Annotated in this window: 100 protein-coding genes, 1 tRNA gene and 2 pseudogenes (2 of these 103 only partly in view); 53 read left to right on the top strand and 50 right to left on the bottom strand. The window is 44.9% G+C overall.

Translation table 11 applies throughout. The features are described 5' to 3' along the window. Positions 1-80, top strand: partial view of a NigD-like protein gene (locus R3O62_RS10795; protein WP_005776044.1) — the final stretch only. The gene continues 676 nt to the left of window position 1, outside the view; only the last 80 of its 756 coding nucleotides appear in the window; its start codon lies off the left edge, out of view; the stop codon is at positions 78-80. Between the two features lie 103 nt (positions 81-183). On the opposite strand, the gene R3O62_RS10790 is transcribed toward R3O62_RS10795, so the two are convergent. Then, positions 184-1,110: a hydrogen peroxide-inducible genes activator gene (locus R3O62_RS10790; RefSeq protein WP_005776043.1), complete on the bottom strand. Its 927-nt coding sequence runs from the start codon at positions 1,108-1,110 to the stop codon at positions 184-186. A gap of 140 nt (positions 1,111-1,250) precedes the next feature. On the opposite strand from R3O62_RS10790, the gene R3O62_RS10785 reads away from it, so the two are divergent. Beyond that, the gene (locus R3O62_RS10785; protein WP_005776042.1) at positions 1,251-1,724 is read left to right on the top strand and encodes a Dps family protein; all 474 of its coding nucleotides are present in this window, start codon (positions 1,251-1,253) and stop codon (positions 1,722-1,724) included. A gap of 103 nt (positions 1,725-1,827) precedes the next feature. Here R3O62_RS10785 and R3O62_RS10780 read toward each other — a convergent pair whose 3' ends face one another. The 8 genes and pseudogenes from R3O62_RS10780 to R3O62_RS10745 all read right to left on the bottom strand — a co-directional run bounded on the left by R3O62_RS10780 (position 1,828) and on the right by R3O62_RS10745 (position 13,845). Continuing rightward, positions 1,828-2,826, bottom strand: coding sequence for a glycoside hydrolase family 130 protein (locus R3O62_RS10780; RefSeq protein WP_005809670.1), 999 nt, complete (start codon positions 2,824-2,826; stop codon positions 1,828-1,830). 53 nt (positions 2,827-2,879) lie between these two features. After that, positions 2,880-4,148 carry an MFS transporter gene (locus tag R3O62_RS10775; RefSeq protein WP_005809672.1) on the bottom strand — a complete coding sequence of 423 codons (1,269 nt, stop codon included), beginning with the start codon at positions 4,146-4,148 and terminating at the stop codon, positions 2,880-2,882. 245 nt (positions 4,149-4,393) lie between these two features. Beyond that, complete coding sequence (locus R3O62_RS10770; RefSeq protein WP_317473021.1) at positions 4,394-5,407, bottom strand: BT_3987 domain-containing protein; 1,014 nt, start codon at positions 5,405-5,407, stop codon at positions 4,394-4,396. Between the two features lie 22 nt (positions 5,408-5,429). Next, positions 5,430-6,566 (bottom strand): DUF1735 and LamG domain-containing protein, encoded by a 1,137-nt coding sequence (locus R3O62_RS10765; RefSeq protein ID WP_005809678.1) that lies wholly within the window; start codon positions 6,564-6,566, stop codon positions 5,430-5,432. Positions 6,567-6,583: 17 nt separating this feature from the next. After that, entirely contained in the window at positions 6,584-7,636 is a 1,053-nt protein-coding gene (locus R3O62_RS10760) for a glycoside hydrolase family 18 (RefSeq protein WP_005818929.1), read from the bottom strand. Positions 7,637-7,662: 26 nt separating this feature from the next. Beyond that, positions 7,663-9,207, bottom strand: coding sequence for a SusD/RagB family nutrient-binding outer membrane lipoprotein (locus R3O62_RS10755; protein WP_005809684.1), 1,545 nt, complete (start codon positions 9,205-9,207; stop codon positions 7,663-7,665). Positions 9,208-9,219: 12 nt separating this feature from the next. Next, on the bottom strand, positions 9,220-12,525 hold the full coding sequence (locus tag R3O62_RS10750; RefSeq protein ID WP_032542953.1) for a SusC/RagA family TonB-linked outer membrane protein: 3,306 nt from the start codon (positions 12,523-12,525) through the stop codon (positions 9,220-9,222). A 308-nt stretch (positions 12,526-12,833) separates the two neighbouring features. Then, a pseudogene (locus tag R3O62_RS10745) lies at positions 12,834-13,845 on the bottom strand (FecR family protein). A gap of 165 nt (positions 13,846-14,010) precedes the next feature. Between R3O62_RS10745 and R3O62_RS10740 the strand changes: the two are divergent. After that, entirely contained in the window at positions 14,011-14,610 is a 600-nt protein-coding gene (locus R3O62_RS10740; protein WP_005776032.1) for an RNA polymerase sigma-70 factor, read from the top strand. On the opposite strand, the gene R3O62_RS10735 is transcribed toward R3O62_RS10740, so the two are convergent. From R3O62_RS10735 to R3O62_RS10650, 18 genes are all read right to left on the bottom strand, one after another. Continuing rightward, positions 14,587-16,602 carry a glycoside hydrolase family 97 protein gene (locus R3O62_RS10735; RefSeq protein WP_317473020.1) on the bottom strand — a complete coding sequence of 672 codons (2,016 nt, stop codon included), beginning with the start codon at positions 16,600-16,602 and terminating at the stop codon, positions 14,587-14,589. The genes R3O62_RS10740 and R3O62_RS10735 overlap by 24 nt on opposite strands. Positions 16,603-16,626: 24 nt before the next feature. Then, a complete protein-coding gene (locus tag R3O62_RS10730; protein ID WP_032530816.1) occupies positions 16,627-17,484 on the bottom strand; it encodes an endonuclease/exonuclease/phosphatase family protein in 858 nt (285 codons plus the stop codon). Between the two features lie 70 nt (positions 17,485-17,554). After that, positions 17,555-18,649: an AMP-binding protein gene (locus R3O62_RS10725; RefSeq protein ID WP_195341698.1), complete on the bottom strand. Its 1,095-nt coding sequence runs from the start codon at positions 18,647-18,649 to the stop codon at positions 17,555-17,557. Between the two features lie 11 nt (positions 18,650-18,660). Beyond that, positions 18,661-19,680, bottom strand: a complete 1,020-nt coding sequence (locus tag R3O62_RS10720) for an o-succinylbenzoate synthase (protein WP_269110115.1) — start codon at positions 19,678-19,680, stop codon at positions 18,661-18,663. Positions 19,681-19,727: 47 nt separating this feature from the next. After that, complete coding sequence (gene menB / locus R3O62_RS10715; RefSeq protein ID WP_005776026.1) at positions 19,728-20,552, bottom strand: 1,4-dihydroxy-2-naphthoyl-CoA synthase; 825 nt, start codon at positions 20,550-20,552, stop codon at positions 19,728-19,730. A gap of 18 nt (positions 20,553-20,570) precedes the next feature. Then, positions 20,571-21,575, bottom strand: coding sequence for a hypothetical protein (locus R3O62_RS10710; RefSeq protein ID WP_186993648.1), 1,005 nt, complete (start codon positions 21,573-21,575; stop codon positions 20,571-20,573). A 4-nt stretch (positions 21,576-21,579) separates the two neighbouring features. Beyond that, positions 21,580-23,247 (bottom strand): 2-succinyl-5-enolpyruvyl-6-hydroxy-3-cyclohexene-1-carboxylic-acid synthase, encoded by a 1,668-nt coding sequence (gene menD / locus R3O62_RS10705; protein WP_005776024.1) that lies wholly within the window; start codon positions 23,245-23,247, stop codon positions 21,580-21,582. Positions 23,248-23,263: 16 nt separating this feature from the next. Continuing rightward, entirely contained in the window at positions 23,264-24,373 is a 1,110-nt protein-coding gene (locus R3O62_RS10700) for an isochorismate synthase (RefSeq protein ID WP_022011861.1), read from the bottom strand. Continuing rightward, on the bottom strand, positions 24,370-25,602 hold the full coding sequence (locus R3O62_RS10695; RefSeq protein ID WP_005776021.1) for a Cof-type HAD-IIB family hydrolase: 1,233 nt from the start codon (positions 25,600-25,602) through the stop codon (positions 24,370-24,372). Before R3O62_RS10695 ends, R3O62_RS10700 begins: the two co-directional genes overlap by 4 nt. A 193-nt stretch (positions 25,603-25,795) precedes the next feature. Next, positions 25,796-27,370 carry a peptide chain release factor 3 gene (locus R3O62_RS10690; protein WP_005809698.1) on the bottom strand — a complete coding sequence of 525 codons (1,575 nt, stop codon included), beginning with the start codon at positions 27,368-27,370 and terminating at the stop codon, positions 25,796-25,798. Positions 27,371-27,394: 24 nt separating this feature from the next. Continuing rightward, positions 27,395-28,258 (bottom strand): dTDP-4-dehydrorhamnose reductase, encoded by an 864-nt coding sequence (rfbD, locus tag R3O62_RS10685; protein WP_022011862.1) that lies wholly within the window; start codon positions 28,256-28,258, stop codon positions 27,395-27,397. Between the two features lie 125 nt (positions 28,259-28,383). Beyond that, the gene (locus tag R3O62_RS10680; RefSeq protein WP_269110114.1) at positions 28,384-28,929 is read right to left on the bottom strand and encodes a DUF4924 family protein; all 546 of its coding nucleotides are present in this window, start codon (positions 28,927-28,929) and stop codon (positions 28,384-28,386) included. A 20-nt stretch (positions 28,930-28,949) separates the two neighbouring features. After that, positions 28,950-29,603, bottom strand: a complete 654-nt coding sequence (locus tag R3O62_RS10675; protein WP_005776017.1) for a LysE family translocator — start codon at positions 29,601-29,603, stop codon at positions 28,950-28,952. 41 nt (positions 29,604-29,644) lie between these two features. Continuing rightward, a complete protein-coding gene (locus tag R3O62_RS10670; RefSeq protein WP_101602891.1) occupies positions 29,645-31,909 on the bottom strand; it encodes a cation:proton antiporter in 2,265 nt (754 codons plus the stop codon). A 75-nt stretch (positions 31,910-31,984) separates the two neighbouring features. Then, positions 31,985-32,728 (bottom strand): hypothetical protein, encoded by a 744-nt coding sequence (locus tag R3O62_RS10665; protein WP_317473019.1) that lies wholly within the window; start codon positions 32,726-32,728, stop codon positions 31,985-31,987. Continuing rightward, a complete protein-coding gene (locus R3O62_RS10660) occupies positions 32,710-34,449 on the bottom strand; it encodes a hypothetical protein (RefSeq protein ID WP_005809703.1) in 1,740 nt (579 codons plus the stop codon). Before R3O62_RS10660 ends, R3O62_RS10665 begins: the two co-directional genes overlap by 19 nt. A gap of 937 nt (positions 34,450-35,386) precedes the next feature. Continuing rightward, positions 35,387-36,019, bottom strand: a complete 633-nt coding sequence (locus tag R3O62_RS10655; RefSeq protein ID WP_317473018.1) for an HU family DNA-binding protein — start codon at positions 36,017-36,019, stop codon at positions 35,387-35,389. 300 nt (positions 36,020-36,319) lie between these two features. Then, positions 36,320-37,201: an AraC family transcriptional regulator gene (locus tag R3O62_RS10650; RefSeq protein WP_005775995.1), complete on the bottom strand. Its 882-nt coding sequence runs from the start codon at positions 37,199-37,201 to the stop codon at positions 36,320-36,322. Between the two features lie 246 nt (positions 37,202-37,447). Here R3O62_RS10650 and R3O62_RS10645 point away from each other — a divergent pair, with 246 nt between their 5' ends. The 6 genes from R3O62_RS10645 (at position 37,448) to R3O62_RS10620 (ending at position 49,416) form a co-directional block, all read left to right on the top strand. Next, positions 37,448-40,204 carry a sugar-binding domain-containing protein gene (locus R3O62_RS10645; protein ID WP_269110111.1) on the top strand — a complete coding sequence of 919 codons (2,757 nt, stop codon included), beginning with the start codon at positions 37,448-37,450 and terminating at the stop codon, positions 40,202-40,204. A 135-nt stretch (positions 40,205-40,339) separates the two neighbouring features. Further along, positions 40,340-43,624, top strand: coding sequence for a SusC/RagA family TonB-linked outer membrane protein (locus R3O62_RS10640; protein ID WP_370633229.1), 3,285 nt, complete (start codon positions 40,340-40,342; stop codon positions 43,622-43,624). A 12-nt stretch (positions 43,625-43,636) separates the two neighbouring features. Then, on the top strand, positions 43,637-45,658 hold the full coding sequence (locus tag R3O62_RS10635) for a RagB/SusD family nutrient uptake outer membrane protein (protein WP_022011865.1): 2,022 nt from the start codon (positions 43,637-43,639) through the stop codon (positions 45,656-45,658). A gap of 225 nt (positions 45,659-45,883) precedes the next feature. After that, positions 45,884-46,918, top strand: a complete 1,035-nt coding sequence (locus R3O62_RS10630) for a YeiH family protein (protein ID WP_269110110.1) — start codon at positions 45,884-45,886, stop codon at positions 46,916-46,918. 117 nt (positions 46,919-47,035) lie between these two features. After that, the gene (locus R3O62_RS10625; protein ID WP_269110109.1) at positions 47,036-48,982 is read left to right on the top strand and encodes a heavy metal translocating P-type ATPase; all 1,947 of its coding nucleotides are present in this window, start codon (positions 47,036-47,038) and stop codon (positions 48,980-48,982) included. A gap of 2 nt (positions 48,983-48,984) precedes the next feature. Further along, the gene (locus R3O62_RS10620; protein WP_005809711.1) at positions 48,985-49,416 is read left to right on the top strand and encodes a Fur family transcriptional regulator; all 432 of its coding nucleotides are present in this window, start codon (positions 48,985-48,987) and stop codon (positions 49,414-49,416) included. A 63-nt stretch (positions 49,417-49,479) separates the two neighbouring features. Here R3O62_RS10620 and R3O62_RS10615 read toward each other — a convergent pair whose 3' ends face one another. Beyond that, positions 49,480-50,616, bottom strand: a complete 1,137-nt coding sequence (locus tag R3O62_RS10615) for an OmpA family protein (protein ID WP_005775986.1) — start codon at positions 50,614-50,616, stop codon at positions 49,480-49,482. Between the two features lie 520 nt (positions 50,617-51,136). On the opposite strand from R3O62_RS10615, the gene R3O62_RS10610 reads away from it, so the two are divergent. The 4 genes from R3O62_RS10610 (at position 51,137) to gcvT (ending at position 55,464) form a co-directional block, all read left to right on the top strand. Then, complete coding sequence (locus R3O62_RS10610; protein WP_005775985.1) at positions 51,137-51,499, top strand: DUF488 domain-containing protein; 363 nt, start codon at positions 51,137-51,139, stop codon at positions 51,497-51,499. Between the two features lie 83 nt (positions 51,500-51,582). Further along, the gene (locus R3O62_RS10605; protein ID WP_005775983.1) at positions 51,583-52,989 is read left to right on the top strand and encodes an amidophosphoribosyltransferase; all 1,407 of its coding nucleotides are present in this window, start codon (positions 51,583-51,585) and stop codon (positions 52,987-52,989) included. A gap of 132 nt (positions 52,990-53,121) precedes the next feature. Next, positions 53,122-54,345, top strand: a complete 1,224-nt coding sequence (gene pepT / locus R3O62_RS10600; protein ID WP_005818884.1) for a peptidase T — start codon at positions 53,122-53,124, stop codon at positions 54,343-54,345. Positions 54,346-54,378: 33 nt separating this feature from the next. Continuing rightward, the gene (gene gcvT / locus R3O62_RS10595) at positions 54,379-55,464 is read left to right on the top strand and encodes a glycine cleavage system aminomethyltransferase GcvT (protein ID WP_005775981.1); all 1,086 of its coding nucleotides are present in this window, start codon (positions 54,379-54,381) and stop codon (positions 55,462-55,464) included. A gap of 136 nt (positions 55,465-55,600) precedes the next feature. Here gcvT and R3O62_RS10590 read toward each other — a convergent pair whose 3' ends face one another. After that, complete coding sequence (locus tag R3O62_RS10590) at positions 55,601-57,985, bottom strand: sensor histidine kinase (protein ID WP_269110108.1); 2,385 nt, start codon at positions 57,983-57,985, stop codon at positions 55,601-55,603. Positions 57,986-58,502: 517 nt separating this feature from the next. Between R3O62_RS10590 and R3O62_RS10585 the strand changes: the two genes are divergently transcribed. From R3O62_RS10585 to R3O62_RS10515, 15 genes are all read left to right on the top strand, one after another. Beyond that, entirely contained in the window at positions 58,503-59,117 is a 615-nt protein-coding gene (locus R3O62_RS10585) for a TetR/AcrR family transcriptional regulator (protein WP_065537820.1), read from the top strand. Between the two features lie 97 nt (positions 59,118-59,214). Further along, positions 59,215-60,321 (top strand): tyrosine-type recombinase/integrase, encoded by a 1,107-nt coding sequence (locus R3O62_RS10580; RefSeq protein WP_065540254.1) that lies wholly within the window; start codon positions 59,215-59,217, stop codon positions 60,319-60,321. 74 nt (positions 60,322-60,395) lie between these two features. Next, positions 60,396-60,812: a hypothetical protein gene (locus R3O62_RS10575; RefSeq protein ID WP_317473017.1), complete on the top strand. Its 417-nt coding sequence runs from the start codon at positions 60,396-60,398 to the stop codon at positions 60,810-60,812. 77 nt (positions 60,813-60,889) lie between these two features. Then, positions 60,890-61,222, top strand: a complete 333-nt coding sequence (locus R3O62_RS10570; RefSeq protein ID WP_032535954.1) for a hypothetical protein — start codon at positions 60,890-60,892, stop codon at positions 61,220-61,222. Positions 61,223-61,300: 78 nt separating this feature from the next. Then, the gene (locus tag R3O62_RS10565; protein WP_032535959.1) at positions 61,301-61,891 is read left to right on the top strand and encodes a T6SS immunity protein Tdi1 domain-containing protein; all 591 of its coding nucleotides are present in this window, start codon (positions 61,301-61,303) and stop codon (positions 61,889-61,891) included. 80 nt (positions 61,892-61,971) lie between these two features. After that, entirely contained in the window at positions 61,972-62,394 is a 423-nt protein-coding gene (locus R3O62_RS10560) for a hypothetical protein (RefSeq protein WP_004329681.1), read from the top strand. Positions 62,395-62,441: 47 nt separating this feature from the next. Next, positions 62,442-63,020: a hypothetical protein gene (locus R3O62_RS10555; RefSeq protein WP_317473016.1), complete on the top strand. Its 579-nt coding sequence runs from the start codon at positions 62,442-62,444 to the stop codon at positions 63,018-63,020. A 264-nt stretch (positions 63,021-63,284) separates the two neighbouring features. Beyond that, a complete protein-coding gene (locus R3O62_RS10550; protein ID WP_117721672.1) occupies positions 63,285-63,482 on the top strand; it encodes a hypothetical protein in 198 nt (65 codons plus the stop codon). Between the two features lie 10 nt (positions 63,483-63,492). Continuing rightward, the gene (locus tag R3O62_RS10545; RefSeq protein ID WP_117721671.1) at positions 63,493-64,044 is read left to right on the top strand and encodes a hypothetical protein; all 552 of its coding nucleotides are present in this window, start codon (positions 63,493-63,495) and stop codon (positions 64,042-64,044) included. Beyond that, positions 64,029-64,208: a hypothetical protein gene (locus R3O62_RS10540; protein ID WP_250721547.1), complete on the top strand. Its 180-nt coding sequence runs from the start codon at positions 64,029-64,031 to the stop codon at positions 64,206-64,208. Before R3O62_RS10545 ends, R3O62_RS10540 begins: the two co-directional genes overlap by 16 nt. Continuing rightward, on the top strand, positions 64,123-64,917 hold the full coding sequence (locus tag R3O62_RS10535; RefSeq protein WP_250721546.1) for a helix-turn-helix domain-containing protein: 795 nt from the start codon (positions 64,123-64,125) through the stop codon (positions 64,915-64,917). The genes R3O62_RS10540 and R3O62_RS10535 overlap by 86 nt, the downstream gene beginning before the upstream one ends. Before the next feature lie 31 nt (positions 64,918-64,948). Beyond that, positions 64,949-65,851 carry an RteC domain-containing protein gene (locus R3O62_RS10530; RefSeq protein ID WP_118023843.1) on the top strand — a complete coding sequence of 301 codons (903 nt, stop codon included), beginning with the start codon at positions 64,949-64,951 and terminating at the stop codon, positions 65,849-65,851. 104 nt (positions 65,852-65,955) lie between these two features. Then, entirely contained in the window at positions 65,956-66,315 is a 360-nt protein-coding gene (locus R3O62_RS10525; protein WP_004309986.1) for a helix-turn-helix domain-containing protein, read from the top strand. Further along, positions 66,278-68,350 (top strand): bifunctional DNA primase/helicase, encoded by a 2,073-nt coding sequence (locus R3O62_RS10520; protein ID WP_118023844.1) that lies wholly within the window; start codon positions 66,278-66,280, stop codon positions 68,348-68,350. Before R3O62_RS10525 ends, R3O62_RS10520 begins: the two co-directional genes overlap by 38 nt. 406 nt (positions 68,351-68,756) lie before the next feature. After that, positions 68,757-69,275 (top strand): dihydrofolate reductase family protein, encoded by a 519-nt coding sequence (locus tag R3O62_RS10515; RefSeq protein ID WP_118023845.1) that lies wholly within the window; start codon positions 68,757-68,759, stop codon positions 69,273-69,275. Positions 69,276-69,372: 97 nt separating this feature from the next. Here the strand turns inward: R3O62_RS10515 and R3O62_RS10510 are convergent, their stop codons facing one another. Both R3O62_RS10510 and R3O62_RS10505 read right to left on the bottom strand, forming a co-directional pair. Beyond that, positions 69,373-71,460 carry a type IA DNA topoisomerase gene (locus tag R3O62_RS10510; protein ID WP_118023846.1) on the bottom strand — a complete coding sequence of 696 codons (2,088 nt, stop codon included), beginning with the start codon at positions 71,458-71,460 and terminating at the stop codon, positions 69,373-69,375. A gap of 25 nt (positions 71,461-71,485) precedes the next feature. Next, complete coding sequence (locus tag R3O62_RS10505; RefSeq protein WP_122134149.1) at positions 71,486-72,802, bottom strand: DUF4099 domain-containing protein; 1,317 nt, start codon at positions 72,800-72,802, stop codon at positions 71,486-71,488. 938 nt (positions 72,803-73,740) lie between these two features. Between R3O62_RS10505 and R3O62_RS10500 the strand changes: the two genes are divergently transcribed. From R3O62_RS10500 to R3O62_RS10485, 4 genes are all read left to right on the top strand, one after another. Next, positions 73,741-74,367, top strand: coding sequence for a Crp/Fnr family transcriptional regulator (locus R3O62_RS10500; protein ID WP_004309980.1), 627 nt, complete (start codon positions 73,741-73,743; stop codon positions 74,365-74,367). Positions 74,368-74,522: 155 nt separating this feature from the next. After that, on the top strand, positions 74,523-74,933 hold the full coding sequence (locus R3O62_RS10495; RefSeq protein ID WP_004309979.1) for a hypothetical protein: 411 nt from the start codon (positions 74,523-74,525) through the stop codon (positions 74,931-74,933). A 946-nt stretch (positions 74,934-75,879) separates the two neighbouring features. Next, on the top strand, positions 75,880-76,581 hold the full coding sequence (locus tag R3O62_RS10490) for a DUF6088 family protein (protein WP_011202384.1): 702 nt from the start codon (positions 75,880-75,882) through the stop codon (positions 76,579-76,581). Positions 76,582-76,590: 9 nt separating this feature from the next. Then, positions 76,591-77,607, top strand: a complete 1,017-nt coding sequence (locus R3O62_RS10485; RefSeq protein WP_032588333.1) for a nucleotidyl transferase AbiEii/AbiGii toxin family protein — start codon at positions 76,591-76,593, stop codon at positions 77,605-77,607. Positions 77,608-77,652: 45 nt separating this feature from the next. On the opposite strand, the gene mobC is transcribed toward R3O62_RS10485, so the two are convergent. The 3 genes from mobC to mobA are packed head-to-tail and all read right to left on the bottom strand — an operon-like array spanning position 77,653 to position 81,357. Then, positions 77,653-79,662, bottom strand: a complete 2,010-nt coding sequence (gene mobC, locus R3O62_RS10480) for a conjugal transfer protein MobC (RefSeq protein WP_032588330.1) — start codon at positions 79,660-79,662, stop codon at positions 77,653-77,655. Between the two features lie 19 nt (positions 79,663-79,681). Beyond that, on the bottom strand, positions 79,682-80,950 hold the full coding sequence (gene mobB, locus R3O62_RS10475; protein WP_118023849.1) for a conjugal transfer protein MobB: 1,269 nt from the start codon (positions 80,948-80,950) through the stop codon (positions 79,682-79,684). Next, complete coding sequence (gene mobA / locus R3O62_RS10470) at positions 80,935-81,357, bottom strand: conjugal transfer protein MobA (RefSeq protein ID WP_118023850.1); 423 nt, start codon at positions 81,355-81,357, stop codon at positions 80,935-80,937. The genes mobB and mobA overlap by 16 nt, the downstream gene beginning before the upstream one ends. 581 nt (positions 81,358-81,938) lie before the next feature. Here mobA and R3O62_RS10465 point away from each other — a divergent pair. The 16 genes from R3O62_RS10465 (at position 81,939) to R3O62_RS10390 (ending at position 93,755) form a co-directional block, all read left to right on the top strand. Continuing rightward, on the top strand, positions 81,939-82,721 hold the full coding sequence (locus tag R3O62_RS10465) for a ParA family protein (RefSeq protein WP_007845733.1): 783 nt from the start codon (positions 81,939-81,941) through the stop codon (positions 82,719-82,721). Between the two features lies 1 nt (position 82,722). After that, complete coding sequence (locus tag R3O62_RS10460; RefSeq protein WP_007845734.1) at positions 82,723-83,151, top strand: DUF3408 domain-containing protein; 429 nt, start codon at positions 82,723-82,725, stop codon at positions 83,149-83,151. A 2-nt stretch (positions 83,152-83,153) separates the two neighbouring features. Further along, complete coding sequence (locus tag R3O62_RS10455; protein WP_007845735.1) at positions 83,154-83,816, top strand: hypothetical protein; 663 nt, start codon at positions 83,154-83,156, stop codon at positions 83,814-83,816. Positions 83,817-83,986: 170 nt separating this feature from the next. Beyond that, entirely contained in the window at positions 83,987-84,283 is a 297-nt protein-coding gene (locus tag R3O62_RS10450; RefSeq protein ID WP_004308755.1) for a DUF4134 domain-containing protein, read from the top strand. A 10-nt stretch (positions 84,284-84,293) separates the two neighbouring features. Further along, positions 84,294-84,629 carry a DUF4133 domain-containing protein gene (locus R3O62_RS10445; RefSeq protein WP_007845738.1) on the top strand — a complete coding sequence of 112 codons (336 nt, stop codon included), beginning with the start codon at positions 84,294-84,296 and terminating at the stop codon, positions 84,627-84,629. Next, entirely contained in the window at positions 84,626-87,139 is a 2,514-nt protein-coding gene (locus R3O62_RS10440; protein ID WP_175353865.1) for a TraG family conjugative transposon ATPase, read from the top strand. The genes R3O62_RS10445 and R3O62_RS10440 overlap by 4 nt, the downstream gene beginning before the upstream one ends. Before the next feature lie 11 nt (positions 87,140-87,150). Continuing rightward, on the top strand, positions 87,151-87,501 hold the full coding sequence (locus R3O62_RS10435; protein ID WP_004326111.1) for a DUF3876 domain-containing protein: 351 nt from the start codon (positions 87,151-87,153) through the stop codon (positions 87,499-87,501). Continuing rightward, entirely contained in the window at positions 87,501-88,127 is a 627-nt protein-coding gene (locus R3O62_RS10430) for a DUF4141 domain-containing protein (protein ID WP_008648479.1), read from the top strand. Before R3O62_RS10435 ends, R3O62_RS10430 begins: the two co-directional genes overlap by 1 nt. 19 nt (positions 88,128-88,146) lie before the next feature. After that, a complete protein-coding gene (gene traJ, locus R3O62_RS10425) occupies positions 88,147-89,142 on the top strand; it encodes a conjugative transposon protein TraJ (RefSeq protein ID WP_007845741.1) in 996 nt (331 codons plus the stop codon). Between the two features lie 20 nt (positions 89,143-89,162). Continuing rightward, positions 89,163-89,786, top strand: coding sequence for a conjugative transposon protein TraK (gene traK / locus R3O62_RS10420; RefSeq protein ID WP_004308760.1), 624 nt, complete (start codon positions 89,163-89,165; stop codon positions 89,784-89,786). Between the two features lie 4 nt (positions 89,787-89,790). Then, positions 89,791-90,087: a TraL conjugative transposon family protein gene (locus tag R3O62_RS10415; protein WP_007845742.1), complete on the top strand. Its 297-nt coding sequence runs from the start codon at positions 89,791-89,793 to the stop codon at positions 90,085-90,087. Then, the gene (traM, locus tag R3O62_RS10410) at positions 90,065-91,396 is read left to right on the top strand and encodes a conjugative transposon protein TraM (protein WP_117887853.1); all 1,332 of its coding nucleotides are present in this window, start codon (positions 90,065-90,067) and stop codon (positions 91,394-91,396) included. Before R3O62_RS10415 ends, traM begins: the two co-directional genes overlap by 23 nt. A 33-nt stretch (positions 91,397-91,429) precedes the next feature. Further along, positions 91,430-92,365 (top strand): conjugative transposon protein TraN, encoded by a 936-nt coding sequence (traN, locus tag R3O62_RS10405; RefSeq protein ID WP_053398660.1) that lies wholly within the window; start codon positions 91,430-91,432, stop codon positions 92,363-92,365. A gap of 3 nt (positions 92,366-92,368) precedes the next feature. Continuing rightward, the gene (locus R3O62_RS10400; protein ID WP_007845747.1) at positions 92,369-92,950 is read left to right on the top strand and encodes a conjugal transfer protein TraO; all 582 of its coding nucleotides are present in this window, start codon (positions 92,369-92,371) and stop codon (positions 92,948-92,950) included. Positions 92,951-92,963: 13 nt separating this feature from the next. Beyond that, positions 92,964-93,422, top strand: a complete 459-nt coding sequence (locus R3O62_RS10395) for a DUF3872 domain-containing protein (RefSeq protein WP_004329653.1) — start codon at positions 92,964-92,966, stop codon at positions 93,420-93,422. Between the two features lie 12 nt (positions 93,423-93,434). Continuing rightward, a complete protein-coding gene (locus R3O62_RS10390) occupies positions 93,435-93,755 on the top strand; it encodes a hypothetical protein (protein ID WP_004308767.1) in 321 nt (106 codons plus the stop codon). Between the two features lie 203 nt (positions 93,756-93,958). Here R3O62_RS10390 and R3O62_RS10385 read toward each other — a convergent pair whose 3' ends face one another. The 6 genes from R3O62_RS10385 to R3O62_RS10360 all read right to left on the bottom strand — a co-directional run bounded on the left by R3O62_RS10385 (position 93,959) and on the right by R3O62_RS10360 (position 98,121). Continuing rightward, positions 93,959-94,441 carry a DUF7258 domain-containing protein gene (locus R3O62_RS10385; protein WP_070782463.1) on the bottom strand — a complete coding sequence of 161 codons (483 nt, stop codon included), beginning with the start codon at positions 94,439-94,441 and terminating at the stop codon, positions 93,959-93,961. 11 nt (positions 94,442-94,452) lie between these two features. Continuing rightward, on the bottom strand, positions 94,453-94,674 hold the full coding sequence (locus R3O62_RS10380; protein ID WP_005924228.1) for a DUF3873 domain-containing protein: 222 nt from the start codon (positions 94,672-94,674) through the stop codon (positions 94,453-94,455). A 76-nt stretch (positions 94,675-94,750) separates the two neighbouring features. After that, complete coding sequence (locus R3O62_RS10375; protein ID WP_004329650.1) at positions 94,751-95,284, bottom strand: antirestriction protein ArdA; 534 nt, start codon at positions 95,282-95,284, stop codon at positions 94,751-94,753. A gap of 634 nt (positions 95,285-95,918) precedes the next feature. Next, positions 95,919-96,449, bottom strand: a complete 531-nt coding sequence (locus R3O62_RS10370; RefSeq protein ID WP_005924231.1) for an ORF6N domain-containing protein — start codon at positions 96,447-96,449, stop codon at positions 95,919-95,921. A gap of 84 nt (positions 96,450-96,533) precedes the next feature. Then, positions 96,534-97,763 (bottom strand): site-specific integrase, encoded by a 1,230-nt coding sequence (locus tag R3O62_RS10365; RefSeq protein ID WP_007845754.1) that lies wholly within the window; start codon positions 97,761-97,763, stop codon positions 96,534-96,536. A 273-nt stretch (positions 97,764-98,036) separates the two neighbouring features. Then, positions 98,037-98,121 (bottom strand) — tRNA-Ser (locus R3O62_RS10360). Between the two features lie 154 nt (positions 98,122-98,275). On the opposite strand from R3O62_RS10360, the gene R3O62_RS10355 reads away from it, so the two are divergent. Genes R3O62_RS10355 through R3O62_RS10345 form a run of 3 tightly spaced genes read left to right on the top strand, consistent with a single transcriptional unit; the run spans position 98,276 to position 103,114 of the window. After that, on the top strand, positions 98,276-100,774 hold the full coding sequence (locus R3O62_RS10355) for an endonuclease MutS2 (RefSeq protein WP_269110106.1): 2,499 nt from the start codon (positions 98,276-98,278) through the stop codon (positions 100,772-100,774). Between the two features lie 13 nt (positions 100,775-100,787). Continuing rightward, complete coding sequence (gene corA / locus R3O62_RS10350) at positions 100,788-101,849, top strand: magnesium/cobalt transporter CorA (RefSeq protein WP_186993132.1); 1,062 nt, start codon at positions 100,788-100,790, stop codon at positions 101,847-101,849. Positions 101,850-101,905: 56 nt separating this feature from the next. Next, positions 101,906-103,114, top strand: a complete 1,209-nt coding sequence (locus R3O62_RS10345) for an L-serine ammonia-lyase (RefSeq protein ID WP_005775976.1) — start codon at positions 101,906-101,908, stop codon at positions 103,112-103,114. A 103-nt stretch (positions 103,115-103,217) separates the two neighbouring features. Here R3O62_RS10345 and R3O62_RS10340 read toward each other — a convergent pair whose 3' ends face one another. The 5 genes from R3O62_RS10340 to R3O62_RS10320 form a co-directional block, all read right to left on the bottom strand. Continuing rightward, entirely contained in the window at positions 103,218-103,718 is a 501-nt protein-coding gene (locus tag R3O62_RS10340; RefSeq protein WP_317472743.1) for a PepSY-like domain-containing protein, read from the bottom strand. 37 nt (positions 103,719-103,755) lie between these two features. Further along, positions 103,756-104,199: a PepSY-like domain-containing protein gene (locus tag R3O62_RS10335; RefSeq protein ID WP_005775974.1), complete on the bottom strand. Its 444-nt coding sequence runs from the start codon at positions 104,197-104,199 to the stop codon at positions 103,756-103,758. Between the two features lie 115 nt (positions 104,200-104,314). Continuing rightward, positions 104,315-104,869, bottom strand: a complete 555-nt coding sequence (locus R3O62_RS10330) for a DUF4738 domain-containing protein (RefSeq protein WP_005775973.1) — start codon at positions 104,867-104,869, stop codon at positions 104,315-104,317. A gap of 151 nt (positions 104,870-105,020) precedes the next feature. Beyond that, complete coding sequence (locus R3O62_RS10325; RefSeq protein ID WP_005809744.1) at positions 105,021-105,488, bottom strand: DUF4890 domain-containing protein; 468 nt, start codon at positions 105,486-105,488, stop codon at positions 105,021-105,023. A gap of 782 nt (positions 105,489-106,270) precedes the next feature. Continuing rightward, positions 106,271-106,399, bottom strand: a complete 129-nt coding sequence (locus tag R3O62_RS10320) for a hypothetical protein (protein WP_262910348.1) — start codon at positions 106,397-106,399, stop codon at positions 106,271-106,273. Between the two features lie 49 nt (positions 106,400-106,448). Between R3O62_RS10320 and ahpC the strand changes: the two genes are divergently transcribed. Together ahpC and ahpF are read left to right on the top strand one after the other, a co-directional pair. After that, positions 106,449-107,015 carry an alkyl hydroperoxide reductase subunit C gene (ahpC, locus tag R3O62_RS10315; RefSeq protein ID WP_005775969.1) on the top strand — a complete coding sequence of 189 codons (567 nt, stop codon included), beginning with the start codon at positions 106,449-106,451 and terminating at the stop codon, positions 107,013-107,015. Between the two features lie 68 nt (positions 107,016-107,083). Next, positions 107,084-108,634, top strand: a complete 1,551-nt coding sequence (ahpF, locus tag R3O62_RS10310; RefSeq protein ID WP_269110105.1) for an alkyl hydroperoxide reductase subunit F — start codon at positions 107,084-107,086, stop codon at positions 108,632-108,634. An 86-nt stretch (positions 108,635-108,720) separates the two neighbouring features. Here the strand turns inward: ahpF and R3O62_RS10305 are convergent, their stop codons facing one another. The 5 genes and pseudogenes from R3O62_RS10305 to R3O62_RS10285 all read right to left on the bottom strand — a co-directional run. Further along, entirely contained in the window at positions 108,721-109,728 is a 1,008-nt protein-coding gene (locus tag R3O62_RS10305; RefSeq protein WP_005809750.1) for an endonuclease/exonuclease/phosphatase family protein, read from the bottom strand. A gap of 73 nt (positions 109,729-109,801) precedes the next feature. Beyond that, positions 109,802-109,906, bottom strand: a pseudogene (locus tag R3O62_RS10300) (alkaline phosphatase); the annotation flags it as partial. Between the two features lie 9 nt (positions 109,907-109,915). Then, positions 109,916-110,902, bottom strand: coding sequence for a metallophosphoesterase family protein (locus R3O62_RS10295; RefSeq protein WP_005809754.1), 987 nt, complete (start codon positions 110,900-110,902; stop codon positions 109,916-109,918). Between the two features lie 73 nt (positions 110,903-110,975). Beyond that, positions 110,976-112,499 carry a SusD/RagB family nutrient-binding outer membrane lipoprotein gene (locus R3O62_RS10290; RefSeq protein ID WP_269110104.1) on the bottom strand — a complete coding sequence of 508 codons (1,524 nt, stop codon included), beginning with the start codon at positions 112,497-112,499 and terminating at the stop codon, positions 110,976-110,978. A gap of 11 nt (positions 112,500-112,510) precedes the next feature. Further along, a protein-coding gene (locus R3O62_RS10285) for a SusC/RagA family TonB-linked outer membrane protein (RefSeq protein WP_005818853.1) crosses the window boundary here: on the bottom strand, positions 112,511-115,343 show its 3' portion. 554 nt of this gene lie beyond the right edge of the window; only the last 2,833 of its 3,387 coding nucleotides appear in the window; its start codon lies beyond the right edge, outside the window — the gene reads right to left on this strand; it ends in the stop codon at positions 112,511-112,513.

Here is a 115,343-nt window from a genome sequence, read left to right as displayed (position 1 = left end):
TTTATGACAACATACAGTATATCACAATAGATATCAATGAAGATAAGAACTTAAAAATAAAATCATTTCATTCTCAATAAAACAACAGAAGACACCTGCACAAATTTGACAAAACTAAGAATAATTCTGATATATAAAAGAAATAAAGCGGCGATGTTTGTGAAAATATCGCCGCTGTTTTTTTTATACCAGGCACTGAACAGCCTGTAAAGTAAGCATCTCTTTGGGGACTGCTGCCTGGATCTCTTCTTTCAATACTTGCAGCAGGCTGGTACGGATAAAGTCTTTTCGTGTAACCAGGACAATCTGGCGAGTGGGCCTTGGGATGGCAAACGGACGGACCAGTTCCTTCTGTTCTTCGCTCAGTTGCATCACTGCCAGCTCCGGAATAAATGTAATGCCCTTACCGCTCTCCACCATATGCATAAAAGTCTCCATACTGCCCAAGCGATAAGCCATTTGGCTGACCTTTACCGCTTCCATCTGGCAGAAACGGACCAACTGATCGCGAAAGCAATGTCCTTCGTCAAGAAGCCAAAGCCGCTCTCCGGTCACGTCGGACGTACGAATCACATCGTGTTTGAACAATGGTTCCTTTTTCGAAACGTAACCGAAGAACTGCTCATAAAACAAAGTCTCCTCTGTTAATGCAGCATCATCCAGCAGGCTGGCAATGATAGCGGCATCTGCTTCACCCGTCAGCAAAGCCTTGCGGATATCCGGTGTTTTCATTTCCATAACCCGTATATCAAGATCGGGGTATTTCTCCATCAGTTGCGGAAAAAAACGAGGCAAAAGATAAGGTGCAATCGTAGGCAATACGGCCAGCCGGAACGTACCGGACAAAGAATGCTGTTCCTCATTGATAATCTCCTTGACGCAGGTAGTTTCCGAAAGGATTTTGCGTGCCTGTTCCAGCACCTTCTTACCGATGGAAGTGGGACAAACCGGAGTCATACTGCGGTCGAACAGCTTCACTCCCAATTCGTCTTCCAGTTTCTGGATCATCGCACTCAAAGTAGGTTGCGTCACCCGGCAATACTCGGCAGCTTTTGCAAAGTGCCGGAACTGATCGACGGCCAGAATATATTCCAATTGTTGTATAGTCATCGTTCTCTGATTTATTAAAGATATAGAATCTATCAATGCAAAGATAGAAATTTTCAGTTTGACACGAATCATTTTGTGCCGTATCTTTGTTCCAGATAAAAAGAAGATATATAGTATTAACTCAAAAAAACAATAGCATTATGAAAACTTTAAATTATACACATTTGGATGAAAAGGGAGCTAACAACATCGTAGTATCATTGCAGCAATTACTTGCCGATTTTCAAATTCACTATGCAAACTTAAGAGGATTTCATTGGAATATCAAAGGACACGGTTTCTTCGTACTGCACGGTAAATTCGAAGACCTCTATAACGGAGCTGCCGAAAAGGTGGACGAAATAGCCGAACGCATATTGATGCTGGGAGGAACTCCCGCCAATAAGTACAGTGACTACCTGAAGATGGCACAAATCAAGGAAGTGGACGGAGTGAGCAAAGCCGATGACGCGTTGAATCATATTCTTGAAACTTACGGGCACCTGATAGCAGAAGAGCGTAAAGTCCTGTCTCTCGCCTCTTCACACAACGATGAGGTAACAGTGGCTATGATGAGCGACTATCTGAAGGAACAGGAAAAAATGGTTTGGATGCTGACAGCATACAACGGATAACTCCAAACAGGGTTACGCCCTTTTATCTAAAGGGTGTAGCCATACAGACAAAAGGGTGTAGCCATCCCGGCAGGATAGCTACACCCTTTCTCTTTTATCCGATTCAGATGATACTTGTACGTTTTGTAAATTCTATAATTTCCGGAATATATCCGAATGCAAGTCCCGTCACCGTATCTGCACATCCGTAATAGATGGCAATTCGTCCGGTCTCCGAATCATGAAGCGCCGCGCACGGGAAGCAGACATTAGGCACATCGCCCATGCATTCGTACTCTTTCTGGGGTGAAATCAAGTAAGGCCCCGAACGGAATTTCACTTTCCAGGGTTCATCAAGGTCAAGCAATGCGGAACCGAAACTATACACAAAACCATTGCATGAAGCTAATACACCGTGATAGATCAGCAACCAGCCTTCTGATGTTTCAATCGGAATAGGTCCTGCACCGATCTTGGTGCACTGCCAGGCACTGTCTTCAAACGGAGCCGGAGACATTACATGACGATGGCGTCCCCAAAATTCCATATCGGGAGATTCACTATAAAAAATATCTCCGAAAGGAGTATGTCCATTGTCGCTCGGACGACTCAACATGGCAAAACGGCCGTTTATCTTACGAGGAAACAAAACTCCATTCCGGTTAAAAGGAATAAAGGCGTTTTCCAGCTGATGGAACGTTACAAAGTCATAGGTATAAGCAACACCAATAGTAGGACCATGATAACCGTTGCACCAAGTCACATAATAGCGGTCCTCAATAAAGCAAACCCTGGGATCATATCCATAAACCCAGTTCCCGATCTCCGCATCGTCACATTGAAACTTCAACGGCTCTTCATTGATGTCCCAATGAACGGCATCTTTACTGAACCCCACATGCAGACGCATGCGACGGTTGGTATCATCACAACGGAACACTCCTGCATAGCCATCCTTAAACGGAACTACGGCACTGTTGAATATACTGTTTGAAGTAGGGAGCAAGTCGCGCGGAATAATCGGATTTGCCGAACAACGCCACACTACATCTTTGCATCCTGCCGGACGTTCTTCCCAAGGCATGGCCGGCAAAGCAGCACCTGCAATTTTAAATTCTTCCATGATTCGATTAAATTAATATTATGTATATATCTCATTTATATTGAAATTCTCTTTTATTTCTTCTTTCCGTCCGGATACGTAAAAGGTACCAGCCAAGTGACGACAAAAGCCGGTATGGTAGCGATCAGCACCCAGACAAAGAAATCACGATAACCCAGCCAGTCGCTCAGATATCCGCTCATCATCCCCGGAAGCATTACTCCTAAATTCATGATACCGGTGGCAAAAGCATAATGTGCCATCTGGTGTTTGCCGGGGGCTACTTGCTGCATCATAAAGAGCATTAATCCGACGAAACCAAATCCGTACCCCAAATATTCAAATACAATGGCCGTACCGATAATCAACAGGTTAGAGGGTTGGTAAAGTGCCAACAGGAAGTATACCAAAAACGGAATATTAAAAGCGCAGCACAAAGAAAACAAGGTCTTCCGAAGTCCGTAAGCCGAGATGTAATAACCCGCCAAGAGCGAACCGAGGATAAATGCTCCTGCTCCGAACGTACCGTATACCAATCCGATGTCCTGAGTACTAAGCCCCAATCCGCCATCTGCAACCGGTGCTTTCAGGAACAACGGTACAATCTTCAGGGCGTATCCTTCGGCAAATCGGTACAAAATGATAAAGACAATGTAGAAAGCAATATGTTTTTTTTGGAAAAAAGAACGAATAACTTCCCAAAGCACGTTCAATGCATCTCTCACCGTATTTACTTCACCGGAAGCACCTCCTCCCGAAGGCAGAATCCGAATGTGGTAAAGGCCGATCAAAATCATAATACCCGCACACATCAACATCACAATCATCCAGGCATGTACCACTCCAAATTCATCCTTCAGCATACCTGCCAGCCAAACCAAGCCTCCGTTGGCAAGTATCTTGGCCAGATTATAAAAAGCTCCCTGCCAACCGATATACTTGGCTTGCTGGGTAGCAGTCAGCTCCGTCAGGTATACTCCGTCACCCGCAATGTCATGAGTCGCACCACTGAGAGCAATGATCCCCATCAGAGCGATGGCATAACGAAAAAAATCGGGCAACGGCAGCGAAAGTGCCACCAACGCAAATGCCAGTCCGGTAATGATTTCTGTAGCGACAACAAAGTACTTCTTCGTCTTAAACATCTCCAGAAACGGACTCCATAAAGGCTTCAATGTCCAGGGAAGCATAATGAGAGAAGTCCAGAAAGCAATCTGTGCATTCGACACTTCCATATCGGAAAACATAAGGACAGAAACCATCGAAAGGGCCACAAACGGCAATCCCATCGCAAAGTAAACAGTAGGCACCCAACATACAGGGCTTATCGGCTTTTTATTCATCAGTTAGTTTTTTATAATAATTCCATCGGTTAACAATTCCAGTAAGCAAAGATAGGGGATATTAAAAACATAGCCCAAAATTACGACAAGAAGTTGCATTCACTACATAATAATACAACTGACTTCACAAAATCACTAATCCTTACCGGTTCTTTTTTTTGCTCTGTCGGGATGAAGTACACAAAAGAAGCACCGAAACCCCATGGCCCCGATGCTTCTCCCCCTTATCTACAATCTAAACACCTCTATTGCTTCACAAATAAATTTATTTCCGCAAATCCGGTATAACTATCCGGGCTCAGACAATCAATCCTGAACTCTTTAACATCCCCGATAGGTGGTTCGATGACTGCATACTGCGGCTCGTTTCCTTTAAAGCTCCTGAAAGTCAAAGTCCTCTGATAAGTCTCCCATTCTGTCGCTCCGTCTTTCCTGACTTTGATCTCCGCACTTTTCAGATTGTATGACGATCCGTAAGCACTCTGTTTAGTAACCGAAAATCCTGCCAAAGTAACAGGCCGGGGCAATACTGTATTCCACCAGCACTCTCCAGCATTGGCTACTCCCCACGAAAACCAAGATGTATTTGCTTCACCATCGATAGCCAGATGTGCACCATATCTGGCATCATCGTTTGCGTATGCATTACTGCAACTTACATCCCATGCACTGCGGTCCACTGCCGCCCAATCTGCAGGCTTCGTATAGCCGGTATAGAGTATGCTGGCATAAATCCGGATATAGACCGTATTCATAGATGTACTTACACCCTGTCCGTCCATACCGGTAACTTCTTTAAGCATCACCGGGAGTACGTATCCGTCAGGGTTGCTCAATTTCTCTATGTTCTTCAAAACCACACGGAAAGAAGACTCGGCCACAGTCTGTCCGGTTTTCAGAGTGGACTCTTTTTTCTCAATGTCATAATTATCTCCGGGCAATAACTCGCATTTCGTCTTCTTAGCCGAATTATAAGCATTTACTTTCAGGGTATCGATACCTAAAGTAGCGGTGACCTCCCGTGAAACGGGTTGTACGGCACACAGTTGTATTTCAAAATCAGAACGGTCAGCGGTAAATGAATTACTTACGCGATCTACCACTACTACAGCACTCATTTCAGCCCCCGGTGCTACTCCCGTTCTGATATATATTTTTTGATATTTGTTCATTTCATCATCATCGTTACTACACGAAGCCAATGATACAAACCCTGTTATCAAACAGATTAAGGTCACAAAATTCAAATGTCTATTCATATCTTATTCTTCTTTTACATAGTTATTGTTTATCAAAACGAACATGCTCTTTCCATACAAGGGTCCCTCCTGCCGTGAGGTCGTATCCGTGTCCGGTACAATCGGCAAAAGCATTTCCTTTGCCCTCGTCCATTTTCCAGTAGCCTATCAGGTTCGGATCAGCGGGTTTCACGGCAAAATACATGTTAGACTGAATTTGTGTCTGGCTGATCGCTGTCTTCCAAAGACGTACCTGAGCCATCTGGCAATTGTTCCGGAAGTAGCTGCCGCTTGAAACCATGTTCATCGTGTCGAACCGTACCGGGCCTCCTTTCGTTTGTAAAGTCACATCAAGCACCCCGTTAATATAAATCGATAACAATCCGGAAGAATTATAGACAAACGCCAGATGATACCATTTGTCTTTCTCAAACAAAGTCACCGTATTAACCTGACTTCCCAGCGTTTTCACCTGCAATGAATTATAAGGAATCATAGCGTCACCAAAACGGATATATACCTCATGGTCTTTGCTACCCGAATTGAAGATAGCCTGATTATTAATGTCAAAGCCATCCATTTGTACCCAGGCTTCAAGCGACCATTCGTTGGTTGTCACTCCCCACAAACCTTCTTTGGACGGTTTTACAGCATTTGTTGTATTCATAAACGGCACGGACTGTATCAGCGGCTTGTCCAGTAAAATAATAAACTTCGACGAAAGCCCGATCGTAGACACCGGTCCTTGAATTTCGGTGAGGGATACCGGAATGGCATAGAGTTCTCCGTTTTCATTCGAATAAGGTTTCACCTTAAATTCTGATGGTACGGCACTTACATCACCCGCCTGAATCTTTATCTCTTTATCATAAGAAAAATATTGTTCAGGAAGAACCTCGTACGAAGTTTCATTGGCTTCATTGTACTCTTTAAGAATAGAGGGGTCAATCGTCAAAACAGCAGTTACATCTCCGGCAACAGGCTGCCCCATGCGTACGGTCAAAGTAGTTGTGGTAACATTTTCAGGATCAACCGTAACCTTTGCCGAACCATTCTCGGATGCTTCATTCAGATAAATAGCATTGTCAATCACACGGTAATCGGCATCTTCGCATCCAGCCAGAATCATCGGCAGAACAACACAAGCAAGCAAATAAGATTTTATTGTTATTCTTTTCATAATCAAATTCATTTAAGTCATTTTACAGCGGGATTCATAATTCTGATTGCCTCACGCAAGTATTTGTATTCAACGTCGCCCGGATAATCATATTCCATATGATATGTCCCTACTCCGCCCTTTCGAACTTGTTTACCATCAATGACCGGAGTCCAGCGTGCCATTCCGGCAAGTGCCCGCATTTTATTTCCGTAACGATCTACATAATCGCCTCCTCCTGTCGGAGCATAGGATTCGAAATTTTCTGTGACGATGTACATATTAGCCACTTTTTCGGGAGTGAGTACCTCTTTAAAATTGGCAATTGTACCGGCCAGCCGCCTGTCAAGATTAGTATCGGAGTTACCCGCAAGGTTGGAGTATGCCTGCACGATGAAGTAATCAAAATAAGGTCCGGTTTCCGGATGAATGCTTTGTGGCTCACCATCGATCACAAGCAGTCGCCCCGTGCCCGATTTGGGTCCTATTCTCTCTCCTAACGCCTTTACGAAAGTGAGCATATTTTCGGGATAGCTGGCCAAATTTCCGGGAGATCCATAATTAGGTTCATAATCGATATCGAAACCATCATATCCATACTTATCGATGGAGTCACAAATGGCATTTGCATATTTTCTGATCGCGCCGTCGATAGCTTCCTGATCTCCATCTTTCCACCCCCAATATTCTTTATAATTCTCTTTATACTCTTCGGGGGTCAACTGATCGCCTACATTAGCTACGATAAAGCACATCAATGCACGCGTACCTTTCAGTTCTTTCACTTTTTTCTTATCCAGCATCCGGGCTTCATCCAGATTCTTCCAGTTTCCCCAGATGGAAACGAAGTCCACACTATCGGGAAGTCCCATCAGACTCCCCACCATCGAAGCTCCCACACCTGTCCAGCCTCCAAACCAGCCAAACGCAACCGAATGCTCCGAACGTTTATAAGCTCTCAGATTCTCGTAGTAGTCATTTCCCGGCATTTCAAAAAAATCCTCTGCTTCGGGTTTGGTCCAGTCACTGCAACCCAGAAGCATACTGACGAACAACGCAAAAACCACTATATTTAAATATCTCTTTTTCATTTTCTTTTCTCTTTTTAGCTTAAACATCAATTCTTTTTAGCCCACCAAAGGTCGGTAGCCCCAGTATCCGGGCCCCCCAACATTGAGACGGCTACCGAAACATTGGCAGCATTTCCCTGCTTCTCGGACAATGGGAAAGGCAAACGTCGCAATTGCCGGTTGGTGTCAATTACTCCGTTACTCAGATTGCTGACAGATGGAAACACTTCCGGATAACCTGTACGCCGATAATCGGCCCAACCTTCAAAGCCCAGAGGGAAATTGGCTATCCATTTCTGAGTAATGATACGCTCCAGTTTTTCTTCCGTAGGAGCACCTTCATTCCACGCAATCGTTATCTTGGTTTTCGGTGTATAATTGCATTTAACCGGGTTAGTCGGGTCGACAAAAGGTTCAGGCACTGCCACTGCATTTGCCAGATATTCTTCTGCTCCACCCACTTTCCGCTGGTCGAATGAAAGTTTAACGCCTTGTTCGTAGAAGTCACGGGCACTACCTCCCATATCCCAACCACGCAGAGCACCTTCAGCACGCAAAAAGGCTGTTTCAGCCGCACAGAACATCAACATATCGTCTTTCTGATCGTAATTGGGCATAGAGTATCCTGCATAAGTGGCCGGCTTCACTCCTTCCAATCCCGAACGCATACCCATATACGGGCTATTGCCTCCCAACTTGGATGTCGTGAAATAGACTGCGCTACGAGGATCGGAATACCCTTTCATGTAACTGGCAATAGTGGCATTGATACGGATTTCGCCCCAACTGGAGGCTACCAGCCACAGCGGATTGGGTTCGGCACCTACACCGACATATGCATTATTATCATTCGTATCTATCAGTCCGCGGGCACTCTTCACCGCTTCCTCAGCTTTCGCACGGGCAAGTTCGGGCGCCACATTACTGATACGGACAGCCAGACGCAATTTAAGCGAATTAGCAAAACGCATCCACTTATTATAATCTCCATTATAGACCGGATCATAGCCCTCCAACGGCTTCAATCCGCCGACCTCGTCTACAAATTCGCCCAATATCTGTACTGCATAATCCAAGTCTTCAAACATGTGTTTATATACATCTTCCTGACTGTCGTATGCAACAGCCGTTTTGCCATTGGCCACTTGACTGTAGGGAATGGGGCCGTAACAATCGGTCACACGCAACATTGTATTTACGCGAAGCAGCTTCGCCATTGCCCAATAGTGACCTTTTCCGCCGGTTGCCGTTTCCAATTTAAAGTAGTTGGAATAGAATTTCTCAAAAGGCGTATTGAAAGGAATCTGATTCCAGGATTCCGTCTGGTTGAATGTATTGAAGTTAGAACCACCCCATGAGTTAGCCATTGTCAGATAGCCGCTAAAAGGTCCCGCTACCATCTGGTCAATCATCTGATTGTCATTCTGCTGTACATTGATTCCGGTAGTAATCATTGTTGCAAACAGCATGGGCGGATTAAGTGAATGGGGTTCGTACGGATTAGTGTTGTATTCCTCAAAATTACTGGTACAGCAACACAAGAGTGGCGTGATAGCTGCGGCCAAAGCCATATTTAATATTTTATTTTTCATAATAGACTTGTTTTAAAATTGAAACTTAACATTGAAGCCAATATTACGTGTGCTCGGCTGCATAAAGTAATCTACCCCCTGATAGAAATTGCTGGTAGTAGAAGGGGTCATTTCCGGATCGAACGGGGCTTTACAATAAATCATCCAAAGATTCTTTCCTACGATACCTGCCGTTATGCCCACTTTATTGTTAAACCACTTACGAGGTAATGTATAACTCAGGTTCAACTCAGAAAGGCGTACGTTCGTCGCACTATAAGTGTAGTATTGTCCCAATCCTCCGGTAGAGCCTCCGATGGTTTGAAAATAAGACTTGGCATCTACGAATCCGTTATTGATCCACACTCCGCCGGCATCACGTGCATCGGCTGTAGCTTTGGACACACCGTAATAATCGAGTATACCCTGAGTGTTCGACACGCATAATCCACCGACACGCGCGGTCAGAACCACGCCCAGGCTAACGCCTTTATAAGAGAAGGTATTGCTGAATCCCATATTGAAATCAGGATTCATCGTACCTATTTTTTTAGGTTCGGCATAGTCCTGCACTCCGACTTTACCTGTCTGGGGATCTACCCAGATATTTCCGTTACCATCCGTACGAAGCCCTTTATCTACATACAGGTCCCCCATCGTTCCACCTTCTCTCAGGATGACTCTGGGACCATATCCGTCGGCTCCCAACACAGCCATACGCAACTCCGGCATATCGATGATTTCACCGGTTATCGGATTCGTCGCGCCACTGGCCAGACGTTTCACCTTATTACGATTCATGGTGTAAGTCAAGCTGCTGTTCCAGCTGAAATCCCTCCATGTATTATTATATCCCAATGCCAGTTCCAAACCATAATTCTGGATATTACCTGTCTGTACAATAGCCGAAGAATAACCGCTCGACGACGCCAGGGTGATGTTAAAGGTTTGGTTATACGTATTCGAATGATAGTAAGTGGCATCTATACTGAAGTGGTTCCATAATCTGGCATTTAAACCCACCTCCCACGAACGTGTGTCTTCCGGCTTCAGATTAGTGGCAGGCAAAGTTGTTGAAGAGCCCCACTGATGGGACTGTTCATTGAACTCAAAGCCGGGATTCGATAAATAACGTTCGAAAGACGAAGCCACCGAACTGTATGAACCACGCAGTTTCGCATAAGAGATGAACTCGGGCAACCGGAACATCTCCGACAGAACGACAGATCCGCCGATGGAAGGATAGAAGAAAGAGGAGTGTTTAGTAAAGGCAAGCTGCGACTCCCAGTCGTTCCGTCCGGTCAAGGTCAGATATGCCATGCTGCGCCAACCTAATTCTATATTCGCAAATACTCCCTGGGACTGATCATGATATCCGAACTGTTTGGGCTTATAATTACTTTCATAATTAATATTTCTCACTGTAAAGAAATTGGGTATACCGGCCAGATCGCCTTCATTACCCATTTGTTCATAAACCAAATCTTTAATAGATGCACCGATATTGGCATTCAGCGAGAAATCCCCTATCCTCTTATCGATATTTACCATAATATCAGCATATGTATTACGGTCTGTACGGTTCTGGTCCGAGTAGAAACCATTGGCTCCCGCAAAAGTAGTCAGGGTAGATGCATAACGCTCCTGAGTCAAACGAATATCCGAATTATCTACTTTAACACGGCCCGCAACGTTCAGCCAATCCGTAAGTTTATAAGTCAGGCTTGCATTGATCATGTAACGTTTCTTTTCTGTTTTACGGTTCATGCGTTTCATAATCCAGTACGGGTTTTGCAAACTCAGCCCCTGATGCCCGTAAGGCCAGAACTGCGCATTCACCCCACGGCTCTCGCTATAACGTTCGAACATACGGATCTCCTCAAAATTATCATTACGAGGAAACAGATATAATGCCGGCAACGGATTGAAATATTGTCCCTGTGCCGTTATATTTTTATCATTCTGGATGATGTAACTGGCACCGATGTCCAGAGTCAGTTTATCTTTCAGGAAAGTAGCCGTATTCCGGATTGAGAAGTTGTAACGGCTATAACTGTTATTAGGCAGGATACCGGTTGCATTCGTTGTTGAAGCCGATGCATAAGTCTGGTTTTTCTTTGTTCCGGTCGAGAAAGAGATGGCATTAATTACATTCACTCCGGTATTAAAGAAACGGGCAGGATCATAACCCTGTCTGGTTTTATTGCCCCAGCTTGCAAATTCTCCCGGATTATTTCCATACCGGTTTTGCATCTCCGGCATAATATACGCATCAGAGAACATGGTATTATTGCTGACTGTCAGAGTTGTCTTCTCGGCAGATCCCTTTTTCGTGTTAATCAATACAACTCCATTGGCAGCCGCATTGCCGTATAAAGCAGCTGCGGAAGGACCGGTCAGCATATTAATACTTTCAATATCATCCGGATTAAGGTCGGCCACACCGTCCGAACCACTCTGGGTAGCAAAGGAACCTTCGCTCTTGCCAAAACTGACATTGAACATTGGAATACCGTCGATTACATAAAGGGCATTGTTATCCTTTGTTATAGACTTAGTACCTCGCATCACTACCCTGGAGGCCGAACCGACACCACCGGCGGAATTGTTAATCGTTACTCCGGCAACTTTGCCCTGCAAAGAGTTAATGAAATTGGCATCTTTCACTGTATTGATGGCATCGCCACCCACTTGTTGCACATTGTAGCTCAATGCCTTTTGTGCCCGCTTGATACCTAAAGCCGTTACAACAACCTCGTCGAGCACTTCCGTGTCTTCTTGCATCACAATTTTCAGTGGCTTAGAGTCTGTCACTGTAATGACCTGCGAAGCATAGCCGATATAGGATATCTCGATGACATCTCCTTTGGCAGCCGATATTGAAAAGTGTCCGTTCATATCGGTGATTGTCCCGTTGGATGTTCCTTTCACCAGTATACTTACTCCGATCAATGGTTCGCCTTTAGCGTCCGAGACATTTCCCGTAACCGTAATTTTCTCCTGCTGAATAGCTTTATCCTTATCATTAGCTGAAAGAATGAGGTGTTTGTTCATAATAGAATAGGAAATCCCCGTCCCCCGAAGCAAACGATTCATCACAGACGTAATATTTTCATTAGTAGCTTTAACGGAAACGGGTTGATTGGGGTTAACATCCCTGGTGTTATACACGATAGATAATGAGGTTTGATGTCCGATTTCATCCAGGACATTACCTAAAGGGGCTTTAGTGAAGTCGATATTTACCCGGATATCTTGCGCTGAAGCAAAAATAAAAGCAGGCATCGACAATAGAAAAAATAGCAAGTACTGAAACTTGTGTTTCACTGATTTCTTCATCTTGTTCTTTTTTAATTAGAAAATGTTTTAGGTAAAAATTGAAAGGTTTAGCAAAAGAAAACTGCTAATTCATATTAAGGTTGGTTTTTAATTAAGGGTCCTTGTTCATCGTTACAGATTTTAGGGTTAACTATATTCACTTTTCTGCTAATAATACATTTCAACCTATAAGCATACTAAATCAAGAAGCGACTTTTTTCAAAAAAAGAATAAAAAAAGAATAAGAATACAGATTGAGAAATAAAAAAAGGAACCATTCCACATTGGAAACAGTCCCTTTTACTGATTTAGGTTATAATAATAAATCGCTATCTACCCACCTTGGGAGTCAATATTATGTTATTATCCTCACATTTATAATCAAAACGTTTGGTAAGAGCAAGTATAGAAAGAATTTGTCTGATATCATCATCCGTACTAAAAGTACAGGTGAAACGTTCTTTTTTCAACTGTGCATCAGAAATAATGAAATGTACATCAAAATGCTTTTCCAGACATTGCACAATCTCCACGAGTGTAGCTTGTTCGAATTTCAGTTTTCCGTTAATCCAAAGCAACACATCACCCGGACGGATCAGCCTCGGTAAGCATCAACTGCATCGTACGGATATCCACACTCAACGTTTGTCCCGGTTTCAGTAAGATCCCTTCTTCTTCGGACTGTCCCGGCAGCTGCACTTGCACCAATCCTTTCAATAAAGTCGTCACAACCTTTGCTTCGGACGAGCGTGCCCGGACATTGAATTTTGTACCGAGCACACAAGTCCTGACATCTTTACTATTAACAACAAAGGGTTTGTGCTTATTATGAGAGACCTCAAAATAAGCCTCACCATTCAAATCAACCAATCTTTCCCGCTTCCAGAAAGAAGGTTTATAAACAAGCTGCGTTGAAGCATTCAACCACACCTTCGTGCCATCCGGCAAAACAGCACGTGCCCGTTGACCGGCTTCCGTAGCAAAAACATATCCGTCAGACTTGCCGGAAGACATCCAATACAAAGCTCCGGTAGAAATCAGTAAACCGCACAAAAAGGCAGCCAAAGGTACTGCATAACGCTTCCATTTTGAAACACGCATTTTACCCACCGATTTTCTATCCGGCTCTTTCTGCTTCATCCGATCCTTCAAAGCGCTCAGTGAACTTTCGGTGTCCACCGCATCCATCACCGCTTTGCGCTCACCGACAAAAAGCATATAATATAGTTGTTCAAGTTGTTTTTTATGTTCCGCAGAGTCATGGTACCATGTCTCTACTTCCAGACACTCTTCAGCATCTGATTCTCCTTTCAAGTAGTTCAGTAGTTTTGTTTCATCCATTGTATTAACCAAATCTTTTATACCTATATCATACGTTGTTATGTATAATACATTTCAGAAAGCAAAGTTACTAAATAAAAACACAAACTTTTTTTCTTCGAAGAATCATTTTGTCAGTACCGAAAATTTAGCTACGTTTGTTCGCTAATAACAATGAAAAAAAGAATGGCACAGACTCTGACTAACCTAAACATAAATGATAATAATGCCGTTATATCAGCCTTGAGAGAAGGGTGCGAAGAAGTATTTGACAATGTTTACCGCCATTACTTTCGCGGACTATGCGTCTTTTGTTCTCAGTACGTCACACTGAGTGAATCGGAAGAAATCGTGCAGGACACCATGATGTGGTTATGGGAAAACAGAAAAACCCTCATTCCGGAACTAACCTTAAAAACTCTTCTTTTTACTATTGTCAAGAACAAGGCACTTAATAAAATCTCCCATTTCGAAATAAAGCGTAAGGTACATCTGGAAATTGCCGAAAAATATGAAAGCGAATTTTCTTCACCTGACTTTTATCTGGAAAACGAACTTTTCAGGTTGTATGAAGAAGCTTTAAGAAAGCTACCGGCAGAATTTCGTCAGGCATATGAAATGAACCGAAATCAACAACTGACTCATAAAGAAATTGCGGAGAAACTAAACGTCTCTCCGCAAACTGTCAATTATCGCATAGGGCAAGCCCTGAAAATATTGCGTTCGGAATTGAAGGATTACCTCCCTCTTATCATGCTGTTTCTATTTCTGCAAGGGCATAAATGAGATGGCTTGCCCACCACCGGCGGCCATGCGGATATTTATTGTGTCTCTTGCCGTCACCTCCCGTTCCGTAATCTGATATTCGGTCGGATTGGTTTTCCAGTCAGCCTGCTCGCCATCAGCATAGATTATTGCTTTATAAGTCTTCCCCTTTTCCAGAAAATCAAGGCTGACCGGTAAAGTCCGTGGTTCCTCATTCGTAGAAGCTCCCAAGAAATAATTCTGTTTAGCCTTGCGCACTATCACTACAAATTCTCCCGGCTCACCGGCCAATGCTTTTGATTCATCACAGTCCGGATCGAAATCACGAAAGAACTGGAAAGCAGGATGTCCTTCATAATGCTCGATCATATCAGAAGCCATCTGTAACGGGGAATATAAGATAACCCAATTTGCCAACTGTTTGGCCAGTGTCGTATTGACACGGCTATTGCCTTTATCCTGGTCATTCCACTTCTGACGTTTAGGAGAATCTTTCGTCTGTGTAAACAATATGTCGAAAGTACCCGGAGTATAATCCATCGGGCCACCCAGTAAACGGGTAAACGGTAGCATCTCGTGATGGGAAGGAGGATTTCCCTCACTCCAGGCATTCCACTCCATCCCACGAGCACCTTCACGAGTCATCATATTGGGCCAGGTACGGCGTATTCCCGTATCTTTGATAGGCTCGTGCGCATCCAAAGTCATATGGTAACGAGCAGCCGTTTCAACTACCTTTTGGTAATGGTTGACTCCGTATTGTCCGTGATGCGAATGTCCGTCGGGAAAAGCACCCGCATAACCGGTTTTCAGTATATGAATACCTTTTTCGGTATACCACTTGATCGCTTTTTCCATCTGGCGTTCGTAGTTGGGAATATTTCCTCCGGTTTCATGATGTCCGATGATCTGAACATTTTTCTCACGTGCATAACGGGCTATTTCATCAATATCAAAATCAGCGTACGGTTTGGTAAAATCAAAATTCTGCATACCACCCCAGCTCTCCCAGCCTTCGTTCCACCCCTCGAATAATACTCCTTCGATATTATTGTCATGAGCAAAATCGATATACTTTTTCGCATTAGCGGTTGTGGCTCCGTGACGGTCATCCATCTTCCAGGTTTCTACCCCCAGATGCATTCCCCACCAAACGCCAACATATTTAATCGGTTTAATCCAGTCGGTAGTTTCCAGTTTACAAGGTTCATTCAAATTCAGAATCAAGGATGAATTAATCAGGCCGACAGCTGCCGGAGCAATCTGAATGGTACGCCATGATGTCATGAAATTATTCCCTTTACGAGCCTTGATACCATCAGGCCAGGAAGCAAGTTCCGACTTTAGAGCATGGCCTCCATCCTGCTTTAGTGTCATCTCCGGAAAATCATAAAGAGCAGCTTCATGAATGCTGCCATATATCCCACCGGGAGTTTTGAAAGTGAAAGGAGTATTGGCATTCTTCACTTCACTGATCTTCTGTTCCGAATACAACAATTCATAGGTTTCGAAGCTGGCCGGAATTGACCAGGAAATTCCATCTTCGTGAAAGCGGAAAGCAGTCAATTCGTCGGTGACGAGCAAAGAGTCAACGCCGGGCACCTCATATTCATAACGAAAAGCTATACCGTCATCAAATGCACGAAAACGAAGAGTTAACTCTATATTGGCATCGTTCTTCAAGAAAACCGCCATTTCATTATAATGATTCCTGTTCGTTTTATTCTCTCCCCACGGTTGGGTCCAGGTTTCATCTTTATCTGTAAACGTAGTTTTCACGACACGAAATCCTTGATTAAGGTCGATCCCGTCTTTCGCCTCGAAACCAAGCGATGAGTTGTCCAACAAAAGAGTATCATTGACCGCCACCCGATAAACCATCTTTCCGTCAGGTTCTGTTGCAAAAGCCACCTTGATGTGTCCGTCCGGAGAGGATAACTCAGTCTTCGGAGTACAACTATAAAAACTCATCAGTATAAAAGCGACAAATAACAAATGCAAGTTTTGTTTCATGGTCATGTAATCTGTTTATGTGGTTTAGAATTCCAGGTCGGCCAAATGTGCGTTGTGATCAGACAAATAGGTAGAGTCTGTAATCGCGGAAGAAATAATTTCCGCATCCGCCACCTTTATTTGCGGAGTTACGAAAATAAAATCAATCTTCTCCCGCTCAGCCACCGGTACCCTTCCAAAATCATGGAAAGTATAGCTTTCTCCTGTCTGTTTCGCAGCTATCTTCCACGCATCTTTCAATACGAACTCATTGGATGTAATTGTTTTATAAGCTTCCCATTCCTCAGAAACATTAAAGTCTCCGGTCATCATAGAGGGGTGTGTACCGGCTATCTCTTTTATCTTATCAATAATAAGCAATGCACTGTTCCTCCGGGCTTCTGTCCCTACGTGATCAAAATGAGTATTTACCATCAGGAATTCTTTTCCGGTGGATTTCTCCTTCAGTTTAGCCCAGGTGGCAACACGGGTACAGGCAGCATCCCAACCAAGTTTACCGACACTATCCGGATGTTCGGACAACCAGAATGTATTGCTGTCCAGTAAGTCATATTTATCTTTCCGATAGAAAACCGGAGCATATTCACCTTGAGTTTTTCCATCCTCACGTCCCACGCCTACATAGGCATAATCGGGCAGTCCGGCCAACAAGTCTTCTAACTGATGATGTAACACCTCCTGCATGCCCAGTACATCCGGTTGTTTTTCACGGATAAACTCACAAACCCGGTCTTTACGGTATTTCCAAGAATTCAGGCTATCGCCCGGATTATCGTAACGGATGTTGAAGGTAGCCAAACGGACATGTGAAATCGGACTGGAACTGCAACCCGCCAGAAGCAGGGTAATAAAAGCTCCGATAAAAAAGTAAATCTTATTCATTAGTTTATATGTGTTGGTTATTAAATTTAAAGCCATTCCGTATATGATACAACTGAAAAAGAAAAAACACTTAACGCCCCACCTGATAAGTAGCAGCTAATTGCCGGCAACCGGCACGATTTATTTTCCCTGTTTCCGTCAAGGGTATAGTGCCCACTGAAAAAACCATTTTAGGCAACTGGTACTTGGTAAGAAGCTCTTTCATCTTCTCCTCCAACCGTTCCGTATACCCTCCATTTTCTATCAAAAGAACAACGGCCTCCCCTAATGCGGCATCGGAAACGGAAGTGATGGCAAAGGGAACATGTATCCAAGGACGCAGTATATCTTCCACCTGCTCCGCCTGCACTTTGATACCTCCGGTGTTGATGGTATTGTCTTTTCTGCCCAGGATAGAAAAGCTACCGTCCGAATTTATTTCCGCCACATCATTTGTCACCAAAATCGTATCGCAAACCAGCGGAGCATCAATAATCAATGTATGCTCGGGTGACAAAGAAAGTCGTACCGAAGGAAAAGGATAATAAAGAGTACTCGCATCCGGTCCGTTCAGCCGTCTTAAAGCAATATGCGACAGGGTTTCCGTCATGCCGTACGTAGAATACACCTTACCCGGTAATTGACGTATCTCAGCTTCCAGACCGGCATCTATCGCACCACCGCCAATTATAAGAATATCAGTCCGGCAGAGCCTTTCTCTTTCTGCGGCTATCTGCAAAGTATTGTAAACCTGCAGCGGAACCATTGCCGAGAAACGTAACGGCTGATCCAAATCCGCCATCGGATGACCGGAAGGAGTGCGGACAACCAGATTCAGCCCGGCAACCAAAGCCCGCACCACAACCATCTTTCCGGCAATGTATTGCAAAGGCATACACAATAGCGCACTATCCCCCCGCCGAAGCCCCAGATACTCACAAGTCAACCGGGCACTCTGCATCATCCGGTCTTTAAGGACCTTCATTTGTTTGGGTGTTCCGGTAGAACCGGACGTCTTTACAGTAAGATAAGGAGAATCGTTGAACCAATCGTCCAGAAAACGGTAGAGTTCACACAGAAATACCGGCGTTGCGTCTGTACAACTGGCAACAAGTCTTTTTACATCTTCCTGGGAAAGCAAATTGCCTTCCAGCATCAGCTGTTGTTCTTCCCGATTAAATATCATAAGTATTTCTTTTATTTACAAAACCATAAACAATCTTTTCGAATCTCAAGGGGCATTTCGATATTGTCTGTAAACAACAGTCCGGTTCCCAATCCCTGAGGCAGCGGACTACGGAAAGTAGCACACCATTGTGCAATAGCATTCAGTCCGATATTCGATTCCAGTGCAGAAGTAATCCACCAACCGATATGCTGCTTTTCCGCTTCTGCAATCCATTCATTACCACCACTGATTCCACCATGTAAAGATGGTTTCAATATAATGTATTGAGGACGGACAGACGTCAACAGATCTTGTTTTCCTTCGGGAGTATTACAGCCAATCAGTTCTTCGTCCAATGCAATGGGAAGCGGAGTGTCTGCCGTCAGGCGGGCCATTTCCTCCCACTGCCCGGCACGGATGGGCTGTTCGATGGAGTGTAGTTCCAATTCAGCCAACCTATTCAGTTTTTCCATAGCGTCAACGGGTGAAAAAGCACCATTGGCATCCACTCTCAACTCTATTTCCCTCGCCGAATAATGAGCACGGATATGCTTCAGCAGTGCCAATTCTTCTTCGAAGTTTATCGCACCTATTTTCAGTTTGATGCAACGGTATCCTGACTGCATCTTTACTTCGATCTGTTGCAACATCCTATCAAAATCGCCCATCCAGATAAGTCCGTTGATGGGTATACCGGTTTCTCCCCGGGAAAAAGGAGTATCCCATAATGCCCAACTCTGAGTTTCATAATGACGAAGAGCTGTTTCAAGTCCAAACAGAATCGAAGGATAATCACGCAAAGCTTCCGTATCCAATTTGCCTGTCTGCTCCAAACACCGGCAAGCATTGCAGAGTATTTGTTCATAATCCGGCAGGTCGTCACAACTCAGTTTAGGCAACGGAGCACACTCTCCCACTCCGACACGTTCCGGATACTCTGTCGTAGAAAGATAGATATACCAAACCTTCCGGGTAGTATAGGTACCGCGGGAAGTTCCTGCTGGCTGCTTGAAATGGAGGATATGGGGAATAATATTTATTGTATACATAGGAATACTATAAAGCAAAGGCCTCCCATCAAGAAGGCCTTTTTTACTTATGGGAACTTAGGATATTGCTTAAAATCTGGTTTGCGCTTTTCAAGGAATGCATTCTTGCCCTCCTGTGCTTCATCGGTAAGATAATAAAGCAGAGTCGCGTCACCGGCTAACTCTTGAATACCTGCCTGCCCGTCAAGTTCGGCATTCAAGCCGGCTTTAATCATGCGGAGCGCCAATGGACTGAGCTGCATCATCTCTTCGGCCCATTGGACATACTCGTCTTCCAGTTTTTCCAAAGGCACTACCTTGTTGACAAGTCCCATATCCAAAGCTTCCTGAGCATTATACTTGCGGCAAAGGAACCAAATTTCACGAGCTTTTTTTTGTCCCACCACACGGGCAAGATAAGAAGAGCCGAATCCTGCATCGAAGCTACCTACACGCGGTCCGGTCTGGCCGAAGATTGCATTCTCGGAGGCAATGGAAAGATCACATACTACGTGCAGTACATGTCCGCCACCGATAGCAAATCCGTTGACAGCGGCAATAACCGGTTTAGGTATCGAACGGATTTGTTTCTGTACGTCCAACACACTCAGACGGGGCACCCCGTCTTTACCGATGTATCCGCCTCGTCCTTTTACATTCTGGTCACCTCCCGAGCAGAAAGCTTTGTCACCGGCACCGGTCAGTACCACGACATTAATGTCAGGCTCTTCACGACAAATACGCAAAGCATCACTCATCTCACCGGTTGTGGTCGGTGTGAAAGCGTTGCGATAACGCTCGCGGTTAATTGTAATACGAGCAATGCCATTATAGTAATCAAATAGAATATCTTCATATTCTTTAATAGGAGTCCACTCTCTTTTCGTTTCCATCTTTATTCATTTTAATGGTTATTTCTTTAATAATTCCTGTACTTTCTTCTGGAGTCCGGGTGTCTTTACATTGGGGTTGTTCAACATTGCGATAGCGAAATTATCTGCCATCACCTCTTCCGGATCGATAACGTATCCGGTATTCCGCCCAACCTTATCAAAAAAGTCGGCAGCTTTCTGCAACGGATAAATAACTGTCTTGCCATTTTCCCGAACTGGTTTGAATGCTTTATCCAAAGGAATCAAACCGACATTGATATACTGATAGAACTTACCAACGGTATAGGGCCTGTTGGCATATATAACCATGGTACAATTCTGAGGTTTACCATCGATTGTAAAAGTGGCATAGCTGTCCCAACGGCTGACATCGGGATTGGAAATCCGGTATTCCCGAATATCTTCGGGCAATTCAATCTCTTTTGGCAGAATATTAAATTCAATAGCCTCGTACATTTTCTTTTTGAATCCGGGATTGAAACGTGTCAGGATATGAAAAATTTCATGCACCAACAGACGAGTATGCGACTGCTCGTTTCCCCGCTGAAAAGTAACGTCAGTCAGTGCTATCCAGTTACTGCGAGTATACCCTCCGGCTCCTCCTTCATCTTTCATTGTTGTTTTTACCAATACTATTTCTTTCGGGAAAGGAATCCGGTAACCATACTTACGAATCGTGTCATTCAGGCTTTTTCTGATCCGTTCAATCTGTTGCGCCTCCCGGGGAGTCCATTCACGAACTTCACCAATAGCCAGACTGACGAGATCTTCTCTTTTTCCTTCGGGATTCTCAAGACGGGCTGCAATATCAAACGGAGTCCAGTTACGCGTATAATGATCCTCAACCACTATCAGGCGTTTAGCTTCTTCGGCAGAGGCCAACCTAAAATCGATTGTATCTACATGAGCCGTCACCTCCTGTAATACGGTATTCCCGGGAGACATGGCCCCAACCTTCTCCACAAGTGGGCTTATAACAAACAGCAATAAGCCACCAATCAACATCACCCCTTGCTTAATCATAATCTTATTTTTTTAGTTGATGATAATAGTCTTTCAAAATACGTGCATCTTTATTCTTGTTTGTGAAAACTTCCATTAACACAGGCTGAGTCAATAACTCGGCTTGGGTGAAAACCTTCATTGCTTCGTCCAGCTGATTTTCATCCTGCACTTCCTGGTAAAGGAAGCCACGTTCTTCAGCCCACCCTTTAGCAGACGTCTTGTGTACGGCAGTCACAAAACGATGCGAAGTGCCGGACATTTCCAAGCCGGGCAGAGTATGAAAGATTTCTCCTCCCCCATTATTTAAGAGAAGTATGCGGAGATTACTTCCGAAATGATTATTCCACAACGCATTCATGTCATAGAAAAAACTCAGGTCCCCAATGACCACAAAATTCAACTTTCCGGAGGCAGCGGCATAACCGACTGCTGTCGATAAAGAACCTTCGATACCACTTGTTCCACGGTTACAGCAAACCTCTATTGTATCGGGTAAAGGGTATAGTTGAGCATAGCGTACAACCGAACTATTGGCCAGGTGTAAAGCACATGAAGCAGGCAAAGCCTTTATCAACGCTCCTATGGCAGACATCTCCGAATAGGGCAACTCTGGTTGGGGAAGTTCTTTGCAAAAATTTTCCCATTGCCGAGGATACTCTGGTGTACGGTTGTCCAGCAAGAAAGCTATTTTCTCAAGGAACTCAAACGGGTCCATTTCAATGACCGTCGTGAGTGAACCTTGGAACAGATCAATCACTTCACCATCCGTCGACACATGCCAATGCTCCTTGGGCGGATGTTGACGAAGGAATTTTTTCATCCGCTTGGAGACGATATGTCCTCCATAAGTGATTACCAGTTCGGGCATCATCTTTTCCTGCATTTCCGGAGACATGGCATATAAAGCAGCATCAAAATTCCGGATCGGAATACCGGGAACAGTCTGGTTACCCAAATGTTCGGTAAACCAAGCAAACTGCTTATACAGCATCTTTGAATATTTCTTCTCAAACAGGTAAATCAGATTCATCTGTCCGACAATTATCATGCGCCGGTTGTATTTATTAAGCCGATCAATCAGACCGTCGTAATCGCGATCATAAACATTCAGTCCCTGATAACGTGTTATAACACGCTCTTCGGGAAGAACATCTGCCGTAAACTGGAACAAAGGCTCCGAAACCGGTACATTAATATGCACAGGTCCTTTGCCATGGTGATTCAGTTCAAGTAATGCTTCGTTCAGCAAACGGTTACAATACCATTTGTCTTCGTCGGTATGTATCTCAGGCAAGTTCGCAGACATCTTCACCAACGACTGAAAGACACCCGGTTGCGGTAAAGTCTGCCCATCCATCTGGTTAATCCAAGCTGCGGGACGATCGGCAGAAATAACTACTAAAGGTACTTTCTGATAATAGGCTTCCGCCACGGCAGGATGCAAATTCAGCAGAGCCGTACCGGATGTGCAACAGACTGCCGCAGGTTTTCCGCCATGTAAGGCAAGCCCGATAGCAAAAAAACCGGCACTCCGCTCGTCTGTTACCGAATAACAGGTGAAATCAGGATGTCCGGCAAGTGTGTGTACAATCGGAGCATTCCGGCTTCCGGGGCATAAGACCACTTTCGTCACTCCGTGTGCCCGAAGCAACGCTACCAACTGCAATATGTTTTCCTTATCTGAATACATCGCTCTATTAAGTTATTTATAAAGAGTTCAAGTTCTTCATCGTCTGCATCTTCTTTTCAGTCTCTTGAAATTCATCATCCAATTCGGAAGATGCCAGTAACCCACCTCCGGCATAAAGTGTCAGAGTATCCTCTTTCACATTCATACAGCGTAGGTTGACATACAGGTCCGTCTTCCCCTCCGGTTTGAGCCACCCGATAAATCCGGAATAATAACTGCGGTCATAACCTTCATTATCGAGAATAAACCGATAGGCTTCCTCCTTGGGTAATCCGCACACAGCCGGAGTAGGATGCAATAGCTTCAACAAATCCCCCAATTTACGACTATCGTTCAGTGAGAAACGGAAATCGGTTTTCAGATGCGATAAAGCTCCGGCAAAAGCCGGATAAGGTCCCTTCTCCACCGGAGAAATACCTAACGATCGGAGTTGATTACGGATATATGCGGCTACATATTCCTGTTCCTCCCGGTTCTTCTCATCCCAATGCTGAGGAAGTTCACCATTTTGTAAAGACTGGGTTCCGGCCAATGCCACAGTATTCCACTCTCCCTTCTCACCCGATAAAATGATTTCCGGTGTACTGCCCATCCACACTCCCGTTTGCGGAGTATAGCAAAGATAGACATAGGAGTAAATATAACGCCTGCAAGCTTTATAGAAAGCGCTTGCAGGAGAGAACCCCGGTTCTTTCTTCACCGTCACTTTGCGGGACAGCACCAGCTTATCAAAAGTATGTGCCCGTAAAGCCCGGATAAAAATATCAAAACAGGCTGCATAAGCTTCTTTTGCTCTCACAGGCCGTTCGTTTTGTGCAGACCGGTTGCACACCTCTGTGCAGACAGGCTGCACACTCCTGCGCGGGCTGCCTGCACAGGAAGGAATTTCTTGACAGTCCGGTTGAATCAATATGATAGGACATTGCGGAGTAACCCGGAAAGGAGCGATAACAAAACCTGTCTGTCCGTTTAGTTCTTCCATTTCCCGAACCAAACGTACTTCTCCGTAAGTCTGCATCAGAAAGTGAGGTTCTTCTTCCCCCGGATTGCGATACATCGCAAAACTTCTTCCCTGCCGGATCAACTCATCTATAATCTCACAATTATTTGTTTCTTCTGACGTCATCTCTTCTTTAATATACTATTCACCACCCGAATAGAAGACACCAACTTGTCGGTCGACGTAAATACGTCCACATTCCAGACATGAGATGAACGACCTTTGTGGATGATGGTGCCGACAGCCCGCACCGTGTCTCCTTCGTGGGCAGATGACATGTGATTACCGCTGACTTGCATACCAACGACAATCTCGTCAGGCTGGCAAAGAATCATCGACCCCAATCCGGCTACAGTTTCGGCCAATGCCAGAGTAGCCCCTCCATGCAGAATGCCAAAAGGCTGTCGGGTTCGTTCGTCCACCGGCATGGTAGCCTCAACCCGGTCCTCGGACGCATAAGTATATTGAATACCCAGATTCCCCATCAATGCGTGACGAGCACGCTCGTTTAACTGATCAAGTGGAATCTCGGCAGGACGGATCTCTGCAAGAATCGCCTTTTCTACGGCAAGGGCAACTCCGTCTTCTTCGTTCGATGCAGTCACCACATCGGCACAAACTTTCACAGAGTCCTGGGCATTCCCCATGGCAATACCCAATCCGGCAAACTGTATCATCGAAACATCGCAGACACCGTCGCCTATCACAATCGTTTCTTCGGGTGTAATATCAAGGTGGGACAACAGTGCTCCCAAAGAGGTAGACTTATCGATACCGCAAGGCAACACTTCAAGAAAATAAGGTTCCGAACGGAATACATCGAGTGCACCGTTCAAACGTTTCTTCCAATGTTCTTCCAAAGCTACCAATGCTTCTTCATCATCACTGACCAACATACATTTGGAAGGAGCAAAATCTACAGCTGCCGAAAATTCGGGTTCCTCAATCAGCTCCATCCCATTGAGACGTGCTTCCCAAAGAATATGTTCATTATTAGCATAATCGGCAATCATCCGATCTTCGGTGTATGTAAAGATAGAAAATCCGTTTTTACGTGCCTTTTTCTCCAAATAGGGCAACATTTCCGGATTAATACGCCGCTCAAGCAATACTTCTCCATTTTTTGCATTAATAACCTGCGCACCGTTATAAGACACGATATATCCGCCATAGTTACCCAATTCCAGTTTTTTAGCCAATGGCAAAATCCCATAGGTAGGCCTGCCCGATGCTAAAACAAGATGTACACCCATCTGCTGCACTTTCAATAAGGTAGCGAGGGTACGTGGAGTAATCTCCTTTTCATCATTAAGCAATGTCCCGTCTACATCAAGGACTAACAATTTATACTTCATGACTTCGAGTTTTTGTTTAGATTACAAAGGTAAAATTTTTAAGGCAACATCGCCCCTTATTTAGGGAAAATTATACCATAAGAATGCGTTAACAAGGTGTTTTTATATTGTCAGAAAGAGAACAAACGGTGGACAAATTGCACTGTTCTGCAACCCGCCCACCGTCTTAATCCAATTTATTTCGTAAAGCGAATCAGAACTCGCTCGTAAAGTGGAACCTAATATTTTTGAAATCCATCTGTGCCATCTGAAGCACATAATTCGAATCGGCCAGAAAGACATCACGCCCTTCGCGGTCTTTGGCCATATACTGATATTTACGCTTTTTGAATGCTTCCAGTTCTTCCAGATCATCACTCTCAATCCAGCATGCTTTGTACAGACTTAATGGCTCCCAGCGACAAGAAGCATTGTATTCGTTCAACAAACGATACTGAATGACCTCAAACTGCAATTGCCCCACTGTACCGATAATCTTGCGGCCATTGAACTGGTTGACAAACAACTGGGCCACACCTTCGTCCATCAACTGGTCGATGCCCTTGGCAAGCTGTTTCTGCTTCATCGGATCGGCATTCTCAATATACTTGAACATCTCCGGTGAAAAACTCGGTAAACCACGGAAATGAAGCTGTTCGCCTTCGGTAAGCGTATCGCCAATTTTAAACGTTCCGTTATCCGGTAAACCGATAATATCTCCCGCCCAAGCCTCATCGATAGTTGTCTTACGCTGTGCCATAAATTGGGTGGGCGAAGAGAAACGCATCGTCTTGCCATGGCGCACATGCAAATAAGGCGCATTTCTTACAAATTTGCCAGAACAAATCTTGCAGAATGCCACACATGAACGATGGTTAGGGTCGATGTTAGCTGTTATCTTGAAAATAAAACCGGTAAATTTAGGTTCTTCGGGAATCACCTCACGTTCTTCAGCATGTACCGGACGGGGAGCGGGAGCAATCTCAACAAAGCAATTGAGCAATTCCTGCACACCAAAGTTATTCAAAGCCGAACCGAAAAATACAGGAGCACACTCTCCCTGCAAATAAGTTTCTACATCAAATTCAGGATACACACCTTCAATCAGCTCCAGATCACCACGTAATTTATCAGCCAGCGTATCACCAATCTGCTTGTTCAATTCCTCGGAATGAATATCCACTTCCACTTTTTCCGTTACCACCTGTTTAGAGGGTTGATAAAGATCGAGTTTCTGTTCGTAAATATTATAAACTCCTTTGAAACGGGCACCCTGTTCGATAGGCCACGACAATGGGCGCACCTGAATCATCAGTTCTTCTTCCAGTTCATCCAGCAGGTCAAACGGATCTTTCCCTTCACGGTCCATCTTGTTGACAAAGATAATCACCGGTGTATTCCGCATCCGGCAAACCTCCATCAACTTACGAGTCTGGGTTTCCACACCCTTCGCGCCATCTACCACAATGATAACGCTATCCACTGCCGTCAGGGTACGGTATGTGTCCTCGGCAAAATCCTGGTGTCCCGGAGTGTCCAGAATATTAATCTTATAGTCCCGGTAATCGAATTCCATCACCGAAGTAGTGACTGAGATACCACGTTGTTTTTCGATCTCCATCCAGTCGGAAGTCGCCGTCTTTTTAATCTTGTTACTTTTTACTGCTCCTGCCACCTGTATCTGTCCGCCAAACAACAACAATTTCTCAGTCAGTGAAGTCTTACCGGCATCCGGGTGTGCAATAATGGCGAAAGTGCGCCTTCTTAATATTTCTGTATTATCTGCCATATTTCAAGAATTGAGGATGAAGAATCACAGATTCTCCACTCTTAATTGATTAATGCAACGTTTCAGGCTTTCTTCCCAATGCGGGATTTCAATGCCGAATGTCTCTTTTATTTTCGTCTTATCAAGTACGGAATAATGCGGACGAGGTGCCTTTGCCGGATAATCAGCAGTATGCAATGGTTTCACCTTACATGAAGTGATTCCCGCTAAACGATGAATGGCTATTGTAAAGTCGTACCAAGAACAAACTCCCTCATCGCTAAAGTGATAGATACCACGGACAATACCTTTATTAAGGGCTGCAAAAATAGCCAGAGCCAAGTCATTGGCATAAGTCGGCGTACCGATCTGATCAAATATAACCCCCAAAGACTCACGCTCACGTCCTAAACGAATCATCGTTTTCACAAAATTGTTGCCATAGATAGAATACAACCATGCCGTACGGATTACCATAGCTTTTTCACAATGGTTCATCACGTTCTGCTCACCGGTCAATTTGGTAGAGCCATAAACTGAGGTCGGACAAGTGGGTTGATCTTCTGTGTAAGGGATATGGGCTGTGCCATCAAACACGTAGTCGGTAGAAACCTGAATCATCGCAGCTCCGTTGGCTTGCGCCGCCCGAGCTAAATATCCTGGTGCGACATTATTCAGTTTGTCGCAAAATTCAGCATCATCTTCCGCCTTATCCACCGCTGTATAAGCCGCACAATTCACAATGACATCAATTTTGTGTTCACTCACATAGGCATAAACAGCTTGTTCATCACAAATATCCAACTCCTGCACATCCGTAAAAAAGTACGTATGCTGCAGGTTTTCTTTGGCAAGCACCTGCATTTCATTGCCAAGTTGCCCGTTGGCTCCGGTGACTAATATATTCATTTCTATCTTATTTTGAATTCACCACAGATTACACAGATTAACACAGATATTTTAATTTAACTCGCAGTAAAATAAATTATTAATCTGTGAGAACCCGTGTAATCTGTGGTGAATCGTATTCATTTCTATTCCAATTTTAACTCTCCTTTTTTGTCCTTGTCGTAATAGTTAGCCAGCATAGACAGGAAACTGCTGATAGCCTCCATCGCCTTTGTAGTCTCCGGGCTGATAGGCTTCTTCTGCAAACGCAATAACATCATCCCATACAAAGCCTCGAAACAGGTTTCAAGTTCCGGTTCTTCCTTTTGACCGTTTTTATTTCGTAACTCTACAATGAAAGGCAGTGCTTTGAAGTAAGACGAACTATAGAAAGGAAACTTAGACGACGCCAGCAAAGCTGCATGCAGTTCGGTCAAGTTAATGATTACATTTCGGTTTATCTGGAGATGTCCTTTCTCACGGACTCCCTCTTCCCACATCATTGAAGCCAGATTAGAATACCATTCCGTCAACTCACGGCGTTCTTCATCGCCAATCTTGTAACGGGATATAATGTTCTCCTTAATCCGGTCGATATCACAATCATTGGCACGGATCAGATCTTCTACCTGCCACATATATATAAGGTACTCGGCAATATTCTTTTCTTTCAGTTGTTGCGCTATTTTCATCTTCTTTCTTTTCTCCTACATTAATAGATAGATTCCCCCAACAGAGTGAATATCAATCCAAACACAGACACAGCCATCACAATACTTCCGATCACCCGGTTCAGAATCCAGATGCCACGCAAATTGAATCGTGTCCGCACTTTATTGACAAAGAAAGTAATTCCGAACCACCATGCCAATGCTCCGAGAGCTATGGCCAGATAACCGGTTATCTCTTCAAAAACCAACACACCGGGTTGCACAAATGCAAAACGGGCAAACAAACCGATGAAAAGGAAAATTATAAGAGGATTTGAAAGTGTAACCGCAAAAGCGGTGATGAAATTGTGGAAATAAGAACCTTTATTGGCTGATACCGGACGGATGGATTGTACCGGGTTGCTACGGAATGTATATATACCAAAAACCAATAGCATAATGCTTCCGAGAAGCTGTAGATAAAAAATATTCTTATTGATATAATCGAACACGAAACTCATGCCATATCCCGTTAGAAGGGCGTAAGCAATATCACTCAACGAAGCACCCAGACCGGTAACGAATCCGTACCAGCGTCCTTTATTCAAAGTACGCTGAATACAAAGGACGCCTACAGGCCCCAGCGGTGCAGAAACCACAATGCCAATCACGAATCCTTTAACAAGTATATCAAGTATAGTCTCTATCTGAATCATTTCGCAAATATCGCATTTTTTTATGATATGCCAGTATCCTGTTAACGTTTTCTATCACAATTTTGCCCTATTAACCGGTATACATCTTCATTCTCACCTACCACCCATACCACATCTCCTTCTTCAAAAGGAATATTTACGTCAGGAGTCATCAAAGCCTCCCCTCCCCGCTCCACACCGGCTATCAGGCAATGGTACTTATCCCGGATACCTGATTCACGCAACGTTTTGCCCAAAAAAGCAGAATCAGTATCAATCAACAATTGTTTCAATGTCATTTCACTTTTCTCAAACACATCCCAATCGATAACAGAAACATGAGACATTTCCTCTGCAAATGTATTTAACTGATCATCAGTACCAATAACCTGTATCTTATCCATCGGGAATAAACGGACAGAACCTCCCGGAATGTTAATCCGACGCTTTCCCCGTAGAATAGAAACAACATGCACTCCATACTTTTTGCCCAAATTCAGCTCAAGCAATGTTTTTCCGGCCCAAGCCGATTCTCCGGGAATTTCAAAATCGGTCAGGTGTAAATCTCTCGACAACAAACGCCCGGCATAAGCCGGCTTTTTCTCCCCCAGGTATTCGGCACGCATATCACGGGAACGGAGATTTTGAAAAAATTTACGTTCTATCAAAATAGATTGTTTCTTCAGCTGCCGTGAAAGAACCATCAGGATTACCAGCAACAAGGCAACTCCGAACATCAATCCGACAGACGCTTTAAAGAGACGGGTAATCACGAACATGACAAACAGAACGGAAACAGCTACACGAAACACAATCGTAGAAACCAAAGGTCCCCGGTTGACACGGTTGTCATTCCACAAAGTCATGAATTCTACCGAATGGTTTTTCTTCACCATAATGGCCCGCAGGAAAGGAGATATACACAAAATAGTAAAAACAGCTCCCGCCAGTGGTCCCCAGATACCCGGAAGATGTTCACGAAACAAGGGCACCACAAAACGAAATGAAAGGGTAATCACAGAAATACTGACAATGGAGTAAACCACCAGAATCCGTGCCAAGGCAAACAGTAATTTCCGCCAAAGGCTTTCATGATTGACGGTCCGGGAACCGTTAGTATACCGCATCAGGAAACGTCGCCACGACTCGGGCAACTTACGGTCTACAAAATTTGAAGCCGGCTCGGCAACACGGATCATATAAGGAGTCAGAAATGTGGTGATAACAGAAACAGCAACTACGATCGGATATAAAAAATCACTTGTCACATGCAAGGACAAACCGAGAGAAGCGATAATAAAAGCAAACTCCCCTATCTGTGTCAAGCTAAAACCACACTGCATGGCTGTCTTTAAAGGTTGTCCCGCCAGCATAACGCCCATTGTGCCGAAAAAAGCCTGACCCAAGATTACTGCCAATGTAATAGCTATAATTGGAACTGCATATTCAACAATCATTGCAGGATCTACCATCATTCCCACTGATACGAAGAAGATAGCTCCAAACAAATCCTTCACAGGTTTCACCAATCGGTCAATAGATTCGGCCTCAATTGTTTCGGCAAGAATAGACCCCATAATAAAGGCACCGAATGCAGCAGAAAAGCCCGTATTGGCAGCGATAGCCACCATACCGAAACAGAGAGCCAGAGAAACAATCAGCAATGTTTCTTCACTCATCAATTTCCGACAACGTTTCAGAAATTCGGGTATGGCATAAATACCTACCACAAACCAAAGAATAAGGAAAAAAAGTAGTTTACCGATACTGCTCAACATCTCTGTTCCCTCAAAATTATTGCTGACAGCCATCGTTGAAAGCATCACCATCAACACAATGGCAAGTATATCTTCAAGAATCAGAATACTGAGCACCAAACCGGTAAATTGTTTCTTCCGCAACCCCAAATCATCAAACGCTTTGTAGATGATGGTAGTAGAAGACATAGCAATCATCCCGCCCAGAAACAGACTGTCCATACGCTGCCAACCAAAGCCCATCCCGACAGCAACCCCCAACAGAATCATACAGAAGATAATGGTACAGGCAGCAATGACAGCCGTACCTCCAACCTTCACTATCTTTTTAAAACTGAATTCCAGTCCAAGGGCAAAAAGCAAAAAGATGACTCCAATATCCGCCCAGGTTTTAATATTGGCTGTATCCATCACCGAAGGCGTATAAGGCATGTGTGGACTGGCAAGAAAACCGGCAACGACATAACCCAGCACAAGTGGTTGCTTCAGTTTCTTGAATAACAAAGTCATAACACCGGCACAAATCAAAATCAGAGCGAGGTCGGCTATTAACGTTGGAAGTTGTGACATTCGAATCGGATTTAAATCGAATGCAAAATTAATGTTTTCTACTAATTAAAAACAGAAAAACAATAAAATCACGTATTATAACCTGCTCATCTCACCTTCTATCTGCCGGGCTTTCGAACTTGCGAGCGAATGTCCCAATTGTGCAGCATGCTCAAAGCACTCTTTTGCTTTGTTAAGAATATAATATCTGGTGTTTTTAATGTTTCGCTTATCCTTCCTGCCTTTCACTTTTGGCAATTCTTCTACAACTGAATGCAGTTCAACACCTAATTTGTACCACATTTCCTGTTGCTTAGCCATCAGTTCCTGACTTTGGGCATCAATCGTTACCTGCTGATTAGCTATTGTGTTTTTCTGATTAGCAATGGTCTGTTGTTGATTCGCAATCTCTTGTTTGAGATTATTTATTTCAATTTCTTTTTGTTCTATAATACTCTTCAGGTTATCCATCGTTGCCAACAGATTCTTACTGCTGTCACTACGCTTCCCCTCGACAACGGTCAATCGTTTCTTCAAAATCTGGAGTTTCCGGTTAATCTCTTCAGCCTGGCTTAGTTCTCCGACCCCATGTTCTACATTCACACGTAAAGATTGCGTATTCCCGGCTATTTGGTTCAACTCTGTCACTACATTATTGATGATCTTACTTTTCTCTAAGTTATCTTCTATAACAGCAGCTTGCTGTTCATTTAACTCTTTATACTCAGCAATTTGAGCATCATACTTACTTTTAGCAACCATTTCTGTTGACGAGTTACTACAAGATACAAAAGTAAAAAACAGAAATGGAATCGAATAAATCATTTTGAAATTGTCCATGTCGTATGTTCATTTATAGTAAATACAACTTTAATTTTATCCAAATCTTTGTCATAATGAATGATCCCATTACCCAATTCCTCAGAAACAAATATCATTTCATCAGCGTCAAAACCAAGTTTGTACACTTTAGGTGAAGACTTGCCGGTTATCAATAATTGAAACGCACCATTTTTTATTTTTTTTATAATTCCACTGGATACCTGAACTTGTCCGGCAATAGATTTACTAACGGTATAATTCCCCTCAAGCCTATCCGATGTGACCAGTTCGGTTCTTGCCTCATTTAAATCAATCTCTTTTTTATCCGGCATAGGATTAAAAAACAATCCCATCAAAACAGTAATAAAAGCTATAATAAAAATGATAAGCAAATTAGTTATTAACGATGTCCTCCTATCTCTTTTTATTTGTTCAGGAAGTGTATTATTACTTACAACATGATAGATCTTCGCACATTGTCCGGCCAAAGGATAAATGGTTAAAGCAATGCCCATAATTATCAATGGACGCGGAATCAAAAATAAAGCTGCCATCGCCAACGAAACAATAGTCATGGTTTCCCGTTGGGAAACACGAGAAGTGAATAATTCGGAATATGGTTCAGAACTTTCTTCAACTTTGCTGAGATCCGCTTCATGCCCTATAACCAAAGTAGTCTTTTGAGCATCACTCAAATTATGATAAATAGCCTGTTGCTTCTCTGGTTCCAAGAGGCTATATAAAAATATATCTGATACTATATTACGTTTCAAAGCATACATCAACACAAAAAAGAACGCAGCCACAAAAGATGTTTTCAACACATAATCGGCAGCCGCTATCTGAAAATTTTCTATAAAAGGAACTCCGATGGCCTGTAATGCGATCGCATCTTCCATACGTCCGCTGGATAAAATAATAGCCGAAGCCGCTGCTGAAATAGAAAACAACAATCCTAATCCCCAATTGATAATCTTTTGAGACCAAATAAGGCCTATAACATGTTTCTGCAATAAACGCTTCACTACTAAAAACAATGCCCAACGACACAAAAGCATTATCAGACATACAAACATGAAGGTCAGCAGCCAAGATTTAAAAACATAGTACCCCAATGACGTTGTCTTCAGAATAGGAGTTAAAACACATTTTCCATAAAAGTTCTCCGAGGGAGTTCCTATGTATTCCAGGCAAGTAGAAATAGCCGATACGGCAGAATTTATTCGATATTTTTTATACGAAGGTAAAGCATTCAACTCTTGAATGCGAACTGATGTATTTTGTAAAAACAACGGAAGAGTTTCTTCTATACCTTTTTCCCGTATTTGTTTCTGCAAGTTTAAGTAATCGACTCCGGAAGTTGCGCCAGTCATATTACAATAAACCCGATACCGACTCCCCAAACGAATTTGAATCAGCTCCGGATTCCTGGACACAAGTACCAGCATTCCCCTACGTTTAAAATCTTTTGATTCAGATATTGAATCCACAAGAGCATCAAAACATTCGTCAGCATAAGCACCCATTTTAATGGGCTCTATGCTATCTGCCGCAAAAAGAACCGGAACAATTCCAGCAGGATAATCAAAATTCAAGAATTCCTCTTTTACTTTATTACTCAATAAATTACCGGTATCAAATACTTTAGGAGAATATAAACATTGCTCAGTATCATCTGAGCAAGCCGAGAGCAAAAAGAATGCAGAAAGAAATGATAATAACAGATATATTTTTTTCATATATAGAACTTTTATATTAACGTCAATTCCGGTTATTATTCAGTGAACAAAACATCCAATGCAGCTTATCCTGTATAAATCTCGTTTTTCAACTGATATTTGAGCAATAATAATGTCAAGCTTGACTTACTGTAATATCCTCGCATCTCCCCCAATATTCTTGTACCTATAATAAAGTAATTTGTTATGTAAGTGTAATACCCCTATAAAATTTTATTATCAAATATATCTTTTCTTTCTCTTATTGAATTCTTATTTAACGGATCCAATAGCGTTAGCCGTACAGTTAACATTATTTCAATAAGAGCGATTCTTCATTTAGTATCTTTTAGTGTAACAGCAAATATAGCGCATAGATTTATCATTTCAAATACTTAACAGAAAAAAATATTTCAAAATTTATCAATTACGTATTATTCATTTCACTATTTGCCACCATAAAACAATATTAAATACAGTTTTGTCACCAAAAACAGTGACACACCTATCACTATTTAATTACATCATTATTTCATAGAGAGTAAAAACTTCACATCTTAATCGATATAATCATTCTTTTCATTGTGATATAAAAGTGAATCAAAAATACAAATATATATTAATTCAAAGAAATCAATAAACGCAGAATATGGAATATAATGCAAATACGAGAGTTTATATGGATGTAAATAGTGATTATTTAGAGATAAAAATATTTCGTAAACAGAGAAGAAAAGAGCGGATGCATATTATAAAGAAAGCAGATCATTTAAAATCTGTCCGATACATATCCGCAATCAATGGTGTCCGGTATCTTACTTGCCCTAAAACAACTTCACACAATAATAACATGAAGTCATTTTAAGACGAGTCGGAATCAGGTTTCTTCCGCAAAAATACCGATATGTCCCGGCAACGCGATGCGTATGCACTGATTATCTTTTTTGTAAGGACACACTCATAAGTTGGAACGGACCATGTATATCTTATGCGAGCCCTGTCCCCGATAATCAATACCTGTTTCAGGTTGTTCGGTCCAGCGTTTCAACTCCCGTGCAGCCTTGTCACGCAACAACCCCGTCAAGCGACAATAATCCGCCACTTTCATAAAATGATTCACAGCCAGATAGTCCTGTGCCATCTTGAGCCGTTCCTGCTCTGAGTAGAATTGCGAAGAGTGCCTGAACTTCCATTCCGAACGCTCCAGCATACAGTGGTCTCCTGTTTCAATGATCAGTTGTTTGTCAGCACGAAAATTGATATTCTTTACACAGATGCTCATGGCATTACGTTTTTTACCACCTTTCTCACCACTCTCACGCTCGGCTCCGTCACGTAACCCCAGTGAAGGAGTAAAGATACCCAGTCCGTCGATTTTCACTGAATGTCCCTGCCCCATTTCATAGGCAATGGCCTGCGCCAAAGCCTTCGTCAGTCCGATGATATTCCCCGGGGTAAAAGAACTTGCATAATTAATGTGTGAAGCAATGTAATTTAAGTCTACTTGCCCGGACAGTTTCATGCGCGGGAAAAGAATTTTCTTGTCTTCCTCATTGGGAAGAGTCAGTTCTTGCATTTGATATTCAGCCATAGCTTGCAATGTTTTTAAAAGGTGAATAGAGAAAACCGATAAAGAGTGGGCTTGTCGGAAGTAAAGGTAAAAACTTGCCAAGTATGCCGGACAAAGTCGCTCCGGCTACTTCAGTAAATGGCCTCCCTTAGGCGATAAGTTCATCTTGCGTCGCAAGATGTGCATCTTAGCAGCTAAGATTTGCATCTTGGCCGCTAAGATATACATCTTGCCTGCTAAGATACACTCAATTTGCCTTATAAACAAACTTTAAGTACTACTTTCCTACATTTATCAGCTGCACTTTTGCATTTTCTTTTTTTATCCTTTATTCCTTTTTTTGTAACTGCTTGGTGTCTCGCCTATCTGCTTATAGAATACTTTAGAGAAATGGTATTGATCATAAAAGCCAAGTTGTTCTGCTATTTCTTTTATTTTCAAGTCTGAAAAGTCAAGTAACTGACAGGCCTTTTGTATTTTCAATTGATTGAAGTAATTTAAAGGAGTGTATCCGGACTTCTTTAAAAACACTTGTCCGAAATGCGAAGATGAGTAGTTGACACTGCCGGCTATATCATCCAGCGAGAGTTTCTTTTCGATATTCTTTCTCATATAACTGATCGCTTCCTGAGTGACATCTCCTTGTTTGGCCCGATTAATTTCTCTAAACTGTGAAACAAACTTGAAGGAAGCTATAAAATGCCATAGACACAGTGTAGTGTATTCCAGGTTTTCAATACTATATCCCATTTCCAGATTCTGGTAAATTTCTTCGAACAACTGCATCCGATCTTTAATACGTGCGTTGGGAGATTCATCTATTTTATGCAGTTTGTTGTAGAATGAATTAAACAAATGACTTTTTTCTCCGGTGAAATGCAACCAATATATACTCCATGGACTGTTTTCTGAAGCGGCGTAAATGTGTGGCAAGCCCGCTTCGATAATGAAGAATTGGTCTTTGCATACTTTCTGTCTTTGACCGTGAATGCTATACCAGCCCTCTCCCTCAGTGCAATATATAAGAATGTGCTGTTGCGAACCATATCTTCTGGCTCGATAGTGTCCGGTGGCATGTGGATAATACCCGATATCCGTTACATACAACAAATTAGTCAGCTCGTTGCCGACCAATATTTTTTTTATAGCTTCAGGAAGAACAATCGCTCTTTGATTGGTAAATCCTTCTTTTTTGCGTTCCATAGTTACACTCTTTTTGCAAATATACATCTTTATTATAAAACGAGATATTTTTCGACTCTTTTTATTGAATTAATCTGAAAACACTGGTTATTAGGGTATTTCTAAAGATAATCAATGATATAATCACTTAAAATTAGAGATTTTATACATCATAACAGTCCTTTCTTACATTTTCAAGGTTATATTTTCTTAGCTATTTTGCAATGTTGAAAGATCAGCTATTTGTAATATTTAAAATGTAATAATATGAAAAAACTACTATTTTCTTTATTGATCATTATTCTGTCGACATCATGTTCTTCTGAAAAGAAACAGTTGGATATTTCCGGAGAGTGGACTGTCAGGCTGGACAGTACAGATGTTGGAATAAAAGAATCATGGCAAGGCAACCTGTTTGAAACGCCCATGCAGTTACCGGGTACAACTGACGATGCCGGACTTGGAACCCTCAATGCCTTGGAACCTACACTGTCAAAACCCCAGTTATTATATCTCACACGTTTGCACAATTACGTAGGAGTTGCATGGTACTCAAGAGAGATCTCGGTCCCTGCCCAATGGAATGATAAAGAGCTGCTTCTGGATTTGGAACGAGCCTTGTGGGATACTCAGGTTTGGGTAGATAATAAGAAAGTCGAAGGACATGAAGAAAGCTTAAGCACGCCACACCGCTACAATCTGACTCCTTATATGACATGCGGTAAAAAGCATATTCTGACCATACGCGTCGATAATCGCAAGCGTTATGATATCTCCAATGGTATGGCACATGCATATACAGATCATACACAAATTAAATGGAATGGTATTTTAGGAGATATGACTGTCCGGGCCATGGAAAAAATACGTTTAGAAAGCATACAACTATATCCCGATGTAAAAAACAAACAGGTAAAAGCCGTTATTTCGTTTTCAAACAATACACCTGCCGCAGAACATGCATTGCTTTCGATGAAAGTATCTGCAAAAAACGGCTCTCAACAACTTGAAGAGCAGGTAAAAAAGATGGATGTGAAAGCCGGAGCCTCATCGGTTGAGTTGCTTTACAACATGGGAGATAACCCGATATTATGGAATGAATTTACTCCTGAAATGTATCAGGCTACGGTCACATTGGAGGCCAATGGAAGAGTATCAGAAATAAAAGAAGATTTCGGTATGCGCCAATTGGAAACAAACGGTGATAAAATGTTGATGAACAATAAACCTTTGTTCTTAAGAGGTACATTGGAGTGTTGCATATTCCCATTAACCGGAACTCCTCCAATGAATAAAGAAGGCTGGCAAAAAGTATATGCCGCAGCCAAAGAATATGGGCTGAATCATCTCCGTTTTCATTCCTGGTGCCCTCCCGAAGCAGCTTTTGAAGCAGCAGATGAAATGGGATTTTATTTACAGGTTGAACTTCCTGCATGGGTACTTACAATTGGGCAGGATTCAAGTGCCGTACGCTTTTTAAGAGAAGAAGCAGACCGGATTATCAAAAATTACGGCAATCACCCCTCTTTTTGCCTTTGGAGCCTGGGAAACGAATTGCAGGGAGATTTCACCATTCTGTCTGCAATGTTAGACGAATTGAAAGCAAAGGATAACAGACACTTATACGTAACAACTTCGTTTACGTTCGAAGGCGGACATGGCGGATGGCCGGAATCAAACGATGATTTCTTTGTCACGCAGTGGACCAATAAAGGCTGGGTACGGGGACAGGGAGTTTTCAATCAACTATCCCCTACATTCGATAAAGATTACAGTGAATCGGTTGCAGGTATACAGGTCCCTCTGATTACTCACGAAATAGGACAATATTCGGTTTATCCGGATTTAACCGAGATTTCCAAATATACCGGAGTTCTGAAACCCTTAAATTTTATGGCTGTGAAGAATGATCTTGAAAAAAAGAAATTACTTGATAAAGCACCCGATTATTTAATGGCTTCCGGAAAGTTAGCCGCAATCTTATATAAAGAAGAAATTGAGCGTGCATTGAAAACTGATGGAATCAGTGGTTTTCAATTACTTGATTTACATGACTTTCCGGGACAAGGAACAGCACTCGTCGGACTATTGAATGCCTTCTGGGAAAGTAAAGGAATTATCGACGGTAAAGCCTTCCGGGAGTTTTGTTCACCGGTGGTGCCGTTATTGCGCTTTCCTAAAGCAGTATATAAAAACGATGAAATGTTTCAAGCTAAGATCGAGTTATGCAATTACGGAAACGATATTCTGACAAACAAAACACTGCATTGGGATATTCTGGATAAAGGACGTTCTGTAAAGCATGGTGAAATACAAGTAGGAGAATTGAAATTTGGTTATAATGGAAAATTGGGTGAGATATCGGTACCCTTGACAGACATACAGAATGCTTCAAAACTGGAAGTGTGTGTAAAAGTAATCGGAACAGATTATGTAAACAGATGGAACATATGGGTTTATCCTGAAGGAGAAAAAGTAGAATGGGGTAATGTGAAATATACCCGTAATTATGATCAGGCCATGGCATGGCTGAATGAAGGGCAAAAAGTCCTTTTCAATCCGGATTGGAAAAAGATGAAAGGTATCGAAGGCAAATTCGTACCTGTATTCTGGAGCCCGGTACATTTTCCGAATCAGGCCGGGACAATGGGAGTATTATGTAATCCGGCTCATAAAGCATTGGCTGATTTTCCGACAGACATGCACACCGATTGGCAATGGTGGGATTTAAATAAGAACTCCAAAACCATGATAACAGATAGTATACAGGGAGGGACCCCTATTGTAGAAATGGTCGATAACTTTACTAATAATCGCCGTCTGGCTTCTTTGTATGAAGGCAAAGTGCATGGAGGCAAATTGGTATTAGCCACTTTCGATTTGCAATCTGATTTAGAGAACAGACCGGTAGCAAAACAAATGCTTGTTTCATTACTGAAATACATGAATAGCACAGATTTCGATCCTACAATCATTGAAAACTTTGAGGAAATAAAAGACATGTTCGATAGGAATTCGAAATAACCCGTATAGAAGAAAGGAACTGCGTTAGATTCGGAGATATAATCATTTTTGGCCAAACTTGATATACTTAATTTAATGACATTTATTTAGTTAACGTTAATTTTATGTGATTGGAAAATTAAAAACATGAAAAACATGAAAGTGAAAAACAATTGTAAGTTACTATTGGCTTTATTGCTGTCTGCCGGGTTTGCTCCCTCGGCTGTCTTTGCAACATCGGGCAAGCCTAATGTTGTAGTAAAAGAGACTTTTCAGCGGAAAAATACAATTTCCGGCAAAGTGACGGACGCCAATGGAGAGCCGGTTATTGGAGCCAGCGTCGTAGAAAAGGGAACCACTAATGGAGTCGTGACAAATTTAGAGGGGGACTTTTCTCTGTCTGTCCCGGATGGTGTGATAGTCGTAATTTCATATATCGGCTATAAGTCTCAGGAAATAAAAACGTCTCCGGGAAAATCGTATAATATTACTTTGAAAGAAGATTCGGAGGTTTTGGATGAAGTCGTGGTTGTGGGATTCGGTACCCAGAAAAAGGTAAACCTGACAGGGTCCGTCAGCGTTGTTTCAGCCAAAGAGTTGAAAGAACGTCCGGTGACCAATGCGGCACAAGCATTGCAAGGTATGGTTCCGGGACTACGAATCACACAGACGAACGGTAGCCTGGAAGATAAACCAAGTGTAAATGTTCGCGGTACTACCACTATCGGACAGGGAACCAGCGGTGAACCTTTGGTTTTAGTTGATGGAATGGAAGGTGATCTTAATTCCATTAATCCTCAGGACATTGCCAATATTTCTGTTTTGAAGGATGCGGCTGCATCATCAATATATGGTTCACGTGCACCATTCGGTGTAATCTTGATCACAACCAAATCAGGAAGCACGGAAGGCAAAACCCAGGTAAACTATAATAATAGTTTCCGCTGGGGAAACCCGATTAATATGAACCATATGATGAATTCGGTTGACTTTGCCAGTTGGATCAATGACACCAATACCAATGGAGGAGGTGGAACCTACATTACAAATGATCGTATGAAAAAGATTGTTGCCTATCACAATGCCAAACCTTACGGACCTGCACAACGTATCACTGACGATGGGACTATCTTGTACTCCCTCTTGGCCGGTGATAACGGATACTGGCAAGATGGCTATGTGACCGGGGTAGATGATATTGATTATTATGATATGATTTTTAAAAAGTGGACCTTCTCACAAGAACATAACTTTAGTGTCAATGGAGGCACTAAGAAGTTGAATTATTATGCTTCATTCAATTATCTGGACCAAGGTGGTTTTATGAATCTGGGAGAAGAGGGATTATCTCGCTACAATGGCACTGCAAAGATTGGTTCCGAACTGACTAAATGGCTCAAGTTTGACTATACAATGCGATTTACCCGGGAAGATTACAAACGCCCCGCAACAATGACTAACTCTCTATATTCGGACATGGCTCGTCAAGGTTGGCCTGTTTTACCTTTGTATGATCCCAACGGTTACTATTTTTATGCCCCTTCTCCCATATTGGGATTAGCGGAAGGAGGAACCGGTAAGATTCAAACGGATAACATGTATCATCAAGTGAGTTTTACTTTCGAACCGGTAAAAGACTGGATTACACACGTGGATTTCAATTACCGTATCAAGTCGGCCAATAACTACTGGGATAAACAAGTGCTTTACAACCATGATGTGGAAGGCAATGCCTATGCTTGCGACAAATATTCGAATGTACACGAAGATTATTATAAAGAGAATTATTATAATTTCAATATATATACCGAATACACACACCAATTCAACCAAAAGCATGATCTTCATGTAATGGGTGGCTTCCAGGCTGAAAATCTGAAACAAACTCAATTCGGTCTGCAACGTGACGGTATTATGTTTCCGAATAAACCTCAGGTAGACTTGACTAACGGGCTCGATTACGACGGGAATCCCATAACCCCATCTGTCAATGGATCCCGCAATGACTGGGCTACAGCCGGATTTTTCGGACGTATCAATTATAGTTATGACGGAAAGTATCTGCTCGAAGCAAATCTCCGTGCAGATGGCACATCACGTTTCCGCAAAGGCAACCAGTGGAAAACCTTTCCTTCTTTCTCTTTGGGATGGAATGTTGCGCGTGAACACTTCTTTGAACCTTTGAACAATATTGTCAATATTCTTAAGTTTCGTGCTTCCTACGGTTTATTGGGAAACCAAAATACAACGAACTGGTATCAGACTTATCAAACCATGTCGGTGGGTTCTTCGAATGGCGCATGGCTGATGAATGGCAATAAACCCAATACCGCTTCGGCTCCGGGACTTGTTTCGGCTTCATTAACCTGGGAGACAATTGAGAGTTATAATTTAGGATTGGATTGGGGAGTATTCAATAATCGTTTGACCGGATCATTCGACTGGTATATCCGCGATACAAAAAATATGGTTGGCAACGCTCCCGAACTACCGGCTCTGCTGGGTACAGGTGTACCGATTACCAACAATACAGACTTGAGAACCTCCGGATGGGAACTTTCAATCGGTTGGAATGACCGCTTGAATAATGGTTTTACGTATGGCGCGAAATTTAACGTCTCGGATGCCCGTACGAAAATCACACGATATCCGAATAATCCGACTAAAGCAGTCAGTACGTATATTGAAGGACGCTATACCAATGAGATATGGGGATATACTACAGTGGGACTTGCAAAGACAGATGAAGAAATGCAGGCCCATTTAGCAACAATGCCTAACGGTGGACAGAGCGCATTGGGTTCGGACTGGAAGGCAGGAGATATTATGTATGCAGATATAAACGGTGATGGTAAGATTTCCGGTGGTTCGGGGACACTGAATGATACGGGGGACTGGACTGTTATAGGTAATACAACTCCCCGTTATCTGTTTGGTCTTGATCTGAATGCTTCCTGGAAAGGCTTTGATCTCCGTATGTTCTTCCAAGGGGTTATGAAACGCGACTTCTGGCAAGGAAGTACTTATCTGTTTGGTGCAAGCAATAGCGGAATGTGGCATGCTACCGGAATTGAAAGTGTAAGTGATTACTTCCGTAATGATGATACATGGTCGGTTCAGGAGGGCTATCAGAGTCCTAATCTTAATTCCTATTTACCTCGCCCACTATATAGCAATAAGAATCTACAGACACAGACCCGCTATTTACAGAGCGCTGCTTATATTCGTCTGAAAAACTTACAGTTGGGATATACATTCCCTACCAGACTGACTTCTCGTTATGGAGTCCAGAATTTACGTATATACTTCTCCGGAGAAAATTTGTGGACCGGGACAAGCTTGGTCGATCAATTTGATCCGGAAACAATCTCCGGTGGTTCGGGAGGTAACGGTTATCCGTTGTCGAGAACTCTGTCATGTGGATTAAGTGTAACATTTTAATGGAAGATAACAATGAAATTAAATATTCTACGTTTTGTATCTGTAGCATTACTTGCTACCTCGGTTGTTGCCTGTGAAGATTTTTTAGATAAGCAACCTCCTTCTTATGTAGTTCCGGAAGATTATTATCAAACAGAAAGCCAGGTTCAGGCCATAGCCAATAAACTATATACAGATGTATTGCCCTCTCATGGCGGGAATTATGGAACTTTTGCCTACGATGTTCACACAGACAATCAGGCAACTTTTTCCGCAGACGGCAGATATGCAACAGATCAGTGGAAGGTTGGGCAAACCAACGGCAACTGGTCATGGAGCAATATCCGCAATATCAATTATTCCTTGAATACAATATTAGGTTATTATAATCAAGGAGGAATTTCCGGCTCAGAGCGCAATATTCGTCAATATATTGGCGAGATTTACTTTTTCCGCGCTTACGCATATTTTGATATGCTTCAAAAGTGGGGAGATTTACCAATCTTGAAAGAAGCTATGCCAGATGATGAAACAATCCTGGTAGAGGCCAACAAACGTAGCCCACGCAATGAAGTGGCCCGTTTCATTCTTGCAGATTTAGACAGTGCACTAATTTATATGAGCGACAATTTTGATGACCGTCGCAATCGCCTGTCTCCGGATGTAGCTCTTTTATTAAAATCGCGTGTAGGATTGTTTGAGGGCTCATGGTTGCACTATTTTAAAGGAACTGCCTTTGTACCGAACGGTGAAGGTTGGCCCGGTAAAGATAAAGAGTATAATGCCAACTACGAATATCCTTCGGGTAATATCGATAATGAAATAACCTACTTCTTTACAGTTGCAGCAAAAAGTGCAGAAACTGTTGCTGATAAGTACAAAGGACAATTAACTCAAAATACAGGAATGGTGCCTCAATCGGAAACGGATCCTGACAATCCTTATTTCAGCATGTTTGGCAATATCGACATGTCCGGATACCCTGACGTTTTGCTTTGGCGTGAATACAGCAAAGGACTGAGTATTGTGAATAACATCGAGGTTTCGGTTCAACATGGCAACTATGGTACCGGTTTAACCCGCAGTATGGTAGAAGGCTTTGTCATGAAGGACGGCAAGCCTGTTTATGCATCCCATGATGATTTTTCTTATGATGACAAAACCTTGGCATCAGTCAGAGAAAATGCAGATCCCCGTTTACACATATTCCTGAAAGAACCGAACCAGAAAAATTTATTTAAGAATATGGATGCTGAAGAGGAAATGGGAATGGAGTATGAACCCTATCCGGTCATATTATCGACAAACGAAGAAAAAGGCTATAGTACAGGATATGCAATTCGCAAAGGTGGTACATTCGATAAAAAGCTGTGTGGTAACGGAACCGGCTATACCGGATCAATAGTATTTCGTGCAACAGAAGCTTTTTTGAACTATATGGAAGCTGAGTATCAGTTGACGAAGAATATAGCTTCAGGAAAGATATTGGAGTATTGGAAAACCGTTCGTACAGCAGCCGGCTTCAATGGAACCGCTATTGACCCTCAAGTGACTATCGCATCCACCAATATGGAAAAAGAGAAGTTAGATTGGGGCGCATACTCTGCCGGATCATTATTGACTGACCCTGTTTTGTATAACATGCGTCGGGAGCGTCGCAGTGAATTAATGGCTGAAGGATTACGCTGGATGGATCTAATACGGTGGAGAGCATTGGAGCAGATGATGGTGGAACCGTATCATGTGGAGGGAATCCATCTTTGGAACACTCCGATGGAACAATGGTATGATGCCGGTCAGTTGGTTGCTGACGGTAGTTCATCGGCAAATGTCTCAAACGCCAGTTTAAGTGAGTATCTCCGGCCTTATCAGAAAAATATGGGATCCGGGAACTTATATAAGGATGGTTATATCTGGCATATGGCCCATTATTTACAACCATTGCCAATTAAACAATTCCTGTTGACAGCTTCTGACCATACATCCGTCCATTTATCTCCGCTGTACCAAAATCCATATTGGCCCACAACACCGGCAATGCCTGCAGAAAAATAAAAGGATAGTGATCAGTCTGATTGACTTTTCCTGAAATCAAGCTCCATCCCAAGCGTATAGATTATACTTTGGATGGGGCTTTTTTATAATAACAAAACCGGAACATATTTTCAAGAACAGAAATAACGATAAGTTATGGGGTATAAATTTTTTAATTGCTTGCGTCCCGATTTAAAGTGCTTACTTTGTGGTGTACTAATAAAAACACTATAAATAAATTCATTTATGTTAAGCGAAAAAAGAAACAGTATGCTTCACGGGGTCTTGTTAATAGCCCTGTTTTCATGTGCAGCCTTTTACATAGCCGACATGGAGTTCATAAAAAGACTCTCTTTCAGTCCGATGATCGTAGGTATTATTTTAGGTATGCTATATGCCAATAGCCTCAGAAACAATCTGCCGGAAACATGGGTACCGGGTATTCAGTTCTGCTCAAAACGTGTCTTACGGATAGGCATTATTCTTTATGGTTTTAAATTGACTTTTCAGGATGTGCTGGCAGTGGGGCTACCTGCCATATTTATCGATGCCATTGTAGTAGCTACAACTATTCTCGGAGGTATCTTAATTGGACGTATGCTTAAGATGGACCGTGGGGTCGCACTACTGACTTCCATTGGTAGCGGCATTTGTGGTGCAGCCGCTATTTTAGGGGCTGAATCGACCATCCAGACCAAGCCATACAAAACTGCGGTAGCTGTGTCCACCGTAGTTATTTTTGGTACTCTGTCAATGTTTATCTATCCTATATTATATAGAAACGGAACTTTTATGTTGTCGCCCAACGAAATGGGAATCTTTACCGGTGCTACGTTACACGAAGTTGCACATACGGTAGGTGCGGGAAATGCGATGGGAAAAGAAATTTCCGATGTTGCCATTATCGTGAAAATGATCCGCGTAATGATGCTGGTTCCGGTACTGTTGATCACCAGTTTCATGGTATCCAGGGCAGCAGTGAAAACAGGCGGACAAGGCGGCCGCATGAAAGACATATCCATTCCATGGTTTGCCATCGGTTTTCTGGCAGTTATCGGTTTTAATTCTTTTGATTTACTGCCACAAGGGTTGATCACTTTCATCAATAATCTGGATACTTTTTTGCTTACCATGGCGATGACTGCATTGGGAGCCGAAACCAGCATTGACAAATTCAAAAAAGCTGGTGCCAAACCATTTATACTTGCTTCCCTGTTGTATCTATGGCTGATTGCCGGGGGATATTTTCTGGTTAAATTCCTTGCACCTGTTTTGATGTAAAAAAGTACCTTCCCGGATTCCGAAATGCCTTCGAAACTTTTCCGGTTGAGTTTTTGCAACTTTGTTGCACCTGCAATCCGCTACCTTTGCATCATAAACCTAATAATAAACATGATTATGGGACAATGCAAATGTGAAACGAATGCAAATATGCAGGTCAGAAATTGCCAGGAAGCAAATGGCTTCATAAGCGAATATTGGCAAGTAATGCTTTCATTGGTGATGTTGGTAGCAGGCGGTATAATGAATCAACTGGATATTGCTTTTTTCAAGGAAAATACAGTTTCTTTGGTTTGGTATGTATTGGCCTATCTGCCTGTCGGCTTACCTGTGATAAAGGAAGCATGGGAAAGTATTCTCCAGAAAGATTACTTCAGTGAGTTTACGTTGATGTCAGTCGCAACATTAGGCGCTTTTTATATCGGGGAATATCCGGAAGGAGTTGCTGTCATGCTGTTCTATTCAGTTGGTGAATTATTTCAGGATCGAGCAATAGACAAGGCTAAACGTAATATCAGTGCCTTGTTGGATGTCAGACCCGAAAAGGCAATGGTAGTGAGAGGGAACGAGATCGTTACAGTCAATCCGAAGTCAGTCTTTATAAACGAAATTATCGAAATAAAAGCCGGTGAACGTGTACCGTTGGATGGAATTATGCTTAACGAAATAGCAGCATTCAACACAGCGGCCCTTACCGGAGAGAGTGTTCCACGAGATATTCGCAAGGGTGAGGAGGTACTTGCCGGTATGATTGTTACAGACAAAGTGATCCGGATGAAGGTGACAAAGCCTTTTGATAAAAGCGCATTGGCTCGTATTCTGGAACTTGTAGAGGACGCTTCTGAACGTAAAGCACCGGCCGAATTGTTTATTAGAAAATTCGCCCGTATATATACCCCTATTGTTATCGGCCTTGCCTTTTTGATTGTGCTGATCCCATATATCTATTCATTCATAAACCCGTTATTCGGATTTGTTTTTAATGATTGGCTGTATAAGGCATTGGTTTTTCTGGTGATTTCATGTCCGTGTGCATTGGTTATCAGTATTCCATTAGGATATTTCGGAGGAATCGGAGCAGCCTCCCGTTTAGGTATTTTGTTCAAAGGTGGAAATTATCTGGATGCCATAACCCGTGTCAATACAGTCGTATTTGATAAAACAGGTACTCTGACTAAAGGAGTTTTTGAAGTGGAATCCTGTGAAGTTATTCCAGGCGTTTCAAAAGAAGAACTGATACGTATAATAGCTTCCGTTGAGAAAAATAGTACTCATCCGATAGCCAAAGCTATTGTTAGTTATGCCGAAAAGAAAAAGATTGGCCTTACTGCTGCTGAGAATATAGAAGAGGTTGCAGGTTATGGGTTAATGACTGAGGTTGACGGAGAAAAAGTGTTGGTCGGTAACGCCAGATTGTTGTCGAAATATTCCATTGAGTTTCCGGCGTATATTCTTTCGATAACGGAAACAACAGTCGTATGTGCTGTCGGAAATAAATATATAGGTTACATTACATTGTCCGATGTGTTAAAGGACGATGCAGCAGATACTGTCAGATCACTTAAAGAGTTAAATATTAAGAATATTCAGATCTTGTCAGGTGATAAACAGAGTATTGTTAGCATTTTTGCAAACAAACTGGGACTTACCCGGGCGTATGGTGATCTGCTACCGGAAGGAAAGGTAGAGCATATGGAAAAGCTGAAGGAAAACAAAGATAACCGGATTGCTTTTGTCGGTGACGGAATGAATGATGCTCCGGTACTTGCCTTAAGTGATGTAGGTATTGCGATGGGAGGGTTAGGAAGTGATGCCGCTATTGAAACCGCAGACGTGGTTATCCAGACAGATCAACCTTCGAAAGTGGCGACTGCCATAAAGGTCGGACGTTGTACGCGCCGGATCATCTGGCAGAATGTATCGCTGGCATTTGGAGTAAAATTGCTGGTAATGGTATTGGGAGCAAGTGGTATTGCGACTTTATGGGAAGCAGTTTTCGCAGACGTAGGTGTGACATTGATTGCCATAGTGAATGCTATTCGTATACAGAAAATGATTAAATGAGAATGGAAAATTTGTGTTTGAAGATATTAGAACAGAGAGGAATAAAACCTACTGCCATAAGGATGCTGGTTTTAAAAGCTATGATAGATGCGGAACAAGCTGTTTCACTTCTTGATTTGGAGAACAAACTGGATACTGTGGATAAGTCGAGCATATTCCGAACGATTACCCTGTTTGTTTCCCAACATCTGGCACATAGCGTAGATGATGGTACAGGATCTTTAAAATATGCGGTTTGTGACAGTGAATGTACTTGTGCCGTGAAAGATTTGCATACGCACTTTTACTGTGAATATTGCCATAAGACTTTCTGCCTTGAAAACATTCATGTCCCCGTAGTAGATTTGCCTGAAGGATTTGCCGTACGAAGCATAAATTATGTATTAAAAGGATGTTGCGCGGAATGTGCGGCAGAGCTGAAAAAAGGCCATTAAAAATAAAAACGCATTGATATGATCTATCAATGCGCCTTCTTAAAAAAGGTAGTATAATTGTTATTACTTAATCAATTCCACAACTACTGCACGGTTCCAGTCATCATTTTCAAATTTAGTGCTGGTACCTTTGAATTCTGTAGTGATACGATCTTTAGCAATTCCGTACTTATTGACAAATACCTCTGTCACTGCATTGGCACGTCTTTCAGAAACAATTCTGTTAGCTTGTTCCGAACCACGTTTGTCGGCGTAACCAGTCAGACGAACACGGATTTCAGGATTTGCTTTTAAGAATTCAGCAATATTGAAGATACTTACTTCCTGTGAGAGTTCAATTTTACTGCTGTTGAACGGGAAAGTGATAGTACTTGGGAGAGCCTTGATTTCTGAATTATCGATTACGGTTTCTTCTTTGATAACCTCCGGCTTACGTGCTTTCAACTCAGCAATTTCGGCTTGTTGTGCAGCATTTTCTTTTTTCAAAGAAGTATAGTTTGCCTCTAAGTCAGAATAGTTGCTCTTAATTGCATTGTACTGACGTGAAGAGTAACCTTTCTTGAAACCGGTTTTTCCGAAACGGAAAGTAACGCCGGCTGTCAGCCCGCTGATTCCATCGTTCGGGAAACCGCCGCGAACTACCATATCGTCGTCTAAAATAGCTCCCTGGTATTCAACATTGATATCGAAACGCTTTGAAATACGGTAGCGTGCCTGAATACCTGCATTGATTGTAAATGACTGGTCACCTTTGCGGATGAATGCTCCACCGATACCTGCAAAAGGAACGATGTCAAAACGACGATTTTCTTTATAAGGAGCGAAGAAATTGATCAGTCCAAACATAAAGTCTGCATGAACGGCACCATATTGATAATGTAACATTGAATTAGCTCCAGATGTAAATCCATGCAATGAGCCACCTGTACCCTGCAAACGAACTCCCCAATAAGGGTTGAACCATTTACCTACCGAAAGAGTCGGCATAAAAGTTATAGTGTTTCTGAATTTTGCATCTTTAGAGTTTTCAGCGAAGAGAGACTGCGCACCAAAGTTTAAAGACATATACCAATTATTCCAAAATCCATTACCTTCGAAAGTTGTTTTGTACCCCGGAAGGCGTTCTGCATCATTGTTTTGAGCGAAAACGCTTGTGCTCATCAATGCTGCTAATGCAAACATAATAATACTTTTCTTCATTTTTTCTAAATTTTAAATTGGTTTGGTTAAACATTAATAGTTAATTATTCGCCAATAATTGTTTTATCGATCCGATTCATGTAAACCGGTTTTGCAAAAACAGCCGCAAAAATATAATTTATTTTTGTAGCTTGCAAATTTCCGCAAGCCTATTTCTGGGAAGTAAATTTTGAATTAAATGCAAACCTTTGTAAAATAGGTATTTATAATTGGAATAGAAAAAGAGCGTTTAGATCGCTTTGCAGAGCTATTCACATAAAATTGTTTCTCAGCAGATTATAATAATTAAATAGGTATAATACCAATATGAAGCTCTACAAACAAAATGAATGGTTTGTTAATTCCATATGTTCTGATTTTCATCTTTCATAACTTCTCTTATCAATCTCCACTTGAAGAACGATGCACTTACAATGTTTATATTTTAAAACTCACATTTTCTTAAGGTATTATGATTTGTCCTTTCTTCCATAAACTTTTTCTATTTCTATTAAGTTATTATAATCAAAAGATCATTGATATGAATCAGATAAGAATTAAACGTGTATATGAAGATCCTTCGGAACAGGATGGCTATCGTGTACTGGTTGACCGGCTTTGGCCTCGTGGAATGAAAAAAGAATATTTAAAGTATGATTATTGGGCGAAGGAACTGACTCCCTCTTCCGATTTGAGAAAATGGTTTCACGGAGATATCCCAGGACATTGGGAAGAATTTGCGGCAATGTACCGGAAAGAGCTTGAAACCTCCGATAAAGTAGCTGATTTTTTAGTCCGGATACATCCTTATAAAACAGTCACTCTTTTATATGCTTCTAAGGAACCGGTTTATAATCATGCCCGTATTTTACAGGCGTTTCTGGAGGATCGCCTGAAAAACTGATTTCTTATAGAAACCTATGCCAACACGAATCTTTTTTGTACTTTTGCGCCATCTTTTTAAAAACAACATCAAAAAAGAATCATATGGGAGGTTTTTTCGGAACAGTCTCGAAAACGAGCTGTGTGACCGATTTATTCTACGGCACAGACTATAACTCACACCTGGGAACAAAACGGGGAGGACTGGCGACATATAGTGAAGAACAAGGATTTATCCGTTCGATCCACAATTTACAAAGTTCATATTTCCGGACTAAGTTTGAGGAGGAACTTGATAAATTTAAAGGAAATGCCGGTATAGGCATTATCAGTGATACAGACGCACAACCCATTATTATCAATTCACATCTTGGCAGATTCGCCATTGTTACAGTCGCAAAGATCACCAACCTCAAAGAACTTGAAGAGGAACTACTCTCACAAAACATGCATTTCGCCGAACTTAGTTCGGGTAACACCAATCAGACTGAACTTATTGCTTTATTGATTATTCAAGGAAAAAACTTCGTTGAAGGGATTGAAAACGTATATAACCATATCAAGGGATCGTGTTCCATGCTTCTGTTAACAGAAGATGGAGTGATTGCCGCACGTGACAAATGGGGACGTACTCCTATAATTATCGGTAAAAAAGAGGGGGCTTATGCTGCTACCAGTGAATCCAACAGTTTTCCGAATCTTGATTTTGAAATAGAACGTTATTTGGGTCCCGGTGAGATTGTCCGTATGCACGCCGACCGTTTAGAACAACTCCGTAAGCCCAACGATAAAATGCAGATTTGTTCATTCCTTTGGGTATATTACGGCTTTCCCAATTCATGCTATGAAGGCCGTAATGTAGAGGAAGTGCGTTTCACGAGCGGAATGAAAATGGGAGAACAGGATAATTTTGACGCCGATTGCGTTTGTGGAATTCCGGATTCGGGTATTGGACAGGCGTTAGGTTATGCAGAAGGGAAAGGGATTCCTTATCATAGAGCCATTACTAAATATACTCCCACCTGGCCTCGTAGTTTTACTCCGAGTAAGCAGGAATTACGTTCTCTGGTGGCAAAGATGAAATTAATACCTAACCGTGCAATGCTTCAGGACAAGCGTATCATCTTTTGTGACGACTCCATTGTACGCGGTACGCAGTTGCGCGATAATGTGAAAATACTTTTTGATTATGGTGCAAAAGAAGTACATATGCGTATTGGATGTCCACCGCTGATTTATGGCTGTCCCTTTATTGGGTTTACTGCTTCAAAATCAGATATGGAACTGATCACCAGACAAATAATAAAGGACTTGGAAGGAGATGAAAACAAAAACCTGGATAAATATGCTACTACCGGTTCACCGGAATATGAAAAAATGGTAAGTATTATTGCTGAGCGTTTTGGACTTTCTTCCCTCAAATTCAATACGATTGAAACACTAATTGAAGCTATCGGACTGCCAAAATGTAAGGTCTGCACCCATTGTTTCGATGGCTCCAGCTGTTTCTAAGTAGCTATTAGTGACTAAATATAGAATAATGTATTAAAAAAGAGCCGTGAATTGCTTGGCAGTTCACGGCTCTTTTTTTACCTTTACAGGCGTGAAAAATAATAGATTAGCAAATTATTAATTCTTAATGATATGAATTTAGTAGAACGTTTTTTAAAGTATGTAAGCTTTGACACACAGTCGGACGAACTGACAAGACTTACTCCCAGTACTCCGGGACAGATGGTATTTGCCGAATATCTAAAGTCCGAATTAGAGTCTTTGGGGTTAGAAGATATAACATTGGATGAAAACGGTTATCTTTTTGCAACATTGCCGGCCAATACAGACAAGGAATTACCTGTTATCGGTTTCATAGCACATATGGATACGAGTCCCGACATGAGTGGAAAAAATGTAACTCCACGCATTGTAGAAAAATATGATGGTTCGGATATTGTACTCTGTACCGAAGAAAACATTGTGCTTTCACCGGCTCAATTTCCCGAATTGCTTGATCACAAAGGAGAAGATCTGATTGTCACCAATGGTAAAACCTTATTAGGAGCAGACGACAAAGCAGGCATTGCCGAGATTGTATCAGCCGTTGTCTATCTGCAAGAACATCCCGAAATTAAACATGGCAAAATCCGGATCGGTTTCAATCCGGATGAAGAAATAGGTGAAGGTGCCCATAAGTTTGATGTTCAGAAATTCGGATGTGAATGGGCTTATACGATGGACGGAGGAGAAGTCGGGGAATTGGAGTTTGAAAACTTTAATGCCGCTGCTGCCAAAATCATTTTTAAGGGACGTAATGTACATCCGGGCTATGCGAAACATAAAATGATTAACTCTATTCGCATAGCCAACCAATTCATCACCATGCTTCCCCGGCATGAAACTCCGGAACATACTTCCGGATACGAAGGATTCTATCATCTTATCGGTATCCAGGGGGATGTAGAGCAGAGTACTGTATCCTATATCATTCGTGACCATGATCGCAATAAATTTGAAGATCGCAAGAAAGAAATAGAGCATCTGGTAAACAAGATCAACGCAGAGTTTGGTAAAGGTACCGCCACTCTTGAGTTGCGTGACCAATACTATAATATGCGAGAAAAGATTGAGCCTGTGATGCATATTATCGATACTGCTTTTGCCGCAATGGAAGCTGTAGGCGTGAAGCCGAATGTGAAACCAATTCGTGGAGGAACGGATGGAGCCCAATTGTCATTCAAAGGTTTACCCTGTCCTAACATCTTTGCAGGTGGGCTGAACTTCCATGGCCGCTATGAATTTGTTCCGATCCAGAACATGGAAAAGGCAATGAAAGTCATTGTGAAGATTGCTGAACTTGTAGCTTCTAAATAATCATTATTTATATAATTCTTAAATTCTCATTTCATGAAAACCACTCCATTTACCGAGAAACATATCGCACTTGGTGCTAAGATGCACGAGTTTGCAGGATATAACATGCCTATTGAATATACCGGTATCATTGACGAACACCTTACTGTCTGTAATAGTGTCGGTGTTTTCGATGTCTCCCACATGGGTGAATTTTGGGTGAAAGGGCCTCATGCATTGGCTTTTTTGCAGAAAGTGACCTCAAATAACGTGGCAGCTTTAGTGCCGGGCAAAATTCAATATACCTGTTTTCCGAATGAAGACGGCGGTATTGTTGATGACCTGCTGGTCTATCAATATGAACCGGAAAAGTATTTATTGGTTGTCAACGCTTCAAACATAGAGAAAGACTGGAATTGGTGCGTCTCTCACAATACAGAAGGAGCCGAACTGGAAAATTCTTCTGATAATATGGCGCAACTCGCCGTACAAGGTCCGAAAGCTATTCAAGCTCTGCAAAAGTTGACAGACATTAACCTTTCCGATATTCCTTATTATACATTTAAGGTTGGTGAGTTTGCCGGTGAGAAAAATGTGATTATTTCTAACACGGGATATACCGGAGCCGGTGGATTTGAACTTTATTTCTATCCTGATGCTGCCATAAAGATCTGGAATGCCGTTTTCGAAGCAGGAGCCGAGTTTGGCATTAAGCCGATAGGACTTGGCGCACGTGACACACTTCGACTTGAAATGGGATTTTGCCTGTATGGCAATGATCTGGATGACACTACCTCTCCTATTGAAGCCGGACTTGGTTGGATTACTAAATTCGTGGATGGCAAGAACTTTACAAATCGCCCAATGCTTGAAAAACAGAAGGCTGAGGGCACAGTCCGCAAACTGATAGGTTTTGAAATGATCGACCGTGGTATTCCCCGACATGGTTACGAACTGGTAACAGCCGAAGGTGATAAGATCGGGATTGTGACTTCAGGCACAATGTCTCCAACCCGTAAAATCGGTATTGGCATGGGATATGTAAAGCCTGAATATAGCAAGGTCGGTACGGAGATATGCATCGATATGCGTGGCCGTAAGCTGAAAGCTGTGGTAGTAAAACCGCCTTTCCGTAAATAAACATTGAGAAAATAATAAGTTGAAATCCCTCTCTGCCTCAAAGGACAGAGGGGGATTTTTATGTAAGTACAGGGGGCACACTATCATGAAACCGGCCCCGCTGAATCAGATCAAGCGGATCACCCACCACGACACTTTATAAAAGCTCATCCAAATGATCCTTCCGTACATCCGCCAATGATAAAATCACTGCAAAACAGCTGCCTTTCCCCTTCTCTGAATGCACTTCTATACGCCCTGACAATCGCTCGATAATAACTTTAGAAATAGCAAGTCCGAGACCGCTTCCCTGTTCAAATTCGTCTGTTTTATAAAAACGGTCAAAAATCATCATAAGTTCCTTTTCATCGATTCCCTTACCGGTATCTTTTACATATATACAAACTTCATGATGTTCTTCGTCCACTTTGCATCCCAATATTATATGACCATTTTGAGTAAACTTATTTGCATTATTCAAAAAGTTGGAGATAACCTGAGTAAAACGGAAACGATCAATATGCACAAGTAAAGGAACCGGATTACCCAATTCAAGATGAAACTGCAAGGAAGGCTGAATTAACGGCTGATACGTCAGATAAATCTCTTTCATAATCTCTGTCATATCCCATTCCTTTATTTCGAAATCCAGACTTCCGGAGTCCAGACGGGATATTTCCAGCACATCATTAATAAGCTTCAAAAGCAATTCATTATTATGATTGATGATATCAAGCATACTTGCCTTTTCATCCGGATCTATCTCTTCGGAACCTTCGCCTATCAACACATTCGTAAATCCGACAATTGCATTGAGCGGGGTACGAATTTCATGACTCATATTATTAAGGAAAGATTGTTTCAATTCAGCTTTCTCAGCCATTTGTTTAGCCAGAATCAACTGATGCTCACGTTCTACCGCCTCCTGAATATTCTGCATGATACCTGCCAGCATCATCTCGCCTTCTACATCTTTCAGACTCCGGCAGCGCAATTCGTACCATTGATATTCTTCCGTTTCATCAAAACAAAAACGTGCCCGTTGTATTTGCATGCCCGGAGATTTGTAAAGTGCTCCGTAAAAAGAACTCAATAACTGAGAATCATCGGGATGTACATACTCTAAAAAGGTGCTTCTCTTAGCCCTCCTTTTTCCCATACCTGTCAGACGCGTATAATTATCGTCAAACTCAATGTCATCTCCCTGCATATTCCATAATGAAATCTGCCCTCCGTCGGCAGAAAGAGTCAACCGTTTGTGTGCTTCTTCCAATATTTGTAAGTTCTTACGTTCTATCAGAGAACGTCGCCGCGTACGCAACAGGCTGATTGATATGAAAATGAATGCAAGAATAAATAGCACACCCAATAAATAAACCTCCCTTCGGTAATGGTCATAGAACGGATAATTAATAATACGCACATCCTTTGCCACATTTCCAATATCATAACCATTATAGGACGAAAAGACACTCCAATCCAGCACATACTCTTTCTCCAGATCCCTTATCTTAGGCATACCTATTTTCTCTTTATTCATTAGCCGGACGGATAAACCGGTAACAGCTTGTGCAGAGATCTCTTCAGTAGCCATATAACCACCTACAATTTTACTCCCATCTCCAAATCCCTCGCGTACACAACTGAAAGAAGGTATATTCAGAGCATTTACTATCGGAAGCGATACCAGATCAAATTTATCAAGTAAGAATGCCTTCCTCTCTTGCTCACATTTCGAATTTTCCATCATAACAAGCAAAGAAGCACCTTTTATGTACCGGAAAGGGCAGAGGCTCACAGTCAGTTCCTCCTTTTCTGAATTATGATTTGCGACAGCAGGCATCAGACTGTAATACTCTATCATTTCTCTCATTTCCTTGTATTCATACTCCATAGAAAACGCTGACTTATGCCCCCAAATCTGCACATTCTTTCTGTCGATAACCCGATTCAGCAAGTCAAAAGATTTATGCCCAAGAGCAGTTAAATCAATATTATAAACAATCTCCATATTTACATGGGGTTGCAAAGACTTTATAAAATCCATATTGCGTTTAAAGTCCGGAGTATCTCTCAACACATATACCTTTCTGGATTCATACTCTTTTATAAGATTTTCATCAGGGAAATGCACGTTGCAGGCTACCACAGGAATAGAATAGAGAAGGCGATGACGGGTCGATAACAAAGAAAAAGCAGCTTGGTCCCCTACCGCTAAAATAAGATCTATCGGCTTAGTTTTCAGAATTTCAAGATAATTACCTATATGTTCCATTTCGACTTTCTGGTCGAAACGGTCACAATCAAGGTAAAATTCATCAAACACAGGCTCTATACCCTGCGCTTTAAACTCTTGTTTTACAAGTTCTTCAAAGCGTCCATGCCCGATTTTATCTTTTGAACAAGAATAAATAAGAGAAATGTTTTTTTTAATCCGATGATTTGTGACATACCACTGTTTGGAATTATACCCACATAAGAAGACCCCCAATAAAAGAATGAAGGCAAAAATGTATTTGCATTTAGGGTCTGTGAGTCTCATAGCTTATTTTCTACCAGTCAAAATAATATAATTTCCATCAATACGGTAATGTCTGATTATAAAATGGTAGCATTATTATACCTTTTTATTCACTCAGGTGTTCTGGAAATAAAAAGTATAAATAGTAAAAAGCCTACAAGTTGTGAACTTGTAGGCTTTTTATCCACTTACCATCCGATAAGTTTGCGGAGAGACAGGGTTTTGAACCTATAACTCTAACCGCTTATATTTCAGCTACTTTGCTTTCAAAATTTCAAATAGGTAACGAAACAGTAACGATTTTCAACCGTTAAGCCTGTCCAACTTTGACCGCTGTTTGTCTGCCTAACTTTCGGGTTCAAAGATACGGCATTCTTTTGAAACTCGCAAATATCTGATAATAAATATTTTTGGGTTAGTGCAAGGTGCAAGCTATATATATAAATATATACTTGCACCTTGCACTAAAAAAAAGCACTGGGGTACAAATGGTTAAAACAAAATCCGTATCTTCGTAACCGATTAAAAACAAACGTGTATGATAATAACTAACCGTGAAGAAGTAATAGATAAAGCGTTCGGAGTATTTGTCAGGATGAACTACGAGAAAGCAAGCATCATCACGCTTGCCAAAGCCTGCGGAGTGACAAAAACGGGCATCGTTTATTATTTTCCGCACAAGCTGGATTTATTCATGGCTGTGGCAGACAAATACGTGCTAAAAATGCACGAACCGGGAAACAAGTTTGCCGCTCCTGCCGATACGTTGGAGAAGTTCATCGGGCAATACGTGGCGGGGGTAGCCGCTTCCATGAAAAGGATTGTTGAACTGATTGACGATAATAGCAGCCCGCATGATTGTAGCCCTAACTTCTACTACTTTCATTTCCTGTCACAAGTGCGTATGTACTATCCGGGCATCAGGCAGAAAATTGAGAAAATCTACCGACAAGACTATGACCTATGGGAGAAAGTCATACAAAAAGCAAAAAACAGCGGGGAAATCAGAAACGACACGGACGTGAAGAAAACGGCTACCATGTTCCGGCAAATGTTTTTAGGACTGTCATACGAACAAGCATTTCTGAACGGTCTAAACGTGGACGAACTGGCAGAAAACTTTCGCTATATCTATTCGCTGCTTAAAGCCTGATACAGTTTTGTTTTTTTAACTTCTATTATTTTTGAACGTATGTTCAAAATGTGGCGTTTTTGTTTTATCTTTGGAGCATGAAGCAAAATTCAGCGACATGGATAAGGTTCAGAAACAAAGAGGAAGCATCGTGCTACACAAAGAAACAAGGGACGGTGCAGACTACATACGGATAGAATATGCGAACAGTCAGGCTGTAACCCAACTGCTCGCCCAAGACACGGGTATGGAAATGGCTGGCAACGGCTCTGCATACATGGCATCAGCCGCTTTCAGCCTGCCGGATTTCTACGACCGCTATTCGCCCCACGCCTATATTGATTACAGCCGGGTTTACGTGCGGCATCCCAAACCTAAAAGGGAATACACACTGCCGAAAGGCTACCTCGAACTGCTGGAACAGAAGCGTTACAGCCCCTCGACCGTCAAAACATACCGTGCCTATTTCAGCGACTTCATGGAATATCACAAGGGACGGAACATCGACCGCCTGAAAGTGCCGGACATCAACAAGTACATACTCTATCTTGTGAACGAGAAGAAAATCTCGGTGTCGCAACAGAATATGCGCATCAATGCTATCAAGTTCTATTACGAACAGGTGAAAGGCGGCAAACGGCAATACTACGGCGGTATCACCCGTGCCAAAGAGTACAAGAGCCTGCCCGAAGTGTTGAGCAAGAATGAAATTAAGCGCATCCTTGCACAAATTTCCAACATCAAGCATCACTGCATGATTTCGTTGGTTTACTCTGCCGGACTTAGAAGAAGCGAATTGCTTAACCTGACCCCGCAGGACATCAACAGTGAAACAATGTCGGTTCGCATTATGGGCAAGGGGAAGAAATGCCGTTATTCGCTCCTTTCACCCAAGTTGCTGGAAGAACTACGGCACTACTTCCGGGAATATCGCCCACAAAAATGGTTGTTTGAGGGCGAAACACCCGGAGAGCAATATTCGGCAAGTGCATTGGTGAAAGTGCTGAAAGAAGCCGCACATCGTGCAGGCATCAAACACCGTGTACACGTACACATGCTGCGCCACTCCTTTGCCACACACTTGCTGGAACAGGGAACAGACCTGCACACGATACAGGAATTGCTGGGACACAACGACATCAAGACCACAACCATTTATCTTCATGTGTCAAGTGCCCATAAAGCAAAAATCCCTAATCCTCTTGATACACTGGATAATTCGTGAGGTGCAGTTATAGAAGTGTAGGAACGACACCATAAGGTGCGGTTATAAATAAATTAATATTAAAAGGAAACACTATGATACCTGATAAATTGAAAGATGATTTTAATTCATTGAGAAATATGTTTGATGAATTGAAAAGAGAAATTGATAAGAATGTTGTAAAGGAAGAGAATTACAAAGGTGAGTTCTACGAAATAGCTCCTTATTCTTATCAAAGAAATAGGTTTAAGCAAGGGAAAATAGTTGGAAATGTAACTTCTCTTAAAACAACTAATAACCTATTTACTTATTATTTCGATGCAAAAAATCAAATTATAGAAATCCGAGAGGGGCTGGAACTTAAAAATCAATTCTATTATACCTTTTTCATTTACGAAAAGGAACTTATGGATACGTTACAACATTCATTTGATTATAAGCCTAATGGAGAATTAAAATTTATTATTCTTTCGACTGAATTATATTCTGAAACAATCTATCAGGAAACATAAATTTAATATTAACAAGCCGGGATAACGGACTAACGCCGTTCCCCGTCAAGCCATTATGAACAATTAGAGTACACGATATGAGAAATGAAATTTTACAGTTGAAAGATTTGGGTCGTATGCCTAATGAAAGCATCAATGATACAGAGAGTATTGATGAATTAGTAAATACTTATGATGCCTTATTAGAACAAATACAACTTCCCATATCATTTGATGAAGCTATGGTGTTGGTACAAATCTTTCCTGAAAATGCTTTTTATGATTTGCAGTGGAGTTTATTAAAACTTGTAGAGTCTGTTTGCGTTGATGATGAGAATAAGTATATTCAGTTAATAAACTCTTGCCCAAGCCAAGAATGGCGGGACACTCTAAATGCTCGCTATGCAAATTATAAAAGGCACAAGGGGTAAAGTAAGTTCATAACAAGCCGGGATAACGGACTAACGCCGTTCCCCGCCAAGCCATTATCAACCATAAAGCGCATAAATATGTACGAAGAATTTTTAGAAAAGAGCCTCAATAATAAGAGGCAGGCAGTAGATGATACTTTTATTGCCAAATACGCCGATTTGTCCTACCCCGAACTGAATACTTTATGGCAGGAAGTCGGGCTGGGCAGTTATTGTAATGGGCTGTTTAAGCTTATCAATCCGTCCGATTACCAAGATGTGATAAACTCCTGTTATGAGAAGGAAGATGACAAATCGTTTCTGCCATTCATGTGTACGGCTTTCGGCGATGTCTTTGCCTATGTAAAGAACCCAAGACTGAATAATTACGTTGTTTATCTGAATGTCAGATACGGAACATATTTAATACTTCCTGCCAATCTTCGTGCAATTTTTAATAAGGTAATGGTAAATCAAAGTTTCTTGAAAGGTTGGTTTGACTTAGAAAATTATCCTGTAATACAAGAGAAACTCGGAACTCCCGACAATGACGAATGTTTCGGGTATTCCCTACTGTTGGCTATGGGAGGAAGTGAGGACATTGAAAACATCAAGATAGTCAAGACTATTCCGTACATTGACATCTGCACACAAACAATCGGTGAATTTGAAGTTGCAGATAAATATTGAGTATAGAACTGGTTGATAACAACGCAGGATAACGGACGAGCCGTTCCCTGCTAACCATTACCAACAAATAGCGTACATATATGAATGATGTAACAAAAGTAAGAATAGTATATGAATGTAGCATAATAGGTATTGTTTTGCTGACATTCTTAAAAGGTATGTTCCCATACATGGGAGCATGGTGGCGAGTAGCCCTTATTGCTTCACTTGTAGGATTGTGGTTTTCACTATCTTATCTGAAACAGCATAATTATAAATGGGGGTTCAATTACATAGGAAATCATTTATACATTAACCTCTTATTGAAAGTACAGAAGTGGTTTCAGAACGCTACAATCATAGCCTTATTGATACCTGTATTCTTAAAAGACCTCTTGTATAATCAATATTGCTTAGTAGCATATATATTGCTTGTAGGTATGTTCTTGGGCGTGAAGCTGGCTACTTACACAGTAGAGTACGCTATATATAAAAGTAAATTCATTGGTAACAAGGAAAGATAACCCCTGAATGGTGTTCCTTTCCAAACCATTAGATGTAATTATATGACATGAAAATCTATGAGAATAAAATATTGAGAATACTTGGATTTATTTTTATTTGGATTTATGTATTCGGTGTGGGCATTTGCTTTGCTGCAAAATGGTATGCTATTGGAATATCAGGAGCTATCTTATTGGTTGTTTGGTTAAATTCCGGACTTATTGGTGATACTATTTATAAATATAGAGTAAAACAGGCTACAAAACAAATAAAAAGGTATGGAATACAATTATTTGTTGATTTAAACCAATGTAAAGTCACTACACAGAAATGGAATACCAAGAAATCAAGGATGCAAGAGCCTATCTTTCGGATATTCCATACATGGGAAACCCAATTTTGGAATGGTGTCAGTGGCTATTTATTCCCTGACATTTATCATAGTGAACAAATCGTGTCCACTACAATATACACCGTAACGTACACAACCAAATACAATGGAAAGACAAAAACATTTCGCAGTGATGTAATCTTGAAGGAAAAAGTTTCATTGGAAATACTATTGCAACACTATGAAATGACAACGATTTACATAAATCCGAAGAATGACAATCAATATTATTTTGATTTGGATTTTCTAAAATAGATACAGCTAACAACGCAGGATAACGGCAAGTCGTTCCCTGCTAACCATTAAATAAACAATGAGTTCGCCTACTATCTTTTATAATCTTGGGAAAATTACAGTTTGGCTTTGGTACAGACTGATTAAAAAGAAGAAATTCAAATACAAGGATATGATATTCCAATATCCGGGTTGGTTGTTTTGGGTTATCGGCTTGGGAATTGGAGTATTAATAATAGTATGCGGTTATTTTCTGCTTATCCGGCTTGAAAACCAAAGAACAATATGAGTAGCCTTATCACAGCAAAGAGATTTGGAAAAGTTCTAATATGGGTATGGAACAGATATATAAAGAAAGCCGCCATTCCTTTTGAAGAACTTGATTTCCATTACCTCGATTGGGCTTTCATTATTACAGGTTGTATCTTTTTCGGGGTTGTGGCAGGTGTTACCCTGCTTTATTTTGCTTTTATAAAACAATAGACTATTAACAATGAAAGCCCAACTAAAATACCCGATATTCAGCTTTGCCCCCAAAGGCAACATGATATACGTGTTTCGCAAGGAAGAACTGTACACAACGACCAATACCAAGTTGTTGAAGAAGCGGAAGAACTACATTGTTGTGGATGCAACCGGGACGAAATATGTTGAAAAGGGGGCGCACAAAGTGAAGTGGCAAGGGATGTTGGGATATTGTATCAGGATGCAGGGACGTGTGATTTCCATTGAATACGAGTACGGGGACAACCCCGAACCGTTCCCGTTACGGAAACTGCAAGAACTGGTAGCGGAACGATACCCCAAGACACGGTGGTTCAAGGAAGAATGCTGGAACAGCGCAGACGAGTTCCGGCAAGTGATTTTCGCCTGCAAGACCTTTGAGGAAGTGGCGGACATACTGATGCCCGAACGAAAAACGAGCGTTTGGCAACGCATTGAAGAATATTTCCTGCGGGCAGGTTTTCTTATGCTTGCCGCCATGTTCCTTTATCACGTGGTTTGGCGGCTAATCCAAAAGGTCTGGCTATGGGCTACCGGGTAACGTACAGGAAACAAATCAATTTATTCAGATATGGAACAACGGATTACACCACTATTGCTTCCCACTCCCGAAGCGGAGTTGGAAGCGTCCTGCAAGGAACTGGACGAAAAGGTAACATGGCTGCTGCACAACAGCCGGAAAATGGACAACTACTTGGAACTTGAACCGTTCAGCAAGGACGGGCGGCTGTGCGCCCACGTGTGCGACACGCTCAAAAGCCTGCCGGAAACGCCGACACTGGCGGCGTACAAGGACTACAAGGCAATCATCATTCTGCTGGGTATGTCCACCACACATTACGCCATACTGGACGAACTGGCGGAACAGCACCGCAAGCGGGACGACATACCCGAACTGACCGCCTACTGCGATGCGCTCCACTGGATGCGACCGGGACGGCAGTACCTATGCAACGTATACAACACGGTATGCCACGCTTTCCACCTGCTGCGGAGAAACCCGGTAAGGGACAACCGCCTGCTGGTGACGGAAAAGGAGCTGCGCCACGCCGAACGGATGCTGCCGGAACTGGGCAGGCAGACGTTCACCGAAATGGTACGTCTGAAAGGCTACATGGTCTATGATGCCGAGCAACTGGCGGACAAATGCGGCATGGAATACGGCTCGTTCCGGCGAAAGGTAAAGAAAATGACCGGGTACACGGCTAAGGAATGGGTGATAAAGGAACGGGTAAAAGACGTGGAACACTACCTGATGAACACAAACCTCACGCTTACCGAAGTGGCGTTCACCACCGGGTTCGCATCGACATCGAACCTGAACGACTTCTGCAAGGCTTACTTGCTGGACACACCGGGCGAGATACGCAGAAAAGCGCAGGAAACAAGAAAATGCACAGTTACAAGAACGTAATGTGAAAAATCAAGAATAAAACAGATTTTTTATGCCCGTAACTTTGTGCTTCATAAAAGATAAGCACAAGATTATGGAACATAAGATACCGTTGGAAACATACTTCGCCGGACTGCTTCAAAAAGTGGAATGGCAGATACAGGAATACGAGGACACCGCAGCGGACACGCTGACGCTCTGCCGCCTGTGCGTGGACTACCTGCAAGAGATACTGGGCGAACTCAAAACCTTTATAATCTCCTACCCGTTCGCCAGCACGGAAGAAGAAATACACTTCTTCAAGGAACTGAAACCGCTTTTAGCGAGCAAAATCATCTATTACAACACCGTTTACAAGATAGAGGTGCGCTTCCCCAGCGGCAGCGAGGACGTGCAGCGGGACTACCTGCTGTCGGAAACCGACCGGATTTCAAAGTCGTTCCAGCGGAACTTGGCGTTCTACCAGTACCACCGCACGAAAGCCACCTACTTGGACAGGCAGTATTTCATGCGTGGGAAGCCTGACATACAAATCATTGTGGACAGTTTCTATTACGAAACAGACCCACAGTTCAGCACCAGTCACGACTTCAAGGTAGCCAAGATTTTAGCCAACGAACTGCTGGAAATATACCTCACCAACCGACTGCACGAACTGGAACGCCGGGAACAGCGCAAGCGGGTGAAGAACGGCTTCACAGGAAAGGTGCTACGCTGGACGGGGACGAAAAGGGCGTTGGTGGAGCTTGTCTATGCACTGGACGCCTGCGGCTGTCTGAACAAGGGAACGGTTGATATTAAGGAGATTGTAGCCTATTTTGAATACGTTTTCGACATCGACCTCGGCGACTTCTACCATACCTACATGGAACTCAAAGCCAAGACCAAAGACCGCACAGGCTTCCTCTCCACCCTGAAAGACAGGTTGCTGCTGCGCATGAGGGAACAGGATTAGGCAACCGTTCTTTAACAAAATTTATTTCGCCACAGGTGGGTTCGCCTGTGGCGTTTTATTTTTCAGGACACCCGAACTTTGCGGCAAATCAATTAGTTACCATTATGGAAATAATAACATTCGAGTCCAAAGCCTACAAGGAACTGGACAACAAAATTACTGCCATTGCCGATTACATATTCAATCATGTAGAAAAGGCAAAACAAAGTGAAGAAGATATGTGGGTGGACAGCTACGAGGTCTGCACGTTCCTGAAAATAAGCGAAAAGACCCTGCAACGCCTGCGGGTATCGGGGACTATCGCCTATTCCAACATCAGGGGACGTTATTTCTACAAGGTCAGCGAGATACGCCGGATGCTGGAAGAACGTTTGATTAGGAGCAACAAAGAGAACATCGACAACCTGATAACCAACCACCAACTGTATGCTAAGGAAAGAGGAAATCTTAGAAAGAACAAGTAACGGGCTGGCGGTATTCAAACACTACCTGCCCGGAAACTGGCGCATAGGTCGCAACTTCCTTAACCCGCTGTACGAGGACAGCAAGGCTTCCTGCAACATCTACTTCGACCGCCGGGGCGGTATCTACAAGATGAAAGACTTCGGCAACGACAGTTACAGCGGCGACTGCTTCTTCCTCGTGGGGCAGTTAAAGGGGCTGGACTGCAACCGGGCGGCTGACTTCGTGGAGATACTGGAAATCATCGACCGGGATTTGGGCTTGGGGCTGGCTTCCGGCACTCCGGTTTCCGTTCCCCCGGCAACCGTCCGCCGGGCAGAGCCGGACAAACCCGAAGAAAAGCCCGAAAAGCCCGTCAAGCCCTACCAGTTCCGGGAACAGAAATTTCCGCTTGCCGAACTGGTGTACTGGCAACAGTACGGCATCACGCCCGAACTGCTGGAACATTACAAGGTCTGCTCGCTCCGGGAATACAACAGCGAAACGGCAGAGGGCAAACCGTACACCTACACTTCATCGGTGGCAGAACCCATGTACGGCTACAAGGGCAAACAGTACATCAAGCTGTACCGCCCGTTCTCCACGCCCCGCTTCCTCTATGGCGGCAGCTTCGGCGAAAACTACTGTTTCGGGCTGGAGCAACTGCCCGCCAAAGGCGACACGCTATTCATCACGGGCGGCGAGAAAGACGTGCTTTCGCTGGCGGCGCATGGTTTTCACGCTATCTGCTTCAACAGTGAAACGGTGACGATACCGCCAACGCTGGTTTATCGGCTGACGTTCCGCTTCAAGCACATCGTCCTGCTCTTTGACATGGACAAGACGGGCAGGGAAAGCTCACGCAAGCAGGAAAAACTATTGGAAGAATTTGGCGTGAAACGCCTGCTGCTCCCGCTTCCGGGAACGAAAGAGGAAAAGGACATATCCGACTACTTCAAAGCCGGGAACACCCGTGAAGATTTCCTGAAACTGTTTATCGAATTTTTAGACAACCTGTATAGCGACACATTGATTATGCTTAAATCATGCGAGATAGATTTCAACAACCCGCCCGCCAAAGCGCAAGAGATTATTTCGGCGGGTGACGTTCCGTTAGGAACACAAGGCAACCTGTTCGGCATCACCGGGGGCGAGGGAACGGGCAAGAGCAATTATGTAGCCGCAATCGTGGCGGGCTGCATCTGCCCGGCTGGTGCGGAAGTAGATACACTGGGCGTACAGATAACCGCCAACGGCAGGCACAAGGCGGTCTTGCTCTATGATACCGAACAGTCGGAAGTGCAACTGTTCAAGAATGTAAGCAACCTGCTGGCACGTGCTAAACAGCCGGACAAACCCGATGAGCTGAAAGCGTTCTGCCTGACGGGTATGTCACGCAAGGAACGCTTGAACGCCATTGTGCAGAGCATGGATAAGTTCTACTACCAGTACGGCGGCATCCAGTTGGTCGTCATTGACGGCATCGCCGACCTTGTTAAGAGTGCCAACGATGAAGCGGAAAGCGTGGCGGTGATAGATGAACTTTATCGGCTGGCTGGCATCTACAACACGTGTATTCTGTGCGTGCTGCATTTCGTCCCCAACGGTTTGAAGCTGCGGGGACATTTGGGCAGCGAGTTGCAGCGCAAGGCGGCTACAATCCTTTCGATAGAGAAAGACGATGAACCCGCCCAGTCGGTAGTGAAAGCCCTGAAAGTAAGGGACGGAAGCCCGCTGGACGTGCCGCTGATGCTCTTTGCATGGGACAAGGAAGCCGGGATGCACGTGTACAAGGGCGAGAAGCCCCGTGAGGAAAAGGAGAAACGCAAGGAAAGGGAACTGGTGAATGTCGCACGTGACATCTTCGGGCGGCAGACACGCATCACCTACATAGACCTTTGCGAGCAGTTGCAGCAGGTCTTGGACATCAAGGAACGCACCGCAAAGAGCTATATCCGCTTCATGCGGGAAAGGGACATCATCACCAAAGACACGGCGAACCAAAGCTGTTTTGTCATCGGTTCATATAATCTTCGATGGAACACAGGTTGTCCATAAACGTATGGATAAAACTTGTGTAATTCATGTGCTTGTGTCCTGCCCTGTTGTGAAACACGGCAGGATTTTTTCTGTTTGCACGTGAAAATTCAGGGTATTTGCTTAACTTTGCAGAAGTTACACGAAAAAAGTAACGGCAGTTGGACGGCGGTTGCCGGAATATTGCCTTTATATATAACATATACGTTCGCCGAACGTCCCAAAGTAGAAAACTGGCACTTTTCAAAATGTGGGGATATTCAGCGCAGGATATGCTATGCGTTTGTCATAGCGTGGCTGCACTGTTTCCACATTTGGGTATGCCAGTACCTCTACTTTGAAACAGCGTCATGCCACGCTTTCTTTTTGAGGTGGCGGCTAACGTGCAAAGACAGTAGGGATTTATATCACTTTAATACCTGACAATATGGAACAAATCAAAGCGCACATCGCCGTATCGCTGGACGGGCATACCGCCACACCGGACTATGAACTGGACTGGATGCCCCGTGAGGTCAAGGAACTGGCGGCAAGGGAACACGCCGCCGCAAGCTGCCTGCTTATGGGGGCGAACACCTACAACTACATCTTTGAACACTGGGGCGGGTGGCCGCACAAAAGCAAGCGGTCTTTTGTGGTGTCACACTACGACACCAACGTGACGCCGGACTGCGGCGTGGAGTTCCTGACCGAAGAACCGCTGCAAAGGGTCTATGAACTTAAACAGGAAACCGACATACTGGTGGTGGGCGGTGGTAAGCTGCTTACTTCATTGATTAAAGCCGGGTTGCTGGACAGCCTGACAATATACACCGTCCCGGTCATGGCGGGCAAAGGCATCGGCTTTATCGGGGAAACATTCGGCTCACATTGGAAACTCTCGGAAAGCAGGGTGCTGGATAACGGGGTGGTCTGTTCGACCTACCTGTTTGGCGGGAGCGTATAAAAAAATGCGCCCGGTTCCCGCCGGGCGCAACCACTAAAATTTCAATTATTATAAGTTGTAAAACCTATCACAATGAAATTTCAGTGGCAAAGATAGGCTATTTCTTCGGTTTCGCTTTCTTTTCGGGGAATGAAAAACCGACATTGAACTGCTCGTCCAGCAACAGCGAAGCATCGAAAGCCTTGCCGTTCTTGCCCTTGAAGCCCTTGATTAGCCCGGTCTTGCGTTTCGTCACCAACTCGACAATCTGCTTGTCGGAAAGCTGCTTGTCGCACTTGTTGCGGAATATGGTAAGCGTGCAATCCACGTTGGAACACTTCGCCACTTTCGGGTAGAACAGGATGCGTCCGCTACCGCATTTCGGGCAGGGGCAGGTTTCACCGCCCGCAACAGATAATTGTACCGAAAGCAGTTCCGCCGTGATTTGGGCGGCGTACACCTCGATACCCTTTCGGAACGTATCGGCATCCATGCTGCCCGCTTCTATCTTGGAAAGGGCGGTTTCCCACATACCCGTCATTTCGACATCGGCAATCTTCTTGTCCTTGACAATCTTGTAAACGGCAAGCCCCTTGTCAGTAGGCACAAGGTTCTTCTTCTCACGCACGATGTACTGGCGGGCGAACAGCGTTTCGATAATCGCCGCACGGGTGGCGGGTGTGCCTATCCCGGCATCTTTCAGGCTGGCTTTCAGTTCGGCATCTTCCAGTTCCTTTCCGGCGTTTTCCATTGCCGCAAGCAGGCTGCTTTCCGTGTGCAGCGGTTTCGGCTTGGTCTGCTTCTCCAACAGTTCCACGTTGAAAATCGGCAGGCTTTCGCCCTCTTGAAGTGGCGGCAGGCTGGCGGCTTCTTCGTCCCCGCCCGTTTCCTGCTCGCCGAACACGGCACGCCAGCCTGCTACTTTCATCACAGCCCCTTTTACCGTGAAGTCGGTATCTCCAGCCGACAATATGGCGGTGGTAACGTCTTTCACGCACTTGCCCGAAAAGGCTTCCAGCATACGCCCGGCTACCAGCTCGTAAACCGCCCGCTCGTCTTTGGAGAGTTCGCCGGGCAGGTTCTCGGTAACGATTAAGGCGTGGTGGTCGGTCACTTTGCCGTCATTCACGCTACGGCGGTTCAGGGGTGTGCCGTCCAGCCCGGCGGCATACCCGGCAAAGCGGGGGTATTGCCCCAGCAGGGCGACACGCTCCGGCATTTCATCGAAAACGTCCTCCGATATATAGCGGCTTCCGGTTCTCGGGTAGGACATCACTTTCTTTTCATACAGGCTTTGCGCTATGGAAAGCGTCTTGTCAGCCGAGAAGTTCAGCTTCGTGTTCGCTTCCTTTTGCAGCGTGGTAAGGTCGTACAAAAGCGGCGGTTCTTGGCAGGCTTCTTTCCTCTCAACGGATTTAACCACAAGTTGCCCGGCATCCTTTACCCGTTGCAGGGCGGCTATGGCTTCGGGCTGCTGTTCCCACTTGGCGGTCGATTGGGCGGTAAAATTTATTCCCCCGCTGGCGGTCGCCGCTTTGAGTTGCCAAAACTTGGCGGGTACGAAATTCTTGTTCTCCAAATAGCGGCTGCATATCATCACGAGCGTGGGTGTCTGTACCCTGCCCAGCGAGAACACCCCCTGCCCGGCGGCAACGCTCAACGCTTGGGTGGCGTTTATCCCTATCAGCCAGTCCGCTTCGCTGCGGGACTTGGCAGAGAAATAGAGGTTATCGTAACGCTCTCCCGGCTGCAAGTTATCCAGCCCCTCACGGATTGCCTTGTCGGTAAGGCTACTTATCCACAGGCGCACAAATGGTTTCCGACAATTCAGGTAATGGAAGATATAGCGGAAGATTAACTCACCCTCACGTCCGGCATCGGTGGCGACAATAATCCGGTCGCACTGGTCGAACACTTCCTTTATCACTTTCAACTGTTTCAGCACGCCGGGGTCTGCCTTGTAGCCTTTCTCCGCTTTCACCTGACGGGGGATTAGCTGGAAATCGGGCGGCAGTATGGGCAGGCTCTCCCGGCGGAAGTTCGCCACGCCGTAGGCTTCCGGCATGGCAAGCTGGATTAAGTGGCCGAACGCCCATGTCACCATATACCCGTTGCCGGAAAGATAACCGTCATTACGCCCGGTCGCACCGATGATGCGGGCGATGTCCTTTGCCACGCTGGGCTTCTCTGCTATCAATGCAATCATAATTCTTTACTTTTTAAGGTGGGTACTACATTTTCATTCCTCTGGACTTCTTGGGCTTGTCCGCTTTCAGGCTCTTGTCCTGCGCCTTGTCCTGCTTCTCTTTCTGCTTGGCGGTGGGCTTGTCCTGACCCTGTTTCAGCGGCTCTTTGCCCTGCTTGGTGGCTTCGTTGGTCTTGCCCCCCGAATTGACCGCTACCTGCGTCCGGCTCTCGGCGGCGGGGGTAACGTCTTTCGGCTGCACCTTGTCGGGGGATTTGCCCTGTACGCCGGGCTGCACATGACCGTTGAACTCAACGCCCTTTCCGTCCTTTATCCCGGCTACCTGCTGTTCTGCGGGCTGCTGTCCCTGCTGCAAGAACTGGACGGCGGCACGGGGCAGGAACTCCAAGCCACGCTCCACCGCACTGACCTGCAAATAGGCACTGCGCTTCGTGCCGTCCCTGAATTGCAGGTTTTCCATTTTCACCGCTTGCCCGGCTTCAAAGGCGGCTTTCTGTTCCGGGCTGACTTGCACGTTACAGATTGTATCGGGGCATTTCCATTTGTCAGCCCGCATGTATTCCAGTTCGTGCGTGTACCTGTCCCGGCTGACAAACACGGGGATTTGCTCGCCGCTTTTCGGGTCTTTGATTTCAGCGATGCCGCCCAAGTTGCCAGTGCCTTGCAAGTTGCCCTGTTCCTGCTTGGTGAACCCGTGTTCATGGAACGGGCGTTGCAACAGCTTTTCGTCCTGCTGCACGCCGTGCAGCTTGGGTATTACCGTGCCGTCCTTTGCCTGATAGAAAGAGAGCTTGACATCGGTAGGTTTGAGGTAGAAGCCGCCCACCGTCCCCGAAACGGTGTAGGTATTTCGGGACTTGTAGCCACGCATCACCCGGTCGAAGTCCTTCGTGTTTTTCAGGGTGTCGGCGGTGATGCCGACTTTTTTCAGGTTCTCCCAGTCGATTTTTGCCGGGTCGAAGCGGTAACCCTGCTTGAACTCGTGGAAGTCGGGCTTCGGAACTCGAAGCATTTCAGCCCGCTTGTCGCCCTCCGGTGTAGGGTTGCGGTGGTTTTCCTCGATTGCCTTTGCGTCCTGCTCCGCTTTGGAAGCCTTGACGCTGAACAGTTCCAGCCCGGAAGTGTCCTGATACTTGCGGTAGAAGTTGGAAATGAAGTTGCTGAACACATCGCTGTTCTTGTCCACCTGCATGAACTCGCCACCGTGTGTCGGCGGTACGGTCTGCAAATTGCCCTCCTTGTTGATACCCTTAACGGCACTCACCTTTCCCTGCTGTTTATCCAAGACCAGCAGCACGTCTTTTTCCTGCCCCTCTGCGGGCGGGGTCATTCTGTTTGCCATAAATAATTGGAATTTTAGTGGTTACGGGAATAGTCCCGCCCAAAGGTAGCGACTAAATATGCTATATTTGGACGGGCGGCAAGGGCTGTCCGAATTTGTCCTGCGGTGTCCCGATTTGTCCGGGTGGGATGAAATTCCGCAACCATTGGTTGCGGAATTGAAAAGGGCATAAAAAAAGAGAGTGAATGATTTCACTCTCTTTCGATGAACCCTTTGTGAACCCTTTGGTCGTTTTTTGAAATAGCTAAAACTCAAGTAATTTGCATATTTTGCAAAAGAAAATCATTCGAGTATGAACCATATGTGAACCCTTTAATGGATTAGCGGGGAACACTGTTTAAGCGTCATCGCGCTTCGTTAGTAATCTGTTATTGCACTCGTTTCAAATCCCCGATAGATTGGAGTGACATTTCTATGTAGGGAATAGTTTTTAGAATATGGATGTTATCTATTGCTTCTTTACCACCCAATGCCGATACAAGACATGGAGATTATAGAATAAAAATAATTCATCTTTCTTATTATCAGTCATTTGAATATTTTCTGTTTTTCTCTATTTTTGCCATTTTCTGTTATTCAGTACACTTTGAAATATCATTTTCTTTTGTACCTTTGCATCCGCAGAAAACAAAAGAAAATCAACTATTTAGTGTAATTACCCGGTTACGGCACCTAAATCGAGATAAAACCTCTAAACAATGGCAATGTTAGAAAATAAAACGAAAGAAAACCCCAAGCTGGAGCAAAATAAGCTCTCGGACGGTAGAATAAGCCTTTACTTAGAGTATTATTTCCTCCTCAAATTATTAAAAGTAATACTGTCAAAAAGAAATACCTTTTATTCTTACTCTTTTCGCCAGTACTTATATCTTGCAGTCAACAGAAAAAAGTTTAGTACGGTTTGGATATATAGACAAAAAACAGACTAAACTCCAAACATGGAAATTCAGATATTTTTTATACATTTCTCTTATATACAAATGATAGCCGAATTCAATTCATATATGAGTAACATAGACATAGACTTCTTCAAGGAGTTGTGTCTGAAACATGGAGAGTTACGACATTATAAAAAGAATGAGTTTATTCTCCATGAAGGTGATGCCTGTTCTTTCTTCGGGTTTATCTTATCAGGCGTAGTCAAATACAGTTGCACCAACCGGACAGAAAACAAGCCGTATAATGTCGGTTTTTCCTTTCCAAATGAATTTATAGCCGATTATCCCACTTGCTTATATGGCATGAAATCAGAATTGAATATACAGGCGATAATCCCGTGCGAGATTTACATCTGTTCTTCTACATTCTTACAGCAAAAATTCAAGGAAAATAATGAAAACCAACGGATAGCCCGTATTGCAGCCGAACAGATGTTTTTCCAATCATATTCACGTTATTTGGATTTATTCAGATTCACACCGGAAGAGCGTTACCTCCAACTTTTAAAAAAATGCCCTGCAATCCTTCAAATGGTATCACTAAAAGAAATAGCATCCTACCTTAAAATTACACCCATACACATGAGCCGAATCAGACGCAAGCAAAGTTTTGACAACAAAAAATAAACATAGGTTTAGAAATTTACATTCATAACAATATTCCAAGAGTATCTTAATCTGCCAAAGAATTCTTCTTTTTATCTTTGTCTTATCTTTGGTTGGTTCAACGAAGAGACAAAATAAAGATTGAATGAGTTAAACAAGAGATTAAAAAAAAGAATATGAAAACAAAAGAAATTCTTGGAATACTTATGCTATTCCTCTGTACATTCAGCTTTATAAGCTGCGACGATGATAATGAACAGACAAATGAATTAACCCCCGAAGCACTTTATCAGACTTCATGGCGTGGAACAGGGCATTGTGAGGCTTGGACAGTACAAAATATGGGGGTCGGTATGCAATTTGTAGATACTCGGAAAGGGAAAGTAAATTGGGAAGGTTACGATGAAATTGATATTACTTATACAATAGAAGGGAAATATATCACATTTAATAGCAATGCTTTATATTTGGGTGGAGCCCCTTGGATTATCAAAAGCTATACCCAAAAACATATAACCATTATACAGAATGAAATTAGTCCAGATAAAGAGAAAGTAGCTACAATTGAATTAGAGAAAATAGATTAAACTGAATCATGGGAACATTAAGTTGCATAAATGTATGCTACAACAGAACAATGAGAACCGTGAGATTTGCAAATTGAGCAAAGAAAGTCATAAATACCTTGTAAATAAAGGAAAAAATGCAGATTCATCTAATATTCCTTTATGTGCTATTATCGGGCTGGTCTATGGGCTGAAACACAAGGAAAAGAGATTCACCTTGTTCTTTTGTATAGGATTGGTTATTGGGTTAGGATGAGCAATTTATATGCTACTGCTAATAAGGTCAATGTAAATCAAAGGAATATGAAACTGAAATATATATTGAATGCTATACTATTTGTTTTGGCATTATCTTTTTTGTCTATGTGTATATTTAAGACTACAGAGTTAAGTTTAAAATGTATGCAATTTGCTGTATCTATCTCTTGTATAGGAGCAATGTTTTCTACAAAAAGATATAGATACATATTTGCATCTATTGCTTTAATCATTATAGGAATATCTTTTTCACTTTAAATGTCCATAATAACGATAATGATTTGATTATTGAATGGTATAATAATAGTCCAGTCTACAGATAGCGACTAAAAACGGGGGCAAGGGATGCCCGAATCTGTCCTGCGGAGCTTGAAATTATCCGGGTGCGGTAAATCTCCAACTGTTGGTTGGAGATTTAAAACGGGTACAGACCGAAGTTAATCGCTTGCTTTAAACGAGCCATTTGTGAGCCATTTGTATATATTGTTCTCGGCTTATAATCAACAGTTTTACAAAAATCGCATTATACTTGTGAGCCATTTGTGAAGCGTTTATGAAGCGTATGGCAAGCCTTTGATTGAGTTTCCGTTATTCTCCTATTATCAGGTGACACGACAAAAAGAAAACATCTTCGGCAAAATCTTTGTTATGTTTTTGCAGGTGATTACATAATATACTATCTTTGCATATAGAAACAAAGGACATAAATATGGCTTCATTCAGAAAAGAGATACTTGGGCAGATTGAACGGATAGATACCGGGCGTATATTCACGTTCCGGGATTTATCGTTTGAAACGGAAAAGACCGCCAATGTTGCGGTGCTGCTCTCCGAACAGAGCCGCAAAGGGGTACTGGTACGGGTTGAAAAGGGGGCGTACTACCGTCCCAAGAAATCAGTGCTGGGGCTGGGAAAGCTGCCAGTCTATCAGGATGAACAGTTCCGCTACCTGACTGAAAAACTGAACGGCTATATCACGGGGGCTTACATCTATAACAAAATGGGGCTGACCGAACAGGTTGCCACAACCATAACGATAGCCACTCCTAACCCGGTTCGCCGTTTCCGTTTCAAGAACTTGGATATAGAGTGCGTGAAAGCCTACTGCATGGACTACCCGGATGAAAGCCTTGTCCCGTACTTGCGGCTGCTCGATGCGATAAAGGACATGAAGCGCATACCCGGAACAACCGGGCAGGACATCTACAACCGGGTCAAGAGCCAATATTTCAACGGGTACAGCCTGCCGGAACTGGAAAAAATCGTATCTTTGGCGAAAAGTTACCCGCCACGTGTCAGAAAGGTGGTGGCGGACATACTGGGCGACATCAGACAAACCGTATTGCAAACAGAAATGGCAAAGACCATTCTTCCCACGACACGGTTCAACTTGGATTATAAAACGGCATAGGACAGAAATATGAATTTACATTCGGACAAGGAAGCGTTCAAGGAAATCATCGCACTGGCGGCTGAACATTTCGGCTACGAGCAGTCGCACGTGGAAAAGGATTACTGGGTATCGAAGATACTGCGGGATATTTCCATGTCCGAATATGCGGATAAGACCTACTTCAAAGGCGGGACTTCACTTTCCAAAGCCTACGGGCTGATAGAACGCTTCTCGGAAGATTTGGACTTGTTCGTGTTCACGGGTGACAAAGGTGCGTCCAAGCAGGCTGAAAAGACATTGAACAAGAAACTTTCCAAATATATAGCCGAACTTAACAGTGACATATACAAGGAAGATTTGTCGGAAACGGGCGGTAATTACCGCAAACTGTATTTCTCGTATGACAATGTATTTCAGGGTGTGGGACTAAAAGAGCATTTGGAAGTAGAGATAAAATCCTGTGACCTGCCGGACAAAAAACTGATGTTCTACCCGGCGGACAAGCGGGTTATCAAACCGATTGTGACCGCCTTTCTTGAAAGCATCGGGCAAGAGGAACTGATAAGCACCTACGGGCTGGGAAGTTTTGAAACGCAGTGCATCAATCCCCGAAAGACTATCTGCGACAAGGTTTCAAGGCTGGTAAAGCTGTCTTACAATGAGGATGCAGCCGCACTGCTGGCAAAGCATATCCGTGACGTTTACGACTTGTCGGCACTCTACCACAATCAGGGATATAACGATTACCTACATTCGGAAGATTTCTTGGATGCCATGTACCGGGTGACGATAGAGGACGGGCTAAACAAAAACTCCCGTTCGCACTTGTCGCTGGCTGATGCTCCGATATTCAAGGATGCCGAAGCGGTCATGGCGTTACCCGAAGTGGCTACGGCGTACACTACCGATTTGAAGAAACTGACCTTTGACAAAAGCAATATGCCGCCGATAGGCAAGGCTGTGGAAACATTGAAGAACCTGCACGAAATATTAGTGCGTTTTGAAGCCTACCGCACAAAAAAACAGAATGAAGAACAACCGTAAAGCTACATCGGCTGTTCTTCACTCCATACATTATATTATATACAGCTATTCTTCCTCTTTTATCAAATGGCATAGCTCCGGGTCGTTCTTAATCCGGGTTATCTCGTCCTCGACAATCTGCCGGACTTCCTGCCGGATGCGGTCATAGTTGGCTTGTATCTCCTCCTGCATCCGGTCGTTGCCGTCCTTGTCGGTGAAGTCGATTATCTGCGGCAGCTTCACGTAACGGGCGGTTTCCCGCTTCACCTTTTCATTGTCCACCACGATTTCGCAGTGGAAAATCTTCTGCTCTATCCGTTCATCGAAGTTGTCCGCCACAGCACCCACGAACATGCCTTGCGTGAGGTTGGATATTTTACTGGCGGGTATCAGGCTGTCCATTTGGGTACTTATAGAGGTGGACTTCTCCCGCTGGTTGATTGTCATGCTCTGCCGTTTCTGCAACACCTTTCCGAAACGCTCGGAAAGGATTTTTGCCGTTTCACCGACTACCTGACCGCTAAACACGTTGCCCACAGTATTTTGTATCACCCGGCTTTCCTTGTCCCCGTAGTCACGGGTAAGCTGGCTGTAATCCTGAAAGCCCAGCAGAACCGCCACCTTGTTGCTTCGGGCAGTAGCAATCAGGTTGTCAAGCCCACGAAAATAAATCGTTGGCAACTCGTCTATTATCACCGAACTTTTAAGCTGACCTTTCTTGTTTATCAGCTTCACGATACGGGAATTATATAAGCCCAGTGCTGCCGAGTAGATATTTTGGCGGTCGGGATTGTTGCCGACAACCAGTATTTTAGGCTCTTTCGGGTTGTTGATGTCGAGTGAAAAATCATCACCCGTCATTACCCAGTAAAGTGCCGGGCTTATCATCCTTGAAAGCGGGATTTTCGCACTGGCAATCTGCCCCTGCAACTGTTCAACTGCCGAACTTTCCCAAGCATCCACGAACGGGGAAAGATAGTTTTCCAGTTCGGGATAACTGCGTAAAATCGTGAAAACATCAGCGTATTTCTTATTTAGCAGTTCAATGGCATGGGGGAACGTGCAATACTTACCGCCTTGATAGATACGGAGATACCAAATTATAGCCGCCAAAAGAATAATCGGGCTTTCCACGAAGAAGTCGCCCTGCTTGCTTATCCAACTTCGATTGAGGTTAAGCATTATCGTGTAGCTTGCTTCATAGGCATCCGCAATGTCCGACATGAAACTGGCGTTTATCGGGTTGCATCGGTGGCTCTTGCGTGGGTCGTCAAAATTGATAATGTAGAATTTGGGCTTTACCTTATACCCGTCCAAGTGGTTAAGCAAATGATTATAAGCGATTTCCGATAAATCGGGAAACTTATAATCATAGCAGTAGAGCGCAAAACCTTTCTCGATTTGCTGTTTTATATAATTATTTACTACTGCGTATGACTTACCACTGCCCGGCGTTCCTAACACGATACTCGCACGAAAAACGTTTACAACGTTAATATAGCCGTTGTTCCACTTCTTCTTATAGTAGAACCGGGTAGGCAAGTTTACAGAGTATTCATTTTCGATAAGCCTTGTTTCCTGCTGGAAACTTTCGTTTTCCGTGTTAAAGACATCATCCATCAGGTTGTTCTTCAACAGCCGGGACATCCATGTACCCGCCATGAGCATACAGATATAGCCCGCCGACAGCGTGGCGATATAAAACACAGTGTCCGCCGTATGTGGCAGCGGAAGTTCCAGCAGCCACCAGTTCAGGAAAAACAACACGACACCCGCCACAAGACTGCAATGTATCTTCGTCCACGTTATCTTTTCCTCTTTCACTCCCTTAGTACCGATGCACGACAGGGCGAGGAACACCACCGAAAAAAGTTTTGTCCAAAGAACGGACGAGAACAGCCCGGTGGTACGCTGGAAGTTCCACAGTATCTTGTCTATCACCTCAAATGTCACTCCCCATTCTTTCAGGGTGGAGTAACAGAACCAGTACACGTTTATTCCCACGAATAGAATACTGATAGCCCGCATAAAGTCCATGACCCGTGCAAGCCCTCTCAAATCATCTTCCTGTTGCATGATTGTAATGTTTTTTAAGTTAGTCGATGCGCCTTGTGCGCTTCTTTTTCTTCTTTCTCTTTTGGCGGGCGGTGTCCTGCGGCTCGTCACCGCCTGATGCACCGCCGCCAAGCAATCCACCGAAAGCACCCAGCACCGAAGCCACACCCGGAACGATATCGGATTTCGGCGTGAAGCCCGGCTGTTCCTGATGCGTGGGCTGGTCTTGCTGTGGTGCTGACAATTCGGACTGGTGCATCTTTCCGGTTTCGCCCGAAAAACGTTCGTTGAACACGTTCGCCGAATACTCCTTGCCCAAGCGTGAACCGTTCAGCACCACCCGGTTGTCATGGTCGATGAACGTAACGCCATAGATGCGCCCGCTGTCATTCTGACGGAATACCACGTCAATGCCCTGCTTCTTTAGCTGCTGTTCCAGTTCCTTGCGGCTGTGGGCGGTCTGCATGGCAGTGGCTACAATCTTCCGGGTGCGCTCTTTCAGCTTGCCGTTCTTAATCAGCTCGCCCGATTTCTCCATTCTGCGCTGCACCGCTTCATAACCTACCGACTTGCCGATGCGGGAAGCCTTTACCGGGTTGCCCGCCTTTTCTCCCTTGTCGTTCATGGCGGAATAGACTATGCCCTGATAGGGCTTGCCGTTCACTTCACCCTTGACATCCTCGGCGCAGACGTTGTAAACGGCAAGCAAAGCCTTGTATTCCCCGAACGATTGGAAGCGGTAGCCGTAGCAAGCCGCTTTCACGGTGTTGCCGATTTGGTGCTTCACGTCCCCGGTGGCATAATCCACCTTTTTAAGTTCCGGACGTTCGGCACGTTCCTTTCGCTCTGCCGGGTGCAGGTTGTATTTCTTTTCCAGTTCACGGGTGATTTGCTTGCTGCGACGATGCTCGAACTTGTCATTCAGCGGTCTGCCGTTCTCGTCCACCCGCAACCCCACGATGTGGATATGGTGGCGGCCGATGTCGGTATGCTTGTACACCAAATAAGGCTGGTTGCCATAGCCCAACTTCTGCATATACTCTTTGGCTATGTCGGAAAGCTGCTGGTCGGTCAGCACGTCTTCCGGGTGCGGGTTTATGGAAATATGAAGTATCGGCTTCTTGGTGGATAGCTGGACGGGCATCTGCATTTCAAAGCTGCGCATACACTCGCCGATAGAGAAGTTCCCGTCCTCGCTCAACAGCATTTTGTTGGAAAAAAGCACCTTTGCTTCCTCGCTGTCCACCTTGTTTTGGTTGTACACCAGTGCGCCGAACATATTGCCGCCCGTGCTTATTTTGGCAACCATAGTTCCTTGCATTCATTGGTTAATGCAATAACTTGGCGGTTCAGTACCGCCAGTTCGGTGGTCGCTTTCTCCAGTTTATAGAGAAAAGCCAATGCCTTTTTCTCCGAAAAGTTGCCGTGTAACGCCTTTACGACTTGGTTGTAATTGACCGCAACCGCCCGGAACTGGGCGTAAAATTCGGTCAGCCGGGCGCAATATTCTACTGCCGATTTGTCCACTTTCACCACCCGGAACGGCTCGCCGAACAGCCGGGCGGCGATGAAACGGGACTTGCTCGTAACGCCCGACTGCTCCCACTGCGAGAGGAAGCGGGCGTTCTCCCGGTCGTTCAGGTAAAGGACATGGCGATGCTTCGCCGGGTCTGCGAGGGCGGGGCGACCGCCCTTGTTGGTTCTTCTTGTTTCCATGCTTCTTTGGATTAAAAAATTACGACTTCGGAGTGATTTTTACCCCCGCAAGGGGCAAGGCGTTTTCAGGCACGGAAAACGGTTTTGTATGCTACAAAACACACCTTGCTATTTTCTGACGAAAATCGAAATCCGTCACGGACGGATTGGGGTTAGCGTGGAACGGTAAGCCCAGCCATTCACCAGCCCGGTTTTACACCTGCGCCCCCGGCGGTTCGTTACTCCGCTGCAAAGTAACGGTGATTTATAATGCTGTAAAATAGGCGGTTGGTGGACAAAACGGGACAGCGCAGGACAAATCGGGACAAGGTTTTCAGGGGACGTTTTTTCTCCCTTTTTTTGCATCGGATTTCAAGATTGAAAGCAAGATTGAAAGAAATATTCCAATCAGGAAAGAATGATTGAAAGCAGGATTTCAATAAAACGTGATTGCAGGATTTCAATATTTCAAGAAAGAATGAAAGCTGGAAAACAAGATTGAAATAAAACAGTCTTTCAATATTTCAAGATTGCAATATGGAAACAAAGAAAGCTATATGGCTGGATTGATTGAAAGCAATAAATAAATCTATCAACCAATAATGAACGGAAGCAATATGGAAAACGAGAAAACACCCCTTTATGTCGCCTTTTCCACCCAAAAGGGCGGGGTCGGCAAAACCACCTTTACCGTGCTGGCGGCGAGTTACCTCTACTACCTCAAAGGCTACGATGTGGCGGTGGTCGATTGCGACTACCCGCAACACTCCATTGCCGGGATGCGAAAGCGGGATGCCGAGCAGGTCGGGGCGGATGAAGATTACAAGCGAATGGCGTATGAACAGTTCACCCGGCTGGGGAAGAAAGCCTACCCGGTATTGTGCAGTTCACCTGAAAAGGCGATTGCAACGGCTGACGAACATATAGCCGCCGGACACGTGCCGGATATAGTGTTTTTCGACCTGCCCGGCACGGTGAACAGCGAGGGCGTGATAAACTCCCTTGCGGGCATGGACTACATTTTCACCCCCATTTCCGCCGACAAGGTGGTGCTGGAAAGCAGCCTGTCGTTCGCAATGGCTATCCAAAAGCTATTAGTGAAGAATGAAGCCTGCCGACTTGCCGGGCTGTACCTCTTTTGGAACATGGTGGACGGTAGGGAGAAAACAGACCTTTACACCGCCTACGACAAGACCATTAAGGAACTGGAACTGCCGCTGATGAAAACCTTTATCCCCGATACCAAACGCTACAAAAAGGAACTGGTGGCGGATAAAAAGGCGGTGTTCCGCTCCACGCTCTTTCCCGCCAGCCGCCCGCTGGTAAGGGGAAGCAACTTGGAAGAACTGATAACCGAAATAGTGTACTACATCAAATTAAAATGATATGGCAAAGCAAAGCGGCGGGATGCCGAAGATAGACGAGGATTTCATGAAAGAGCTTATCTCGCAGGGTGTTCCCAGTAAAGAAGATAATAAACCGAATGATGCACCACATACCAATCTTGCATCACAAGTTACCCAAGAGGAACAGCAGACGGAAACGGTGCGGGTGGAGAAAACGACAAACCGCAAGCGCAAGGGCGGTTCGGGCGACTACCGGGAAACCTACTTTCAGAAAGTAGAACTGGCAGACCGACAGCCCTTGTACGTGAGCCGTACCACGCACGAAAAGCTGATGCGTATCGTGACAGTGATAGGCGGGCGCAAGGTGACGGTAAGCAGCTACGTGGAAAACATTCTGCTGCGACACTTCGAGCAGTACCAAGACGAGATAAACACCCTGTACGAAAGCAACTTCCAAAAGCCTGTCTGACTATGGTAATCTATTGCATACTTACCGGGCTTTTGGTGTACTATATTGCCCTATGGCTGTGGTATCGCTACACGGACAGCCGGACATCACCGGGCAGAACGGATGATGCGCCACTCCCACGAAACGGGGTTTCGGGCTACACGCTGATAGGTGAAAGCCGATACAAGGGCGGACTAATCGGGACAGCGCAGGACAAATCGGGACACATCCCGCAAGCGGCTGAAAATGATACTATTTTTGCGCCGCAGGCTGACGGACAGCCGGAAGAAAACATTCCGGAAGCAGCAGCCGAAGCGGAAGAAACGCCCGGTTACGAGAATGACGAACCCGACTACGAGGACGAGGAAATAGCCGGGTACATGGACGGTGACGATGATACCGGACGGGCTACGGGCGTGAGCTTCGATGAACTGGGCGAAGCGGTACGCACGGCGAACGCCGACAACCCAACCGAAGCGGAGAAACGGCAAACCGCCGGGACACTGGCAAGCATTGAGGGGACGAACCTCTACGATGCGGTGGTGGAGAACATCAACGGCGGGCTGGCAAAGGTGGCGGAACTGCTGGGACGCAACGAAGCGGAACTGGCTACGGCTGCTGTCCCTGCCGGAACTGGCGATACAAGCGAGGAACACGAAGCGTTCGACATGAACGATTTCCTATAATATAATAATGTATAAGCCTGACAGCATGAAACAACGGGATTACGGTTGATTGGCAACCTGAAAACCAAACAGACAAACGGGACTATCCCCGACCACTAAAATTTCAAATTATTCACCAGCCGGGAAAGGCGGACTATCCACCCGCCGCCCGGCATTAAAAACAAATCACAATGAGAAAGAAAATCTTCTTGTCGGCGGCTATACTTGCCGCCGTGGTAAGTGCCTACGCACAAGGAAACGGGCAGGCGGGCATCACCGAAGCCACGAACCTAATCACCGGGTATTTTGACCCCGGAACAAAACTGGTGTACGCAATCGGGGCGGTCTGCGGCTTGATTGGCGGGGTAAAAGTATATAACAAGTTTTCAAGCGGCGACCCCGACACCTCAAAGACCGCCGCCAGTTGGTTCGGGGCGTGCATCTTCCTGATTGTCGCCGCCACTATCCTACGTTCGTTCTTCCTCTAAAAAGGCGGCAATGTCTGAATATCCGGTAAACAGGGGTATCGGGAAGCCGGTGGAGTTCAAGGGGCTGAAAAGCCAGTACCTCTTTATCTTTTGCGGCGGCTTGCTCGCTGTCTTCGTGGTGTTCATCGTCCTGTTCATGGCAGGCGTGAACCAGTGGCTATGTATCGGTTTCATCGTGTCGGCTTCGCTGCTGCTCGTGTGGCAGACGTTCCGGCTCAACGCCAAGTACGGCACGCACGGGCTGATGAAAGCTGCCGCACGCAAAAGACACCCACGCTTCATTATCAGCCGAAAGGCGATACCCCGGCTGTTCAACTACAAAAGAAGAAAGGAAGAAAGAACATGAGGAATATGTTAAAGGCTACCACGCTGGAAAGGAAATTTCCCCTTTTGGCGGTGGAGAACGGCTGCATCATTTCAAAGGATGCGGACATAACGGTGGCTTTCAGGGTGGAACTGCCCGAACTGTTCACCGTCACCAGTGCCGAGTACGAAACCATACATTCGGCGTGGTACAAGGCGGTCAAGGTGCTGCCCGACTACTCCATAGTACACAAGCAGGACTTCTTCATCAAGGAGAACTACCAGCCCGACACCGAAAGGGACGAGCTTAGTTTTTTAAGCCGCTCCTTTGAACGGCACTTCAATGAACGCCCGTTCCTGAACCATTACTGCTACCTGTTCCTGACGAAAACGACAAGGGAGAGAAGCCGCCGACAGAGCGACTTCTCCACCCTCTGCCGGGGCAGGATTGTACCGCAGGAGATAGCCGACAAGGAAGCGGCGGCAAAGTTCATCGAAGCGGTCGGGCAGTTTGAAAGGATTATGAACGACAGCGGGTTTGTCACCCTTACCCGGCTGGCGGCATCGGAAATCACCGGGCAGGACGGAAAGGCGGGCATCATCGAGAAATACTTCTCGCTCTCGCAAACCGACACTACTTGCCTGAAAGACATCGGGCTGTACCCGGAAGAAATGCGGGTCGGGGACGATATACTGTGCCTGCACACGCTTTCGGACGTGGAAGATTTGCCCGGAAAGGTCGGGACGGACTGCCGATTTGAGAAGCTGTCCACAGACAGAAGCGATTGCAGGTTAAGTTTTGCCGCCCCGGTGGGCGTACTGTTGTCGTGTAACCACGTCTATAACCAGTTCATCTTCATAGACGACCACGCCGAAAACCTGAAGAACTTCGAGCAGACCGCCCGGAATATGCAATCGCTCTCCCGCTACTCCCGTGCCAACCAAGTGAACAAGGAGTGGATAGACGAGTACCTGAACGAAGCGCATAGCAAGGGGCTTATCTCGGTGCGCTGCCACTGCAACGTCATGGCATGGAGCAATGACCGGGAAGAACTCAAACGCATACGCAACGATGTGGGAAGCCAGCTTGCACTAATGGAGTGCAAGCCACGCCACAACACCACCGACACGCCCACGCTCTTTTGGGCGGGCATACCCGGCAACGAAGCCGACTTCCCCGCAGAGGAAAGTTTCTACACGTTCTTGGGGCAGGCTCTCTGCCTGTTCGTGGAAGAAACGAACTACAAGAGTTCGCTTTCGCCGTTCGGCATCAAAATGGTGGACAGGGTAAGCGGTCGCCCGCTGCACATCGACATATCGGATTTGCCCATGAAGAAAGGCATCACGACCAACAGAAACAAGTTCATACTTGGGCCGAGCGGGTCGGGTAAGTCCTTCTTTACCAACCACATGGTGCGCCAGTATTACGAGCAGGGTGCGCACGTGCTGCTGGTCGATACGGGTAACAGTTACTTGGGGCTGTCCCAGCTTATCCACAACCGCACGCACGGCGAGGACGGGATTTATTTCACCTACACCAACGAGAACCCGATAGCGTTCAACCCGTTCTATGTCGAGGACGGGGTATTTGACATCGAGAAAAAAGAGAGCATCAAGACCCTGATACTCACCCTGTGGAAGCGGGATGATGAAGCCCCCAAACGGTCGGAAGAAGTGGCGTTGTCAAACGCCGTGAGTGCCTATATCGAACTGATAGGCAAAGACCGTTCGGTAACGCCCTGCTTCAACACGTTCTACGAGTTTGTCCGGGATGATTACCGCCGACAGCTTGAACAGAAGAACGTCAGGGAAAAGGATTTTGACATTGACAATTTCCTGAACGTGCTTGAACCGTACTATCGTGGCGGTGAGTACGACTACCTGCTGAACTCCGACAAGGAGCTGGATTTGCTGCATAAACGCTTCATTGTCTTTGAATTGGATAATATCAAAGACCACAAGATTTTATTCCCGGTAACGACTATCATCATCATGGAAGCCTTTATAAACAAAATGCGCAAGTTAAAGGGGATAAGGAAGTTAATACTAATTGAAGAAGCGTGGAAAGCGATTGCATCGGCGAACATGGCGGACTATATCCGCTACCTCTACAAAACAGTCCGAAAATATTTCGGGGAAGCGATTGTAGTCACGCAAGAGATTGAGGATATTATTTCTTCCCCTATCGTGAAAGAGAGTATCATCAATAACTCGGACTGCAAGATTTTGTTAGACCAGCGAAAATATCTCAACAAGTTTGACAGCATACAGAACCTCTTGGGACTGACCGACAAGGAGCGTTCGCAGATATTGTCTATCAACATGGCGAACCACCCCGGACGGAAGTACAAGGAAGTGTTCTTCTCGCTGGGCGGCACACAATCGGCGGTATATGCCACGGAAGTTTCATTGGAAGAATATTACACGTACACGACCGAGGAAAGCGAGAAAATGGAACTGTTCGCCCTCGCCGACAAGCTGGGAGGCAACCTTGAACTGGCTATCAAGCGGCTTGCAGAAAGCAAAAGAAATCCCCAATCATCAACAACTTAAAAATTAGGAACATGAAATGGATTGACAATCTGATATACACGCTATTGTCCGCCTGCCTGCTGGCGGGCTGCGAGGACAGCGGAAGCAAGGAGCTGGAAAGGATGCAGGGCTATTGGGTACACGTCAGGGGACACCCGGCTTTCACACTCTCGGAAACGGGCGGCAGATACACCGTCACCCGGAAAGCGAATGTCAGGGGCAGAATACTGGAAACGGCTTACCCGGTAACAGAACGGAACGGCTGCCTGTTCATCGAAACGGGCTTCCGCATACAGTTCACCTATGACAAAAAGACCGACCGGATAACGCTCATGCCCGGCGGCGAATACAAACGAGTTACAAACCCTGAAAACAAAAGATAATGAAAAGAACAATTCTCCTTATGGCGGTATGCCTTTGCTTCATCGGCAAGGCATCCGCACAGTGGGTGGTGTCAGACCCCGGCAACTTGGCGCAGGGCATCATCAACACCACCAAGCAGATAGTGCAGACTTCCACCACTGCCAAGAACACGCTGGACGGCTTCATGGAAGCGCAGAAGATTTTCCAGCAGGGTAAAAAATATTACGATGCGCTCAAAGCGGTACACGATGTTGTCAAGGGCGGCATCAAGGTGAAGAAGTCCATTGAGCTGGTGGCGGAAATATCCGAAATCTACGTGCGAAACTATCAGAACATGCTGGCAGACCCGAACTACACGCCGGATGAACTCACCGCCATTTCAGCCGGGTACGCCAAGCTGCTCTCCGAAAGTGCGGACGTGTTGCAGGACTTGAAGAATGTAGTGAACGTGACGGGCATGTCGCTGACGGATGCCGAAAGGCTGGCGGTAATCAACAACGCCTATAAAAGCCTGCTCAACTACCGCAACCTCGTGAACTACTACACCCGAAAGAACATATCCGTGTCCTACCTGCGGGCGAAGAAGAAGAACGACACCGACCGGGTGCTGGCTCTCTACGGCTCGGCGGATGAACGCTACTGGTAACATATAAATCGGTATGCCTATGTTATTAGCAGCGGTGGATTTTGACAACCTGCACCAAGTGTTGCGGGTGCTGTACGATGAAATGATGCCCTTGTGCAGCAACATGACGGGGGTAGCCAAAGGGATAGCCGGGCTGGGAGCTTTGTTCTATGTAGCCGCCAAAGTGTGGCAGTCGCTCGCACGTGCCGAACCCATAGACGTGTACCCGCTCCTGCGTCCCTTTGCGCTGGGGCTGTGCATCATGTTCTTTCCCACGTTCGTGCTGGGCACTATCAACACGGTATTGTCGCCAGTGGTAAAAGGGTGCAACCAGCTTATGGAAACGCAGACTTTCGACATGAACGAGTACCGGGCGCAGAAAGACCGACTGGAATATGAAGCCCTGATGCGAAGCCCCGAAACGGCTTACCTCGCATCGGACGAGGAATTTGACCGACAACTGGAAGAACTGGGCTGGTCGCCCTCCGACATGGTGACTATGACGGGCATGTACATGGACAGGACGGCTTATAATATAAAGAAGTCCGTCCGGGACTGGTTCAGGGAGTTATTGGAAATGCTCTTTCAGGCGGCGGGGCTGATTATAGACACGCTGCGCACGTTCTTCCTAATCGTGTTAAGCATACTGGGTCCGCTGGCGTTTGCGATTTCCGTCTATGACGGTTTCCAAAGCACGCTGACCCGGTGGATTTCACGCTATATCTCCATTTACCTGTGGCTGCCCGTGTCGGACTTGTTCAGCAGCGTGCTGGCACGCATACAAACCCTGATGCTCCAAAAAGACATCGAGCAGCTTTCAGACCCGGATTTCATCCCGGACGGGAGCAGCACCGTGTATATAATCTTTATGATTATCGGCATCGTGGGCTACTTCACCATTCCAACGGTGGCAAGCTGGATAGTGTCGGCTGGCGGTACGTCTGCCTATAACCGCAACGTGGCACGGGCTGGTTCAATCGCCGGGGCTGCGGTCGGTGCGGCAAGCGGGAAAGTAACCGGGAAACTACTCAAATAACCAACATCAATATTTAGTATATGGAATTTAAGTCATTAACGAACATCGAAACGAGTTTCCGGCAAATCAGGCTCTTTGCGCTGGTATTCATCTGCCTGTGCGCACTGGTGACGGGCTTTGCCGTGTGGAACTCGTACAGCTTCGCCGAAAAGCAGCGGCAGAAGATATACGTCCTCGACAACGGCAAAAGCCTGATGCTGGCACTCTCGCAGGACATGGCGCAGAACAGACCCGTGGAAGCGAAGTCGCACGTGCGGCGTTTCCACGAACTTTTCTTCACCTTATCACCCGAAAAGGGGGCTATCGAAAGCAACATCAAACGCTCGTTGTTTCTCGCCGACAAGACCGCTTTCAACTATTACAAGGACTTGGCGGAAAAGGGCTACTACAACCGGGTGATTTCCGGAAACGTTACGCAGACGGTGGAGATTGACAGCGTGAAGTGCGACTTCGACCAGTACCCCTACAAGGTGAACACGTATGCCCGCCAGTTGATTGTCCGGGAAAGCAGCCTGACAGTGCGAAGCCTTGTGACCTCGTGCCGGTTGCTTAACGCCACACGAAGCGACAACAACCCGCACGGCTTCATCATCGAAGCGTTCACCATTACCGAGAACAAGGATTTGCAGACCATTAAAAGATAGCCTTATGGAGAGAAAACGAAACCACATCGAAAAGGTGCGGGACTGGGCGGACGACCGCCTGCGCCGAATGTGCGGACGGATTACGCCGGGCAAAAGGCTGGCGGTTATCCTCCTGATGTTCTTCTTTTTCGGCGGCTTGTCTATCTACATCACCGTTTCATCAATCTACAATATCGGGAAACGGGACGGGCAAAGGCTGCAAATAGAACACATCAGACAACTGCCGTTGCACGGCAATGACACAACCCAAAGTATCAACCCGTTAAACAGACCGCAATATGGAAGAAGTACAGAAGAATGAGAACGGCACGACCGCACCGCAGGCGGACGGGAAGCCGAAAAAGGAAAATAAGCCCAAACGGGAACTTACCCCGCAGCAGGTGCAGCAGCGCAGGAAAATGATAGTCTTCCCGCTGATGTTCCTTGCCTTTGCAGGGTGCATGTACCTGATATTCGCACCCTCCGGCAAAGAGGACGTGAATGTGGAAAGCGTGGGCGGCTTCAATGCCGACATACCCCTGCCCGCAGAGGACGGGATTATAGCCGACAAGCAAAAGGCTTACGAGCAGGCGGTGACAAACCGCAAACAGCAGGACAAGATACAATCCTTGCAGGACTTCGGTTTCACGCTGGATGATGATACGGAAGAACCACAAGAGGAAATCAACCTGCTGCCGGAAGAAGATCCGAAGCCACAAAGGGGCGGCGGTGCTTCTTCACGGGCGGCTTACCGGGACATCAACCGCCAGTTAAGCACGTTCTACGAAACGCCCCCTGTGGACGAGGAAAAAGAGGAATTGAAACGGCAGGTGGCGGAACTGACCGACCGACTGAAACAGCAGCAGAACGCCACGCCTACGGCTGACGACCAAATGGCACTCTTGGAAAAGTCCTACGAGCTGGCGGCAAAGTACATGAACGGGCAGGACGGACAAAGGGGGCAGATTGCCCAAATACCGACAGCCGGGCAGAACGGCGGCGGTATCGGCACTCCGGCTATTCCGGTGCAGGCTATCCGGGAAACGACCGTTTCGGGATTGCAGCAGCCCATGAGCGATGCCGACTTCATCCGGGCTTACAGCCAGCCACGAAACTACGGCTTCAACACGGCGGTAGGCACGGGGTACGCTATGGGAAAGAACACGGTAGCCGCCTGCATACACCAAGACCAAACGCTGGTGGACGGGCAGGCGGTGAAACTGCGGCTGCTCGAACCCATGCAGGCGGGAAATATCGTTGTGCCGAAGAATACCCTTGTGGCGGGGACGGCAAAGGTGCAGGGCGAACGGCTCGACATACTGGTGTCCTCGATTGAGTACGCTGGCAACATCATCCCGGTGGAACTCGCCGTGTTCGACACGGACGGGCAAAAGGGGCTTTCCGTCCCGTCCTCTATGGAGCAGGAAGCGTTCAACGAAGCTATGGCGAATATCGGAAGCGGGCTGGGTACAAGCATTTCCTTTGCCCAAAGTGCCGGGCAGCAGGTGGCTATGGACGTGACAAGGGGATTGCTGCAAGGAACGTCCGGCTACCTCGCCAAGAAGTTCCGAACCGTGAAAGTGAAGCTGAAAGCAGGCTATAAAGTCATGCTGTATGCCAAACAACAATAACCATTTTATCAACCGTTAAAATTTCAATTAGCAATGAAACAGATTTTTGGATTGTTCGCCCTCTTGCTGGGCGTGTGTGCGGCAAACGCACAAACCGCTGACACCGTGAAGTATGCGGCTGGCAACGACTTGTACCGGGGGATTACCCGGAAACTCCCGTACCGCCAAATGGTTACGCCCTACGGCGTGGAAGTGACCTTTGCCAAGACGGTGCATATCATCTTCCCCGCCGCCGTCCGCTATGTCGATTTGGGAAGCAACCACATCATAGCGGGCAAGGCGGACGGTGCGGAGAACGTAATCAGGGTGAAAGCCACGACAGAGGGCTTTCCGGGAGAAACGAACTTCTCCGTTATCTGCGAGGACGGCAGTTTCTTTTCGTTCAACGCCAAGTACGCCCGTGAACCGGAAATGCTCAACATCGAAATGAAGGACTTCTTGGAGAATGAAGATACGTCCGACTTCTCGCATACCCGGATGAACATCCATTTCCGGGAACTGGGGAATGAAAGCCCGCTATTAGTGAAGCTGATAATGCAGAGCATCTACAAGAACAATGACCGGAAAGTGCGCCACTTGGGTAGCAAGCGTTTCGGCATACAGTTCTTAATCAAGGGGATTTACACCTATAACGGGATGCTCTACGTGCACACGCAGACAAAGAACAGTTCCAACGTGCCTTTCGACACGGACTTCATCAGGTTTAAGATAACCGATAAGAAAGTGCCCAAACGCACGGCTATTCAGGAAACGGTACTGGATGCGGTACGCAGCTACAACGAGGTGATAGAGATTGCCGGGAAATCGACCGTGCGCACGGTGTACGCCCTGCCGAAGTTTACCATTCCTGACGACAAGCTGCTGGTCGTGGAACTCTACGAGAAGAACGGCGGGCGGCATCAGACCATACGGGTGGAAAACGCCGACATCGTGAACGCAGAAGTGATTGACGAACTAAAAATCAAATAGGGAATGAAAAGACACATCTTTATAATGATGCTCTTTGCGCTGTGCCTGACCTCGTTTCAGGCACACGCACAAAGATACCTGCCGGGCATGAAAGGCTTGCAGGTCACGGCGGGCATGACGGACGGGGTGCATTGGAACGCTGGCAGTGATTTCGCCTACCACATCGGGGCGGCGTACAGCGTTTACACCAAGAACGCCAACCGCTGGGTGATTGGCGGCGAATACCTGCACAAGAAGTATGACTACAAGGATATGCAGATACCCGTAGAACAGTTCACCGCAGAGGGCGGCTATTACCTGAAATTCCTATCGGACAGACGAAAGACCTTTTTCCTTTCATTGGGCTTGTCGGCTCTCGCCGGGTACGAAACAAGCAACCGAAGCGAAAAGCTGCTGCCGGACGGCTCTACCTTGCTGGATAAGGACTGCTTCATTTACGGCGGTGCGCTGACGCTGGAACTGGAAACCTACCTGACCGACCGGGTGGCTCTGCTGTTGAACGCAAGGGAACGGGCGTTGTTCGGCTCGGACATAGGCAAGTTCCACACGCAGGTATCTTTGGGACTGAAATTCATTATCAACTGACCGCTATATAATAATGTATATGAAGAATGTAATGTATAAAATCATCATGGGCTGCTACATCGTGGCCGCCCTCGTGCTTGTCACCGCCTGTAATGACAACTTGGATATTCAGCAGGCGTACCCGTTCAGCATCGAAACACTGCCAGTACCCAAAAGGCTGAAAGTCGGGGAAACCGCCGAAATACGCTGCCGACTGGTGCGTGGCGGCTATTACCAGCCGACTACCTATCAGATACGGTATTTCCAGCCGGACGGCAAAGGAAAGCTGGAAATGGATAACGGCACGGTGTTCCTGCCCAACGACCTTTACCCGCTGGAGAAAGAAACGTTCAGGCTCTACTACACCTCGGCATCGACCGACCAGCAGACGATTGACATTTATATCATCGATAGCTTCGGGCAGATGCAGCAACTTACACTATCATTCAATAATGACAACAGCGAAGAAGGAACGGAAACAATAACCCCCTAATAACAAAACGACATGGTAAAAATAGAATTGGATATAGAAGGCATCTCGTGGTACATAGAAACCACGTTGGAAACAGATACAGTTCCGGCAGTAGGTGACATCATCATTGTGGACAAGGACTGTATTTCCGAACGTGACAGTGCTGAATTATGGAAAACGCCGTCCAATCAGGTTTTCAAATGGGCGGACGAAGAAGATGATGCGCCCGTAATGGTATGGTTCGATTGCGAAACGGAAATGCTTGTCAATAAACGGACATGGAAATATGACATCGAGGAAGAAGAAACCGTGTGCATACTTGGTGTAAAATTTATTCACTATGAGGATTTATAGTTGCGACATCCGTTTTTATCATCCTCTTGGGAAACCGGGTATGGAATGATACGCAAAGCGTAAATATCGGGCAGACAGCCCGCCGGGAAGCATCGGCGGGCTGTTTCCATGATAGGGAAAACGAAAGGCTTCTTTGTTACTTTCTTCACCCGCTGGCAGGCTCACGGAAGAAAGTAACGGCGGCAAGCAGCCGCCGTCCTCTATCAACTGGTTTTAAGGCTCTTTATGGACGTGTATTTCTCTAACCACACCTTTACCTGCTCCATGTTATATTCGCCCGTGATGGTTGCCGTATGGTCGTCTATGGCTACAAACCGGACACTTTCATAGCTGTTTACCCAGCCTTGCAGGGAACAGACGCCCCACGTGTCTACATCTTCAAAAACACTGCGGTCTATCCGGCTGATTGGCTCGCCGAAAACTACCGTCATTATCTGAAAGTCCGGTTTGTCCTCCAACAGTTGCAAATGGTGCAGCGTGCCGAACTCGTCAATTTTGCGCCCCCACGCCCACACATCATTATACAAATCATCGCCCCACTGGTGCGGGTGGTCGAAACGGACTTTTACCTCTATGGTGTGTTCGTTTTCTTCTGTGTCCTCGATAACGCCCGTTACCATTAAGCCCGTAAAAATACACTCGCAACGCCTGCCGATAAGCTCCTTGTTTACTTCTGTCGTTTTCATGTCCCTGAAATTTACTTGTTTATTACTCCGTTCTTCTTCGCTACCCATTCGTCACGCCTGCGGCGGCACTCGTCCAGCGTTTTGGCTACCGTGCTGAAAAGTTCGCCGTCCGTGTGGCGGTAGTCATATTGATAATAAATTTGTCCCCTGAAAGCCCCTAAACGGCATTTCACGAACTTTTCTTCTCCCGGTGTTTGGGTGATGCTTACCCCGTTTTTGTTAAGTGACTGCATGATGTCTTATTTTTTATGGTTATAAACTTGGTTGTTTTAAGCGGGCAGGGCTTTGACACCCCGCCCGGATTGGTTGTTATGCCGCACGGAACACAAAGCCGTCATCAAACCAGTAATCGCACATGAACAGGTCACGGGCAAACTGTTTGTAATCGAAATAGGTCTTTGCGAACTCCGGCAGGTCGTAACATTCCTCTACAATTTCATAGGCGAAATCTTCTTCATCGTCATATTCCCCTTGATATTCATCCCGGAAATCACGTACAAGGTCGTCCGCATCTTCCTCGCCCAAATCATGGCTTTTATAGTTGCACCACACGAAAAAGGCTTCCTGCTCGGTGTCGCTCAAATCCTCCACCGCATCACGCAGGGCGAAGAAGTTTTCAGAAATCCAGCTTTCGTCGATTAAGCCCTCCGGCACGTTCTCCCAGTCCTGAAACATGTATTCCGCATCTTCCTCGTCCTTGTGAAGTTCCCGGCAGGCTTCATAAAATTCTTCCTTGTCCGAATAGTCCGAAAGGTCGAGCCATGCGCCGGACAATGAACCGTTGTTGTACTTGGCATAAGTGCCTACATAAACTTTTGCTTCCGATAATACCTTTGCTTCCATATTGCTGCAATTTTTTAAGTTTTTAATTTTATGCGGATTTGAGAGGTGAGGGAGTTGAAGTTTCACTGAACTTTTTTCCTGTTTCCCGTAAATCCGACTTTTTTTTTATGCGTCTTCCGGTCGGGTCGGTCGTTTTCGTTTCACATAGGCGTAAAAGGGTAGTGTTTAGAGTTTGCAAGGTTTTGGGCAAAAAATACCTCGCAAGGCAGGGAAGATTTTTTCGCCAAACCGAAACGGCTCGACCTTGCAAAATCGTGAAGAACACGTAACTACCTTTGCCTATTGAAATGATTAAAACGACTGTCCCGGCTGGGGGACTGCGTAAGAGGAAGATTTACAGATAGGGAAACAGGGGAAAAGTGCCTGTTCTCTTTCATCTTTTAGGGAACACTCCATGCGGGCGGGAAAGGCAAGGGTGTTGTGAGCTTGCTTGCAATACGCTTGTGCGGGTTTCCAACGGCTCTTTTCACGGAATACAGTCAGCCATGCCACGCACGGCTGGCGTTTCGGGGAATGTGCCAGTTGGAAAAGGATATAAAAAATGCGGGTAGTCGGTGGACTGCCCGCAAGGTGGAAGAATGTACTTCATTGGGATATAGTTTGTTAGGCGGAATTTCGTTACCGAAATCGTTACCTATTCGTTTTTGTCACGGTTATAGGTAACGAAACCTACCGGACGGCGTTCTTTCTGTTGTTTCGACTGGCTCAAAAGCTGGGTAAGGGCTTGGTACAGTTCGTTGAACTGCGCATCGGTGCTTACCTCCAGTTCCTCGATGCGCCTTGACAGTTCCTCGTAACCGATTGCCATTTGGCGCATGAGGACGAAAGCCCGCATGATTGAAATGTTTACTTCTATGGCTACCTTGGAGCGGAGAACCGAAGAAAGCATGGCTACGCCCTGCTCGGTGAAAGCCATAGGCATAGCAACGCCGAAGTTGTAATCAGGGGGTATCACATTTTGTGATACCCCTATGGATAACAGCAAGTTAGCTTCCTCTTGGGTGAGTACAAACATAAAATCACCCGGAAAACGCTCGATATTGCGCTTGACCGCCTGCTTCAAGGCTCGTGTTTCCACTTGGTAGAGTTCTGCCAAATGATAATCGAGCATCACCCGGCAACCTCTGACCTCAAAAATCTTGTTTTGGATAATCTGCAAATCCATAATCGTATATTTTAGGAGATTTAGCAATGTTGGAATAATAGCAAGGACTGGTCACAATTTGTGACCAGTTCCCAATAATCAAGATTACATGGCGACTTCCTTGTAAATTTTCTCGATGCCGACAAACTTCTTGTCAAGCCCCTGCATATCGCTGCCTATCTTGCTGTTGGTGATGCGGGCGTAGATTTGTGTCGTTTCTATGTTTGTGTGTCCCAGCATCTTGGACACCGTTTCAATGGGTACGCCCTTTGACAGCGTGGTGGTCGTGGCGAACGTGTGCCGGGCAAGGTGGAATGTCAGGTTCTTTTTAATACCGCATATATCGGCAATCTCTTTCAGGTAGGCGTTTAGCTTCTGATTGCTGATTACGGGAAGTATCTTCCCGTCCGGCAACTTGCCCTTGTACTTCTTCAAAATCATCTTGGGAATATCCAGCAGGGGAACATTCACGTCCGTATTCGTCTTTTGCCGCTTGGTGATTATCCAAAGGTTGCCGTCAAAGGACTTTTGGATATTCTCCTGCCGCAAGTTGGCGACATCGCTGTAAGCCAAACCGCAGAAACAGGAAAAGACGAACAAGTCCCTGACGTGTTCCAGCCGCTCGGAAACCATTTTCTTTTTAAGGATGAGTTTTATCTCGTCCTCTGTCAGATAACCCCTGTCCACTTTTTCCAGCCGGATTTTATAGCTGGCGAACGGGTCGCCCACCAGTATGCCGTTGTTACGGGCAATGATGATGATACGCTTGAAGAACTGCATGAACTTGGCGGTGGTGTTGTAGCCGCACTTACAGGCGGTACGCAAATACAACTCAAAATCGGTAATGAACATCGGGCTTATCTCCTTTATGGATATGTCCGATACATTGTACTTGCTTTGGATAAATTCAGCGAGGTGGCGGCGGGTCACTTCATACTTGCGGTAGGTCGCTATCGTCTTGGATATGCCCACAAGCTGCTTCACATCGTCATTGTGCTTTTGGAACAATGAAAGGATTGTTTCGTGGCTCTCACTGTGTCCCAAGAACTCGTTTTTCACTTTCTCGGCGGTCACGTAGTTGTCACGCCGCTGCATTTCGTGGTAAATGGTATTCAGGGAAGAACGTATGTCGTCCAAAAGGGCGTTTATCCTCCCGGCATCCCTGCCTTTGGCTTTGCCCGCAGCAATGCTCCAGTTGTCGGGCTGGATGCTCTGTTTCGTACTGAACTGGCAAAGTTTGCCGTCTATGGTGATGCGTGCCATAATCATAACCTCGCCGTTTTTCTTTTCAGAACCTTTCTTCAAATAAAAAAGAACCTTGAATGTCGATTTCATAACTCAAAATTTTTAGTTGCAAAATTAGTTTTTACCTCTCGTTTTCGAGTTATGCAGACTATGGACTAATATAGTCATTATCAGGTCATTTATGGACAAATCGTTACCGTTTTTGTCCGGCAGGGAATAGGTAACGATTTAGTAACGAAACTTTGTCTTTTACCGTACTTTTGAAGTCTTGGAAGCAGGACTTTCGGGCAATAAAAAAAGCCACAAATCATTGATTTGTAGCTTTTTGTCCGTTTGCTGACCATTTCTGTCCAGCACGTTCAGCGGAGAGACGGGGATTCGAACCCCGGGTACCTCGCAGTACAACGGTTTTCAAGACCGCCGCAATCGACCACTCTGCCACCTCTCCAAAACTACTTTTCAATAGTGCTTTTCTCTTAAAGCGCTGCAAAGGTACGAATCATTTTCAAATCTGCAAACGTTTCGGCATTTTTTTCGCGAAATAATCGTATTTTTGCGGCACATTTCAACTTAAAGCGTTATACAGATAAATAAGACAGTACATGATATATCCCCAGAATTTTGAGCAAAAAATAGGATTCGACCAGATCAGACAATTATTAAAGGACAAATGTCTCAGTACGTTGGGAGAAGAGAGAGTATCGGAAATGAACTTCTCCGATCAATTTGAAACTGTTGAAGAACTGCTGAACCAAGTCACAGAGTTTGTCCGCATCATACAAGAAGAAGATAACTTCCCGGATCAGTTTTTCTTCGATATCCGTCCATCATTAAAACGGGTACGGGTAGAAGGCATGTACATGGACGAACAGGAACTGTTCGACTTGCGGCGTTCATTAGAGACAATCCGCGACATCGTACGTTTTCTGCAACGGAACGAGGAAGAAGAATCCGACCACCCTTACCCCAGCCTGAAAAGACTCGCAGGAGATATTGCCGTATTCCCGCAACTTATCACCAAGATAGACGGCATTCTGGACAAATACGGTAAAATCAAGGACAACGCCTCAACCGAACTGTCACGCATCCGCCGGGAATTGGCTAATACGATGGGGAGTATTTCACGCTCGCTGAACAGCATCCTGCGTAACGCTCAATCGGACGGATATGTGGATAAAGACGTTACTCCGACCATGCGCGACGGTCGATTGGTAATTCCGGTTGCCCCGGGGCTGAAACGCAAAATCAAAGGTATCGTCCATGATGAATCAGCCAGTGGTAAAACTGTATTCATCGAACCGGCAGAAGTGGTAGAAGCCAACAACCGCATCCGCGAACTGGAGGGAGACGAGCGTCGCGAGATCATCCGTATCCTGACCACATTTTCCAATACATTGCGTCCTTCCATTCCGGAGATACTCCAATCGTACGAATTTCTGGCCGAAATCGATTTCATTCGCGCCAAAAGTTACTTTGCCATTCAAACCAGCAGCATCAAGCCCAGTCTGGAAAACGAACAATTACTGGATTGGACCATGGCTGTTCATCCACTGCTGCAATTATCCCTTGCCAAGCACGGAAAAAAGGTAGTTCCCCTGGATATAGAACTGAGTACCAAACAGCGCATCCTCATTATATCCGGCCCTAATGCCGGAGGTAAATCAGTCTGCCTGAAAACCGTCGGACTGCTGCAATACATGTTACAATGCGGTATGCTGGTACCCATGCACGAACGCAGCCACGCTGGTCTGTTCGGCAGCATCTTCATCGATATAGGCGACGAACAATCCATTGAAGACGACTTGAGCACTTACTCTTCCCACCTGACGAACATGAAGATCATGATGAAGAGTTGCAATGAACGCAGCCTGATTCTGATCGATGAATTCGGAGGCGGTACAGAACCCCAGATTGGCGGGGCCATTGCAGAAGCTGTTCTGAAACGATTCAACATAAAGCATACTTTCGGCGTTATTACTACACACTACCAAAATCTGAAGCACTTTGCAGAAGACCATGAAGGTGTGGTAAACGGAGCTATGCTCTACGACCGCCACTTGATGCAGGCACTGTTCCAACTTCAAATCGGTAATCCCGGAAGTTCTTTCGCAGTAGAGATAGCCCGGAAAATCGGTTTACCGGAAGATGTCATTGCCGATGCTTCCGAAATAGTGGGAAGCGAGTACATCAATGCTGACAAATACTTGCAGGACATTGTGCGGGACAAGCGTTATTGGGAAGGCAAACGCCAGACCATCCGTCAACGTGAAAGACAGATGGAAGAAACCATCGCCCGTTATCAATCGGAAATGGAAGAGTTGCAAAAGTCGAGAAAGGAAATCATCCGCCAGGCCAAAGAAGAAGCCGAACGGTTATTGCAAGAATCGAACGCACGTATCGAGAACACCATACGTACCATTAAAGAGGCACAGGCTGAAAAAGAAAAGACACGCCTCGTCCGTCAGGAACTGGCAGAGTTCCGCGAGTCGATGGACAGCCTGACTTCCAAAGAACAGGAGGACAAGATAGCCCGAAAGATGGAAAAGCTGAAAGAAAAGCAAAACCGGAAGAAAGAAAAAAAGCAGAATGTTCCGAAAGAACAACAAGCTGCACAGCAAACTCCCCAAGTAGCTCCCATCACCGAAGGGTGTCCGGTACACATCAAAGGGCAGAGTTCTGTCGGAGAAGTGCTTGAGATCAACGGAAAGAATGCAGTCGTAGCTTTCGGCAGTATCAAAACAACCGTAAAGCTGGAACGGTTGGAACGAAGCAATGCAACTCCTCAGAAACAGGAGCCTGCTAAAAGTACTTTTGTCAGCAACCAGACCCAGGACAGCATGTACGAGAAGAAGCTGAACTTCAAGCAAGATATCGATGTGCGGGGAATGCGGGGGGACGAAGCCTTACAGGCTGTTACCTATTTTGTGGATGACGCCATCCTGGTCGGTATGAGCCGGGTACGTATTCTGCATGGAACCGGAACGGGAATTTTGCGTACCCTAATCCGCCAATATCTGCAAACCGTACCGGGTATCCGTCACTTCGCCGACGAGCATGTCCAATTTGGGGGAGCAGGTATCACGGTAGTCGATTTGGCATAAAAGAACAAAGAATATGAAGAATAACCTGTTAAGTGAAAGATTAGTTTATACCGGTGAGAGCCAGACTCCCACTCACCTGCATTTGTGTACCTACAATGCCCTCGAAATGCAAGAAGTATCGGGCACCGATTTCCAGGCTGTAGCCAATGCGCTCAACCACGAAGAAATCAACTGGCTGCAGATACACGGGCTTCAGAATACCGAGCTCATCCGCGAAATATGCAGCCACTTCGAAATAGACTTTCTTACCCTTCAGGATATTCTGAATGCCGAACATCCCACAAAGATAGAAGAGCATGACAAGTATACGGTACTGATCATGAAAATATTCCGCTTCAACAACAGAGAAGAAACAAGCCCCGAAGATGAGATGGATGAATTGGAACAGCAACAGGTGTGTATCATACAAGGGAGCAACTTTCTGCTTACCTTTCTGGAAAATGAAACCGACTTCTTCGATGACGTTACCTCCGCCCTGCACAATGACGTACTGAAAATCCGGAGCCGGCAAAGTGACTACCTGCTCAGTGTTTTGCTGAACAGCGTGATGGGAAACTACATTTCCACCGTATCCACCATCGACGACTCGCTGGAAGACCTGGAAGAAGAACTACTCACCATCAGTGACGGAAACGACATCGGCATCCAGATACAGGCACTCCGCCGGCAATATATGCTGATGAAAAAAGCCATTCTTCCGTTAAAAGAACAATACGTCAAACTGTTGAGGGCGGAAAACTCCCTGATGCACAAAGTGAACCGTGCCTTCTTCAATGATGTCAACGACCATCTGCAATTCGTATTGCAAACAATCGAAATATGCCGGGAAACGTTATCGTCTTTGGTAGACCTTTATATATCGAACAATGATCTGCGGATGAACGACATCATGAAGCGGCTCACCATTGTTTCTACCATCTTCATCCCGTTGACTTTTCTTGTCGGTGTATGGGGAATGAACTTCAAGATTATGCCCGAATTGGACTGGCGGTATGGATATGTATACGCCTGGATATTGATGATATTGGTAGGCGCAGCCGTATACTGGTTTTTCCGTAAGAAGAAATGGTATTAAGTTACCAAAAATCTTGAAAAAACAATTACCTTTGCGCAACAACCTAATTAGCTAATATGAAATCAATAAAAGAACTCTATCGCATTGGAACCGGGCCTTCGAGCAGCCACACCATGGGGCCTCGCAAGGCAGCAGAAATGTTCCTCACCCGACATCCTGAAGCAGCATCGTTCAAAGTAACCCTCTACGGAAGCCTGGCAGCGACAGGAAAAGGGCACATGACGGATGTAGCCATCATCGACACATTGGAACCGACAGCACCGGTAGATCTTATATGGCAACCTAAAATATTTCTACCTTTCCACCCCAACGGAATGAACTTCATTGCGCTCGACGCTGATGGCAACGAACTTGAAAACTGGACCGTTTACAGCGTTGGCGGAGGTGCATTGGCCGAAGACAACAAACAAGCTTCCATTGAAAGCCCGGAAGTATATGGCATGAACAGCATGACCGAAATTCTGGATTGGTGCGAACACACCGGAAAGAGTTACTGGGAATACGTGAAAGAATGCGAAGATCCCGATATATGGGACTACCTGAGAGAAGTATGGAATACGATGAAAGAGTCCGTCCAGCGTGGTCTTGAACAAGAGGGAGTACTGCCCGGCCCGTTGAACCTGAGACGCAAAGCCTCCACATATTATATTCGGGCCACCGGATACAAAGCTTCCCTGCAATCCCGCGGACTGGTTTTTGCCTATGCACTTGCCGTAAGTGAAGAAAATGCCTCGGGAGGTAAAATCGTAACGGCACCAACCTGCGGCTCATGCGGAGTAATGCCTGCCGTTCTCTATCATCTTGCCAAGAGCCGTGATTTCAGTGAGATGCGCATTCTTCGCGCACTGGCAACGGCCGGACTAATTGGCAACATCGTTAAGCAGAACGCTTCCATATCCGGAGCGGAAGTAGGTTGCCAGGGAGAAGTAGGCGTGGCATGCGCAATGGCTTCGGCCGCAGCCAACCAATTGTTCGGAGGCAGTCCTGCGCAAATTGAATATGCCGCCGAAATGGGTCTGGAACATCACTTGGGCATGACCTGCGACCCAGTATGCGGATTAGTACAAATCCCCTGTATCGAACGGAACGCATACGCAGCCGCACGTGCACTGGACGCCAATCTATACTCGTCATTCACCGACGGAATACATCGCGTCTCTTTCGACAAGGTAATACAGGTAATGAAACAAACCGGGCACGACCTCCCTTCACTTTATAAAGAAACAAGCGAAGGCGGACTGGCAAAGGATTACAAGCCGATGTAAAAGGCCATTCTCCATAAAGCGCAAGAGGGTGTGCATGACTCACCACAGATTGCACATCCTCTTGTTTTTACTATTCACGTGCCTCGGTCGGCAGATTTAACCTTTAAGTTCTGGGCCAGTGAGTATCGTCACCGTTGGTCACATCTTTTTCGTGGAGCAAACCGCCACCTTCCGAAAAGTATAAATCAATCTTCTTACCCTGTTCCACGGTTACCACAAATTCCGTATAAGGTTCATTCGGGTATTCCAGTATCGCTACATCATCCACCACCCAATTGCTGTAACTCGACTCCATAAAAGCCGTCAGCACTGCCGGGGGCAGATTATTGATGCTGTTCAACTCGGTTTCCGTCATCAGCCAGGTGGCGTTGGCATCAAACCATACTTCCTTTTCTCTGCCGTCAGCCTGACAATCGGCTACGTAATAAACACCCTTCTGCTCCCACTTAATGGCAGTAGCATTGGGATAAAGCTTCTTCAGTGCATCCTGAATGGCCTGGCTCGGCGGAAGATATCCTGTATCGTCATCATCACCACACGAACTGAAAGCAAACACTACCGACAGCAGCATAGCTGCCAACAAACTAAATTTCAACGATTTCATAATCAAGGTCTTTTTTTAACAGGTTTATTCCAATTTATCAATATTCCGCTTTACGGAAACGGCCGTCTTTGGTAAACTTCAGACTCAAATCCGTATTAAGCTCGACTTCATAACCTCTGCGGTCACGTTCTATCTGAGTTACAAATTCAGAGTTATATCCATTGGACTTCAAATACTCCTTCACGAAGCCTGGGATAATCGATGCGGGAACAGCGGCTTTCTTACAATCCACTTCAATCCAGTTTCCCCGGTTATCGAAGTCGATCTCGGTTGCATTAGTCAACAATACATCGTACTTCTTTGTTTGCAGAATCTCATTTTCTATCTTAATATGCGAAATCTGCGGATTAGAAAAGTGCTGATTAATAAAGTTGCGTGCCGGAAGAGGCAGTGTCATCACGTCTTTCGTAATGATATCACCTGCAAACGCAAATTGAACGGCTATGATAGCCAAAACAAGAATAGATAGAATCTTTTTCATAATCGTTATTTTTAGTGTAAATAATAAGTTTCGGAATTATTTTACACTGCAAATAACGAGATAGAATCGGGAAAGATTTGGTAATAAACAAAAGGGTAAACTCTTTTTGTATTTTTTAACGGCCAGAAGTATCCTCCTCGTATACCTCTTCCAGAAGTTCTTCTTTCTTCATGCTGATCTTCCCATCGGTCGAGATCGTAATGGAGACGGGCACATACAAGTCCGTTTGAGGATAACAGATACTGGCGGCATAGACAAATCCCTCGGGAGTTGTTTTATCATAAGCAATTCCTTCCAGAATGGACTTTGCCATAAAGTCCTCTCCTATCAGAGACGCAAATTGTTTCTTGGTGAAAGTCCTGCTAAAAATACGTTCATTCCCGCGTGTCAGTCTCAGAACAATCTGATTGTCAACGTATGTATTTCCCATCTGGCTCACTACCCGGGGAAGTGAATCATTAGGGGTACGGGATATAAACGAATGGTACTCTTTGCCTTTGTATTTAATATCTATCTCACTCTTCCGGGCTGTCATCCGCTGCAAGCCATGTGCATCGGTGCTATCTTGCATCAAGACACGGATATCGCTCTGTTTCTTTTCAGCTGTACCGGAACACGCAACGATAACCATAAGCATTGTCAACCCAAGCAGATAAATAAGCTTTTTCATATTTGAATCATCTGTTTATTAAATCGTACGGCAAAGGAACAAAAAGCAGTGGAAATATACAAGTATTTCGGTAATTAGTAGCTGACAATTAGTGAGGAACCGGCGCCCTATACCGCTACGCCGGTCCATCACTGATCATCCATACTGAAATTTACTTTCTACCTCCTCTTTTCGGTCCGCGTTCGGCCTTCTGCTTGGTATAGGCCTCATACTGCTCCTTCGTCATTATTTTCTTCAGACTGGCATCGTAAGCCTCACGCGAAGCTTTCATCTCCTGTCGCATCTTTTCTCTGTCTTCTTTCGACATGCGGGGAGCTTTTCTTTTATCCTGTTTACAAGTGCAGCTGTCAGTAGCCTGACTCTGCCCCTCCTTACCTTGCCTCATTTCGGGTTTCATCTTTCCGGGACGTGTTCCCATCTTCTCCATCAGAGCCATATTGGCTTCCAACAGTTGTTTCTTCTGGGTTTCGTTCAAAGAGTATTCTTTCGCCATACGTTCAGTCATGCGCTCGGCACGTTCCTTCGGATCCATATTCTGACCACCTCTGCGCGGGCCTTGTGCCATCGCCATTCCCCCTACCATCAAAAGGGCCACTAACAAAAAACTTATTCTTTTCATTGTTCTTTTCTTTTTTAAATTATCAAATAATCATCTGTCTTTTTTGTTGCAACTGTCTATATGACTAAAAAGTCAGATAGAAGTTTAAACGTGAATACAACTTTAACAAAACGCAAACTTATTTCTATTTTGATTAGACTACACCTGTCTGCGCTCTCTTTGCTTTCATATTACCTTCTCTTCCAAGCACCCCTCCCTCCTCTTTCCACGGCGAAGGCTTTAAAATGCCGTTCTGTCAAATTGATAATCGAATGGACCCAGATTTGCTTTTTTCCGGGCAAGAATGCAGTAGAACGTTTTTTTCGTCTCCTTTCCCAGTCAGCCTTTTCCGTTTTATCACCTTTAATCTCTATTTTCAGGCAAGAGAACACTTATTCTATAAGAATAAGAACAAAAAGGGTATTATTTAAGTCCGGCACTTCCCTTTTATCTGTTTCGGCACCTTCATAATCAAAGGTCAACCAGAAAAAAATCTCTCTCTTTTCATCTCTCAAACGGGAACAATATATGTAATGAGAGAAAACATATAGAGATATTCCAAAAAGAAGTAAGCATTTTCTCAAGTTGCTTACGTCTTTCGGACCAAATGCTTACTTCTTTTTCCGGAAACACCGGCTCTTTTGGATGAAAACACCGGCTTTCGCGCCGCCCAAGCCTGCTTCTTGAGGAAGAAAAACTCAGTTTTTGCACTTCGCTCCCGCCGGTTTGATCCGAATCTCCAAAGGGCTTGTCAGCCAATCAGCGTTTTTACTTTCTTTCCGGAAGAGAACTAAAGAAATAAGTTACAATATGAACGTTCCGTCCTTATACCAGGCAAAAAACACATGGAGCTGCATACCCCATAAGATTTCATCTATCAGCCGATAAATATTATCAATGGGATTTTTTGCTGAAACGGGAAATTTTGCCATACTTTTGCAACGTAAACAAATAAAGAATGAATCTAAATAAGAAACAATTATGGAACCAATTATCAACTCACAGATGCCTGAATTCAAAGTACAGGCTTTTCAAAACGGAAGTTTTAAAACAGTAAGCAGCGAAGACGTAAAGGGAAAATGGGCTATTTTCTTCTTCTATCCGGCAGACTTCACATTTGTATGTCCGACAGAATTGGTAGACGTTGCCGAAAAGTATGAGCAATTCCAGGCCATGGGTGTGGAAGTGTACTCGGTAAGCACCGACTCCCACTTTGTACACAAAGCATGGCATGATGCTTCGGAAAGTATCCGCAAGATCAAATATCCGATGCTGGCAGACCCGACAGGCGTACTGAGCCGTGGCTTTGGCGTGATGATCGAAGAAGACGGAATGGCTTACCGCGGAACCTTCCTCGTAAATCCGGAAGGAAAGATCAAGATTGCCGAAATACAGGACAACAACATCGGACGTAATGCCGATGAATTACTCCGCAAAGTAGAAGCCGCACAGTTTGTGGCTACCCACGACGGAGAAGTTTGCCCCGCCAAATGGAAAAAAGGCGAAGCAACCCTGAAGCCGAGCATCGATCTGGTCGGTAAGATCTAAGCAGTAATTCTATGAAGACCGGCATCCCCCAATGCCGGTCTTTTTTACCCTAATCAATCTTCAATATAATGTTAGACTCAGCTATAAAAGAACAATTACGTACCATCTTCTCCGGATTGGAGGCGAAGTACACATTCGATATCACCGTCTCACCACAGCACGAAAGCCGCAACGAACTCCTGGACCTTCTGAACGACGTGGCATCTTGTTCAGAGAAACTATCTTGCCGGATCCATGAGGGCGAAGGACTGGAATTTACGCTTCTCAAAGACGACCAAAGGACGGGCATCACTTTCCGCGCCGTCCCCAACGGACATGAATTCAGTTCATTACTACTCGCCGTACTGAACGCAGACGGAAAAGGCAAAAACTTCCCGGACGAAGGGATTTGCAACCGGGTAAAAGCATTGAAAGGACCTATCCGCCTGACAACCTATGTGTCATTGACTTGTACCAACTGTCCCGACGTAGTGCAGGCACTCAATGCCATGACCACACTCAACGCCCGGATCCAGCACCAGACGGTGGATGGTGCCATCAATCAAGCCGAAGTAGAAGCCTTGAAAATACAGGGAGTTCCCTCTGTATTCGCAGACGGCAAACTGATTCATGTAGGCCGCGGCGACTTTGGCGAACTGTTGAGCAAACTGGAAGAACAATATGGAGTGGAACAAAGCGCCCGTGAAAGTTCTATCAGGAAGTATGACGTGATTGTAGTCGGTGGAGGTCCGGCAGGTTCCGCCGCTGCCATCTATTCGGCCCGCAAAGGCCTGAATGTAGCCGTTATTGCCGAAAGAATAGGCGGACAGGTAAAAGAGACGGTCGGCATAGAGAACCTGATTTCCGTTCCCTCAACCACCGGAAGTCAGTTGGCCGATAACTTGAAAACGCACATGGCACAATACCCTATCGACCTGCTCGAACATCGCCGGCTTGAAAAGCTCGAGCTTGAAGGCAAAGACAAAGTGCTCACAGCCAAAGGGGGCGAGCGTTTCTCTGCTCCGGCAGTAATCGTTGCCACCGGTGCAAGCTGGCGTAAACTGAATGTACCGGGCGAAGCGGAATACATCGGCCGGGGAGTTGCATTCTGTCCGCATTGCGATGGTCCGTTCTACAAAGGAAAACATGTGGCTGTCGTAGGAGGAGGAAACTCCGGAATCGAAGCTGCCATCGATCTGGCAGGTATCTGCTCAAAAGTCACGGTACTCGAATTTATGGATGAACTGAAAGCAGACCAAGTGTTGCAGGAGAAACTGAAAAGCCTGCCGAACATAGAAGTCTTCGTCCATTCGCAGACCACCGAAGTGATAGGCAATGGCGACAAAGTTACCGGCATCCGTGTCAAAGACCGTCAGACGGAGCAGGAACAGGTGATCGGGTTAGACGGCATTTTTGTACAGATAGGACTGATGCCCAACAGCGGTATTTTCCGGGAGACAGTAGAAGTAAACCGTCCGGGTGAAATCATAATAGACTCCCACTGCCGCACCAATGTTCCGGGGATCTATGCTGCCGGAGATGTCTCCACCGTTCCCTACAAACAGATTATCATCGCAATGGGGGAAGGTGCCAAAGCAGCACTCGCAGCATTCGAAGACCGGATGCGTGGGGAGATTTAAGACACAGAGTAACACAGAGCATTTATGTCAATAATCAATGACTTAAAATTCACTCTGTGTTACTCTATGTCTTCTGTGGTGAAACATCACTTCATCTTAAACGTTACCAACAGTCCTTTATGATCGGTCGGCCATACGTCCAGCGGGAGCAGGAATTTGTCTTTTGAAGTCTCCTGTACTCTCTGGTTACGTACGATAGAGCCTTTCGGACCAAAGATCACCGCTTTCTTTGCTTCAATATCCTTTCCCTGATAGAAAATAAAATCAATGCGGTCACGTTCGTCCGCTTTCGGTGCCCATGTCAGTTTACCGGGTTCTTTCAGCGGATTATCTGCCGGATATGTAAATCCCGGGTGAGTCAGCGGATTCGGGTAAATATGGCGGTATGTATCTATAAATCCGTCCTTCTCCAACAATGTTGTTACTGTCCAGGGAATTACGAGACCATTATGGTCGTACAGATTCTTGTTTTCCTCAATCCAGTCCAGATGTGAAGGTTCGTTGAAGTCACCGCCTACAATCACGCTATATCCGTTTGCAATGTCCTTTTTGGCCTCAGCGATAAACATCTTGATAGCGTCATCGCGTTGAGATGCCACATTCACTTTGAGCACCTCTTCCACAGTAGTCGGAATAGGTATCTCTTTCCAACTGGAACCGTCATAACCACGCACATTGTAATATGCACAATCCAGATAGTCCAAATGCGCCGTATAAACAGCCACTTTATGTCCGTCCACCGAGCTGGTCAGTTTATAGATACTTCCGTGATCTCCGTTTTCCGGAAATACAGTCAGTGAATCCGTAATCGGATGTTTGCTCAGCAAGCCTGTGTCATAAGTATAGAAAGAGTAATAATCCAGCCCTTTCTCTTTGAGAGAAGCCACAATACGGTCGTTGAAACGAGTGTTATGGTAATTGCGTACTTCACTGAACGTCACAAAATCGGGTTGCAAACGTACAATCTCGTTAACGATTGCATCATATCCTCCCGGAACCATTGTACCTTCCTGCCATACATTCCATTGCAGAACCGTAAATTCACCTTTACCTTTACTTTGCCCCACCATAGTTACCAGCAGGAAAAGCGTCATAAAAAAAATCTTTTTCATTTTATCCAATTTATATTATGTGCATTGTTTTTCTTCGGGTTGTGACAGTACTGTTTTACTTGAAAGCCTGTATCATCGGACGTCCTGTCCAAACTTGCGGCTGTTTCACTCCAAAAACATATCCCATCGTGGCGGCAGTGTCATATCGCATCATGCTTTTGTGCAACCTTTATTCTTTAGTAAAATCGGCAGGATAGGTCACTTGTTGTACAATCCCTTCTTTCAGGCGTATCCATGTACGGAAGCTGCTTGCGTTTTCATCCAACTCTATCACCCTCGCACCGTTTGTCAGATGGTTATAGACTGTATTACCGCCAGTATAACGTCCGTATGCCAGCAAGATGCCCTTCCATGACACAGCATAGTCGTCATCATGATCATGTCCCACAAATACACCTCTCACATCTCCCATCTCTTTCATGGCAGTAAACAAGCCCGAATTTAATTGGGGAGCACATGCTTTTTCTTTACGAATACCATAAAGTATTGCGCTTTCGGAAGAGGCTGCCTGATTATACTCCGGCAAAGCTATATGAAAAAATGCATACGACGAAACCGGAACGCCATTATTTTCCGCAGTAAACTTCTTACTGTTCTCACGATACCACTGAATCTGGTCAAATTTGATATAATCGTATCCGTTCACCCCTTTTATCTGTGAATAAGAATGGGAGTCGATGCAATAAAGAACCGTTGCATTGCGTTTTCCGTCCGACGACTTCACAGGCAGGATAAAATTGGTCACCCCCGAGATTCCCGGAGTGGTCTGTGTCAGGTTGTAAGGAACGGACTGGATAATCTTCAGCAGTTCTTCACGGGTCAACCCCTGCTCATTATCATGATTCCCGAAAGTTACGGCAAAAGGAATCTCTCTTTTAGATACCAGATTCAATACCGTACGCATCCCTTCTTCCGCGGGTTTGCCATAAATCACGTCACCTGTGAAAAGAACAAGATCGGGTTTTTCCAAATCCAGTACCTGATTGATACGCTCAACCGATATGTCCGAACGGGGGTCGTTATAGATATAATGAACATCGGTAAACTGGACAATCTTGAATTTACCGTCTTTGTTGAACCGGAGAGTTTGCTGCTGTGCACTTGCCAGCTGAAGGCTTCCCAACAGGATAGCCAACAATAAATAAATTTGTTTCATGGTTATGATTATTTGGGTATAAAGAAGGACGCACAGGATATACCTGTGCGTTTACCTTCAAATGAGTAATAATTTACTGGAGAATCCACATTAACTTATTCACATCGTCCGAACCGTTGTACTGACGCTGAACAGCTTCGTTGGCGTTATCCGGATTATAACTGAATTCAGCCTCCGGATACATCCATCTTGTAGGGATCTTATCCTTTTCTGTATTCAGGTTCGTATTCGGATTGATAGGCAATACCGGATATCCTGTACGGCGGTAGTCATAGTAAGCATCATACGGATGTTGCAGGAACGAGGCCAGATAACGTTGCAATAAGATCATCTCCAGATCTTTTTCCTTATCACCGGATAACTGGATGACCGGTTGTGCCAAGTATTCCTGTATATACTCTTGGGTAATGGTACGTCCATGGGTATACTCTTCCTTATCAGGCGTGTTGTCCGCTATAAAATTCATGCTGGCTTCTATACCTTTCTTATAATAAGTAGAAGCATCTCCCGAAATCCAGCCGCGTGCAGCTCCCTCAGCCAATATAAAGTTCTGCTCCGCATAGCTCAGGCGCATCAGAGGTTCCCCCTCCGGAATACGGGTATAGCGAAGGTTAGCCAGGCAGAATTCACCTTTTCCGTACAGGACAGAGATATTTGAATAGCTGTCCGAAGGATCTACCGAAAGATAAGCATCCCACTCGGACTCTTTCACCCCTTTGTCTATCTGGGCTTTCGAAGGAGAAGCATAATAGAACATGCGGTAGTCATTGAACTTTTTCAGGTTATCGATAATCACGCTCGACATCATCAGATAGTCAGAATGCTTGTTTTGTGTATAGTAGAACGGATAAAGCTGTCCGGCCTTATTAGAATATACCAGTTGGAAGTTATCTGCATTCGATGTCATCAGCGAACCCGAGGCAGCCAGTCGGGCAAAGCGTTCTTTCACTTTCAGGTCTGCGTCCGCCTCTTTCTTACACAAGTGGGTCAGTACCTTCAGTTCGAATGCAACCACGGTCTTTTTCCAGTTTTCAGTGTCACCGCCAAAGATAGGGTCACCGTCAAAGTCATCACCCGATGAGAATAAAGTGTAAGCCTCTTCCAAATCTTCCAATACCTGGCGCATCACCTCTTTCTGTGTATCGTATTTAGGCTTTTGAACTCCCTCTTCGCCTTTCAAAGCATCACTGTAAGGGATATCGCCTACTTCCAATGATTTATAGAACAGCTTATAGGCCTTCATAAACTTAGCCAAAGCAGCATACGAGTCCTTATCTCCATCATTGGCCGCATCAATCATCTTCTGGCAGTTTGTGAGAATGGTATAACCGTCAAAATCGGTTCTGCCAAACAAATTGTACTGTTCATCCGAAGCATTCTCCGACCATGCGATCTGCTTGCTCAGCATACTGTGGTATACAAAATTCTTTGCAGCACCCTGTTGTGTGATATTCAGGATAAGTTTTGTCGCCAACATGGGGGCTGTCACCTTGGTTGCGGCATCCGGGTTCGTATTCAAATCATCAAACTTGTTACAAGATGCCAGGATAGCGGCACTTGCTGTAAGTAAAAGCAACGTTTTATTTATTAGTTTCATAATTTCCATTTTTACAAATCAAACTTAACATTAAATCCGACATATCTCATAGAAGGTGAATTCAGGTCGTCCGAATCCACATCCGGGTCAGCATACTTAAACTCTTTCATCCAGATCAATAAGTTCTGTCCGATCAAACCGAGTGTAACGCCTTTCATATGCAGTTTATCACATACTGATTTAGGCATTGTGTACAACAATGAAAGCTCACGCAATTTCAGGAATGTACAGTCGTGAACGTTCTGGTAAACCTTGCCACCCGACCACGGATTGTAGTTCTTGATATAGCTTTCATACGAAACCTGTGTATCGTTCGGTGCAAACACACGCGTATCACTGATAATCTTTCCGGTTGTGTCGTATTCAACCTTACCCGATACCACTTTCACACCCTGGCCCACATAGTTCTTTTTGCCGTTCACCACTTCATCATAACGCCATTTGTTATCACTATCGGGGTGTACACCGGTGTTCCACATGGTCTGCTCCGTACGAGAATAAGCCATACCGCCTACACGTCCGTCCAGCGAGATTCCCAAAGTCCATTCTTTATAGCGCAAGGTAGTGCTGAGACCCCAGATCCAGTCCGGATATTCATTACCCATTACCGACTGGTATTTGCTTTGTACGGGATAACCGTTTTCATGAATGATGTTTCCCTGAGGGTCACGTTCCCAGTCATAGATGCCATACCAGTCCCAACGTTTACCGGCAGCTACCCAAGGTTTCTGTGTAGAGTACACCGGGTCAACCTTAGCATAGAAGTAACGGTCACGGGCCCAGTTAGCATTCACTTCCCAATTCCAGTCTTTTGATTGGATCAAAGATGCTGTCAACGAAACTTCCACTCCCCGACGAACCTGCTCTTCATCATAGTTCACCAATGTTTTGGTAAAACCGGACGATCCACTGATTGTAGCTTCACGTGTCAGGTTGTATTTCAGCTTGTTATAATAAGAAATATCAAAGCGCAAACGGTTGTTCCATACATTGAAAGCAGTACCGATTTCGTAAGAACGCGCAGCAGTCGGTTCAAGGGTTGAACTGCGAATCATTTCCGGATATACGGCAGTATTCATTCCGTCCCATACGTTGGTGCTTACACTGTAAGCCTGATTCGTATCATAAATGCCTAAGTCGCTCTTCGTTACAGTCCAGGCACCTCTCAGTTTCCAGAAGTTCAGCCATTCGGGCATCTTCAGCAACTGCGACATGATGATACTTCCCGATACAGCCGGATAGAAATAAGAACGTGTTTCCGAGGGCAAAGTAGACGACCAGTCATTACGTGCCGTAACATCCACAAACACGGTGCTCTTCCAGGAAGCAGAGAATTTTCCGTAAATAGAATTCACCTGTTTTTGCTTGTATGAACTTGAAGAAGCGATCGGGTCAACCGATGCCTTCAGCGAATAATAGCCCGGAATGCTCAATCCGTTACGGGTATTCGATGATATGGCATCATCATAGTAATAATAGATGGTACCTCCGACAAAACCATCGATGGCAAAATCGCCAAAACTGTGGTTGGCAGATAACAAAGCATCACCATTGAAACTGAATCCGGTAGATTTGGATGTATAGAAGTATCCGTTCTTGTCCCATCCGCCGCGGGCACTCATTGCGTTTTTCTTTTCCGTACGGCTGGCATAAGCATCGGCACCGGCTCTCATTGAGAAGTTCAGCCAGGGCATGATGTCATATTTACCCGACAAGTAAGTATTTACTTTATCATAATCATTCGATGAAGTCATTTCATGCGCCAGATAATAAGGGTTATCATACCACACGTCATTCATCCAATTCTGTTCTTCGTCTTTCTTTCTCCAATAGTTTTTATAGTCGCGCACATCATAATCGGTACCTGTCCATACCAACAGGTTGTAGATGTAACCGCCGCCGCCATAACCGGCTCCTTCACCATTGGGATAGAAACGCTTGTTGTAGATCGCGCCTCCTTCGAAACTCAGTTTGCCGAACTTCATGTCTCCACCTACCGAATAAGTAATCTTATTCAATCTCTGGTTCGGATATTGTCCCTTGTTATAAACATGCGACAAAGAAGAGCGGAAACTACCGTATTTACCGGTCTGGCTGATACTGATATTGTTATTGGTGATGAAACCTGTTTCCAGGAAGTTCTTAAAGTTGTCTTTACCTTTCGAAACCAACGGCATCTCTTTCCACTCATAAGTATACGGGTCATACTGTACGGCTGTACGGCCGATATCCAATTTATCACCCCAAACAAAGTCGGCAGCGGTATATTTACCTCCCTGACCGGTACTGTATCCGTGTTGCACTTCCGGCAACACCAGATAGCCGGCATTGAACATCGTACTACTGTTTACCGAAATATTCAGTCCTTCCTGGCTACCTTTCTTTGTAGTCACCATGATAGCTCCCGAACCTCCGCGGGCACCATACAAAGCCGATGCAGTAGCTCCTTTCAATACGTCAACAGACTCAATGTCATCCGCCGCGATATCATTCAGAGAGATATTGCTATACGGCACACCGTCCACAACCAATAACGGAGTCTCACCACGCAGTTTGAGGGTCGGAGCCGTATTGAACTCCGTACTGTTGGTTACGTTCAGACCGGCAACCTTACCGGTCAGTGAAGTAGCGATGTTAACAGGTTTCACAGTGGACAACTTACTTCCACCCACCTTCTGGACAGCGTAACCCAATGCCTTTTCTTCGCGTTTGATACCCAAAGCTGTTACCACCACTTCATCAAGCACTTCTGCGTCTTCCGCCATTTTAATTCTCAGCATGGTTTTTCCGTTCACCGGCACTTCCTGCTGTTGGTATCCGATAAAGGAAACGATCAGTACACCA

It is taken from the genome of Bacteroides hominis (assembly GCF_033042785.2).
GTDB classification, from domain to species: Bacteria; Bacteroidota; Bacteroidia; order Bacteroidales; family Bacteroidaceae; genus Bacteroides; species Bacteroides hominis.
The sequence above is the reverse complement of the archived record's forward strand: the minus strand, read 5'-3'. Positions and strand labels throughout refer to the sequence as shown.

Bases quoted from the DNA above. Each gene is read 5' to 3' on its own strand.
- R3O62_RS10790 (WP_005776043.1), bottom strand. From the start codon at position 1,110: ATGACTATACAACAATTGGAATATATTCTGGCCGTCGATCAGTTCCGG.
- R3O62_RS10785 (WP_005776042.1), top strand. From the start codon at position 1,251: ATGAAAACTTTAAATTATACACATTTGGATGAAAAGGGAGCTAACAAC.
- R3O62_RS10780 (WP_005809670.1), bottom strand. From the start codon at position 2,826: ATGGAAGAATTTAAAATTGCAGGTGCTGCTTTGCCGGCCATGCCTTGG.
- R3O62_RS10775 (WP_005809672.1), bottom strand. From the start codon at position 4,148: ATGAATAAAAAGCCGATAAGCCCTGTATGTTGGGTGCCTACTGTTTAC.
- R3O62_RS10770 (WP_317473021.1), bottom strand. From the start codon at position 5,407: ATGAATAGACATTTGAATTTTGTGACCTTAATCTGTTTGATAACAGGG.
- R3O62_RS10765 (WP_005809678.1), bottom strand. From the start codon at position 6,566: ATGAAAAGAATAACAATAAAATCTTATTTGCTTGCTTGTGTTGTTCTG.
- R3O62_RS10760 (WP_005818929.1), bottom strand. From the start codon at position 7,636: ATGAAAAAGAGATATTTAAATATAGTGGTTTTTGCGTTGTTCGTCAGT.
- R3O62_RS10755 (WP_005809684.1), bottom strand. From the start codon at position 9,207: ATGAAAAATAAAATATTAAATATGGCTTTGGCCGCAGCTATCACGCCA.
- R3O62_RS10750 (WP_032542953.1), bottom strand. From the start codon at position 12,525: ATGAAGAAATCAGTGAAACACAAGTTTCAGTACTTGCTATTTTTTCTA.
- R3O62_RS10740 (WP_005776032.1), top strand. From the start codon at position 14,011: ATGGCACAGACTCTGACTAACCTAAACATAAATGATAATAATGCCGTT.
- R3O62_RS10735 (WP_317473020.1), bottom strand. From the start codon at position 16,602: ATGAAACAAAACTTGCATTTGTTATTTGTCGCTTTTATACTGATGAGT.
- R3O62_RS10730 (WP_032530816.1), bottom strand. From the start codon at position 17,484: ATGAATAAGATTTACTTTTTTATCGGAGCTTTTATTACCCTGCTTCTG.
- R3O62_RS10725 (WP_195341698.1), bottom strand. From the start codon at position 18,649: ATGATATTTAATCGGGAAGAACAACAGCTGATGCTGGAAGGCAATTTG.
- R3O62_RS10720 (WP_269110115.1), bottom strand. From the start codon at position 19,680: ATGTATACAATAAATATTATTCCCCATATCCTCCATTTCAAGCAGCCA.
- menB (WP_005776026.1), bottom strand. From the start codon at position 20,552: ATGGAAACGAAAAGAGAGTGGACTCCTATTAAAGAATATGAAGATATT.
- R3O62_RS10710 (WP_186993648.1), bottom strand. From the start codon at position 21,575: ATGATTAAGCAAGGGGTGATGTTGATTGGTGGCTTATTGCTGTTTGTT.
- menD (WP_005776024.1), bottom strand. From the start codon at position 23,247: ATGTATTCAGATAAGGAAAACATATTGCAGTTGGTAGCGTTGCTTCGG.
- R3O62_RS10700 (WP_022011861.1), bottom strand. From the start codon at position 24,373: ATGACGTCAGAAGAAACAAATAATTGTGAGATTATAGATGAGTTGATC.
- R3O62_RS10695 (WP_005776021.1), bottom strand. From the start codon at position 25,602: ATGAAGTATAAATTGTTAGTCCTTGATGTAGACGGGACATTGCTTAAT.
- R3O62_RS10690 (WP_005809698.1), bottom strand. From the start codon at position 27,370: ATGGCAGATAATACAGAAATATTAAGAAGGCGCACTTTCGCCATTATT.
- rfbD (WP_022011862.1), bottom strand. From the start codon at position 28,258: ATGAATATATTAGTCACCGGAGCCAACGGGCAACTTGGCAATGAAATG.
- R3O62_RS10680 (WP_269110114.1), bottom strand. From the start codon at position 28,929: ATGAAAATAGCGCAACAACTGAAAGAAAAGAATATTGCCGAGTACCTT.
- R3O62_RS10675 (WP_005776017.1), bottom strand. From the start codon at position 29,603: ATGATTCAGATAGAGACTATACTTGATATACTTGTTAAAGGATTCGTG.
- R3O62_RS10670 (WP_101602891.1), bottom strand. From the start codon at position 31,909: ATGTCACAACTTCCAACGTTAATAGCCGACCTCGCTCTGATTTTGATT.
- R3O62_RS10665 (WP_317473019.1), bottom strand. From the start codon at position 32,728: ATGGACAATTTCAAAATGATTTATTCGATTCCATTTCTGTTTTTTACT.
- R3O62_RS10660 (WP_005809703.1), bottom strand. From the start codon at position 34,449: ATGAAAAAAATATATCTGTTATTATCATTTCTTTCTGCATTCTTTTTG.
- R3O62_RS10655 (WP_317473018.1), bottom strand. From the start codon at position 36,019: ATGGCTGAATATCAAATGCAAGAACTGACTCTTCCCAATGAGGAAGAC.
- R3O62_RS10650 (WP_005775995.1), bottom strand. From the start codon at position 37,201: ATGGAACGCAAAAAAGAAGGATTTACCAATCAAAGAGCGATTGTTCTT.
- R3O62_RS10645 (WP_269110111.1), top strand. From the start codon at position 37,448: ATGAAAAAACTACTATTTTCTTTATTGATCATTATTCTGTCGACATCA.
- R3O62_RS10640 (WP_370633229.1), top strand. From the start codon at position 40,340: ATGAAAGTGAAAAACAATTGTAAGTTACTATTGGCTTTATTGCTGTCT.
- R3O62_RS10635 (WP_022011865.1), top strand. From the start codon at position 43,637: ATGAAATTAAATATTCTACGTTTTGTATCTGTAGCATTACTTGCTACC.
- R3O62_RS10630 (WP_269110110.1), top strand. From the start codon at position 45,884: ATGTTAAGCGAAAAAAGAAACAGTATGCTTCACGGGGTCTTGTTAATA.
- R3O62_RS10625 (WP_269110109.1), top strand. From the start codon at position 47,036: ATGGGACAATGCAAATGTGAAACGAATGCAAATATGCAGGTCAGAAAT.
- R3O62_RS10620 (WP_005809711.1), top strand. From the start codon at position 48,985: ATGGAAAATTTGTGTTTGAAGATATTAGAACAGAGAGGAATAAAACCT.
- R3O62_RS10615 (WP_005775986.1), bottom strand. From the start codon at position 50,616: ATGAAGAAAAGTATTATTATGTTTGCATTAGCAGCATTGATGAGCACA.
- R3O62_RS10610 (WP_005775985.1), top strand. From the start codon at position 51,137: ATGAATCAGATAAGAATTAAACGTGTATATGAAGATCCTTCGGAACAG.
- R3O62_RS10605 (WP_005775983.1), top strand. From the start codon at position 51,583: ATGGGAGGTTTTTTCGGAACAGTCTCGAAAACGAGCTGTGTGACCGAT.
- pepT (WP_005818884.1), top strand. From the start codon at position 53,122: ATGAATTTAGTAGAACGTTTTTTAAAGTATGTAAGCTTTGACACACAG.
- gcvT (WP_005775981.1), top strand. From the start codon at position 54,379: ATGAAAACCACTCCATTTACCGAGAAACATATCGCACTTGGTGCTAAG.
- R3O62_RS10590 (WP_269110108.1), bottom strand. From the start codon at position 57,985: ATGAGACTCACAGACCCTAAATGCAAATACATTTTTGCCTTCATTCTT.
- R3O62_RS10585 (WP_065537820.1), top strand. From the start codon at position 58,503: ATGATAATAACTAACCGTGAAGAAGTAATAGATAAAGCGTTCGGAGTA.
- R3O62_RS10580 (WP_065540254.1), top strand. From the start codon at position 59,215: ATGGATAAGGTTCAGAAACAAAGAGGAAGCATCGTGCTACACAAAGAA.
- R3O62_RS10575 (WP_317473017.1), top strand. From the start codon at position 60,396: ATGATACCTGATAAATTGAAAGATGATTTTAATTCATTGAGAAATATG.
- R3O62_RS10570 (WP_032535954.1), top strand. From the start codon at position 60,890: ATGAGAAATGAAATTTTACAGTTGAAAGATTTGGGTCGTATGCCTAAT.
- R3O62_RS10565 (WP_032535959.1), top strand. From the start codon at position 61,301: ATGTACGAAGAATTTTTAGAAAAGAGCCTCAATAATAAGAGGCAGGCA.
- R3O62_RS10560 (WP_004329681.1), top strand. From the start codon at position 61,972: ATGAATGATGTAACAAAAGTAAGAATAGTATATGAATGTAGCATAATA.
- R3O62_RS10555 (WP_317473016.1), top strand. From the start codon at position 62,442: ATGAAAATCTATGAGAATAAAATATTGAGAATACTTGGATTTATTTTT.
- R3O62_RS10550 (WP_117721672.1), top strand. From the start codon at position 63,285: ATGAGTAGCCTTATCACAGCAAAGAGATTTGGAAAAGTTCTAATATGG.
- R3O62_RS10545 (WP_117721671.1), top strand. From the start codon at position 63,493: ATGAAAGCCCAACTAAAATACCCGATATTCAGCTTTGCCCCCAAAGGC.
- R3O62_RS10540 (WP_250721547.1), top strand. From the start codon at position 64,029: ATGGGCTACCGGGTAACGTACAGGAAACAAATCAATTTATTCAGATAT.
- R3O62_RS10530 (WP_118023843.1), top strand. From the start codon at position 64,949: ATGCCCGTAACTTTGTGCTTCATAAAAGATAAGCACAAGATTATGGAA.
- R3O62_RS10525 (WP_004309986.1), top strand. From the start codon at position 65,956: ATGGAAATAATAACATTCGAGTCCAAAGCCTACAAGGAACTGGACAAC.
- R3O62_RS10520 (WP_118023844.1), top strand. From the start codon at position 66,278: ATGCTAAGGAAAGAGGAAATCTTAGAAAGAACAAGTAACGGGCTGGCG.
- R3O62_RS10515 (WP_118023845.1), top strand. From the start codon at position 68,757: ATGGAACAAATCAAAGCGCACATCGCCGTATCGCTGGACGGGCATACC.
- R3O62_RS10510 (WP_118023846.1), bottom strand. From the start codon at position 71,460: ATGATTGCATTGATAGCAGAGAAGCCCAGCGTGGCAAAGGACATCGCC.
- R3O62_RS10505 (WP_122134149.1), bottom strand. From the start codon at position 72,802: ATGGCAAACAGAATGACCCCGCCCGCAGAGGGGCAGGAAAAAGACGTG.
- R3O62_RS10500 (WP_004309980.1), top strand. From the start codon at position 73,741: ATGGAAATTCAGATATTTTTTATACATTTCTCTTATATACAAATGATA.
- R3O62_RS10495 (WP_004309979.1), top strand. From the start codon at position 74,523: ATGAAAACAAAAGAAATTCTTGGAATACTTATGCTATTCCTCTGTACA.
- R3O62_RS10490 (WP_011202384.1), top strand. From the start codon at position 75,880: ATGGCTTCATTCAGAAAAGAGATACTTGGGCAGATTGAACGGATAGAT.
- R3O62_RS10485 (WP_032588333.1), top strand. From the start codon at position 76,591: ATGAATTTACATTCGGACAAGGAAGCGTTCAAGGAAATCATCGCACTG.
- mobC (WP_032588330.1), bottom strand. From the start codon at position 79,662: ATGCAACAGGAAGATGATTTGAGAGGGCTTGCACGGGTCATGGACTTT.
- mobB (WP_118023849.1), bottom strand. From the start codon at position 80,950: ATGGTTGCCAAAATAAGCACGGGCGGCAATATGTTCGGCGCACTGGTG.
- mobA (WP_118023850.1), bottom strand. From the start codon at position 81,357: ATGGAAACAAGAAGAACCAACAAGGGCGGTCGCCCCGCCCTCGCAGAC.
- R3O62_RS10465 (WP_007845733.1), top strand. From the start codon at position 81,939: ATGAACGGAAGCAATATGGAAAACGAGAAAACACCCCTTTATGTCGCC.
- R3O62_RS10460 (WP_007845734.1), top strand. From the start codon at position 82,723: ATGGCAAAGCAAAGCGGCGGGATGCCGAAGATAGACGAGGATTTCATG.
- R3O62_RS10455 (WP_007845735.1), top strand. From the start codon at position 83,154: ATGGTAATCTATTGCATACTTACCGGGCTTTTGGTGTACTATATTGCC.
- R3O62_RS10450 (WP_004308755.1), top strand. From the start codon at position 83,987: ATGAGAAAGAAAATCTTCTTGTCGGCGGCTATACTTGCCGCCGTGGTA.
- R3O62_RS10445 (WP_007845738.1), top strand. From the start codon at position 84,294: ATGTCTGAATATCCGGTAAACAGGGGTATCGGGAAGCCGGTGGAGTTC.
- R3O62_RS10440 (WP_175353865.1), top strand. From the start codon at position 84,626: ATGAGGAATATGTTAAAGGCTACCACGCTGGAAAGGAAATTTCCCCTT.
- R3O62_RS10435 (WP_004326111.1), top strand. From the start codon at position 87,151: ATGAAATGGATTGACAATCTGATATACACGCTATTGTCCGCCTGCCTG.
- R3O62_RS10430 (WP_008648479.1), top strand. From the start codon at position 87,501: ATGAAAAGAACAATTCTCCTTATGGCGGTATGCCTTTGCTTCATCGGC.
- traJ (WP_007845741.1), top strand. From the start codon at position 88,147: ATGTTATTAGCAGCGGTGGATTTTGACAACCTGCACCAAGTGTTGCGG.
- traK (WP_004308760.1), top strand. From the start codon at position 89,163: ATGGAATTTAAGTCATTAACGAACATCGAAACGAGTTTCCGGCAAATC.
- R3O62_RS10415 (WP_007845742.1), top strand. From the start codon at position 89,791: ATGGAGAGAAAACGAAACCACATCGAAAAGGTGCGGGACTGGGCGGAC.
- traM (WP_117887853.1), top strand. From the start codon at position 90,065: ATGGAAGAAGTACAGAAGAATGAGAACGGCACGACCGCACCGCAGGCG.
- traN (WP_053398660.1), top strand. From the start codon at position 91,430: ATGAAACAGATTTTTGGATTGTTCGCCCTCTTGCTGGGCGTGTGTGCG.
- R3O62_RS10400 (WP_007845747.1), top strand. From the start codon at position 92,369: ATGAAAAGACACATCTTTATAATGATGCTCTTTGCGCTGTGCCTGACC.
- R3O62_RS10395 (WP_004329653.1), top strand. From the start codon at position 92,964: ATGTATATGAAGAATGTAATGTATAAAATCATCATGGGCTGCTACATC.
- R3O62_RS10390 (WP_004308767.1), top strand. From the start codon at position 93,435: ATGGTAAAAATAGAATTGGATATAGAAGGCATCTCGTGGTACATAGAA.
- R3O62_RS10385 (WP_070782463.1), bottom strand. From the start codon at position 94,441: ATGAAAACGACAGAAGTAAACAAGGAGCTTATCGGCAGGCGTTGCGAG.
- R3O62_RS10380 (WP_005924228.1), bottom strand. From the start codon at position 94,674: ATGCAGTCACTTAACAAAAACGGGGTAAGCATCACCCAAACACCGGGA.
- R3O62_RS10375 (WP_004329650.1), bottom strand. From the start codon at position 95,284: ATGGAAGCAAAGGTATTATCGGAAGCAAAAGTTTATGTAGGCACTTAT.
- R3O62_RS10370 (WP_005924231.1), bottom strand. From the start codon at position 96,449: ATGGATTTGCAGATTATCCAAAACAAGATTTTTGAGGTCAGAGGTTGC.
- R3O62_RS10365 (WP_007845754.1), bottom strand. From the start codon at position 97,763: ATGAAATCGACATTCAAGGTTCTTTTTTATTTGAAGAAAGGTTCTGAA.
- R3O62_RS10355 (WP_269110106.1), top strand. From the start codon at position 98,276: ATGATATATCCCCAGAATTTTGAGCAAAAAATAGGATTCGACCAGATC.
- corA (WP_186993132.1), top strand. From the start codon at position 100,788: ATGAAGAATAACCTGTTAAGTGAAAGATTAGTTTATACCGGTGAGAGC.
- R3O62_RS10345 (WP_005775976.1), top strand. From the start codon at position 101,906: ATGAAATCAATAAAAGAACTCTATCGCATTGGAACCGGGCCTTCGAGC.
- R3O62_RS10340 (WP_317472743.1), bottom strand. From the start codon at position 103,718: ATGAAATCGTTGAAATTTAGTTTGTTGGCAGCTATGCTGCTGTCGGTA.
- R3O62_RS10335 (WP_005775974.1), bottom strand. From the start codon at position 104,199: ATGAAAAAGATTCTATCTATTCTTGTTTTGGCTATCATAGCCGTTCAA.
- R3O62_RS10330 (WP_005775973.1), bottom strand. From the start codon at position 104,869: ATGAAAAAGCTTATTTATCTGCTTGGGTTGACAATGCTTATGGTTATC.
- R3O62_RS10325 (WP_005809744.1), bottom strand. From the start codon at position 105,488: ATGAAAAGAATAAGTTTTTTGTTAGTGGCCCTTTTGATGGTAGGGGGA.
- R3O62_RS10320 (WP_262910348.1), bottom strand. From the start codon at position 106,399: ATGGCAAAATTTCCCGTTTCAGCAAAAAATCCCATTGATAATATTTAT.
- ahpC (WP_005775969.1), top strand. From the start codon at position 106,449: ATGGAACCAATTATCAACTCACAGATGCCTGAATTCAAAGTACAGGCT.
- ahpF (WP_269110105.1), top strand. From the start codon at position 107,084: ATGTTAGACTCAGCTATAAAAGAACAATTACGTACCATCTTCTCCGGA.
- R3O62_RS10305 (WP_005809750.1), bottom strand. From the start codon at position 109,728: ATGACGCTTTTCCTGCTGGTAACTATGGTGGGGCAAAGTAAAGGTAAA.
- R3O62_RS10295 (WP_005809754.1), bottom strand. From the start codon at position 110,902: ATGAAACAAATTTATTTATTGTTGGCTATCCTGTTGGGAAGCCTTCAG.
- R3O62_RS10290 (WP_269110104.1), bottom strand. From the start codon at position 112,499: ATGAAACTAATAAATAAAACGTTGCTTTTACTTACAGCAAGTGCCGCT.